Source organism: Frankia torreyi, from assembly GCF_000948395.1.
Classification (GTDB): domain Bacteria; phylum Actinomycetota; class Actinomycetes; order Frankiales; family Frankiaceae; genus Frankia; species Frankia torreyi.
The window spans coordinates 1-115343 of sequence record NZ_JYFN01000017.1 but is presented as its reverse complement, the minus strand read 5'-3'; the positions used below and the strand labels follow the sequence as shown (position 1 = coordinate 115343).

The 115343-nt window shown below is 72.1% G+C and carries 65 protein-coding genes, 2 tRNA genes, 6 pseudogenes and 1 riboswitch (1 of these 74 running past the window's edge); of the genes and pseudogenes, 34 read left to right on the top strand and 39 right to left on the bottom strand.

Going from position 1 to position 115343, the window contains the following annotated elements; translation table 11 throughout:
• The 3 genes and pseudogenes from FF36_RS34895 to FF36_RS37840 form a co-directional block, all read right to left on the bottom strand.
• Nucleotides 1-2379, bottom strand: the 5' portion of a protein-coding gene (locus FF36_RS34895) for a hypothetical protein (RefSeq protein WP_044885299.1). The gene continues 93 nt to the left of window position 1, outside the view; only the first 2379 of its 2472 coding nucleotides appear in the window; its start codon is at nt 2377-2379; its stop codon lies beyond the left edge, outside the window.
• A 126-nt stretch (nt 2380-2505) separates the two neighbouring features.
• Nucleotides 2506-3208 (bottom strand): annotated as a pseudogene (gene surE / locus FF36_RS12960) (5'/3'-nucleotidase SurE); the annotation flags it as partial.
• 1 nt (nt 3209) lies between these two features.
• Nucleotides 3210-3483 (bottom strand): 5'/3'-nucleotidase SurE (locus FF36_RS37840; RefSeq protein ID WP_242422470.1); only part of this gene is annotated, 274 nt, incomplete at its 3' end.
• Between the two features lie 132 nt (nt 3484-3615).
• On the opposite strand from FF36_RS37840, the gene FF36_RS12955 reads away from it, so the two are divergent.
• Nucleotides 3616-4167: a hypothetical protein gene (locus tag FF36_RS12955; protein WP_044885297.1), complete on the top strand. Its 552-nt coding sequence runs from the start codon at nt 3616-3618 to the stop codon at nt 4165-4167.
• 153 nt (nt 4168-4320) lie between these two features.
• Here the strand turns inward: FF36_RS12955 and FF36_RS32740 are convergent, their stop codons facing one another.
• From FF36_RS32740 to FF36_RS12935, 5 genes are all read right to left on the bottom strand, one after another.
• Nucleotides 4321-4500: a keywimysin-related RiPP gene (locus FF36_RS32740; protein WP_082121885.1), complete on the bottom strand. Its 180-nt coding sequence runs from the start codon at nt 4498-4500 to the stop codon at nt 4321-4323.
• A gap of 218 nt (nt 4501-4718) precedes the next feature.
• Nucleotides 4719-7334 (bottom strand): ABC transporter permease, encoded by a 2616-nt coding sequence (locus FF36_RS12950; RefSeq protein WP_044885322.1) that lies wholly within the window; start codon nt 7332-7334, stop codon nt 4719-4721.
• Entirely contained in the window at nt 7328-8071 is a 744-nt protein-coding gene (locus FF36_RS12945) for an ABC transporter ATP-binding protein (protein WP_082121884.1), read from the bottom strand. The genes FF36_RS12950 and FF36_RS12945 overlap by 7 nt, the downstream gene beginning before the upstream one ends.
• Before the next feature lie 212 nt (nt 8072-8283).
• On the bottom strand, nt 8284-10317 hold the full coding sequence (locus tag FF36_RS12940; protein WP_044885295.1) for a serine/threonine-protein kinase: 2034 nt from the start codon (nt 10315-10317) through the stop codon (nt 8284-8286).
• Nucleotides 10318-10457: 140 nt separating this feature from the next.
• On the bottom strand, nt 10458-12941 hold the full coding sequence (locus FF36_RS12935) for an ATP-binding cassette domain-containing protein (RefSeq protein ID WP_044885294.1): 2484 nt from the start codon (nt 12939-12941) through the stop codon (nt 10458-10460).
• Nucleotides 12942-13176: 235 nt separating this feature from the next.
• Here FF36_RS12935 and FF36_RS12930 point away from each other — a divergent pair, with 235 nt between their 5' ends.
• On the top strand, nt 13177-13410 hold the full coding sequence (locus tag FF36_RS12930) for a hypothetical protein (protein WP_044885293.1): 234 nt from the start codon (nt 13177-13179) through the stop codon (nt 13408-13410).
• The gene (locus FF36_RS12925) at nt 13407-14141 is read left to right on the top strand and encodes a hypothetical protein (RefSeq protein ID WP_044885292.1); all 735 of its coding nucleotides are present in this window, start codon (nt 13407-13409) and stop codon (nt 14139-14141) included. Before FF36_RS12930 ends, FF36_RS12925 begins: the two co-directional genes overlap by 4 nt.
• Before the next feature lie 119 nt (nt 14142-14260).
• Here FF36_RS12925 and FF36_RS39965 read toward each other — a convergent pair whose 3' ends face one another.
• A complete protein-coding gene (locus FF36_RS39965; protein ID WP_044885291.1) occupies nt 14261-17077 on the bottom strand; it encodes a PASTA domain-containing protein in 2817 nt (938 codons plus the stop codon).
• A 74-nt stretch (nt 17078-17151) separates the two neighbouring features.
• Between FF36_RS39965 and FF36_RS12915 the strand changes: the two genes are divergently transcribed.
• From FF36_RS12915 to FF36_RS12875, 9 genes are all read left to right on the top strand, one after another.
• Nucleotides 17152-17814: a hypothetical protein gene (locus FF36_RS12915; protein WP_044885290.1), complete on the top strand. Its 663-nt coding sequence runs from the start codon at nt 17152-17154 to the stop codon at nt 17812-17814.
• Nucleotides 17815-17914: 100 nt separating this feature from the next.
• Nucleotides 17915-18178: a WXG100 family type VII secretion target gene (locus FF36_RS12910; protein ID WP_044885289.1), complete on the top strand. Its 264-nt coding sequence runs from the start codon at nt 17915-17917 to the stop codon at nt 18176-18178.
• Nucleotides 18179-18221: 43 nt separating this feature from the next.
• Nucleotides 18222-22757, top strand: a complete 4536-nt coding sequence (locus tag FF36_RS12905) for an FtsK/SpoIIIE domain-containing protein (protein ID WP_063925286.1) — start codon at nt 18222-18224, stop codon at nt 22755-22757.
• A gap of 206 nt (nt 22758-22963) precedes the next feature.
• Nucleotides 22964-25195, top strand: coding sequence for a protein kinase domain-containing protein (locus tag FF36_RS31515; RefSeq protein ID WP_161849157.1), 2232 nt, complete (start codon nt 22964-22966; stop codon nt 25193-25195).
• Between the two features lie 31 nt (nt 25196-25226).
• On the top strand, nt 25227-26255 hold the full coding sequence (locus FF36_RS12895) for an AAA family ATPase (protein ID WP_082121882.1): 1029 nt from the start codon (nt 25227-25229) through the stop codon (nt 26253-26255).
• Nucleotides 26256-26390: 135 nt separating this feature from the next.
• Nucleotides 26391-27458, top strand: coding sequence for a DUF58 domain-containing protein (locus FF36_RS40800; protein ID WP_422615089.1), 1068 nt, complete (start codon nt 26391-26393; stop codon nt 27456-27458).
• Complete coding sequence (locus tag FF36_RS12885; protein WP_128423303.1) at nt 27455-29848, top strand: transglutaminase TgpA family protein; 2394 nt, start codon at nt 27455-27457, stop codon at nt 29846-29848. Before FF36_RS40800 ends, FF36_RS12885 begins: the two co-directional genes overlap by 4 nt.
• Before the next feature lie 132 nt (nt 29849-29980).
• A complete protein-coding gene (locus FF36_RS12880; RefSeq protein WP_082121879.1) occupies nt 29981-30616 on the top strand; it encodes a SigE family RNA polymerase sigma factor in 636 nt (211 codons plus the stop codon).
• A complete protein-coding gene (locus FF36_RS12875; RefSeq protein ID WP_052681087.1) occupies nt 30613-31476 on the top strand; it encodes a hypothetical protein in 864 nt (287 codons plus the stop codon). Before FF36_RS12880 ends, FF36_RS12875 begins: the two co-directional genes overlap by 4 nt.
• 62 nt (nt 31477-31538) lie before the next feature.
• Here FF36_RS12875 and FF36_RS12870 read toward each other — a convergent pair whose 3' ends face one another.
• Entirely contained in the window at nt 31539-31823 is a 285-nt protein-coding gene (locus FF36_RS12870) for a hypothetical protein (protein WP_044885287.1), read from the bottom strand.
• Between the two features lie 332 nt (nt 31824-32155).
• On the opposite strand from FF36_RS12870, the gene FF36_RS12865 reads away from it, so the two are divergent.
• Nucleotides 32156-33184, top strand: coding sequence for a CobW family GTP-binding protein (locus FF36_RS12865; protein ID WP_044885286.1), 1029 nt, complete (start codon nt 32156-32158; stop codon nt 33182-33184).
• Between the two features lie 70 nt (nt 33185-33254).
• On the opposite strand, the gene FF36_RS12860 is transcribed toward FF36_RS12865, so the two are convergent.
• Together FF36_RS12860 and FF36_RS12855 are read right to left on the bottom strand one after the other, a co-directional pair.
• A complete protein-coding gene (locus FF36_RS12860) occupies nt 33255-34679 on the bottom strand; it encodes a pyruvate kinase (RefSeq protein WP_055409231.1) in 1425 nt (474 codons plus the stop codon).
• 278 nt (nt 34680-34957) lie between these two features.
• Nucleotides 34958-36490 carry a CYTH and CHAD domain-containing protein gene (locus FF36_RS12855; protein WP_044885285.1) on the bottom strand — a complete coding sequence of 511 codons (1533 nt, stop codon included), beginning with the start codon at nt 36488-36490 and terminating at the stop codon, nt 34958-34960.
• A gap of 448 nt (nt 36491-36938) precedes the next feature.
• Here FF36_RS12855 and FF36_RS37835 point away from each other — a divergent pair, with 448 nt between their 5' ends.
• The 3 genes and pseudogenes from FF36_RS37835 (at nt 36939) to FF36_RS12840 (ending at nt 40380) form a co-directional block, all read left to right on the top strand.
• On the top strand, nt 36939-37784 hold the full coding sequence (locus tag FF36_RS37835; protein ID WP_063897546.1) for a TetR/AcrR family transcriptional regulator: 846 nt from the start codon (nt 36939-36941) through the stop codon (nt 37782-37784).
• Nucleotides 37694-38444: pseudogene (locus FF36_RS37830) on the top strand (ABC transporter ATP-binding protein); the annotation flags it as partial. The gene FF36_RS37835 and the pseudogene FF36_RS37830, both read left to right, overlap by 91 nt.
• 280 nt (nt 38445-38724) lie before the next feature.
• Nucleotides 38725-40380 (top strand): ABC transporter permease subunit, encoded by a 1656-nt coding sequence (locus FF36_RS12840; RefSeq protein ID WP_044885283.1) that lies wholly within the window; start codon nt 38725-38727, stop codon nt 40378-40380.
• On the opposite strand, the gene FF36_RS12835 is transcribed toward FF36_RS12840, so the two are convergent.
• From FF36_RS12835 to FF36_RS12795, 11 genes and pseudogenes are all read right to left on the bottom strand, one after another.
• A complete protein-coding gene (locus FF36_RS12835; protein ID WP_044885282.1) occupies nt 40333-41127 on the bottom strand; it encodes a thioesterase II family protein in 795 nt (264 codons plus the stop codon). The two genes, FF36_RS12840 and FF36_RS12835, sit on opposite strands and share 48 nt — an antisense overlap.
• Nucleotides 41081-42796 (bottom strand): cyclic peptide export ABC transporter, encoded by a 1716-nt coding sequence (locus tag FF36_RS12830; RefSeq protein ID WP_044885281.1) that lies wholly within the window; start codon nt 42794-42796, stop codon nt 41081-41083. The genes FF36_RS12835 and FF36_RS12830 overlap by 47 nt, the downstream gene beginning before the upstream one ends.
• Nucleotides 42797-42799: 3 nt before the next feature.
• Nucleotides 42800-43257: pseudogene (locus FF36_RS40795) on the bottom strand (hypothetical protein); the annotation flags it as partial.
• Between the two features lies 1 nt (nt 43258).
• On the bottom strand, nt 43259-50710 hold a 7452-nt coding region (locus FF36_RS12825), incomplete at its 3' end, for a non-ribosomal peptide synthetase (protein WP_206778455.1).
• Entirely contained in the window at nt 50707-56595 is a 5889-nt protein-coding gene (locus FF36_RS12820) for a type I polyketide synthase (RefSeq protein WP_052681085.1), read from the bottom strand. The genes FF36_RS12820 and FF36_RS12825, both read right to left, overlap by 4 nt.
• Before the next feature lie 4 nt (nt 56596-56599).
• Nucleotides 56600-59962, bottom strand: coding sequence for a non-ribosomal peptide synthetase (locus FF36_RS12815; RefSeq protein WP_044885279.1), 3363 nt, complete (start codon nt 59960-59962; stop codon nt 56600-56602).
• Between the two features lies 1 nt (nt 59963).
• A complete protein-coding gene (locus FF36_RS12810; RefSeq protein ID WP_128423301.1) occupies nt 59964-65024 on the bottom strand; it encodes a type I polyketide synthase in 5061 nt (1686 codons plus the stop codon).
• Between the two features lie 2 nt (nt 65025-65026).
• Complete coding sequence (locus tag FF36_RS12805) at nt 65027-72178, bottom strand: type I polyketide synthase (protein WP_052681083.1); 7152 nt, start codon at nt 72176-72178, stop codon at nt 65027-65029.
• Nucleotides 72171-72252, bottom strand: a pseudogene (locus tag FF36_RS41460) (hypothetical protein); the annotation flags it as partial. The gene FF36_RS12805 and the pseudogene FF36_RS41460, both read right to left, overlap by 8 nt.
• Nucleotide 72253: 1 nt before the next feature.
• A partial coding sequence (locus FF36_RS12800) for a VOC family protein (RefSeq protein WP_242418746.1) occupies nt 72254-72632 on the bottom strand: 379 nt, incomplete at its 3' end.
• A 61-nt stretch (nt 72633-72693) separates the two neighbouring features.
• Complete coding sequence (locus tag FF36_RS12795; RefSeq protein WP_044885277.1) at nt 72694-74502, bottom strand: fatty acyl-AMP ligase; 1809 nt, start codon at nt 74500-74502, stop codon at nt 72694-72696.
• Between the two features lie 342 nt (nt 74503-74844).
• On the opposite strand from FF36_RS12795, the gene FF36_RS35440 reads away from it, so the two are divergent.
• A complete protein-coding gene (locus FF36_RS35440) occupies nt 74845-74988 on the top strand; it encodes a hypothetical protein (protein WP_157871712.1) in 144 nt (47 codons plus the stop codon).
• A 269-nt stretch (nt 74989-75257) separates the two neighbouring features.
• Here FF36_RS35440 and FF36_RS34890 read toward each other — a convergent pair whose 3' ends face one another.
• From FF36_RS34890 to FF36_RS12785, 3 genes are all read right to left on the bottom strand, one after another.
• Nucleotides 75258-76634 (bottom strand): hypothetical protein, encoded by a 1377-nt coding sequence (locus tag FF36_RS34890; RefSeq protein ID WP_128423300.1) that lies wholly within the window; start codon nt 76632-76634, stop codon nt 75258-75260.
• An 833-nt stretch (nt 76635-77467) separates the two neighbouring features.
• Complete coding sequence (locus FF36_RS39955) at nt 77468-79519, bottom strand: YncE family protein (RefSeq protein WP_277912930.1); 2052 nt, start codon at nt 79517-79519, stop codon at nt 77468-77470.
• 1901 nt (nt 79520-81420) lie between these two features.
• Nucleotides 81421-82491: a hypothetical protein gene (locus FF36_RS12785; RefSeq protein ID WP_044885275.1), complete on the bottom strand. Its 1071-nt coding sequence runs from the start codon at nt 82489-82491 to the stop codon at nt 81421-81423.
• A gap of 622 nt (nt 82492-83113) precedes the next feature.
• On the opposite strand from FF36_RS12785, the gene FF36_RS35435 reads away from it, so the two are divergent.
• Nucleotides 83114-83278 (top strand): hypothetical protein, encoded by a 165-nt coding sequence (locus FF36_RS35435; protein ID WP_157866948.1) that lies wholly within the window; start codon nt 83114-83116, stop codon nt 83276-83278.
• Between the two features lie 264 nt (nt 83279-83542).
• Here the strand turns inward: FF36_RS35435 and FF36_RS12780 are convergent.
• Together FF36_RS12780 and FF36_RS12775 are read right to left on the bottom strand one after the other, a co-directional pair.
• Nucleotides 83543-83616: transfer RNA gene (locus FF36_RS12780), tRNA-Phe, on the bottom strand.
• Nucleotides 83617-83667: 51 nt separating this feature from the next.
• Nucleotides 83668-83742, bottom strand: a tRNA-Asp gene (locus tag FF36_RS12775).
• A 689-nt stretch (nt 83743-84431) separates the two neighbouring features.
• Here FF36_RS12775 and FF36_RS12770 point away from each other — a divergent pair.
• The 5 genes and pseudogenes from FF36_RS12770 to FF36_RS12755 form a co-directional block, all read left to right on the top strand.
• Nucleotides 84432-86126 (top strand): FadR/GntR family transcriptional regulator, encoded by a 1695-nt coding sequence (locus FF36_RS12770; RefSeq protein WP_052681090.1) that lies wholly within the window; start codon nt 84432-84434, stop codon nt 86124-86126.
• A gap of 209 nt (nt 86127-86335) precedes the next feature.
• Entirely contained in the window at nt 86336-87820 is a 1485-nt protein-coding gene (locus FF36_RS12765; RefSeq protein WP_044885274.1) for an MFS transporter, read from the top strand.
• 100 nt (nt 87821-87920) lie between these two features.
• Nucleotides 87921-88508, top strand: a complete 588-nt coding sequence (locus FF36_RS12760) for a TetR/AcrR family transcriptional regulator (protein ID WP_044885309.1) — start codon at nt 87921-87923, stop codon at nt 88506-88508.
• 13 nt (nt 88509-88521) lie between these two features.
• Nucleotides 88522-88743 (top strand): annotated as a pseudogene (locus tag FF36_RS37820) (histidine phosphatase family protein); the annotation flags it as partial.
• 1 nt (nt 88744) lies between these two features.
• A partial coding sequence (locus FF36_RS12755) for a histidine phosphatase family protein (protein ID WP_242422469.1) occupies nt 88745-89247 on the top strand: 503 nt, incomplete at its 5' end.
• A 16-nt stretch (nt 89248-89263) separates the two neighbouring features.
• Here FF36_RS12755 and FF36_RS12750 read toward each other — a convergent pair.
• Nucleotides 89264-89719, bottom strand: a complete 456-nt coding sequence (locus FF36_RS12750) for a DUF3052 family protein (RefSeq protein WP_044885273.1) — start codon at nt 89717-89719, stop codon at nt 89264-89266.
• A 141-nt stretch (nt 89720-89860) separates the two neighbouring features.
• Nucleotides 89861-89936: riboswitch (S-adenosyl-L-homocysteine riboswitch) on the top strand.
• Nucleotides 89937-89950: 14 nt separating this feature from the next.
• Between FF36_RS12750 and metH the strand changes: the two genes are divergently transcribed.
• The 4 genes from metH to FF36_RS12730 all read left to right on the top strand — a co-directional run bounded on the left by metH (nt 89951) and on the right by FF36_RS12730 (nt 97679).
• Entirely contained in the window at nt 89951-93634 is a 3684-nt protein-coding gene (gene metH, locus FF36_RS12745; RefSeq protein WP_044885272.1) for a methionine synthase, read from the top strand.
• 301 nt (nt 93635-93935) lie between these two features.
• Nucleotides 93936-94370 carry an SRPBCC family protein gene (locus tag FF36_RS12740; protein ID WP_044885271.1) on the top strand — a complete coding sequence of 145 codons (435 nt, stop codon included), beginning with the start codon at nt 93936-93938 and terminating at the stop codon, nt 94368-94370.
• Between the two features lie 113 nt (nt 94371-94483).
• Complete coding sequence (locus tag FF36_RS12735) at nt 94484-96676, top strand: PI-PLC domain-containing protein (protein WP_044885270.1); 2193 nt, start codon at nt 94484-94486, stop codon at nt 96674-96676.
• A 340-nt stretch (nt 96677-97016) separates the two neighbouring features.
• On the top strand, nt 97017-97679 hold the full coding sequence (locus tag FF36_RS12730; protein ID WP_242422468.1) for a hypothetical protein: 663 nt from the start codon (nt 97017-97019) through the stop codon (nt 97677-97679).
• Nucleotides 97680-97724: 45 nt separating this feature from the next.
• Here FF36_RS12730 and FF36_RS12725 read toward each other — a convergent pair.
• From FF36_RS12725 to FF36_RS12715, 3 genes are all read right to left on the bottom strand, one after another.
• Nucleotides 97725-99062: Dyp-type peroxidase (locus tag FF36_RS12725; protein WP_242422467.1), on the bottom strand; the 1338-nt coding region annotated here is incomplete at its 5' end.
• A 612-nt stretch (nt 99063-99674) separates the two neighbouring features.
• Complete coding sequence (locus FF36_RS12720) at nt 99675-100358, bottom strand: hypothetical protein (RefSeq protein ID WP_044885269.1); 684 nt, start codon at nt 100356-100358, stop codon at nt 99675-99677.
• An 85-nt stretch (nt 100359-100443) separates the two neighbouring features.
• Complete coding sequence (locus tag FF36_RS12715; protein ID WP_044885268.1) at nt 100444-101490, bottom strand: nitrilase-related carbon-nitrogen hydrolase; 1047 nt, start codon at nt 101488-101490, stop codon at nt 100444-100446.
• On the opposite strand from FF36_RS12715, the pseudogene FF36_RS12710 reads away from it, so the two are divergent.
• From FF36_RS12710 to FF36_RS12700, 3 genes and pseudogenes are all read left to right on the top strand, one after another.
• A pseudogene (locus FF36_RS12710) lies at nt 101389-102623 on the top strand (agmatine deiminase family protein); the annotation flags it as partial. The gene FF36_RS12715 and the pseudogene FF36_RS12710 sit on opposite strands and share 102 nt — an antisense overlap.
• A gap of 197 nt (nt 102624-102820) precedes the next feature.
• Nucleotides 102821-103765: a metal ABC transporter substrate-binding protein gene (locus FF36_RS12705; RefSeq protein WP_044885267.1), complete on the top strand. Its 945-nt coding sequence runs from the start codon at nt 102821-102823 to the stop codon at nt 103763-103765.
• Between the two features lie 117 nt (nt 103766-103882).
• The gene (locus FF36_RS12700) at nt 103883-105502 is read left to right on the top strand and encodes an MATE family efflux transporter (RefSeq protein WP_044885266.1); all 1620 of its coding nucleotides are present in this window, start codon (nt 103883-103885) and stop codon (nt 105500-105502) included.
• 58 nt (nt 105503-105560) lie between these two features.
• Here the strand turns inward: FF36_RS12700 and FF36_RS12695 are convergent, their stop codons facing one another.
• Nucleotides 105561-106409 carry a dioxygenase family protein gene (locus tag FF36_RS12695; RefSeq protein WP_236706319.1) on the bottom strand — a complete coding sequence of 283 codons (849 nt, stop codon included), beginning with the start codon at nt 106407-106409 and terminating at the stop codon, nt 105561-105563.
• A gap of 149 nt (nt 106410-106558) precedes the next feature.
• Here FF36_RS12695 and FF36_RS12690 point away from each other — a divergent pair, with 149 nt between their 5' ends.
• Together FF36_RS12690 and FF36_RS12685 are read left to right on the top strand one after the other, a co-directional pair.
• Nucleotides 106559-106819: a hypothetical protein gene (locus FF36_RS12690; protein ID WP_044885265.1), complete on the top strand. Its 261-nt coding sequence runs from the start codon at nt 106559-106561 to the stop codon at nt 106817-106819.
• Nucleotides 106816-107127, top strand: a complete 312-nt coding sequence (locus tag FF36_RS12685; protein ID WP_041938628.1) for a MazF family transcriptional regulator — start codon at nt 106816-106818, stop codon at nt 107125-107127. The genes FF36_RS12690 and FF36_RS12685 overlap by 4 nt, the downstream gene beginning before the upstream one ends.
• A gap of 29 nt (nt 107128-107156) precedes the next feature.
• On the opposite strand, the gene FF36_RS12680 is transcribed toward FF36_RS12685, so the two are convergent.
• The 6 genes from FF36_RS12680 to FF36_RS12655 form a co-directional block, all read right to left on the bottom strand.
• Complete coding sequence (locus tag FF36_RS12680; RefSeq protein ID WP_044885264.1) at nt 107157-108074, bottom strand: DUF72 domain-containing protein; 918 nt, start codon at nt 108072-108074, stop codon at nt 107157-107159.
• A 58-nt stretch (nt 108075-108132) separates the two neighbouring features.
• A complete protein-coding gene (locus FF36_RS12675) occupies nt 108133-109095 on the bottom strand; it encodes a hypothetical protein (protein ID WP_052681081.1) in 963 nt (320 codons plus the stop codon).
• 25 nt (nt 109096-109120) lie between these two features.
• Nucleotides 109121-112480 (bottom strand): NAD-glutamate dehydrogenase domain-containing protein, encoded by a 3360-nt coding sequence (locus FF36_RS12670; protein ID WP_044885263.1) that lies wholly within the window; start codon nt 112478-112480, stop codon nt 109121-109123.
• A gap of 85 nt (nt 112481-112565) precedes the next feature.
• Complete coding sequence (locus tag FF36_RS12665; RefSeq protein ID WP_044885262.1) at nt 112566-113300, bottom strand: SDR family oxidoreductase; 735 nt, start codon at nt 113298-113300, stop codon at nt 112566-112568.
• A gap of 194 nt (nt 113301-113494) precedes the next feature.
• On the bottom strand, nt 113495-114109 hold the full coding sequence (locus FF36_RS12660) for a methylated-DNA--[protein]-cysteine S-methyltransferase (RefSeq protein ID WP_044885261.1): 615 nt from the start codon (nt 114107-114109) through the stop codon (nt 113495-113497).
• Complete coding sequence (locus tag FF36_RS12655; protein ID WP_044885260.1) at nt 114106-114594, bottom strand: RNA polymerase sigma factor; 489 nt, start codon at nt 114592-114594, stop codon at nt 114106-114108. The genes FF36_RS12660 and FF36_RS12655 overlap by 4 nt, the downstream gene beginning before the upstream one ends.
• A gap of 228 nt (nt 114595-114822) precedes the next feature.
• Here FF36_RS12655 and FF36_RS12650 point away from each other — a divergent pair, with 228 nt between their 5' ends.
• Entirely contained in the window at nt 114823-115026 is a 204-nt protein-coding gene (locus tag FF36_RS12650) for a hypothetical protein (RefSeq protein ID WP_055866637.1), read from the top strand.
• A 75-nt stretch (nt 115027-115101) separates the two neighbouring features.
• The coding region (locus FF36_RS40790; protein WP_131669471.1) for a helix-turn-helix domain-containing protein at nt 115102-115343 on the top strand (242 nt) is incomplete at its 3' end.

Here is a 115343-nt window from a genome sequence, read left to right as displayed (position 1 = left end):
GCCTTCGGCCAGCTCGCTGCCGAACCAGGACGGCGGACTGGCCTCCCGATCCAGGAACGCCTCCGCCTCGCGGGGTAGCCGGACGTATTCGAGGGTGCCGTCCTCACCGCGGCGGTGGTCGGTGACCGACGTGACGAGCACGCGCGCGGCGTTGGCAGCGGCGAGGAAGCCCAGCAGGGCGATCCAGACCGCGTCCGGGTCCGGCAGGGCGAGGACGACGGGCTCCACCGCCGACAGATACAGGTTGCCCTCCCTGGCTACGAGCTGCCAGAGCAGGAACGTCACGAGCCCCATCGTCCGCGTCAGCACCTCGTCCCGGGTGGCCGGATCGGCGGGATCGGCGCCGGTCACGTCGAACTCGACTCGTTCCCGCCCGCGGGGCACCCAGGTGATCTCGTTGGTGGTGATGACGGCTCCCCCGGTGGGGGTGAGGTCGTCGCGGGTGATGCCCAGCAGCTCGAGGGGGACGTGGTGGACCCGTCCCGTGCGGTGCGGGGCGAGGTGGCGCAGCCCCTGGTGGGAGGCTCCGACGTAGGGCCGCGCCATCATCTCGAGTCCGCCGACAATCTCCCGCTGCAGAGGGAAGTAGTTGAGCCTGGCACATTCCATCCACAGGCGCAGCGCCGGATGGCGGGCGGATCCGACGATCAGGTCGTTGCTGATGCCGATGTCGATCGACAGGATGTTCAGGGTGAAGCCACAGGTGGAGGCGGCGACGGCCGCGAGCAGCTCGGGGACCGAGCCGGGGTGCCCGCCTTCCGGTGATCCGGCGTCGAACCGGATGTCACCGTCGATGTAGAGACCCCCGAAGGTGTGGACGAGTTCCACCCGCAGATGATCGGTCGCGCTCGTGTAGCCGCGGGGACGCTGCTTCGCCATTTCCAGGACGTACTGCGGACGCAGGTACAGCGGATGGTCGGCGTGGAAGACCTCGTCGACGTTGACCAGCGCCACGTCGTTGTCACGGGCCCAGGTCGCCAGGGTGCGGACGTACCGGAGCGGGTCGTCCGCGCCGACCGGGGGGGCGGGCTCGGCCAGGACGGCCGCACACTGCGCACGCGGGATATCCGTCCACAGCACCACGGTGACCTGGCCCGCGTATCGGCGGGCCGCCGCGCCGTAGTTGTCGCGGAAGGCCGTCCGCGCGGGCATCGGCTGGCCCAACCAGATTCCGTGCACCACATGCGGTATTCCGACCACCTCCGGCAGCAGCGGCACCCCGGTGTCGGCCGCCTGCCCCCAGCGCCGCTCGTCCGCCGAGCGCCGCGCCCAGCTGACAGCGCCGCGGTCGGCCTCGAGGGATTCCTCCGACAACTCCTCGGCGCTCGGAACGGGGCGGGTCATGCTGATGCGGCGCAGGAACGGCGCGACATGCTCGGGCCGCAGGTTCCCGATGTCGACGCCGGCGAGGAAGGCCGGCTCCGGGGGTGGTCTGCGCAGGTCGAACAGGTCCGCGCCCAGCCTTGCGGCCAGCACCCGTTCCGCGTCGGGGGTGTGCAGCGGCGCGCAGATCAGACGGCGCAGCCAGGACAGCGTCTCGCCGCGGGGAGCCTCGAGCGGCCAGGCCGCCGGGCGGCGGTTCGCCGCCCGGCCCATCCGACCGGCCAGGTCGACGCCGCCACGCACGCTCGCCTGCCGGCGGCGCTCTGCCTGCTGGTCGGTCAGCCGGGCCTTCGCGGTACGCACCATCGCGGCGATCCGCGCGTGGCCGCTGGCCTCGCCGATGCGAGCGAGCCGCGCCGCGAGCACCGGCCAGTGGACGAGCTCCGACTCCGACAGCAGGCGTGCGGCGAGGCGGGACGGGTCCGTCTCGGGACCGCCCGGTCCCGACGGCGTCAGCACGCTGTCGAGTCGCCGGCGAATGGCCGTGAATTCCCGCTCCACGGACGGTCCGGCAGCCAGCGCGGCCGACCAGCGCCTCGCCGCCACCCGGGCGGCCCGGTCGGTGAGCGAGTCGGCCAGCCGCGACATCCGACCGACGGCCGCGGCCGCGGCGACGACCTGTTCCACGGTCAGGTCCCCGACGAGCCGGCCTGGCGCGTCGCGCGCCGTCGGGTCGAACCCGAGCGTGTGACAGGCCGCACGCACCCGGTCCGCGGCGGACTGCTCGGCGGCGGACGCTGCGCCGGTGGCGAGGGTGCGGCGCACCACCTCCGACTCTGCGAGCAGTCGCGCCGCGCGCGGCGTGTCCAGCGCCAGCGTGAGGGCGGCTCGACCCGTCAGCCGCCGGTCGAGGTCCGCCGCCGCCTGGTAGCCCGCCTCCTTCAGGTCAGCAAGGCCTCGGGCGTAGGCCACCGCCTCCGCGACCAGTGCGGTAGCCCGGGCCGCGCCCTCGGCCGAAGGCCCCTCGAGACCCATCCGGGTCAGAGTGGTCACCATGTGACAAGGAGCGCTCGGATCATCGCGCATCTCCCCTCTGCCCAGGACCGGCCCCGGATGTCGTCGCACATCTGGCACGTTCGCCGGGCACGAGGGAGTTCACGAAGCCCGAGAGAATGTCGACCGTCAGAGCATGCGGTGGAGCCAGCTCTCGGTGGAGCCGTCCACGTCCCGGTCCGCCTCCAGTGGGGTGAGGCTGACGTATCCGTCCTGGACGGCACGGGTGTCGGTACCCGCGGGAGCCGCCTGGTCGTTCGGGGTGAGCCCGATCGTGTAGGTACCCGGCTGTCCCGCCTGCCCGCTGGTCGGCGTGTAGCCAAGGTCGAGGGCCACGCCGGTATCCAGCGTGGTGGGCCGGACCCCTCTGGGGGGCAGCACCGAACCGGGTTTGCCGGTGGCGGGGTCGACGGGGCCGGCCAGGAGCGGGTAGTTGACGTTGAGACCGACTCCCGGGGGCATCAGCGCGCCGTGCTGCGACCGGCCTTCCAGCCGCGCGACGAGATCCGCCACGTAGGCGGCCGAGCTCTTCGCGGCGACGACCGTTCCCTCCCGCCAGGTGCTCGAGGTCTGCAGGCTGACCGCGATCGCGGGCACTCCGAACTCGAGCGCGGTCGCGGCCGCGTTGACGGTGCCCGAGTGGTTGACCGCCTGACCGAGGTTGTTGCCGGGGTTGATCCCGGAGACGACCAGGTCGGGCTTGGCGTTCGTGAAGACCTGGTCGAAGGCGAAGAACACGCTGTCCGAGGGTGATCCCGGGGTGACCGTCCACACCGATGGCTCGGGCTTGGCGACCGTAAGCTGCAGCGGGGGTGCGGAGATACGACCGCCCNGGCCGCTCTGGTCGGTGCCGGGTGCCACGACGACGACGTCATGACCGGCGGCCTTGAGGGCGTCGCGCAGAGCGACGATCAGTGGGGTGTCGGAGCCTCCGGTGCCCCGCCATCCATCGTCGTTGGTGAGCAGAATGTGCAACGGACGCACGGGGGTGACTCCGTGCACGGGGGCGGTCGCACCGGGACCCGCCGCCGACGCGCTCGGCGCTATGCCGACCAGGGAACAGAGGAGGGCCGCGCCGAGGACGGCCGAGATTCTGCGCTTCTTCATGCCGTGAACCTAGAGCCGGCGGGACGGCGCGTTTTCCGACTTGGAAGAACTTTCCGCAAAGAACAGCGTAACTTTTGGTTTGGAAGTACCCTGGCAGCCGCCGTTTTCTCGCCTGAGCACGATGGAGCTTGCATGCCCCGGCAGACCGGTCGTCACTGTGCACTCGTTCTTCTTGTCCTGGCCTGCATCGTCGGCTGCTCGGGTTCCGGACCCTCGGCTTCTCCCTCGCCGGCGGGTGGCAGCACCACCGCACCTGCCGGGCCGAGTCGTGTCAAGAGCTACCACAACATCGCCGAGCTGAAAGCCGACTCCGACGCGATCGTCCGAGTTCAGGCGACCGACAGGACCCAGACCACGGTCATCTCCGGCATACCATTCACGATCACCGACGTACATGTCACGGAAGTTATCCGCGGCACGTTGCCCAGCACCATCCGAATACGGCAGACCGATACCGGCGGCGTCGGCGGGGACGACATCCTGAAGCCGGGATCCTCCTATCTCCTGTTCCTGGAAAGGTTCGCACGCGACGGCGAGGACGTCACCAACCAGTACGCAGTCGTCGGCGTGGCGGCCGGGCTCTATCTCGAGGACTCGGGCCAGGCCAGCCATCAGGACACGGAATCACCGCAGCTACCCCAGGTACTCCCCGTCAGGGATCTCAAAGCACAGATCAACGGTTGACGGCGGGCCCGGTATCGCTTCCACGTCGACCAGGGCGCCGCCGGACCCAGCGACCGGAAACGGCGAGTGGCGACGGCCGCTCGCCGGCTCGTCGCCACTCGGTTCCTGCTGGTTGATGATGTCGGACTGGTGAGCTGGTGGGCTGGTGGGCTATCAGCCCCAACCACCCCAACCACCCCAACCGCCGTGGCCCCGGTGGCCCCAGCGGCCCCAGTGATGCCGGTGGCCGCCCCAACCACCCCAGCCCCAGCCTCCGAAGAAGCCGATGAAGCCGGTGGCCTTCCGGAACGATCCCTGATCCTGGAGGGCCGGCGCCTCATATGTCGCCTTCATACCTTTCCCATCCGAGTGTCGAGCCAGTCACCCTTGGGGTGCTCGGCCAGCTCTGGTGGCTGCCGTCGCTGTCCGGCCTCCGGCGTCGGCTCCCCACTCATTGACCGTGCAACTTGTGAACCTGCAACTACAAGCCTGCATCTCCGGGGTCCAGCTACGGTTCACTCACGGTTCAGTACCGGCCGGAGGCTGCGGGCGTCATCGGGCGTCATCGGGCGTCATTCGCGGACCCCGGCCAACTCCGCGGGCGGGCGGCGCAGCAGCAGCGCGGCGGGAACCAGGCTGGCCAGCACGGCGGTCGCCAGGCAGGCAAGGATGATGGCGCCCAGCGGCAGCCACGGCACGGCGACCGGCACGGAGGGCGCCAGGTCGGCGAGACCGTGGCGGGCTCCCGCAGCGGTGACGGCGGTGACGACAGCGGCGAGCAGAACGCCGACACAGGTGACCAGGACCGCCTCGATGCCGACCAGGCCGAGTACCTGGCGGCGGGTGGCACCGGCCAGGCGTACGGTCGCGAACTCCCGCGCCCGGTCTCTGGTCGCCATGACCAGTGTGTTGGCGATCGCGATGCCGGTGTAGACCAGCGCCATGCCGAGCATCGCGATCGCCCCCTGCCGGTTGGTACGGGCCTCCTGCTCGCCGGCGGCCGACAGGTAGTCGTCGGTTTCGACCACCGTGGCGCCGCCAGCCGAGGCGATCGCCGCCGCCCCGGCGCGGGCGGCCCCTACGGTGGCGCCCCCCGCGGTGACAACGCTGTCGGCCGCGAACCGCAGGTAGACGGTGTCGGCGACCTGGCTTGCGTGACCGCGCCGCAGGTCCCACGGGAGCAGGACGGTCTCGTCGAGATCGAGCTGGCGGTCGAACACCGCGACCACGCGCAGCCGCACCGGGGTCGCATCGCCCAGCCAGATCTCGGCGGTGTCACCCAGCTTCCAGCGTCCGGCCGGAACGGCGATCGTCGCCGTGCCGGTGAGATCGGCCAAATTCCCGTCGACGACGGGAAGGTCGAGCACGGTGGCGAGATCCGCCCCGGTTGCGTAGCGACCGGTCCACTCCTCGGGTTCGCCTCCTGCGCTGACGTAGACGGGGTCCTCGGTGACCGGGATGGCGGCCGCGACGCCGGGGACGGCCCGAAGGCGGGCAACCGTCGGGTCGGCGAGCCCGGCGCCGCCGCCGGGAACGGCCACGGCGTCGGCCGTGATCCGATCATGGGCGGCGCTCTGCGTGGCGGCCTGGAGGGTGCCGAAACCGGTGAGCGTCGCGCTGGCGATGCCCACGGTCACGAGGACGGGCGCCGCCGTGGCCGCGGTTCGCCGGACGGCGGTGACGGCGCTGTGGCGGGCGAGCAGGACCACCCCACCCGACGACGCGGCCAGCGGCGCGGTGAGCAGCCGCACCACCGGCGGGACGACCAGCGGAGCGAACATGGCGCAGGCCACGACCAGCAGCATCGCGGACAGCAGGACCAGGGCGATCGCGTCTGACGAATGGACGGCTGACATCGCCACGAGCATCGGCACGCAGCCGCCGAGGGCGGCGAGACCGACGACGACGCGCGCAAGGGTCATCGGCCGGGGGTCCACGGCCGCTTCCCGCAGCGCGGCGATCGGTGCCACCCGCCCGGCGCGGCGCGCCGCCAGCCAGGCGCCGAGCAACGCGACGACCAGCCCGACCCCGAATGCCGCAGCGACCGGCCAGAAGACGAACCGGGCGGTGAAGTCGCTCGGGGTGAACCCCGTCCCGGCCAGCCATCGCGCGAACCGGGGGGCGAGCATCGCGCCGAGTGCGCCGCCGACGGCCGCGGCGAGCACCCCGACGACAAGCGCCTCACCGAGCACCAGCCGGAAGACCTGGCGCGGCGTCGTGCCGGCGGCGCGCAGCAACCCGAACTCCCGACGCCGAGCGTCCACCGCGTAGGTGAACGTCCCGGACACCACGAAGATCGAGACGAAGGCCGCCAGGCCGGTGGTCGCGGACAGCAGGGCGATCGCGGTTTCCCGCCGGTCGGCGTCCGGGTCAGGCTCGGCGCGGGCTCGGCTGTTGCCGCGCAGCACCTGTACCGCGTCGCCGTCGCCGACGCCGACGGCTGCGCGAGCCTGGTCGGCCAGCGTCGGCACCGACTCGCCCGGGCCCGCGGTCAGCGCGACCGCCTCGATCCGTCCGCCGGCAAGGTCCGTGACGACCCGGTCGACCATGTACAGCGCGGCCGGTGCGGAGGTTCGCAACACCCCGCTGACGGTGAACGTCTCGGCGCCCCGAGCCGTCAGAACGGTGACCTGATCACCGGGACGGTGCGCGGTAGGCCCGCTGAGCACGACCTCCCCCTCGGTGCGCGGCGCCGCGCCCGCGACCCAGGTGTAGTTGTGCAGCCCGGCGGCGGACCAGGGGTGGACGGTGTCGCCCGGGGCACCGGCCACCACCGCGTACGCCGCGGCATCCGCAACCATGCGGACCGGGCTCGCCGCCGTCGCCGTCGCCGTAGTCGCCGCCGTTGCCGTAGTCGCCGCCGTTGCCGTAGTCGCCGCCGTTGCCGAGGAGAACATCGCGGACAGCCGGTCGACGAGATCGGCGGGCAACCCGCGCGAGCGCTGCGTTCGCACCGTCTCGGTCTCCCGGTCGTCGCCGGAGCCGGTGGTGACACTCACCGTCGTGGCGCCCGCCACGACCACATCCGGGGTGACGTACCACCTCGGGCCGGTGCCGGGCCCGCCGAGCGTGCTGACGAGGGTCAGCGCCATCGCGGCGAGCAGGGCGACACCAAGCCCCAGCGCGACGAACGTACCAACCAGGCTGCTGAATCGGGCGCGAACCGTGTGCCACGCGAGGCTCAGCATGGCGCGCACGCGGTGGCCTCGAGCCCGTTCACCCGGGCGGAGACCGTCTGCGGGGTGGGATCGTTCAGCTCGCCGGCGACCCGGCCGTCGGCGAGGAAGACCACCCGGTCAGCCCAGGAGGCGGCGATCGGGTCGTGGGTCACCATGATGATCGTCTGGCCGTCCCGGTCGACCATCCCGCGCAGCAACGCCAGGACCTCCCGGCCGGTCGCCGAGTCCAGCGCGCCGGTCGGTTCGTCGGCGAACAGCACCGAGGGCCGGGTGACCAGGGCACGCGCCAAGGCCACCCGCTGCTGCTGGCCGCCGGACAGCTCGGCCGGGCGGTGATGTGCGTGACCGCCCAGGCCGACGGCGGCCAGCACGTCGCGGACCTCACTGCGGCGCGGCCGACGGCCGGCCAGCCGCAGCGGCAAACCGACGTTGAGCTCGGCGCTCAGCGACGGCACGAGGTTGAACGCCTGGAACACGAAGCCGATCCGGTCGCGACGCAGCAGGGTCAACGCGGTCTCGTCCAGGCCGCCGATCGGCTCGCCGTCGATGAGGACCTCGCCCGTGGTCGGCCGGTCCAGCCCGGCGGCGCACTGCAGCAGGGTGGACTTGCCCGAGCCGGAGGGCCCCATCACCGCGGTGAAGGTCCCGCGGCCGAAGTCGAGGGTCACCCCGTCGAGTCCCGCCACCGTCGCCGACCTGCGGCCGTACACCTTCCGGACGTCGCGGAGCGCGACTGCCTGCGTCATGGGACCAGCGAACCAGCCCGGCGAACTCGTGGCATTGGTGCCGACAGGCATCCCGAGGGTATGGCTGGCCCCAGGGAGTCCTTGGGGTAAACCGCCGCAGGCCCGGCCGCCGGCCACCGGAACAACACGGTCAGGGCGGCGCCACGGCATTCCTCGACAAACCGTTCACCGCCGCCACCGGCACAGCTTGGAGGGCCTGGACCACAGCCGCCCTAGCCCCAGCGCTGGTAGTCGCCATTGTTGCAACCCTGGGTGTAGACGCGCCCATCGGCGTTGCTGTCCAGGCATTCACCGGTGGCGGCGTTTCGGAAGGTCACTCCAGCACTGTCGCTGGACATGGTCCAGAGCTGCGCGGCCCCGCCGTCGCAGCCGGCGGCGTACACCGTGCCCTGGTATCTGGTTCCGTCCGGCGCGGGATTCACCCTGCTGCCCACGCAGTTATTGGTCTGGAAATTCCTCAGCCGCACCCCACCATTCCCGGCCGCGTACACCCAATGCTGGTAATTACCCTGATTGCAGCCCATCGTGTAGACCTGCCCCTGCTCATTGCTGTCGAGGCAGCTATGGGTCGCGACGTCGGCGTAGGTCCTGCCGAGGCCGCCCTGCGCGGGCGCGGCGGCGGCGGCCGCGGGCGGCGCCGCGGCGACGGGACCGGCCGCGCGCGGCGGGGGCAGGGCCGTCGGGTTCGCCGCGGGCCTGGCGGCCGCCTGTGCCGGTGCCGCCGCGGACCCCGGCGCCAGCCCGGACGCCGGCGCCAGCCCGGACGCCGGCGCCAGTCCGGACGCCGGTACCGGTGCGGACCCCGGTGCCAGTCCGGAGGCCGGTGCCAGTCCGGAGGCCGGTACCGGTGTCGACGCGGATGCCGGCATCGATGTCGGTGCCGGTGGCCCGGCGCCGTCGGCGCGAGCGGAGGCACCGGGACTCGGGCTGGCCGCGGCGGCGGGCTGCCCCGCCATCGCCTGCTGGTCCCTGGCCCGTGCCTGGGTCAGGAGCCGCTTGGACGGGTCGGACGACGAGCCGGTGGTCGACACGACGGCCGCAGCCGTGGCCGCGATCAGCACGACGATGCCGAGGGCGACGACGAAGAGGCGACGTCGGTGCCGCCCGCTCGGCCCGGCGGTGGCATCCCCAGGTCGGTCGGGGCCGGAGCCGCTCGCATCGGCGTCGCCCGGCGGGGGCGATGCGGATGCCGACGGCGGCACTGGCACCTGCTCGTCCGGCACACCGTTGCCGACCGACGGGGGCGGCGTGATGTCAGGCGACGAGGTGGCGGGCGACTCGGCGGCAGGCGACTCGGCGGCAGGCGACTCGGTGCCAGGCGACTCGGTGCCAGGCGACTCGGTGCCAGGCGACTCGGTGCCAGGCGGCAGAGTGGCCGGCGGCAGGCTACCCGGCGTCAGCGTGGCCAGCGGCGGGGTGGCCAGTGGCGGGCTCGCGGGCAACCCGTGCAGGTCCGGCAGGAGAGCCTGTAACTGATCGGCCCCGGTCCGCGCCGCCGGGTCCTTGGCGAGCATGGCGGCGAGGACGGACCACAGTTCGTCGCTGAGGTTCGGCGGGCGGCCGGGCAGGAGGTCGACGTGCGCCCGCAGGATCGCCAGCGGCGCTCGCCCGGTGAACGGCGTGACCCCGCACAGCAGCTCGTAGAGCATGAGCCCCGCGGCATAGATGTCCGCGGGCGGACCGGCGACGCCTTCCTCGATCATCTCGGGTGCCATGTAGAGCGGAGTACCGAGCAGGCCCTGCCCGATGGTCAGCCGCGTCGACGCGTCCGTCAGCCTGGCGATCCCGAAGTCCGAGATCTTCGGGCGATACCCGCCGTCATGCCGGTCGAGCAGCACGTTCTCGGGTTTGAGATCACGATGAATGATGCCGAGCGCGTGTGCGGCATCGAGCCCTGTCAGAATGTCGACAATCGTCGCCACGGCTTCCGAGGGTGGGACCGTTCGGCGCCGTATCAGTTCACGACGCAGGTCGGAACCCTCGATGAAGTCCATGACGATGGCCAGGTCCCCGCGCTCGGCGACGAGATCCCGGACCCGCACGACAAAGGGTGAGTCGACCCGGAGGAGCACCGAGCGTTCCCGCATGAACCGGGCGACGATCTGCGGGTCCACCATGAGCTCCGGCAGCAGGAGTTTGAAGGCGAGCGGCGCGCCGCTCTCGTCGCGGCCCCGCCACACCTCGCCCATCGCACCCCGACCGATCACCTTGTCCAGGGTGTAGGAACTTCCCAGCCTTCTCGCCAACGCCCGCCGCCCTCCCTGCGTTCAGCATCCCAGCGGCGCGATTCTCGCAGACATACCGGTCATATGGCGCACGCAGGTCCGATCGGACGTTAACCAGCGGAAATGCCAATTCACTCACAGCCGAGACGGACAGGCGCCGGTCAGGCGCCGACGTAGGCCGCGAGGTGCTCGCCGGTGCGGGTGGAGCGGGCGGCGACGAGGTCGGCGGGGGTGCCCTCGAAGACGATCCGGCCGCCGTCGTGGCCGGCGCCGGGGCCGAGGTCGATGATCCAGTCGGCGTGGGCCATGACCGCCTGGTGGTGCTCGACGACGATGACCGACCGGCCGGCGTCGACGAGCCGATCGAGCAGGCCGAGCAGGTGCTCGACGTCGGCGAGGTGCAGGCCGGCGGTCGGCTCGTCGAGGACGTAGACACCGCCCTTGGCGGCCAGGTGGGTGGCCAGCTTGAGCCGCTGCCGCTCGCCGCCGGACAGCGTGGTGAGCGGCTGGCCGAGGCCGAGGTAGCCGAGCCCGACGTCGGCGAGCCGGCCGAGGGCGGCGTGCGCGGCCGGCGTGCGCGCCTCGCCGGCGCCGAAGAACTCCGCGGCCTCGGTCACCGACATCGCGAGCACCTCGCTGATGTCGCGGCCGCCGAGGTGGTGGTCCAGCACCGAGGCCTCGAACCGCTTCCCTTCGCACTGCTCGCAGGTGGTGGCGACGCCGGCCATCATCGCCAGATCGGTGTAGATGACGCCGGCGCCGTTGCAGGTGGGGCAGGCGCCCTCGGAGTTGGCGCTGAACAGCGCCGGCTTCACTCCGTTGGCCTTCGCGAACGCCTTGCGGATCGGGTCGAGCAGTCCGGTGTACGTCGCCGGGTTGCTCCGGCGCGAGCCGCGGATCGCGGTCTGGTCGATCGACACCAGCGCACCGACGACCGCCCCGACGACCGCCTCGCCGTCGCCGCCCCGCGTGGACCCGGCCCCCCCGCCCGCGCCGGCCGACCCGAACAGGGCCGGCAGCGACCCGTGCACGAGCGAGCTCTTGCCGGAGCCGGCGACGCCGGTGACGACGACCAGCACCCCGAGCGGGATGTCGACATCGACGTCGCGCAGGTTGTTCGCCGTCGCGCCGCGGATCGCGAGCCGCCCGGTGGGCGTGCGCACCGTCTCCTTGAGGGCGGCCCGGTAGTCGAGATGGCGGCCGGTGAGGGTGCCGCTGGCCCGCAGCCCGGCGACGGTTCCCTCGAAGCAGACGGTGCCGCCCGCCGTGCCGGCGCCGGGGCCGAGGTCGACGACGTGATCGGCGATCGCGATCGTCTCCGGCTTGTGCTCCACGACGAGCACCGTGTTGCCCTTGTCCCGCAGCCGCAGCAGCAGGTCGTTCATCCGCGCGATGTCGTGCGGGTGCAGGCCGATGGTGGGCTCGTCGAAGACGTAGGTGACGTCGGTGAGCGAGGAGCCGAGGTGGCGGATCATCGTGACACGCTGCGCCTCGCCACCCGACAGCGTGCCCGACGGCCGGTCGAGCGCGAGGTAGCCAAGCCCGATCTCCACGAACGAGTCGAGGGTGTGGTGCAGCGCCGCGAGCAGCGGCGCCACCGACGGCTCGGCCAGCTCGCGCACCCACCCGGCGAGGTCGCTGATCTGCATCGCGCAGGCGTCGGCGATGCTGATCCCGTTGATCTTCGATGATCGAGCGGCTTCGCTGAGCCGGCTGCCGCCGCAGTCGGGGCAGGTCGTGAAGATCACCGCCCGCTCCACGAACGCGCGGACGTGCGGCTGCAGCGCGTCGACGTCCTTCGCCAGGAACGACTTCTGGATCTTCGGGATCAGGCCCTCGTAGGTCAGGTTGACGTTGTCGACCTTGATCTTGGTCGGCTCCTTGTACAGCAGGTCGTGCAGCTCCCGCTTGGTGAACCGGCGGATCGGCTTGTCCGGGTCGAAGAAGCCGCAGCCGCCGAAGATGCGCCCGTACCAGCCGTCGACGCTGTAGCCGGGGACGATGAGCGCACCCTCGTTGATCGACCTGCTGTCGTCGTACAACTGCGTCAGGTCGAAGTCGGTGACCGCGCCCCGGCCCTCACAGCGCGGACACATGCCACCGGTGCGGGTGAAGGTCTTCTTCACCGCCTTGGCGGCACCGCGTTCGACCGTGATCGCACCGCTCGCCCGGACCGAGGGGACGTTGAAGGAGTACGCGCCCGGCGGGCCGATGTGCGGCCGCCCGAGCCGGCTGAACAGGATGCGCAGCAGCACGCCCGCATCGGTGACGGTGCCGACCGTGGAGCGGGCGTCGCCGCCCATCCGCCGCTGGTCGACGATGATCGCGGTCGTCAGCCCCTCGAGCACGTCGACCTCGGGACGCGCCAGCGTCGGCATGAAACCCTGCACGAAGGCGCTGTACGTCTCGTTGATCATCCGCTGCGACTCCGCGGCGATCGTGCCGAACACCAGCGAACTCTTGCCCGAGCCGGAGACGCCGGTGAACACCGTCAGCCGGCGTTTCGGGATCTCGATGCTGACGTCCTTGAGATTGTTCTCCCGCGCACCCTGCACGCGGATCAGCTCGTGGCGATCGGCAACGTGCAGCGCGGGCGACTCCGCGCCCGTCCACGTGCCCGTGCCCGTCCCCGGGGCCATGCTCATCCGCGTCTCCATCCGTCGGGCAGCGGTGCCGGCCTGGGTGGCATTCGCTGGGTAGGGTTTACCGTCGACGCCGCACATCGAGCAGCCCTAACGTCGCACCATGGGTTTTCCGTTTGGGTTGACTGTTCCACCTGGGCCGAAACCGCCCGGCACCCCGGGCGACTGCGATGCTCTTGCGGCGATATGCGAAGCGTATGCCCAGGCACTCGGCGACAAGGTTCACGCGGCGGGCAGAGTGCATGCCGTCGTGGGGTCGGAGCTGTGGACGGGTCGGTCCGCCAACTACATAAACAACGCCGTCAGCCGGTGGCAGGACGTGGTCCTGCCCGTCCGCGACGCGCTGTGGGACCTCGCCACCCTGCTGAGCCGTGCGGCCGACGAACTCGCGAGCGACCAGGCGGCGTGGCAGCGCCGCTCGGACGCCTACGAGGATGCCGTCCGGGACCAGAACCGCCGGGGACGGGCATGAGCGAGTACCTCCGGCTCGAGCCACGATCGATGCGCGGCGTCGCCGACGACCTGGACACCGCCACCGAGGTCTCGCACCGGATGGGCGCGACGATACCCACCCTGGCCGACGGTTTCGACCTGCCGCCGGCCGTGGCCCGACAGGTGCACGCCGCCCTGGACCGGCTCGGCGCGGCCATGGGACGGGCGGGCACCGCGGTCCAGGGACTCGGACGGGACGTGCGCGCCCGAGCCGTGCTCGCCGAGCTGGCGGACGCCGCCGGCAAGCCGGGAGGACTGCCGAGCGGGCTGGCCGTGAAGCTGCGGCAGGTCGTGGAGAACTTCGAGTGCCCGCTCGACGACCCGGTGCAGAACCTGATCCACGAGTCCGCGGCCGCCGCAATGGGCGGCGCGAAGGCGGGGCTGAAGCCGATGGAGGAGGCCCTCACCGACATCCTCGACGGGCAGATCGCGGACCAGGTCAGGCAGACCGCCAACGAGCAACTGGACCAGTGCCAGCCGCCGGTCGAAATGCCCGAGCTACCTCCCCCGCCTCCCCCGCCACCGCCGCCACCGCCGAAACCCGGATTTTTCGGGAGAGCCGTCGACGCGTTCACAGACGCGGCCGACTCGGTCCTGGACGGGGCCGAGGACCTTGTGCAGGATCTGCCGTCACCGGGCGCCTCGCACACCGACGGCCCCGCCCCCTGGCTCCCGCTGCCACCGAGCTTGCCGCTCCTGCCCCTGCCCTGAGCGCTTCGCGTTTGGGTTGCGGAATTTTTGGGTTGCGGAATGCGGAATATCGCCCCGCCGGCCCTCGGGCGGTTGCCGCGGCAGTGCGTGGCAACCACCGCCCGAGGGCTGGTGGCACGTCACGGCCAGACGTATCCCAGCGTGAAGTTGTTCCCGCTGGTGTACCCCCGGCCGGCGTAGATGTCGTGTTCGGACGAGGGATCGACAGCCCAGACCCAGGAACTGTCCCCAGGGCTGAACATGGCGGCAATCGACGAGGCACCCGCCGGCGGCTGCGCATAGGCGTAGAAGGCGACCCCGTCGTTGACCCAGCCCGGATTGAAGCTGGCAACATTGCTCATCGAGAAGTAGTAGGTAGTCCCGGATCCGCAGACATTGTCACAGCGGTAACGGTAGACGGCGGTGGTCCCGCCGCCCGGCGACGAGGCGGGGAAGACGTTGCCGAGGCTGCGCTGGTTGCTGTAACCCGCCACGCTTGCCTCCGTGCTCAACAGGTAGAACGGATCCCCCGCCCGCTTGTGCAGATACAGCGGCACCGGCGCGGCATCCTCGTAGACGTACTGCACCTGCGTACCGGACGCCACCGCCGTTGCGGCGGCCGGACTCTGGGAATGGACCACGTTCGGCTGGTTGGTGACCTCGTCCGGCGAAGGGGCGGGTACGAGGCCCTTGCTGGTAAGCGCCGCCTGGGCGGCCGCGGGGCTCATCCCCGTCAGGTCGGGAACAGTGATCTGCGCGGTCCCGTAGTACTGCACGGTGATCGGGCCGGTCGGTGCCGCTCCCGTGCCGACCGCCGGCGTCTGGTTGACGACGGTCGCCGGGGCCTGGCCGGCCGGTGCAGGGCCGATGTCGGTCCCGCTGCAGTTGACGAAGCCCACCGCCTTCGCCTGGTTGCAGGCGTCATCGGCGGCCAGGCCGGTGAGCTGGGGCACCGCGATCTGGTTGGGAAACGTGACGGAGACCTGTCCACCGGTGTCGACCCGCGCACCGGCCGCTGGCGTCTGGGCAGTGACAATGTTGAGCCCGGCCGCACTCGCGGCGAGCCCTGAGGGCGCCTGGACGCAGGTCAGCCCCAGATCGCTCACGGTCCCGCACGCCGCGGCCACGGTGCTCCCGGTGAGGCCCGGCACCGTAATCCGATCCCGGTAGTGGACGACGACGATGTACCTCTCCTGAACCGAGGTCCTGGCCGGTGGGTCGGTGTCGACGACGGACCCGGTGGCGCCACCGCCCTTGCCGTCGGCTTCGGGGCGACAGTCAAGACGCTTCGAGCGCAGCTGGGCGCATGCCTCGGTCTGGCTCAGACCGATGACGTTGGGCACCGCGACCCTCGGCACCCCGCCAGGTCCAGGTCCACCCGGCCCGACGCTGCTCGGCGCCACCGGCCCGGTGGGTCCTACGGCGGGCGACTGTGCCGCGGGCGGCCCCCCGCCGAGCGGCCCCGAGGCGAGCGGTCGCGGGGCGAGCGGTCCCGGGGCGAGCGGCTGCGTTGGCCGGTCGGCCAACGGTCCGCTGGTCGACGGGGCGGCGGGCGGCGGGGCGGCAGGCGGCGGGGCAGCGGCCGGCGGGGCAGCGGTCTGCCGGGCAGTTGCCGACGGGGCGACGGATTCCGGGGCACGGGTCGGCGGGGTGCTCGGGCGGAACGGGTTCGGCACGGTCCGCGGCACCGGTGGGGAGTCGGGCGTGGGTGGAGTCGAAGACAGCGCGGGGCCGGGCAGTGACGGGGCGCCCTGACCAGGCAGGCCCGCCGCGCCCGCGCCGAGTCCAGGGCCGTCTCCCTTGTCGATGTTGAAGCTGCTGCCGTCCGGGTTGATCGCGGTGGCGACCCTCGCGTACTGATCATTGATCCACAGCCAGCCGCCGTCGACCTTGAGCTCGACGTTCCCTGAACCGTTCGCTGGCAGCGGGAGCGGGTCCGCTTTCGTGAGGGACGCCGCGTCGAACCTCAGGACCTGGTGGTTCGTGTCGTCGGGCGCATAGACCCGGCCGTGCACCTCCAGCGGGTCGCCGTACCGGGGGTCCGCGCTCGGCCCCAGGTCGACCGGATCACCGACGGTCTCGCTGTCGACGTCGACCCGTATGAGCTGCCGGGTCGGGACGATGATCAGCCATACCGCCGTCGCGGATTCGCTCGGCGCCGAGACCCGGATCGGTACGCCGGCCGGCAGCGTGACCGGGACGCGGTGCGTCGTGTGGTCGGGCCGCACGACGACGAGCTTGTTTGCGTCCGCGCGTACGACCACCGGCCGGTCGTGCAGGAGGGTCAGCAGGAGCCGGGTGTCCCCGCCGACGTCGATGGGGCTGCCGACCAGGCTGGTGCCCCGCACCTGGACCAGGCTTCCGTCCGCGAGCAGGATCCACAGCGTTCCCGCCGAGTCCGCCACCTGGCCGACGATCTTCTTCTCCAGCCTGATGGGTCTGCCCGTACCGTGGCCGGGCCCGAGCAGGGCGACCGAGCCGGTGGTGCCGGTCTTCGACACGACATAGGCGTTCAGGCCGCCGGCCACGAGGGACCTCTCGCCGCGATCCGACGCCTGGTCGACGACGGTGGTCGCCGTCATCCGGGACGTGTCGACCTGCGACACCACCCCGGTGTCCTTGTTGATCGCGTAGAGCAGGCGGCCGGCCTGTACGACTTCGAGCCGCTGCCGCCCGGTCGCCAACGAGCCCTCGAGCTGCGCGTCAGGTTGCCGGGCGGCCGCGTTGGCGTGGGCGATGCCGTGGCCGGCCGGCAGATACGCGCTCCCGTTCCCGAGCACCGACTTCGACACCCGGTACCCGGTGCCGGTCGAGACGCCGGCCACGACCAGGAGCAGCACCGCCGACAGGGCGAGGCGGCTACGGACCAGGCTTCCGCGCGACGCCACCAGCCGGCGGACGGTTCGCGGGACCCGGCGGGCCGCGGCGGGGGTGGCGGTGCGCGATCCGGGGCTCACAGATCTCCTCTCGGGGCTGGCGGCGATGATACGGACACAGCACGCTGCGGCAGAACGGGAAGGGGTTCCCTCAGATGGCCGGTCAGGTGGAGCTCGACGGTCACTCGTATCCGCTTGTCCCGGGGGAGCGGTTCACCTTCGGTCGCTCCCACGACTGCACGGCACGGCTGGCGATCGGTGACGCGGCGATCTCCCGCGTTGCCGGGTCTCTCTGCGACGAGGGCGGCACCTGGTGGCTGTCGAACGACAGCGGCCGGCGCCTGTTCGCGGTCGTCGACGAGTTCGGTTTCCGCAGTGTGGTCCCGCCCGGTCGTCGAGTCGCCGTCGAGGCGCCGGTGCGGGTCGTCCTGGACGGCGCTGCCGGCACCTACTCGCTGCAGGTGACCGTTCCCCGCAAGGACCAGGTGGTGGTCGCGGCCGTGGTCGGGACCTCGACATCGGCCGGCGAGGGCGTGGTGGTGAACAGCGCGGACAGGCTGGCGATGGTCGCGCTGTTCGCGGGGTACCTCGAGGACCCGCCCCGGCATGACCCGTACCCGAAGAGCTACGGCGCGGCGGCGGCCCGGCTCGACTGGCCTCGGACCACGCTGGTGAAGCGGATCGAGCACCTCCGGACCCGGCTGACCAACGCCGGCGTACCGAACCTGACGGGGTGGAACGCGCTCACCAACCTCGCCGAATACGCCATCGCCACGCGCCTGGTCACCAAGGAGGATCTGCACCTGCTGCGGCGCTAGAAACCATGGGAAGGGTTCCCGATTCCCATCGGCCGCCGCTCTCCCTAGCCTCGGCATCGCGCCACAGACCGTCTGTGGAACACGAGTCCGGAGGTGTCGGATGGCAGTCATCGGTGCCGAGATCGGCGATCTCAACAGCCTGAATGTGAGCCTCAAGCGGCAGAGCGGCGCGGTCGACACGCTCCTGTCGGAGCTGACCACCCAGGTGCACAACGCCAACTGGAAGGGCGGCGCCGCGGACCGGTTCCGCGCCTCCTGGGAATCGGAGTACCGGCCGGCCCTTCGCAGCCTGTCCGCGGCGCTCACCTCCGCCGCCGAGGAGGTCCGCCGCCGCGCCGAGGCGCTGACCGCCGCCGGCGCCTGAAGGCGATCAGGCGACGTCTCCACGCGCACAGCCGCCCACCACCATGGACCTCGACCTCGACCTCGAACTCGTCGATCGCGGCGGAGACCGGCAGGTCGTCTCCGTCGCGATCGGTCCGGACACCCGGGTCGGCGACGTCCGGTCGGCGCTGCGGACGTTCCGCGGCGCCACCCACGAAGTACCGGCCCGCCGCGTCGATGTCCGCCGCGTCGGTGCCGGCGAGGCGCTGTACGCGGGTACGGCGCCGTTGGATGACACGCTGACGCTCACCGACGCGGGGCTGCTCCCGGGCTCGGTCGTGGCACTCGGCCGGCCCGTTCCCGCTTCGCCGCCGAACCGGCAAGAACAGTCGACTGAGCAAGGACAGCCGACCGGGCAAGGGCAGTGGCAGCTCGCCGTGGTCGGCGGGCTGCACGCCGGGTCCACCGCGGCGCTGCCGCTCTCGGGCGAGGTGCGGGTGGGGCGCGACCCGGGCAACGACATCGTGCTGTCCGATCCCGAGGTGAGCCGGGACCACGCGATCCTGACGATCGACTCCGACCGGGTCGAACTGTCCGACGCGGGTTCCCGCAACGGGGTGTCCTGGCATGGCTACCGACTCGACGACCGGGTGGCGCTGCGTGCCGGCGACGTGTTCCAGCTCGGTGAGACGGTGCTCGAGCTGCGTCGATCAGCGCGGGTCAGCGACGTCCTCACCGCCGACCCGCTCGGTCCCGGGTACGTGGTCAACCGACCACCACGAATTCCGGACCTTCGACCGGAGCCCACGTTCGGCGTTCCCGCGGCCCCGGTGGAGCCGCGGGCGTTCCGGTTCCCGTTGGTGTCGGTGGCGATGCCGTTGCTGGTTGCCGGAGCACTGTTCGCGCTGCTGCCGGGCGCCCGCTACTACCTCGTCTTCATGGTGCTGTCACCCGTGATGCTGGTGGCGAACGTCTGGAGCGACCGACGCTCCGGGCGTGCCGACCACCATCGTCAGGTACGGGACCACGCCGACCGGCTCGCCGCCCTGCGGGCCGAGCTCGCGACGCTCGCCCAGGCCGAGGAGCTCCGCCTGCGAGCGCAGCTCCCCGACCCGGCGACGCTCCTGACGACCGTCGTCGCGCCGACCGGCCGGCTGTGGGAACGGCGCGTCGACAGCGACGACTTCCTCCGGCTCCGGTGCGGGCTGGCGACCAGCGCCCTCGACGTCCGGATCGCCGACCCGGACGGGGCGGTCGACGTGCCGATGTGCCGGCTCGTGCCGGTCACGATCGATCTACCGACCGCCGGCGTCGTCGGCCTGGCCGGATGCCGGCCCGCGGTGCTGGCCGCGGCGCGGGCGCTGGTCGTCCAGGTGACCGTCCTGCACGATCCGGACGCCGTGGGTCTGGTGCTGCTGACCGGCGAACCGGACACCGCGACGGACTGGGAGTGGACGACGTGGCTGCCGCATCTACGGCCGTCGTCGACAGCCGCCGAGGCGCCCTGGCGATCGGTCGGGGTCGATGCGGACCAGGCCGAGGCGAGGCTCGCCGAGCTGCGCCGGCTCATCGAGGAGCGGCGTGTCGGGCAGGCCGCCGGCCCGCCCGATCCGCGTCCCGCCGGCCGCCGTTACGTCCTGCTGCTGGACGGCGCTCGGCGACTGCGCGCGCTGCGTGGCCTCACCGAAGTCCTCCGCGACGGGCCCGCCGTCGGGGTGTACGCCGTGTGCCTCGACGTGAACGAAGCGAGTCTGCCCGACGAGTGTCGGGCCACCGTGACGGCCGACGGCCCGGCGGGCAGTCGGCTGCGGATCAGGCGGCCCACCACCGCAACCGTGGACGGTGTCGTCGCCGACGGGATGCCGCGGGAGCTGGCCGAGCACGTCGCCCGGGCGCTGCGGCCGCTGCGGCTGCTCGGTGGCATGGGGCCGGGCGCCGAACTGCCCGAGTCGCTGCGGTACGTCGAACTCGCCGGTCTCACCGAGTCCTCACCCGCCGCCACGCTGGCGCGCTGGGCGGCCGGGGCCAGGCCCGGGCAGGAGGCTGGGGGCGGGGCTGGGGGCGGGGAGCAGTCGACCGAGATGCTGCTCGGCGTCGGTGTGGACGGTCCGCTGACGGCCGACCTCCGCCGCGACGGACCGCACGCGCTCGTCGCGGGCACCAGCGGATCGGGCAAGTCCGAACTGCTCCAGACGATGGTCGCCTCGCTCGCCCTGGGCAACTCCCCGGAGGCCCTGACGTTTCTGCTCGTGGACTACAAGGGTGGCAGCGCCTTCGCCACCGCCGCGGCGCTCCCCCACTGCGTCGGCCTCGTGACCGACCTGGACGGTCACCATGCCGGCCGGGTGCTGGAGTCGCTGAGCGCCGAACTCCGTCGCCGCGAACGGCTGCTGGCGGCGGCCGGCGCCAAGGACGTGGACGAGCTGTGGGTGTCGGGGGCCGGGCGGCTGCCGCGGCTGGTCATCGTCGTCGACGAGTTCGCGACCCTCGTCGAGGAGGTACCCGACTTCGTGCCGGGACTGGTCGGCATCGGCATGCGGGGCCGCAGCCTGGGCGTGCACCTGATCCTCGCCACCCAGCGACCGGCCGGCGTGGTCACCCCGGAGCTGCGGGCCAACGTCAACCTCCGGATCTGCCTGCGGGTCACCAGCCAGGCCGACAGCACCGACGTCGTCGACGTGCCGGACGCGGCCCACCTCTCCAGCCGCACACCTGGCCGGGCCTACCTGCGCACCGGCCATCGCGAGCTGACGGCCTTCCAGACCGCGCGCGTCGGCTGGCCCAGGCCGGCTGCCGCACTCGCCGCCGGGCCAGCGCGGGTCGTGCCCCGGCGACTCGCCGACGCCGGCGGTGCACCATCGCAGCCGCAGCGGGCTGATCAGACCGGCCGGACCGACCTCGACGTGATCATCGACGACGTCCGGGCGGCCGCCCGGCAGACCGGGGCGGCCGAACCGCGACGGCCCTGGTTGCCCCCGCTGCCCGAGCTGCTGACCAGAACCGACCTTGCGGCGGTGCCACGTGGCGACTCGCCGGTTGCCGTGGCGCTGGGGCTCGCGGACCGGCCGGCGGACCAGGTTCAGGACCTCTTTGTCGTCGATCTGGAACGGACCGGCGCGCTGGCTGTCGCCGGGACCGTCCGCAGCGGCAGGTCGACCGTGTTGCGCACGCTGGCCGCGGGCCTCGCCGAGACCGGCAGCCCGGCGGACGTGCACCTCTACGCGATCGACTGCGGGAACGGTGCCATGCGGGGCCTGGCCGCCCTGCCGCACACCGGCGCGGTCGTCGATGGCACCGACCTGGCCCGCCTCGACCGACTCTTCGCCTTCCTCGACCGCGAGATCACCCGCCGGCAGCGCCAGCTCGCCGCCGCCGGGCAGGGATCGCTGGCCGAGCAACGCGCCTGTGCACCTCCGGCCGATCAGCTTCCGTACCTGGTGGTCCTGCTGGACCAGCTCGAGGGGTTTCACGCTCGGTACGCCGACACCGACGGCGGTCGCCTCGTCGACGCCGTCGAGCGGCTGCTGCGTCATGGCCCGTCCGCCGGGGTGTTCGTCGTCCTCAGCACGGACCGCTCCGGGTTCAGCTACCGCATCAGCGGCATGGTCGAGTCCCGGCTGGTGCTGCGCCAGGCCGACCACGAGGACTTCGCCGTCTACGGCCTGGACCGCCGGCGCGTGCCCCGGGGGATGCCCGCCGGCCGCGCGGTGTGGGCGGCCACCGGTGAGCAGGTGCAGGTCGTCTGCTCCGACGCCGCCGCCGTCGTCGACCTCGCCGCCGAGGCCCGCCGTCGCTGGGAGAGCACGCCCGAGCACCGACGACCGCGACGACTCGACCCGTTGCCCGAGCGGATCAGACTGCGCGACGTGGCAACTCCGCTGGTGGCACGGGCGGCGTATGCCACGCCGGCCGCGGGTCACGCCGTCTGCACGCCGGTGGTCGGCGGTGACCATCTCGCGCCGATCGACGTCGATCTCAGCGCGCTCGGCGGCAGCTTCGTCGTGGCGGGTCCGGTGGGATCGGGCCGGAGCAGCGCGCTCGTCTCGATCATCGAGACCCTGCGCGGCCGGGTCGACGGTGAGCTGCCCGTCGTCCTGGCCGCTCCCCGACAGTCGCCGCTGCGGGGCCTTGCCGCGCTGCCCGGGGTGGTGGAGGTCTGCCACCGCGCGGACGATCTGGCCCGGCACGTGGACGAGTGCGCAACGTCGGGAAGGCCGGTAGCGGTGGTCGTGGACGACGCCGAGCTGGTCGGCGACGCAGGCGCGGCGGCCCTCCTCGAACGGTTCCTGCGGACCGCACGCGACAGCGGCTCGATCCTCGTCGCCGCCGGCACCACCGAGGACCTGATCGCGAGCCGCTACCGGGGCTGGGTCGCCGGCGCCCTACGGTCCCGCTCCGGGCTGCTGCTGTGCCCCACGTCGCCGGTGGACGGCGAGGTGTTCGACCTCCGGCTGCCACGTTCGGGGTTCGGGCGGTGGCCTCCCGGTCGGGCCCTGCTGGTGGCCCGAGGAAACCCGGAGCTCGTGCAGGTGCTGGACCCGGTCCGGGAGCCGGCGGTCGACTGGCCCGAGGACCGCGCGGGCACACCCGGGTCGGCCAAAGCCGTGGCGGGACAGTGACGCGGTCGCTCTCCGGCGCCACCCTGCGGCGGTCCGGCGCGGCCACGCTACTTTCTGACTCGCAGCATTCCGCTAGTGCATTCGCCACCGTCGGCGCAGCGTGGCGGGACGGCCGCAGCCAGGACGAGTACCCGGTCGTAGTCACGCGCGCCGACCACCGCCGGGCGCAGTCCGAGCCGATGCGTGGACGGGGGCACGTTTCGACCGTGAGACCACAGGAGACGGCGGCCGCATGCCCGGCGCCCGTACTACCCGGATACCGCGTCGAGAGGACCCTCGCCGCCGGTCGGCTGGGCCCGGTGATCGCCGCCACGCGGCTCGCCGACGACCTCGCCGTGGCGGTACACCTCCTCGGCCGCCTCGACCAACCCGTCCTCGGCCGTTTCCTCGACCAGGCCGAGGATCTTCTGGCACTTCCGGCCCACCCCCACCTCTGGCCCGTGCTGGAGGTCGGGCGCGCCGACGACGGCACCTGCTTTCTGGTCAGCGAGCGGGCGACGGGATCGATCGATGACCGGCTGCGTGCCGAGGGACCGTTGCCCGCGGCCGTGGTGCTGCGCGCCGCGGTCGGCGGCGCGGCCGGCCTCGACGCCCTGCATGCCGACGAGCTGCTGCACGGCAACATCACCCCCGCGAACCTGCTGACCGGGCCCGCGGAGGCTGTCGCGCTGGCACCCCCGCTGCTACCCGCGTTGGCCGACGACGGACCCGGGCCGACGGTCGGCTACCGGCCGCCGGAGGTGCTCGGCGGGGCCGACTGGACCATCGCCTCCGACGTGTACGCCCTCGCCGCGACGGTCTTCACGCTCCTGTCGGGCCGGGTCCCGTACGCGGACCGCGCCGGGGACCAGGACCTTGTGCTGCGGATGCTCACCGGCCCGGCTCCCGATCTCGCGGGGTGCGGCGTCCCCGCCGCGGTCCAGGACGTCGTCCGCCGGGGGATGGCGACCGATCCACGGCAGCGACCGGCGACGGCGGGCGAGTTCGCCGCGCTCCTGGCTCGCGCCTACGACCAGCTCGAGACTCGACCGCCGACCGCGCCGCTGCCGGTGGTCCCGACCCCCGCCGGTGGGCGGGCGCTCGGCAGCAACTACCTGCTTGACAGCAGGATCGGTCGGGGTGCCACCGGCCAGGTGTGGCGGGGACGGCGTCGCGACAACGGCAGGCCCGTCGCGGTGAAGGTGCTGCGCTCCGACCTGGCGGACGAGCCGGAGACCGTCGCCAGATTCCTGCGGGAGCGGACCACGCTGACCAGGGTGCGGCACCGCAATGTGGCCCGGGTCCACGATCTGGTCGCCGAGGGTGAGACGTTGGCGATCGTCATGGATCTCGTCGACGGCGAGGACCTGCGGGGGACGATGGCGGCCGGCGGCCTCGCCGAGGCGGAGGCAGTCGCGCTGCTCGCCCAGGTGGCCGACGGGTTGGCGGCCGTCCACGACGCCGGCATCGTGCACCGCGACGTCAAGCCGGAAAACGTGCTCGTCGAACGCCGCGCCGCGCAGCTGGTGGCACGGCTGACCGACTTCGGGATCGCGCGGGCCGCCGGCGACTCCTCGCTCACCAGAGCCACCCGGCTGATGGGGACGACGGCCTACCTGGCGCCGGAACTGGCGGCCGGACGCCCGGCGACCTCCGCCTCCGACGTCTACTCGTTCGGAGTCATGGCCTACGAACTGCTCGCCGGCCGGCGACCCTTCGACGGCGACAACGATGCGGCTCTCCTTCGGGCGCATCTCGAGCTGCCTCCCACGCGGCCCGCCGACCTGTCCGAACCACTGTGGGCGACGGTCGACAGTTGCCTCGCCAAGGCGCCGGAAGCTCGGCCCACGGCCCACGAGCTGGTCGGCGCGCTGTCCGCCGCCGCCCTGGCACCCGCCCAGCCGACGGCACAGGCGGGCCGGACGAACGGCCCCACCGTGGCGCCCGGCGACAGTTCCCGCCCGCGCCGAGGGGAACCGCTGGCGACCGCGGACGCCACCGTTCCCGCCCCGCCCCGGCCGGCCGCGGATGCGGCCGCCGCCCACGGCCGGCGCCGGCGGCCGTGGCGGCTGCCGGCGGCCGTGCTGGCCGTCGCGATCGTGGGTGCCGGCTCCGGGATTGGGCTGGCGCTGCAGGGCCGGACGCCGGCACCAGCGAGAGCTCCAGCGACGGTTCCGTTCCTCCTGCCGATCCCGTTCGTCGCCGACTCGCCCAGCCCGGGAATCGTCGAGGTGTCCTTCGGCGGCAAAGGGGAACCACTCGGAATCAAAGGGTACCTTGTCTACGTCGATGGCAGCGACAATGGTTTCGAAGTAGAACGGGACCAGAAGTCCTGGCGCTCCGGCAATCTCGACGGCAGTGTGCACTGCTTTTCCGTCGCCGCGCTGGTGACGACCACCGGAACACCGCCCCCGGCCGCTGCGAACTCGCCGCAGTGCCTGGTCGCCGACGGCCACTGAACGCCCCGGACCATATTCACATGAGGGAACGATGACCTATACTTCCCAGCCGGAAGCCGCCTACCCGCCACTCGGTTCGCCTGGCGATATCGCCTATCCGGGCGGCAGCGGGGCGACCTTCGCGCACATACACGACGCCATCGTCGCCAGCGTCGAACGAGTTGTGCACGGCAAGTCGGAGGTGGTCCGACTCGCGGTCGCGTGCCTGCTCGCCGGCGGCCATCTGCTGGTCGAAGACGTCCCGGGCGTCGGCAAGACCTCCCTGGCCAAGGCGCTTGCCGCCACCATCGGCGGCACGTCGCAGCGCGTCCAGTTCACCCCCGACCTGCTTCCCTCGGACATCACCGGAATATCGATGTGGCGATCCGACATCGCCCGCTTCGAGTTCCGCCCGGGCGCGGTCTTCGCCAATGTCGTCATCGGCGACGAGATAAATCGGGCCTCCCCGAAGACACAGTCGGCGCTGCTGGAGGTCATGGAGGAACGGCAGGTGACCGTGGACGCCGAGACCCACCAGGTCCCCTTGCCGTTCATGGTCGTCGCAACCCAGAATCCTATCGACATGGAAGGCACCTACCGGCTGCCCGAGGCGCAGTTGGACCGCTTCCTCATGCGCCTTTCGGTGGGCTACCCTGATCTCGCGACGGAAATGGCGATACTCACCGGAGCCGACTCGGCCGGGGCCGCCGCGTATCTCGAGCCGGTCACCTCGCCCCAGGTGGTGAGCCAGCTCGTCGCGGCGGTCCGGCAGGCACACACCTCGCCCTCGATCGTGCAGTACGTGGCGACCCTCGCCGCGAGGACACGGACACGACCCGAGCTGCGGTTGGGAGTCAGCCCCCGAGGCAGTATCGGCTGGCTGCGAGCCGCGCAGGCGCTCGCCTACGGCCAGGGACGCGGGTACGTCGTCCCCGACGACATCAAGACCGTCGCCCGGCCGGTGCTGGCCCATCGGCTCCTGCTCACGGCCGACGCCGACGTCCGCGGCATCTCCGTGACCGACGTCCTGGACGACGTGCTCGCAAGCGTCCCGGCGCCGACCCGAACCCAGGCGAACTAGCTCGTGGCGACGTCAACGGCCACCCGGGCGGCGGACGCGGCACGGGCGACGGCCGCCGTGGTCACGCCCGTCGGATGGGGATTCCTCGGTGCGGTGGTCGGAACGTATGCGTTGGGGGTCGCGGCGGGATNCCCGATGCTCGTCGGCCTCGCCGTGACCGCCGCCACGACTGCGCTGCTCGCCGCCGCGACCGTGCTGGTGCGACCCCAGCTCACGGTCAGCCGCACGGTGCTGCCCGACCGGCTGACGGTCGGCGAGTTCGCGCTCGGCCGGCTGGTCGCCCGCAACGACTCCCGGTGGCCGGCGCCGCGCCTGGTGGCCGTCGAGCGGATCGATGGTGAGCCGCTTGAGCTGGGGATCGAGACGGTGGCTCCCGGCTCCCGGCGAACCGTGCAGTATCCCGTGCCCGGAGCGCGACGCGGCACGCTCGTGCTCGGCCCGGTCACGGTCGAGCGCCGGGATCCGCTCGGCCTGTTTCGCCGGTCCCGTCTGGTCGAGGGCCAGTTGACCGTCTGGGTGCGGCCACGGGTACATCCGCTCCAGCACCCGCCGGCGGGTGTCGTCCTCGACGTCGAAGGACAGGTACGGGGCACGGCCACGGCGGGCACGGCGGCGTTCTCGTCGCTGCGGGCGTACACCCTGGGCGACGACCCGCGCCACATCCACTGGAAGCAGAGCGCACGCACCGGCACGTTGATGGTCAAGGAACACATCGACGCCGACGAGCCCACGGTCACGGTGGTACTCGACGCGCGCGCGTCGGTGCTCGACGAGGCACGCTTCGAGGAGGCCGTCGAGGTCGCCGCCTCGTTCACCCTCGGCGGGGTGCTCGGCGCCGCCTCCCGGGGGCGGCCCGCAACGTTGCGGATCATCGGCGAGAACGACACCGGCGCTCCGGTCGCCGCCGACCCGCTGGACCGTCTCGCCGCGGCCCGCCCGGTCCAGGGCGAGACGGCCCCTGTGGTCCTGCGCGCCGTGGACCGGATCGACCCCGGCGGGTGCGTCGTCGTCGTGACCGGCGATGACGACGGGGTCACTGCCCCGTTGCTGTCCCGGCTTGGCCGGCACGCACTGGTCGTCGTGATCTCACTCCGAGCCGACCTCGAGCGGCCCACCGCCCTGCCACGCCCCGGCGCGGTCGTGCTGCGCGCTCCGACTGCCGTCGACGCCGTCGCGGCATGGCGCCGGTTGGGCGCCTCGTGACCGCCGCCTCCGTTCCTGACTCCGCCTCCCGTGCCAGCTCCGCCTCCCGTGCCGGCTCCGCCTCCCGTGCCGGCTCCGTCCGCGTCCCCGCCGAACAGCGGGGCGGTCGCCTGGACGTCGTGCTCTCGACGGCGCTGTCCGCCGCGCTGTCCCTCCTCAGCGGCCTGGTGTTCGCGCCGGTGTTCGGCGGCTACCGGTCGGACGGCGCCATCGGACGGTTCGACCTGGCGATCCTCGGCGGGGTCGTGGTGCCGGTCGGACTCAGCGGGATCTTGTTCGTCCGCACCCGGCTCACCGCCGCGACCCGCACGGCAACAGCGGCTGCCGGCCTGATCGCCTACGTGCTGGTGGTGCTCACGCCGGGCCGCCACGTCCTCGACGGGCCCCGCCGCTTGCTGACCAGCGGCCTGCCGGTGCAGGCGAAAGGACCGGAGCTCGCCGCGGTCGTCCTGGCCGTGGGGGTCGCAGCCCTGCTCAGCGCCGAACTCGTCCAGCGCCGGCGCAACGCCCTGCTGCCCGCCCTTCCCCCGCTGGTCTGTGCGGTGGTCGGCCTGGCGGTCGGCGCCTCCATCGGCCCCCCCGCGGGCTGGCTCGGACCCGGCTTCGCACTGGTCGTGGCGGCGCAGCTTGCCACCCGACAGATCATGGCGGGCGGCTGGCGCGAGGCGTCGACGACGATGTTCGGCCGGACGCCCGGCCGGACGTCCGGCAGGGGAGGTCGGCGCGGGGTGCCGGCCGGTCCACGCCTCGCCGGCACCCGGCCCGGGCCCGGACCCGGCCGGGCCGTGAAGATCCTTCGGGGTCTCGCTCCGCCGGCGGCCGCCCTCACAGCCATAGTCCTGGCGCTGCTGTTCGTGCCGATCGTGCCCGGTGGCTCGGGCGACACCGCTCGCTTCGACGCCCAGTCGCTCGTCGCCCAGCCCGTGACACCGCGCTCCACCATCAACCCACTCGTCGCGTTCCCGGCCCTGGCGCACGGCAAGGACCCTGACCTTGGTCCGGAGCTGGTTGTCCACTCCGCGACGGCGGTGGACAAGCTGCGTGCCGTCACCCTGACGGACTTCGACGGCGTCTACTGGACGGCCTCCGCCGCGTACCGGCGAGCGGACCAGCGGCTGCCGTCGCCACCGGTCACGGTGCCCAGCCGCGAGGAGGAGATCGGCGTCACCGTTGTGAAGCCAGGGTCTCTCACCTGGCTTCCGGCCCTGGGACGCCCCCTGCGGCTGTCCGTCAGCGGCATGGGGGTGGACCCGTCGACGGGTGACATCGTCGTGCCGTCCGACCGACCCGTGCCCGCCAGCTACTCGGTCGTCGGTGCGGTCCCGGTCGTCGACGACGACGACCGCCTGGCCGTCGATGTTCCGGTCCGGATGACGGAGCGGGCCGACTACGACGTTCCCCGGGCTGTCCGGGACGCCGCCGACCGGGCCGCGGCGTCCGCGCGTACTCCGCTCGCGCAGGTGCAGGCGGTCCGTGACCTGTTTCTCCGCAGCGGTCAGTACCGCTACGACGACAGCGTCGATGCCCCGGCGGGACACGGTCTCTACCAGATCAGCCGGCTCCTCGCCGACCGTCGCGGCACCTCCGAACAGTTCGCCAGCGCGTTCGCGGTCATGGTCCGCTCACTCGGCTACGAGGCCAGGGTGGTCTTCGGGTATCTCGCGCCGCGCCCCGACGCCCAGTCCGGCGAGTTCCGCATCACCGGCCGCGACGTCCACGCCTGGGCGGAAGTGCTGTTCAAGGAGTCCGGCTGGGTGTCGTTCGACCCATCCCCCCGCAACGACCGGGCCGACGCGCAGCCACTACCGCGCCCGGACCCCGACCCGGCCGGCGGTCCGCCGTCCGCGGCGGGAGGTGCCGGCGGAGCATCCCAGGCGGGGCAGGTGCCCGGTTCCCTGCCCCACCGGTCCGGCGGTACCGACGACGCCGAAAACACCGAGGCACGCGACGGTGACTGGCCGCCGGTCCTCGTCGCTCTGCCGGTCGTCGTCGGCGCGGCGCTGCTCGTGGTCGGCGCCGTCCCGGTCGCCAAGACGATCCGGGCCCGCCGGAGACGCGGGAACAGCGACGTTTCCGCGCGCATCGAGGGGGCGCGCCAGGAGATGGTCGACCGGCTGGTCGACGCGGGTATTCCCCTAGTGCGCAGCCACACCGGGAAAGATCTTGTCGCCGCGACGGAAAGCCACGCGTCGTCACGTCTCGCGGAACCGGTCGCGGACCTTGTCGCGGTCCATGAAGCCGCGGTGTTCGCCCCAGGGCCGGCCAGGCCACAGCAGTCCGACAAAGCCTGGACCCTGGTGACCAGGGTCAGCCGGCAACTCCGGGCAGAGATCCCGTGGAGCCGTCGGGTTCGTGCGCACCTGGCACTCACCTCGTTTCGACGAAGGTAGCCCCCGTCCCGCCGCGGCGACCAGCGAGTCTTCGCTGGTCGCCGGCTCCGCCGCCGGCGAATGGGACGAAAGTTTCCCGACGGAGCAACCCGCGGGCCACTCGGCGGGATCTGGGTGGCTGTGGAGGGGCGCATGGATGAGGACAGACACCGGGAATTCCGCGAGTTCTTCGCACCGCGGCTGCCGCGGCTGCTGGGACTGGCCTACCTGCTCTGCGGGGATGCCACGGAGGCGGAGGACCTGACCCAGATCGCGCTCGCGCGGGCGTTTGTGGCGTGGCGTCGGGTCCGCGACAGCGACCATCCGGACGCGTACGTACGCCGCATCCTGGTGAACGCGAACAGGCGGCGGTTCAGCCGGCGACGGGTGGCCGAGGATCTCGTGGCGACGGTGCCGGAGGCGGCCGGGCACGGCGGTGGGTTTACCGCGGTGGAGGACCGGGCCGGGCTGGCCGCGGCGTTGGCCACGCTGCCGCCGGGCCAGCGTGCGGTGGTCGTCCTGCGCTACTGCGACGACCTTTCCGAGGATCAGGTGGCCACGGTGCTCGGCCGGTCGGTCGGGACCGTGAAGAGCCAGGCATCCCGGGGACTGGCGAAGCTGCGGTTGCACCCCGCGCTGCATTCCGAGTGGGCCGAGTCGCCGAAGCCGCCCGATCAGGGGCGTCACCACCAGCAGGTGACATCGGCGCAGGACACCGCGGCGTCCGACGCTGCGGCCCATGGCACCGCGGCACATGAAATTGGATCGATGACGGGAGGTTCCGCATGACAACCGACGAGACCACCGCCGCGTGGCTGCGCGCGGCGGCCGGGGATCTGCGTGCACATCCCTCGGAGCACATCTGGACCAGCGTCGAGGCGCGGGTCTCCGGGGAACGCCGACGCCGGGCAGCGAGGCGGACGATCCTGCTGGTCACGGTGTTCGCGGCCGCCGTGACCAGCGCCGCGGTCGCCTTCGGCGGTACGAGGACGGGCAGCGACGATCACGTGTCGCTGCTCCCGGCCGCGCCACCCCCCAGCCACACGATCACCAGCTCCACGAACACGGCCGTTCACCTCTCCCCGGCCGAGAAGGCTGCGATCCCCCTGGAATGCGCGCAGTCAGGTCCCGGCAAAGCGGATCCGGCCCGGTCCCCCACCTTCGGCCTGATCCCGCGAGCGGCGGTCCGCGACAATGTGGGGATCAGTATGAGTGTGCTGCTGGCCATTGACTCAACAACGACCGAGTGCGAGATCCCGCTCGACGCCGCCGGCCGGCCGGACATCTCACTGGCCTATGGGTTTATGAGCATCACGGCGCCCACTCGCTCCGCCCCTGACCCCGTATCCATCGACGTTTCCGGCAGCCACGAATTTGGCGGGCTGGACAGGCCTGATGACCCACGAAGGGTGCACACCGCCGGTGGACTGGTGAGCACCGAGGTCGCACGGATCACGGCGACCACGCCCGACGGGCAGACGATTCAGGTCCCGATCCAGGACGGCTTCTTCATCATGCGATCCGTTCAGGTGGACGGACCTGAACCGACCGACAAGTACGCGGTCCGGCACTGGCTGCAGTCAAGGGCGCCCGTTCTACGATTTTACGACGGCAGCGGCCGGCTACTCAAAACCGCCACCGCAGGATAACCGCCTCGGCCGGGTCCGGAAGCGGATCGATACAGGGCCGCCACCCGCAGGCAACCGAGCTGTCAGGACGGGACCTGCACCGCGAAGACCTGCTCGTGGTCCGCGGGTGTCCACATCCAGCCGGCGCCCGTTCGCGAGCCCAGCATCTCGGTCGCGTTCACCGGGTACGGCTCGTCGGGATTGGTCATCCCCCAACGTTGCGCGATCGTCTGGGCGGTACTGCGGGCGGTGGCAATGGCTTCCTGCTCGTCCGCATACACTCCGATGATTCTCAGCGCCGGGTCCTCTATCATGCCGCACTCGATGCAGCCGACCTTGCAGACGAGCCAGTTGAGCTTGCTGCTCACGGGAATTTCCTTCCGGAGTATCCGCGGACGCCGGTCACGACTGGACTTCTCGACCGCCGGGCCTCGGCGCTGCCGCCCGCGCGCCGATCCTAGCAAGCAATCCGACGACAACCTTCGGGCTCGGCGATGCTTTTCCACTCTGGTGGCGGGGCCTTATGGCTCCCCGCGAGGTTCCCATTTGTGAAGCACCCGGGGCGGGGCGGCTCGTGGCCGCCGGGTCGACGGCCGGCCCGGGTGGATAGTCTTCGTGGCCCGAGCCCGGGATCCGCGCACCAGGCGATGCGGATCGCGCCACCGGCGCGGTGCGGCCCGGGAGGGGGAGGCGGGCAGGGATGGGTGTGCGGGTACCCGTGATCGCGCTTACCGGCTACCTGGGCGCGGGAAAGACGACGGTGCTCAACCACCTGCTCCAGGCGCCTGGGGCGCGCCTCGGGGTGGTGGTCAACGACTTCGGCGCGATCAACGTCGATGCCGCACTGGTCACCGGCCAGGTGGACGAGCCGGCCTCGATCGCGGGTGGCTGCCTGTGTTGCCTGCCGGACACGGACGGCCTGGACCAGGCGCTGGCGAAACTGACCCATCCGCGGTTGCGGCTGGACGCGGTGATCGTGGAGGCCAGCGGCGTGGCCGACCCGCCGCATCTCGCCAGGCTCATCCGGTTCAGCGGCGTGGACCGCGTACGCCCCGGCGGTCTCGTCGACGTGGTCGACGCCGCCGCCTACTTCGACACCGTCGACACGGGCGGCCTACCGCCGGCCCGGTTCGCGTCGGCCTCACTCGTCCTGATCAACAAGACTGACCGGGTTCCGCCGGCGCACCGCGCCGAGACGGTGGCGCGGATCGCCGGCCGGATTCGCGCGAGCAACCCCCACGCCCACGTCGTCGAGACCACCCATGGCCGCATCGACCCGGTCCTCGTGTTCGACGCCGCCAGCCCGCACGACCCGGTCGACGAACTCCCGCTCGCGGCCCTGGCCCGGCACGACCACGACGGCGACCACGACGGCGAGCCGCACCCGCGCGTCAACGCGGTGACCGTTCCCGCCACCGGCCCGGTCGATCCCGGCCGGCTGGTCGACCTGCTTGAGGACCTGCCCGCGGACATGTACCGGCTCAAGGGCACCGTGACCGTGGACACCGGGCGGAGCCTGCGCGGCCACGTCGTGAATGTCGTCGGACGCCAGATCCACGTCGCGGCCAGGCCCGGGACCGGAAATCCCAGCGGTCTGGTCGCGATAGGCATGCATCTCGACCGGTCCACCGTCCGCACCCGGCTCGAGGCGGCCCTGGAGCCCTGCACCGGCCGCCCCGCCGCGGACGGGGTGCGCCGTCTTGCCCGCTACCGCCGCCTGAGCTCCTGAGGACCCGCCCGCACTCGGTGCCATCCGGACCTGGCCGACCCGAGAACCGGCGGCCGGCCAGCGGCGGCCGTCAGAGCGGGACCTTCGGCTCCGCCTGCCAGGAGCGCAGCCGGCGCATCAGGGAGGACTTCTTGTGCTGGTGGGCGCCCATCCGACCGAGCAGGTCGGCAAGCAGGGCGACGGCGTCGGCGACGTAGGGCCCCTTGTTGAGCATCACGCACTCCGCCCGTTCGGACATCGCCGCGTCGGTGATCTCGGCACGGGTGGGCTGGCCGGTGCGGGCGAGCTGGTCGAGAACCTGGGTGGCCCAGATCACCGGGACGTGCGCGGCCTCGCACAGCCAGAGGATCTCCTCCTGCAACTCGGCGAGCCGGCGATAGCCGCATTCGATGGCCAGGTCCCCGCGGGCGATCATCACGCCTACCCGCCGGTCGCGCAGCGCGGTGAGCAGGATCTGGGGCAGGTGCTCGAAGCCCTGCAGGGTCTCGATCTTGATGATGATGCCGAGGTCGTCGCGGCCGAGCGCGGCCAGCCGGGACTGCAGGTCCTCCACGTCGTGTGGTCGACGGACGAAGGACAGCGACACGATGTCGGCGTTCGCCGCGACGAAGCCGAGATCGGCCACGTCCTTGTCGGTGAGCGCGGGGATGGGCAGCGTGCTGTCGGGCAGGTTGATGCCCTTCCCGGCACGCAGTCGTCGTCCCTTCGGAGCGACGTCGGTCACCCGCAGGCGCAGGGCGTCCGATTCGGTCGCGATGACGACGGCGCCGATCTTCCCGTCGTCGAACCACACGCGGTGGCCCACGTGCACGTTCTGCAGCGGGAGGGTGCAGCCCACCCGACGCACCCTGCGACCCGACGCCGACCTCGCCGGCCCCGTCGGCTGCGCTGGCCCCGTCGGCTCCGGATCGCGGGCGAGGAGCAGTTCGTCACCCGCGTGCAGGCGGTGCGGCTCGTCGCCGTCGGCGACCGTGGTACGAGGCTTCGGGCCGGCGAGGTCCATCGCGACCAGGCAGGATCGACCGGTCTCGGCCGCGGCCCGGCGGACATTGTCGATCATCTGATTCCAGGCGGGCGGGCCGTCGTGCGCGGTGTTGATCCGCGCACAGTCCATACCGCGTTCGACGAGCTCGCGGACCAGCCCGTAGTCGTCCGCGGCGGCCGCCGGCAGCGTCACCATGATGCGCGCCGTGCGGCCGACCGGTGGCGGACCGAACAGGGCGTCGGTGTTCGCCGTCAGTAGCTGGCGTCCCTGCGCGAAGGTGAGCCAGTCACCGGTTGGCGGGCTGGTCGCCTCGCCGTCCAGCGCGCGCAGGGCGCGCAGCACCGCCTCGATCGTGGCCCGGACGTGACCCTCCGCGCGGCCGAGAGAGGACAGTCCGGCCTCGGAAAGCCGGACCTGCAGCTCGCGGACGTCGTGCTCCCGCAGAGCCACATAGTGCAGCAGGTTCTCCGCGCTACGCACATGCCCCGGGTACACCCGCGACAGATCCACCGCGTGATCTTCCGAATAACGGATCAGATCGTCCCGCAAGGTCGTGAGGGCGACGGTCAGATCGGCCGAACATTCGGATTCGCCCGCACGTTTGCTATCGACATCACAGGTCATCGCAACGCCCCCTCGGGGTGGCCTGACTCCACGAGCAGATTTTGCTTGTGGCCCGATCCTGCACACCCCGGACGGGATGTGCAGGGAGTCGGACGGCGGGCAAGGGCGAGACGTTCGGCACGGTGCCGTCGCCCGCCGTCGCCCGCCGTCGCCCAGCCGTCCGGTCAGCGCAGCCAGCGGCGCACCGGGGAGCGGCGCAGCTGGCTCCACAGGGCGGCGAAGTCCCGCTCGGCGGCACGGAGCCGACTGATCTGGATACCCAGCAGGACGCCGTAGGTCAGTGGATCGCCGTCGCGTTCGTGGGAGACCTGCGCGGCCCATCGACGCAGCAGGCCGGTGGCGACGATCGCGTCCTGATGGTCACCGAGAAGGTTCTGCGCCTGTTCGGCGAAGGCCGCGACGGCGAGGGCGTCGGTGCCGTAGAGCGGGACGAGGGCCTCGGCGGCGTAGCGCACCTGCTTGGCCTGCTTGCGGGCCTGGTGGTAGAGAAGGTCGCGGGCCGGGCCGGGCGGGGTGGCCTCGATGGCGGTGACCCGGCGGGCGAGCTTGTGGCCCGCCCGGTGGGCGAGTGGGAGCAGGACGTCACGGGCGGGCCGGGCCGCGGCGCCTTCGTAGGGTGTGGTGACGAATGCGCGCAGATCGGTGACCAGCCGTAGGTAGGACTCTGCCCGCAGGGCCGCCAGCGTCTCCTCGCGGGAGCGGGCGAGGTCGGCGGTCAGCTGCCCGGCGATGTGTTCGGCGACCGGGCCGACCACCAGGTCGGCGGGCAGCGCGGCGAGCTCGGCGGTGAGGTGCTCGAGCATGACCTCGCGATCACGGCTGCCGGACAGGGCCGAGGCCAGGTCACGCAACCGGCCGGCGAGGTCCTCGGCGACGTCGGGGTCGAACAACGGCGCGAAGGTGCGCAGCGTGCTGCGCAGCCGCCGGCAGGCGACCCGCATCCGGTGGACGGAGTCGGGCTCGTCGAGGCGCACCCGTGGATCGGCCTCGACCAGCGCGTCCACCTGGCTGACCAGGTAGGCGCGGATCACCGCGCCCGCCGGGGACCTGCCCCGCAGCCGCGTGCGGCCGCGGTCGGTGGACGTCGGGCGTGGGCTCGTGCCCAGCACCCGGGCCAGTTTCGACGCGTCCCCCGCCGGGGCGGCACCCGCCTCGATCAGCGTCCGGCCGGCCAGGTCCAGGATCTTGGGGTCGGTGTCGCCGATCAGCTCGGTCTCGATCTCCCGCCACGCCTGTAGTTCGGTGGTCGAACCGAAGGTCGCCGAGTGGACCTGATCGTCGGCGATCTCGACGAGGTCCCGGCCGCCGGCATCACGCAACCGCCACACCGTGCGCTCGGTTGTGATCTTCGCGATGGGCCGCAGGTCGCTCGGGCGCACGTGGATCAGGACCAGGTCGGCCAGGTCGCCGGGAGGGACCGCGGAGTCGTTGAGCGGTCGTTGGACCTCGAGTCGTTCGTCGGAGCGCACCGGCAACTTCAGGTGCCAGCCCGCGTCGTGACCGCCGGTGCGGCGGCGCAAGGTGATCTGGTTACGCGCCAGCCGCAGGTCGTCGGAGTCGTAGTAGACAGCGTCCAACGTCACGGTCCGGGGAGCGGTCACCTCCGCCACCCCGGCCAGCCGGTCCCAGGCCGGCGCGCTGAAGGCCGGTCCGACCTCGTACTTGTACTCGACCTCGTGAACTGTCTTGGCGCCCATCCTGCCCTCCGGCGAACACCCGATGTGTCATGTCCAGCTGACGTCGAGCGGGGTCAGCGCTCCGAGACCCGGCTGGGCACCCCGGCACCATCCATGTTCGGCCGATGGACAGGCCCCGGACAGCGGCGAATGTCCCCCTTCACCTGGACGTTCGGCTCTGGCCTGACACAGCGGCCCTGGCCGCGGGAAGGCCTCGCCGCGGGAAGGCCTCGCCGCGCGCATGACGCGCCATCCGGCGAAACGCATCGTGGTTGCCGATCACCAGTCGTCAATGCTAGGTTGCTGTGCACCGGACATGGAACTTCAAGTTCCAAGTTCAGAGTTCAGATTTCAGAGTTCAGAGGTTGCGATGTCTCCGGACGGGACGAGGAGCGGGGCCCAGCCCCGGGAGCTGAGCGGCCTGAGCCGCAGAAGTCGCCGCCGGTCGGGGCAGGAGACCGAACGGCGGATGCTGCGTGCGGCCGTGGACATGGTGAACCGCACCGGGCTGACGGTGAGCCTGGACCACATCAGCATGGAAGACGTCATCCGGGACGCGGGTGTCTCGCGCAGCGCCGTCTACCGTCGCTGGCCGTACAAGGACCTGTTCGTCATCGAGGTGGTGCGCGAGCTGGCCCGGCACGCCACCCCCACGATCGAGCACGACGAGGTGGCCCTGCTGCGACGGGTGCTCGCCGAGCGGCCGAACTGGTTCGAAACACCCGAGCTCCGGCGGGATCTCGTCGTCACGCTGTTCCGCGAGCTGGCTCTCCTCGACTTCCAGATCGTCTACGAGTCCGCGGACTGGCGAACGTATGTCGCGCTGCATGCGACGTTTCTGAGCCTGACCGACAGTGAGCTGCGTGACGAGGTCGGAGCGGCGCTCGCCCAGTCCGAGCGGGACCACACCACCCGGGTCGCGCGGTCCTGGGAGCAGCTTGCGGCGCTGTTCGGCTACCGGCTGCGGCCCGGCCTCGCGGCCACCTTCGAGACGCTCGCAAGCCTGCTCGGCGCCAGCATGCGGGGGCTGTTCCTGATGGCGCTGTCCAACCCGGACATCGCCGCGCAGCGGATGACGGCGCGCCCGTTCGGCGCGTCGGAGCCGGGCGAATGGTCGCTTCCGGCCTTCGGCGTCGCCAGTATCGCCTCCGCCTTCCTGGAGCCCGACCCGGCGGTCGACTGGGGCGAGTCACGGATCATCGACGTCCGTCACGCGCTGGAGCGTTGGACGGTTCCCGACTTACCCGCCGACGACCCGGGAGACGAGGACATGCCAGGCGACCCCAAGGTGACGCGAGAGGAGCGCACATCTTGACGGCACCCGCTATCCGCGCCGTCGGACTCGGCAAGCGTTACGGCGAGTTCCACGCGCTGCGAGATCTCGACCTGGAGGTCGCCCGCGGCGAGGTCCTCGGCTACCTGGGCCCCAACGGGGCCGGGAAGACGACGACGATCCGGCTGCTGCTGGGGTTCGCGCGGCCGACCTCCGGGCGGGCCGAGATCTTCGGGTACGACTGCCAGCGCCGGACCGTGGAGGCCCACCGGCACCTGGCGTACGTTCCCGGCGAGGCCAACCTGTGGCCGTCGCTCACCGGAGCCGAGGCGCTGCACCTGCTGGGACGGGTGCAGGGCAGGGTCGACGCCGCCTACCGCGACGAGCTGATCGAGCGCTTCGCCCTCGACCCGTCGAAGAAGGTGCGGGCCTACTCCAAGGGCAACAAGCAGAAGGTGCTCCTGATCGCCGCCCTGATGAGCCGTCCGGACCTGCTCCTGCTCGACGAACCCACCAGCGGGCTGGATCCGCTCATGGAGCAGGAGTTCCGGCGCAGCGTGCGGGAGGCGCGCGACGCCGGGCAGACGGTGTTCCTGTCGTCGCACATCCTCAGCGAGGTCGAGGCACTGTGCGACCGGGTGAGCATCCTGCGCGAGGGACGCCTCATCGAGATGGGAACACTGGGCGAGATGCGCCACCTGTNCAGCCTGACGGTCGAAGCCACGTTCGACGGTGTGCCCCCCGACCTGACCCGCGTGCCCGGCGTGACCCGGGTGGTGGTGGACGGTCATCGCGCCCGGCTGGACCTGAGGGGGCCGATCCAACCCCTCGTCGACGCCCTCACCGGCTCGGGCGTGCGGGAGCTGCTCAGCCGCGAGCCCTCACTGGAGGAGCTGTTCCTCGCCCATTACGGGCCGGACGGCGCCGCGCCGGACCAGTCCCCGGCGGCCGGGAAGGTCCCGGCCCCCGCGAAGGCCCGGACATGACCGAGCTGACCCTCCCCCGACCCGGCGTTCTGCGACCCGCCGGCGGCGGTCCCCGGCTGGTGGTGGCCGGTCAGGTGTCCCGCCGCGCCGCCCGGTCGGGCGCGCTGTGGGGCCTCGTCTTCGCCCTGTTCATCGTCGTGCAGACCGTCACCTACACCTCGGAGTACGACACCCAGGCAGCACGCGATCAGATGGCCCGCGTCTACGGGACGAACGCCGGCATGAACGCGATTTTCGGCCAGGCGGACGCCATCAACACCATCGACGGATGGGTCACCTGGCGCTTCGTCGGCATCGTGGGCCTGCTCGGGTCGGCGTGGGGTGTGCTGACCGCCACCCGTCTCCTGCGCGGTGACGAGGAGTCCGGGCGCTACGAGCTGCTGTTGGCCGGTCAGACGACGCGCCGCCGTGCCGGCGGTCAGGCGATCGCCGGGCTCGGCGTGGGCCTGGCGGCCATGTTCGTGCTGACCGCGCTGGGGACGATCGCCGTCGGTCGGCGCTCCACCGTCGACTTCGGCCTCGGCCAGTGCCTGTACCTCTCGGTCACACTCGTGGCCGGCGCGGCGATGTTCCTCGCCGTCGGAGCCCTCGCCTGCCAGCTCATGGCCACCCGGCGTTCCGCCGCGGCGATGGCGGGCGGGGTGCTGGGCGTCGCGTACGCCCTGCGGATGGTGGCCGACTCGAACCCGAGCGTGCACTGGCTGGTGTGGCTGAGTCCGCTCGGCTGGCTCGAGCAGGTCCGCCCGCTGACCGAGCCGAATCCGACGGCGCTGCTCCCCGCGCTTGTCCTGCTGGTCGGGGCCGCCGCCCTGGCCCTGCACCTGGTCGGCGTCCGTGACGTCGGGACGGCGGCCCTGCCCGACCGGCACTCCGCACGGCCCCGCCTGGCCCTGCTCGGCGGCCCGACCAGGTTCGCCGCGCGCCTGCAACGGCCGGTGGCGCTCGGCTGGCTGCCCGTGATCACCGCGTTCTCCGTGCTCCTCGGCGCGGTCGCCGAGTCCTCGACGGAGGATGCCACCGGTTCGAAGGACGTCGAGCAGGCGATCGGACGGCTCGGCGGACACGGGTCGTCCGCCGCGCTCTACCTTGGCCTCACCTTCCTCGTCGTCGCGCTCCTGGTCGCGCTGGTCGCCGCCGGGCAGAGCACGGCCATCCGGGCCGAGGAGGCCGAGGGGCATCTGGACAATCTTCTGGTCCGTCCCGTGCGCCGGGCATCGTGGCTCGCCGGACGGCTGGGACTGTCCTGCCTTCTGCTCGTCGCCGCCGGCCTGCTCGCGGGGGTCGGAGCCTGGGTGGGGACGGCCGGTCAGGACGACACGGTGCGTCCAGGTGCGCTGGTCACGGCCGGGCTGAACGTCGTCCCGCCCGGGCTGCTCCTGCTGGGTCTGGGCACCCTGGCGTTCGGTGCCTGGCCACGGCGCACCTCGATGGTCGTCTACGCCTACCTGACCTGGTCGGTCCTCGTCGAGTTCGCGGGAGGCACCGTCCACCTCAGTCACTGGCTGTTGGACACGTCCGTCTTCTTCCACATGGCCCCGGCTCCCGCCGGCGGCCCCGACTGGTCGAGCGCGGCGATCATCACCGGCCTCGGGGTGGTGGGCGCGCTACTCGGCGGTCTGCTGTTCTCCCGTCGTGACCTGAAGGACGAGTGAGGCGCGCGGTAACAGCCCCAGGTCCTGGGCGACCGAAGCCACCAGTCGGGTCGCGGCAGAATGCAGGAAGAAGTGGTCGCCGGGGAACATTTCCAGGCGCGATCCCCGACGTGACAGCCCGTGCCATTCATCGAGTTCCGACGGTGGTACCAGCCGGTCCTCGGTCCCACCGAAGATGGTGATGGGGACGTCGAGCGGCGGCCGCTCACGATACCGATAGGTCTCGACGAGCGAGAAGTCCGCCCGCAGCGTCGGCAGCATCAGCTCCATCAGTTCCCGGTTCTCCAGGAGCACCTGCGGCGTTCCGTTGAGCCGGCGCAGTTCACGGATCATCGCCGCGTCCGAGGCCGCATGGATCGGCGGCCGGCCGGACTGCCGCCCGGGCGCGGACTTCGCCGCGACGAACAGGTGCGCCGGTTGCGCCCCTCCCCGCTCGCGCAGCTCCATGGCCAGCTCGAACGCGATGAGTGCCCCCATACTGTGACCGAAGATCGCGAAGGGGCGGTCGAAAGCGGGCGTGAGCCGATCCGCGAGGGCCCTGACCAGGGGTGCGAGCCGCAGGAAGGGCGGCTCCTGCAGGCGCCGTCCCCGGCCGGGCAGTTCCGGCGCGCAGATGTCGAGCGCCTCGGGGGCGATGTCCGACCAGCCACGGTAGACCGCGGCCCCACCCCCCGCGTAGGGCAGGCAGAAAAGCCGGAACTCAGCGTGCGGGTTCGGCGCCCGTCCGGCTGACAGCCAGCTGTTCATCGGGGTTCTCCTCCTGTCTGATCTGACCCTGGTCCAGCCGGATGACCCGGTCGGCGACGTGGAAATAGCGGTCGTCATGGCTGATCACGATCACCATCCTGCCGCCGGCCTTCAGCTCCGCCAGGAGTTCGGTGTAGAAGAACTCCTTGAACATCGGGTCCTGGTCCGCCGCCCATTCGTCGAACAGGCAGCACGGACGGTCCTCGAGGTAGGCCGCGAGCAGGGCCAGCCGTTTCCGCTGCCCCTGGGACAGCGCCGTCGTGGAGAACCGGTCGCCCACGATGGCCACCTTGTGATCGAGCGCAAGGCGCTTCAGATGGTGGCGCGCCTTCTCGGCACGGCCGCCGTCCGGCAGGCCGAGCAGGCTGTCGAACAGGAAGAAGTCCGCGAACACGGCGGAGAAGTGCTGCCGGTAGGCGTCCCGGTTCGCCGCCGTGACCTCGGTGCCGTCCACCCGGATCGCGCCGCGTTCCGGGGGATACAGCCCCGTGAGGACCTTGCCGAGCGTCGACTTCCCGCTGCCGTTCGCGCCGACCACAAAAACGATCTCTCCGCGCCGGAATTCCAGATCAAGCGGGCCGAGCACGAACTCCTCCCCCGCCGGTCCCGGATAGCGGTGGGACACACCGCACAACTGCAGCCGTGACCAGTCCGGCGACGCCCCGGCACCGGACCGGTTCGCCGACTCCTCCCGAACGCCGTCATCCCGGTCGCCCTCCTCCCGATCGCCGTCCTCCCGATCGCCGTCCCGCAGCAAGCCGATCCGCTCCTCGATCGTGCCCAGCGCCACGGACGCGCGGCCGAGCATGGGCAGCCAGGTGAGGCCCCCCTGCAGGCTCGAGACCAGGAACAGCACGACGAGCACGCTGTCGGTCAGCGTCTTCGCCGAGATCGCCGTGTACGCGGGCAGGACGAACAGCAGCACCCCGATGAGCCCGAAGAACACGGCCTGCCCGCTGGCCGCCGCGCCCTCGAAGACCGACAGGCCCACGACACTGTGCCGGCGGTAGGAGTCCGCCGTCGCGTTCAGTTCGGTCCCGGCCAGCACCTCGCGCCGCCTGCGGTTGAGCTTCAGCTCCTTGATCCCCTCGGTGACGCCGCGAAAGTGCTCGAACAGAAGGTCCTGCTGTTCCCGGGCGGCGGCGAGGGCGCGCAGGCCGGAGGAGGAGAACAGCCGATAGACGACGACCCCGACCACGACCGCCACGAGTGTGGCGAGAGCGGCCGTCGGCGAGACGATCACCAGGTACACCAGGCACACGATGGTGAAGGCGACGCTGGAGCACACGATGGGCAGCCCGGGCAGCGCGTCGGCGATCACGACCACGTCGTCCGACAACGCCGAGTACAGCGGCGCGGTGCCGATCTTCTCGACGGTGCGCAGCCGGGCGCCCAGAATGTCGTCGACGAGCCTGCGGCGCAGGCCGGACAGGACGCCCTGGGACAACCGGAACAGCAGGTGCTGCGAGACGAACCGGGTCACGACGGTGACCAGGCAGAGCGCGGTGAACGCCAGGATCAGCGCCGCCGAGGCGTCCGCCGGATGTCCGAGCGCCTGGTTGACGACCGCGATGAACGCGGCGCCGGTCGCGCCGCTGACCACGCTCGCGGCGACGGCCAGCAGGAAGGCGCGTCGCGACGATCGCAGCAGATAGCTGAAGAGGATCATCGGTCAGACCGTCTCACCGGCCGGGGCGCCCGGGCGGTCCCGGTGAGCGGTGAGCACGGTCGCCCGGAGCAGGTCGCGCAGCTCCCCGACCTCGCGTTCCGGGTCATCCACCACCAGCCCGAGCAGCGGCGCCCATCGGTCCATGAGCACCGCCATCGCCACGGGATCGATGTGCTCGGACGAGTACAGCCACATGCCGCGCAGTTCGTCGCCGTCCTCGCGCATGATCAGCGTCAGGTCGACCGCGGAGGGCTCCATGGTGATGATGACCTCGGAGAAGACGTAGTCGTCGCCGATGTTCAGCTCCAGCGGCGAGGCCGCCAGACCGTGCAGGTCCAGGGCCGGCACCTCGGCGTTGAGCAGGTTGAACGCGATCGCGAACGGGCTGCGGGCGGCGTCGGTGACCTCGTCGAGAGACCAGACCGGGACGTCCTGATGCCCATAGCCGCCGAGCGTCTCGTNGCGGACCTGGCGGACCAGGTCCCGGAACGTGGGGGCGCCGGACAGGTCCGTCCGCACCAGCAGATGGTTGACAAAGAAACCCATCATCTGCTCGGTCTCCGGCCGGTCGCGCCCGGCCACCGGGAAGGCCACGACGATGTCGTCGCTGTCGGCATAGGCGGCCAGCAGCAGGTGGAAGGCCGCCATCAGCACCATGAACAGGCTCGCCTCCTCGGCCTGGGCGAGCTCGGCCAGGCCCCTGGCCGCCGCGGCGTCGAGCACGAAGCCCCGGGTGTGGCCGGAGGTCGCGGCGATCCGCTGGTGGTCCGGCACGGTCAGGTCCAGCGGGGCCGGAAGGCCGGCCAGGCGCCGCCGCCAGTAGCCGATGTGGTCGTCGAGCGCGCCGTCGGCCAGCCGCCGCCGCTGCCAGGCGGCGTAGTCCAGGTACTGCACCTCGATCTCGGGCAGCCGGGACGGCCGGCCGAGCGTGTGCGCCTCGTACAGCTCGCACAGCTCGCGGACCAGCACGCCGTAGGCCCAGTTGTCGGTGACCAGATGGTGGATCACGAAGATCAGCACGCTCTCGTCCGCGGTCAGCCGCACCAGAGCGCCGCGTAGCAGCGGCTCGTCCCCGATCCTGAAGGCGCGGCGCTCCTCGGTCCCGATCAGCCGGCGCAGTTCCTCGAAGCGGGCGGTCTCGTCGTGGTCCCGCAGATCGACGACGGTCAGCGGCCACCCGCCGGTGGGCCTGGCCGTCTGGTACCAGCCGGCCGGGCCGTCGACGACCCGGATCCGCAGCGCCTCGTGCCGCAGCACGATGTCGTCCAGGCTGCGACGCAGCGCCCTGTCGTCGAGTTCGCCCCTGAGCGTCACGGCGGTCAGGACGTTGTGGTACGGATCGTCCGCGGCCACCGGGTGGTTCGCGCACAGCCATTCCTGGGCGAAGGAGAGCGGGACGGCACCGCCGCGGTCGGCGAGCGGCGCGATGGCCTCCATGGCGGGCGCGTGGACCTCCCGCGCCTCGGTCCGCGCGGCCAGCCGGGCGACGGTCGGGTTGTCGAACAGGTCTCGGATCGGCAGGTGGATCCCGTGCACCGAGCGAAGCTGGGACACCAGCCGGGTCGCCAGCAGGGAGTTGCCGCCGAGTTCGAAGAAGTCGTCGTGGACGCCGACCCGGGCAAGGCCGAGGATCTCGGCGAACGCCGCGCACAGCAGTTCCTCGGCGGGGGTGGCCGGGTCGCGCGACTCGGTCGTGGCCGTGCCGTAGTCGGGGGCGGGCAGCGCGGACCGGTCCAGTTTCTCGTTGGGGGTCAGCGGCAGCTCGCCGAGGAGCACGACGGCGGCCGGGACCATGTACTGCGGCAGCCGTTCGGCGAGGAAGTCCCGCAGCTCGGCCGGGTCGACGCCGCCCCGCACCGACTCCGCGGGCACCACGTACCCCACCAGCCGCCTGTCCCCGGGACGGTCCTCGCGGACGACCACGGCGGCCTGTCCCACCGCCGGGTGGGCGGCGAGAACCGCCTCGATCTCGCCCGGCTCGATCCGGAAACCCCGGATCTTCACCTGGTCGTCGGTGCGGCCGACGAACTCCAGTACTCCTTCGGAGGTCCAACGGACCAGATCGCCGGTGCGGTACAACCGGGCGCCCGCCTCGCCGTAGGGATCGGCCAGAAAGCGCTCCCTGGTCAGCTCCGGACGCTCCAGATACCCCTGCGCGACGCCTGCTCCCCCGATGAACAGCTCGCCGGGGACGCCGGGAGGAACCGGCTTCAGCCCGCCGTCAAGCACATACACCCGAGTGTTGTCCATGGGCCGGCCGATCGGCACGGTCGAGTGCACCGGTCCGCGGGTGGGGTGGCAGGTGGCGAAGGTCGTGGTCTCGGTCGGGCCGTAGACGTGCACGAACCTCGTATCCGGGCAGGTCCGCAGGGCCCGCTCGAACGCGGCGGGCGAGACGGCCTCGCCGCCGGTCCACACCTGGCGCAGCCCGGCGAGGGCGCGGGGGCGCTGCTCGACGACGAGGTTGAACAGCGCGGTGGTCAGGAACGCCGCGGTGACGCCGTGCTCGCGGACCGTCTGCTCCAGCGTCTCCGGGTCGAGCGCACCGGGTGGCGCCACAACCACCCGGCCGCCGGACAGCAGCGGAACCCACAGTTCGTAGGTCGAGGCGTCGAACGCCGACGGCGAGTGCATCAGCACCCGCGTGTGGTCGCCCTGCCGCCATCTCCGGTCCTGGGCGAGCGCGACCACGTTACGATGTGTGACCACCACGCCCTTCGGGGTGCCGGTCGACCCGGACGTGTACATCACATAGACCGGCTGGTCCGGGTCCGGGTCCGGGTCCGGGTCCGAGGCCGGATCCGGATCCGGATGTGGATGTGGATGTGGATCCGTGGCGGGCGGTCCGGCCGCGGCGACGGCGCCCTCGTCGACGGACTCGTCCGCGAGACCGTCCACCGTGATGACGTGGACGTCCTCGTCCACCGGAGGTCTGCGGGCCGAACCGTCCACCAGCAGCACCGAGGCCCGCGTCTCCGCCATGATCATCTGTATTCGGGACGGCGGGTACCTGTCGTCCAGCGGCACGTACACGCCGCCGGCCTTGACGACGGCCAGGACGGACACGACCAGGTCGACCGAGCGTCCCTGCAGGATCGCCACCCGGCTCCCGGCGCGCACCCCGAGTTCCGCCAGCCGCCCGGCCAGCCGGCCGGCCACCGCATCGAGTCGCGCGTAGGTCAGCGTGGTGTCGGCGCCGCGGACCGCGACGCCCCGCGGATCGCGTGCCACCTGGGCCTCGAACAGCTCCCGCAGGGTGGCCCGCGGCAACGGCTGGGCGGTGTCGTTCCACCCGGTCAGCAGCCGGTGCCGCTCGTCCCGGCCGAGCAGGTCGATCCCGGTGATCGGCAGGTCGGGGTCGGCGGTCACCGCCCGCAGAAGCCGGCGCAGCCGGTCCAGCAGGGACTCGACGGTGGTGGGGTCGAAGACATCGGTGTTGAACTCGACCGTGCCGTCGATCCCGCCGTCCCGCGGCCGCTCGGCCAGCGTGAACGCCAGGTCCATCCGGGCGGTGCCGGTGGCCGCGGGCATCGGCTGCACCCGCAGCCCCGGCAGGTCGAGCGCGGCGTCCGGGGTGTTCTGCCAGGCGATCATGACCTGGACGAGCGGGTGGTGCGCCAGGGAGCGGGTGGGGTTGACCGCGTCGACGAGGTACTCGAAGGGGACGTCCTGGTTGGCGTAGGCGTCCAGGCCGGTCTCCCGCACCCGGGCGAGCAGGTCGCGGAAGGTCGGGGCGTCGGCGAGGTCCACCCGCAGGACCAGGGTGTTGACGAAGAAGCCGACGAGGTCCTCGGCAGCGGAGTCGGTGCGCCCGGCGATGGCGGCGCCGATCGGGATGTCCTCGCCGGCGCCCATCCGGCCGAGCAGCGCGGCCAGCGCCGCGTTGACGACCATGAACGTGCTGGACCCACCGGACCGGGCGAGGCTCGTCAGGCCGGCGTGCAGATCGGTGTCCCATTCGAAGGCGAGGGTCCGTCCGCGCAGGGAGGCCTGCGGCGGATGCGGGCGGTCGGTGGGCAGGGCGATCCGCTCCGGCAGCCCCTCCAGCGCCTTGCGCCAGTAGCCGAGCTGGTCGGCCCACCGGCTGCCGGGGCCGTCCTGGTCACCGAGCAGGGCGTGCTGCCACAGCGTGTAGTCGGCGTACTGCACCGACAGCGGCGGCTGGGCCACGGCCCGGCCCTCCCGACGGGCGGCGTAGGCGACGGCCAGGTCACGGCCCAGCGGCGCCAGCGACCACGCGTCGGCCGCGATGTGGTGGACGACCAGCACCAGCACGTGCTCGTCGGGACCGAGCGCGAACAGCCGGGCGTGGATGGGCGCCTCGACGGCCAGGTCGAAGGCGTACCGGGCCGCGGCGCCGACCGCCGCCGCCAGGTCGGCCGCCCCGACGGCGGTCACCTCCAGGCGCGGGCGGCTCTGCTCGGGGCGCAGGATGCGCTGGTACGGCACCCCGTCGGTGTCCGGGAAGACGGTACGCAGCGTCTCGTGCCGGGCGACCACGTCCGCCAGCGCGGCACGCATCGCGTCGACGTCCAGCGGGCCGGTCAGTCGCAGCGCGATCGGAATGTTGTAGGTGGCCGAGGGCCCTTCCAGGTGGTGCAGGAACCACAGGCGGCGCTGGGCGAACGACAGCGGCAGGGGGTCCGGCCGGACCGCTGGACGCAGCGCCGGTCGAGCCGTCCCGGCGCGTCGCAGACACGGGGCCAGACGGGCCACGGTCGGATGCTGGAACAGGGTCCGCACCTGTAGTTCGGCCGCGAAGGCGGTGCGGATCTGGGCGATCAGGCGGGTGGCCAGCAGCGAGTGCCCGCCCAGCTCGAAGAAGTCGTTGTCGATCCCGACCTCGGGCAGGCCGAGCACCCCCGCGAACAGCGTGCACAGCCTCGCCTCGGCCTCGTCGCGGGGCGCGACGTAGTGCGCGCCCAGATCGGTGAGGCCGCCGTCGGGCACGGGCAGCGCCCCGCGGTCGATCTTGTTGTTCGGCGTCAGCGGCAGCGCATCGAGGAACACGAAGACGGACGGGATCATGTAGTCGGGCAGCGTCGCGCCCAGCGCGGCACGCAGCCCGGCAATGACGGCGGGCCGGTCCAGGGCGTCCGCCGTCGGCACGAGGTAGGCCACGAGACGCTGGTCCCCGGGAACATCCTGGCGGATCACCACCGCCGCCTGGCCGACCGCGGGCTGCCTGGCCAGCACGGACTCGATCTCGCCGAGCTCGATCCGGAAGCCCCGCAGCTTCACCTGGTGGTCCAGCCGGCCCAGGAACTCCAGCGAGCCGTCGGACAGCCGGCGGACCAGATCGCCGGTGCGGTACAGCCGGTCGCCCAGACCGGTCTCGAAGGGGTGCGCGACGAACTTCTCCGCGGTCAGCTCGGGCCGCCCCAGGTAGCCCCTGGCCAGACCCGCGCCGCCGATGCACAGCTCGCCGGGCACGCCGAGCGGGGCCGGCCGGTCCAGGTCGTCGAGCACGTGCAGCTCGGTGTTGGCGATCGGTTCGCCGAGCCTGACCGGTCCGGCGTCGATCCGCGCGACGGACGACCAGATGGTGGTCTCGGTCGGCCCGTACATGTTCCACAGGGTCACGCCCGTGGCCAGCAGCCGCTCGGCGAGCTCGGCGGGCAGCGCCTCCCCGCCCGTCAGGACCCGCATCCCGCCTCGGCCCGGCCAGCCGGCATCGAGCAGCATCCGCCACGTGGACGGTGTCGCCTGCATCATGGTGGCGCCGGAGGTCGCCAGCACCGCCGCCAGCCGTTCGCCGTCGGCGGCGACCTCACGGCTGGCCAGGACCACCCGGGCGCCCTCGACGAGCGGAAGCAGAATCTCCAGCATCGAGATGTCGAACGACAGGGTGGTGACGGCGAGCAGCACGTCGTCGGGCTCGATGCCCGGCCGCTCCTTCATTGCCCTCAGGAAGTTCGCGAGCGCCCCGTGCGGGATCTGCACACCCTTGGGACGCCCGGTCGAGCCCGACGTGTAGATGACGTAGGCGAGGTCCGCCGCGGCGACGGGCGCGTGCAGGGGGCCGTCCGACTCCGCGTCGAGCCCGGCCTCGTCCAGGCACAACACCTGCGCCTCGGCCGTCCCCAGTTCGTTCGCCTCGGCCAGCACGCGCCGCCGGGTCACCAGCACCGGCAGCCGGGAGTCCGCCACCATGAACGTCAGCCGGTCCGGCGGGAAGGTCAGGTCCAACGGCACATACGCGCCCCCGGCCTTCAGCACCGCGAGCATCGCCACGACCATTTCGGTCGAGCGCTCCAGGCAGATGCCGACCAGCGTGTCCCGACCGACGCCGAGCCGTTCGAGCCGGTGCGCGAGCCGGTTGGCGCGCCGGTCGAGCTCGCCGTAGGTCAGGACGCCGTCGTCGGCGCGCACCGCCTCGGCGTCCGGCGTCAGCGCGGCCTGGCGGGCGAACCGCTCGTGCGTAAGCAGCGGTTGCGGCCAGTCCCGGCGGGTGTCGTTCCATTCCAGCCGGAGCCGTCGCTCCTGCTCGGCGGTCAGCATCGCAACCCGCGCCACCGGCTCGTCGGGGTCGGCGACGAGCCGGGTCACCAGCAGTTCCAGCTGCTCCGACAGGCGCTGGACGGTGGCCGCGTCGAACAGGTCGCTGTTGTACTCGAGCCAGCCGCGAAGCCCATCCGGCCGGTCGAAGACCTCAAGCGTCAGGTCGAAGCGGGAGGTGACGGTCTCGATCTCGACCGGTTCCACCCGCAGCCCGATCCCGTCGAACTCGGGAAGAGGGATGTTCTGGAAGATGAACGAGACCTGGAAGACCGGGGAGCGCGACAGGTCCCGGCGCGGGTGCAGCTCCTCCACCAGCCGCTCGAACGGCAGCTCCTGGTGCGCGAAGCCGTCGAGGCAGGTCCGCCGGACCCGGGCCACCAGTTCCCGGAAGGTCGGCTCGCCCGACAGGTCGGTCCGCAGGGCGAGCATGTTGACGAACAACCCGATCAGCCGCTCGACCTCCGGCCGGACCCGGCCCGCCACCGGCACCCCGACGACGATGTCGTCCGTGCGGCTGTAGCGGTGCAGCAGCACCCCGAAGGCGGCGAGCAGGGTCATGAACGGGGTCGCACCGGCGCCGCGACTCAGCTCGCGTACGGCGTCCATGGTGTGCGCGGAGAGCCGGAACGGACGCGAGGCCCCGTGGACGCCCTGCACGGCCGGACGGGGACGGTCGGTCGGCAGTTCCAGCGCGGCCGGAGCGCCCTGCAGCGCCTGCGTCCAGTAGGCCAGGTCATCGGCGAGCGCACCGCCGTCGAGCCGCTCACGCTGCCACACCGCGTAGTCGGCGTACTGGACGGGCAGGTCGTCGGGCAGCGCGTTCGCGGCCTCGCCGCCGGCCTGGAAGGCCCCGTACAGCGCGACGAGCTCGGCGAAGGCGACGGAGGTCGACCACAGGTCGCCGACGATGTGATGCATGGTGAGCAGCAGGACATGCTCGTCGGAACGCAGCCGCAGGAACTTCACCCGTAGCAGCGGGCCGGTGCGCAGGTCGAAAGGGCGCGCGAACTCCGCGCGGGCGAGCCTGGTGATCTCGACGTCGCCCTGCGGCCCCGCCAGGTGCCCGCACTCGACGACGTCGAACTCGGGCTCGCCGGTCTCGGCGATCACCTGGACCGGTTCCCCGTCGACCTCCTCGAAGGTGGTGCGCAGCGACTCGTGCCGCCGCACGATCTCGGCGCAGGCCCGCCGCCACAGGTCCAGATCGATCGCACCGTGCAGCCGCAGCGCGCCGGGAATGTTGTAGGCCGCGTTGCCGGGTGTCAGCTGATCCAGGAACCACAGGCGCTGCTGGGCGAACGAGGCGGGGAACCGGCGCAGCGGCCGTTGCCGGCGCTTTCGGTCCTTGAGGCGCTCCGCCAGCAGCGCGCGCTTCTCGGCCGGTGACAGTCCGCCCAGGTCGATGGTGCTCATGCGGTGTCGCCCTGCCGTTTCGTCTCCGCGGCGAGAAGCGCGTGCAGTCGCGCTTCCACCTCCTCGTCGGACAGTCCGTCGATGTCGTCCAGACCGTCCAGACCGTCCGGGGCGCCCAGGTCGGTCGTCTCGCCGTCTTCGGGCAGATCGCGGCTGCGCGCGCGGATCCCCTCCTGCGCGGCGTCCTTCGCCGGCCCCGCCGCCGCGAGCGCGGCGACCGTGCCGGCGACCGTGGGCGTGTCGAAGAAGGTCCGCAGGTTCAGCTCGGTGCCGAACCGGCTCTGGATCTTCGCGCCGATCTGGACGGCGGCCAGGGAGTGGCCGCCGAGGGCGAAGAAGTCGTCGTGGACGCCGACCCGGTCGATGCCGAGCACCTCCTGCCAGATGCCGGCGACCGCCTCCTCCGGGCCCGTCACCGCAGCCACGTACGGCGTGTCCAGGTCGGGCCGCGGATGCGTCCCGCCGATCGGGACGAGCCGCTCCACCTCGCGGGCCAGCAGCGCGGGCGTGATCGACCGGGCCAGCCGTCGCAGGGACGCGGGATCGGTGTGGGCGACCACCAACTGCGCGGGCAGGGACGGCGCGGTCAGGATCCGGGCGAACGCGGCCACGGCGTCGGCCTCGCTCATGCCCTCGCCCAGCGCGCGCAGCGCGCCGGGGACGGCGTCCTCGCCCGCCGCGCCGCCGTCCTGCTCGGCCTCGTCCTGCTCGGCCTCGGCCTGCTCCACGGCGCGCTGGATCTGCCCGAGCAGGCCGTCGATGTCGTTGATCCGCTTGATGGTGAACTCGGTGATCCGGACGAGCGACCGGCCCTGCGGGTCGAGGATGTCGAAGTCGCAGGTCAGGGTCTCACCCGAGGCGTCCACCGCGTCCCTGCGCTCCACCAGGCAGTGGACGGTGCCGGTGAGGCCCGCCGAGACCCGCAGGCTGCGGTAGGTGAAGGGCAGGTAGAAGACGTCCCGCGCGTGGATGCGGGCGGAGGCGCCCGCGACGTCCAGCAGCGCCGGATGCAGGCCGTAGTCGTCGAGGTCGGGCAGGAACTCCTCGTCGAGGGCGAGCGTGACGAGCAGCCGGCCGTCGCCGACCAGGATCCTGCGCAGGCAGCGCCAGCGCGGGCCGAAGGCGAACTCGATCCGACCGCCCTTCTCGACCAGGTCCAGCTTGAACCGGCGCTTGATCTTCTCTTCGGTCTCGATCACCTCGGTGGCACCGAGATCCCGCACGATCGCGTCGAGGTCGCGCACGCGCGCCGCGTCCCGCGCCTGCTCACTGTCCGCGTCGTGGAAGGAGACCAGACCGCTCGCGTGCTCCTGCCAGGCCGGGCCGGTCCCGGTGTCGGCGAGGCTGCGCACGGTGAAACGCAGGCCGCCCTCGTGCGCGGAGACCGTCGTGTAGATCTCCCGGCGCCGCCCGTCCGGCACAATGATCGGCGTCAGGAACAGCACGTCGTGGAGCTCGATGATCCGGCCCCGCGCCTGCTCGGCCACGGCCGCCCGCACAAGCTCCAGATAGGTCGTCCCCGGAACGAGACCGTGCCCCATGATGCGGTGGTCGTCGAGGATCCAGCTGTCGGCCGTGCGCAGGACGGTCAGGTAGGTCCGCGCCTGGTCGGTCCTGCGCACCAGCCGCTGGAGCAGCGGGTGACCGGTCGGTTCCCCGGCCGGCCCGCCGCCGTCACCGCCGAACCGTGCGGCCAGGTCGGCGGCCATCCCGACCCCGCGCCAGGTGTCCCACCCGATGGACGTGAAGGGCGCCCCGGTCGTCTGCCGCTTCCACTCGGCGTACGCGTCCAGGAACGTGTTGGCCGCCGCGTAGTCGCTCTGTCCCGGACCGCCGAGCAGGCCGGTCAGCGACGAGCACAGCAGGACGAAGTCGCACTCGCCGGGGTGCTCCTGACGGCCGAGCACCTGTTCCAGGGCCTGGTCGAGCACCAGCGTGCCCCGGGTCTTGGCCGCCAGCACCGCGTCGGCGTCCTCCCGCGACTTACCCGCGATCATGCTCACGGACGGCCGGCCGGCCGCGTGGACGACCCCGTTCAGGGCGCCGAAGCCCGTGCGCAGGTCCCGCACCGCCCGGACGGTCTGCTCCAGGTCGGTCACATCCGCCTGCAGCACGCGCACGGTGGCGCCCAGCTCCTGCAGGCGGCGCAGCCGGCGGATGCGGACGCTGGTCGGATCCTGCTCGTCATGGGAGTCCAGCCAGGGGACCCACTGCTGCTGCGCGGGGAAGGACGACCGGCCGAGCAGCCCGAGCACGGGGCCGTCGACGGCGCCGGCGATGTGCTCGGCGAGCGCAAGGCCGACCCCACCCAGACCACCGGTGATCAGGTAGACGCCCCCGTCGCGCAGCCGCGCCGGACCGGAGCCGAGCCGGGCCGGGTCGAAGCCGCGGACCCACCAGTGCCGGCCGCGCAACGCCAGCTCGCCGACCGCCTCGTCGACCGCCTCGTCATCGTCGTCGGCGGCGGCGACCCTGCCGAGGAGCGTGCGCACCGCCAGCACCGCCTCCTGGCGCGGCGCCCGCGGGTCCACGCCCGTCACGTCCAGAGTGCGGCACGTCACGCCCGCGACCTCCTGCGGGATCACCGTGCAGAGCCCGAGCAGCGTCGCGTTCTCCGGCTGCAGGGCCTCCTCGCCGGTCACGCTGTGAACGCCGCGGCAGAGCACGTCGATCGCGATGGGGACCGCCGGGCGGGCGTCGTCGATCCCCTGCGCCAGCGCGAGCAGGCCGTCGAAGCCGAGGGCGCGCGCCGCGGCGAACCGGGCCGGGTCGGGCCGGGCGGCGTCCGGTCCGTCCAGGGGGTCGTGTCCGAGGCTCCACAGGTGCACGATGTGGACGGACTTCGGCTCGCGTTCCGCCGGGACCTCGGTCAGCGCCCGCAACAGCGCCCCGTGGTGGTCCCGGCGGGACGGGTCGAGCGACCACGACCCGCCGTCGCGTCGCGGTTCGGCGCCGGTGCCCGCACTCACCCGGACGACCGTCCGGCCCTCGGCCTCCAGCCGCTCGGCGAGTTCCCGCCCCAGCGCGAGATCGGCGCCCAGCACCAGCCACACCGCGGCATCGTCCTGACCGGCGGGCTCCGTCGGCGCGGGCAGTCGCCGCCAGCCGACGCCGGAGAACCCGGCACCGGAGAACCCGGCACCGGAGGACTCCACACCGGAGGATCGGCCGCCGGGCGCACGGGCCTGTCGCGTACCGGCTTCGATCCAGTAGCGCTGCCGCTGGAAGGCGTAGCCGGGCAGCGGCACGCGCCTGCGGTCCTCGCCCGCATAGTGGGCGGCCCAGTCGACCGGCACCCCCGTGCTCCACAGGGCGCCGAGTCCGTTGCGCAGGTGGTCGCGGTCGTCGCGCCGCTGCTTGGGATGCCGCAGCGAGCCGAGCACCGTCCGGCCGTCGTAGGCCCGGTGCCGGCGGACGAAGTCGCCGAGCGACTGCCCCGGCCCCACCTCCAGCATCACCATGGCGGGATCGGCGAGAAGCACGTCCAGGGCGTCGCCGAACCGCACCGCCTCGCGCAGGTGGGCGCCCCAGTACTCCGGGCTGGTCGCCTCCCGGTCGGTGATCCAGGTTCCGGTCACGTTCGAGCAGAAGGGGATCTGCGGGGCGCGCAGGCGGACCCGGCGGACCAGGTCCACGAACGGCGCGACCGCGTCGTCCATGCTCGGCGAGTGGAACGCGTGCGAGGTGCGCAGCCTGCGGCAGGCCACACCGTCGGCGGTCAGCTCCCGGTGGAGGTCGTCCACCGCCCCGGCGGGGCCGGACGCCACGCACAGCCCGGTCGAGTTGACCGCCGCCACGCACAGGTCGTCCCCGAGCCTGGCGGTGAGCTCGCGCTCGGGCAGGAACACCGCGAGCATGGCGCCGGCGGGCATCGCCTGGACCAGGCGGCCGCGCTCGGCGACCAGGCGGACGGCGTCCTCCAGCGAGAACACCCCCGCCAGGCAGGCCGCCGTGTACTCGCCGACGCTGTGCCCGACCATCGCCGCGGGCCGCACGCCCCAGGCGGTCCACAGCCGGGCCAGCGCGTACTCGACCGCGAACATGACCGGCTGGGTGATCGCGGTCTGCTCCAGCCGGCGCGCCGCAGCCTCCCGCGCGTCCGGCTCGTCGTCGGGGACGAACAGCAGGTCACGCAGGTCCGCTCCGAGGTGGCCGGTGAACAGCCGCGCGGTCCGGTCGAGCTCCGCCGCGAACAGCGGCTCGTGGCGGTACAGGTCGCGGGCCATGTCGACGTACTGCGCGCCCTGTCCGGGGAAGAGGAAGGCGACCGGGACCTCGGTTCCGTCGGCCGTGGCGGAGTCGGACCCGCCCGTGCGGTGCAGCCGGCGCAGTGAGGCGACGGCGTCGTCCACGTCCCGGCAGACCACGGCCTGGCGGCGTTCGAAGGCCCTGCGGTTCGCCAGGGTGAAGGCGACATCGCCGAGGTCGGCGTCCGGGTGCGCCGCGAGGTGGTCGGCCAGCCGCCCGGCGTTGGCCGCCAGTGCCGCCGGGGTTCTTCCGGAGATCGGCAGCAGGCGGACCGCCCGCGCCTGGCCAGGGTCGTGAGCCTCGGTCGCGGCGGCCGCACGGCCGGGGGCCTCCTCCAGCACGACGTGCACGTTGGTACCGCCGATGCCGAAGGCGCTGACCCCGGCCCGGCGCGGCGACGTCGCCCGCCGCGGCCACGGCCGCAGGCGCGTGTTGACGAAGAACGGGCTCTTGTCGAGCTCGAGCCCGGGGCTCGGGGCGGTGCAGCCGAGCGTCGCCGGGATGGCCTCGTTGCGCAGCGCGAGAGTGGCCTTGATCAGGGCGGTGACGCCGGCGGCGGCGTCGAGGTGACCGACGTTGCTCTTGACCGATCCGATCGCGCAGAAGCCGGTGTCCTGCGTGTGCTCGCGAAAGGCCCGGGTCAGCGCGGCGATCTCGATGGGGTCGCCGAGCGCCGTGCCGGTGCCGTGGGTCTCGACGTACTCGATGGTGGCGGGATCGACGTCGGCCACGGCCAGCGCCTCCGCGATGACCTCGGTCTGGCCGTCGACGCTGGGGGCGGTGTAGCCGGCCTTGAGCGACCCGTCGTTGTTGACCGCCGTGCCGCGAATGACCGCCCGCACGTCGTCGCCGTTCTCGACGGCCTCGCTGAGCCTGCGCAGCACGACGATGCCCACGCCGTTGCCCGGCACGGTGCCGCCCGCGCCCTCGTCGAACGCGCGGCAGTGCCCGTCCGGCGAGAGGATCCCGCCCGGCTCGTACACGTACCCGCCGCGCAGCGGGACACCGACCGACACGCCGCCGGCGAGGGCGAGGTCGCATTCGCCGTTGAGCAGGCTCTGGCAGGCGAGGTGCACCGCCGTCAGCGAGGTGGAGCAGGCCGTCTGGACGGTGATGCCGGGGCCGCGCAGGTCGAGCTTGTAGGACGTCCGGGTGGCGAGGAAGTCCTTGTCGCTGGCGAGCAGGGTCTGGTAGGCGGCGCTGGACTCCACCGCCCGCGGGTCGGCCATCACGTTGAACAGCAGATAGGAGTTGAGGCTGGCGCCGGCGAACACGCCGATCCGCCCACCGAAGGCGCGGGGGTCGCCGACCGCCGATTCCACCGCCTGCCACGCGCATTCGAGGAACACCCGGTGCTGCGGGTCCAGCAGCTGCGCCTCCCGGGGGGAGAAACCGAAGAAGCCCGCGTCGAACAGGTCCGCGTCCTCCAGCACTCCCTTGGCCCTGACGTAGTTGGGCAGTTCCAGCAGGGCGGGATCGACGCCCGAGGCGAGCAGCTCCTCGTCGGACAGGACGGCGATGCTCTCCCGACCCTGCGTGAGGTTGGTCCAGAAGGCGTCGACGTCGGGGGCCGCGGGGAAGCGCCCGGCCATCCCGACGATCGCGACCTGTTCCAGGTCCTGGGCTGCGTCTGACACGTGGTCACCTGCCGTTTCGTGGGCGCGCCCGGCGAGCGGCCGATTGCTGGCGTTGGATCTGGGAGCGGCGACGGCTCTCCGCGTGGTCGCGTGCGGCGTCCGTCGCGCCGTCCCGCGGGGCGGCCGGCCGCCGGAGGTGGTCGGCCAGGGAACCGACCGTCGGGTGCTGGAAGAGCTCGACCATCGACAGCTCCCGACCGACGGCGGCGGTGAGCCTGGTCCTGAGCTCGGCCATCAGCAGCGAGTGACCACCCAGGTCGAAGAAGTTGTCGTTCATCCCGACCCGTTCGACGCCGAGCAGCTCCCGCCACAGCGCGGCGATCGCACGCGGCAGGTCCTCGCGGGGGGCCACAAAGGGGGTCCGCACCCGTGATCGGTCGAGTTCGGGCTCGGGCAGTGCCGCCCGGTCGACCTTGCCGTTGGGGGTCAGCGGCAGCGCGGGCAGGACGACGAACGCCGAGGGCACCATGTACTCGGGCAACCGCCGCTGCAGATGATCGATCAGCTCTCCCGTCCCCTGCGGGCCGAGGTCCGCGGGCTCCCCCGCGGCGGTCAGGTACGCGACCAGACGGGTGTCGCCCGGCCCGTGCTCGCGGGCGACCACGATCGCCTCGCGTACCCGCTCGTGCCCGGCCAGGGCGAACTCGATCTCGCCGAGCTCGATCCGCAGGCCGCGCAGCTTGATCTGATGGTCCAGTCGCCCGAGGTATTCCAGGGCGCCGTCCTCGCGGTGGCGGGCAAGGTCGCCGGTCCGGTAGAGACGCGCGCCCGGGGCCGCGTCGAAGGGGTCCTCGACGAACCGCTCGGCGGTGAGCTCGGGCCTGCCGAGGTAGCCGCGGGCCAGGTTCCGTCCGGCGATGTGCAGCTCGCCCGGCACCCCCACGGGGACCGGCCGCAGCCGCCGGTCGAGCACGTGGATCCGGGTGTTGGCGATCGGGAACCCGATCGGGACCGGACGCGGGTCGTCGTCGCGTTCGCAGGCCCAGGCGGTGACGTCCACGGCGGCCTCGGTCGGGCCGTAGAGGTTGTGCAGCTCGGCGCCCGAGCGCTCCAGGAACCGGTCCTGCAGGTCGCGGGGCAGCGCCTCGCCGCTGCAGATGACCCGGCGCAGCCCGGTGCACTGCGCCACGTCCGGCTCCCGCAGGAACACCTGCAGCATCGAGGGGACGAAGTGCAGGGTGGTGATGCCCTGGTCGCGGATCGTCTCGACGAGGTAGCGGCTGTCCCGGTGCCCGTCCGGCCGGGCCACGACCAGCGTGGCACCGGTCATGAGCGGCCAGAAGAACTCCCAGACCGAGACGTCGAAGGAGAAGGGGGTCTTCTGCAGGACGCGGTCGGCGGTGTCCAGGCCGTAGGCGTCCTGCATCCACAGCAGCCGGTTGCGGATCGCGGCGTGCACGTTCATCACGCCCTTCGGCCTTCCGGTCGACCCCGAGGTGTAGATGACGTAGGCGAGGTCCTCGCCGCCCACGGCGACGCCGGGATCGTGGTCCGGCTCGGCGCGCAGCTCCTGCTGGAGTTCCTCGACGCAGAGCGTCTCGGCGCGCACCGGCGGCAGCCGGTCCAGGACGGCGCGTTGGGTGAGCAGCACCGGGACGGCCGCGTCCTCGAGCATGTACCGCAGGCGTTCCCGCGGATAGCCGGGGTCGAGCGGGACGTAGGCCCCGCCGGCCTTGAGGATCGCGAGCAGGCCGACGACGAGTTCCGGGGACCGTTCCATGGCGACGCCCACCAGGACGTCGCGCCCCACTCCGAGCCGCCGCAGCCGGTGCGCCAGCCGGTTCGCGCGACGGTTCAGCTCCGCGTAGTCCAGGCTCTGTCCCTCGAAGACCAGGGCCGTTGCCCGTGGAGTTCTGCCGACCTGTTCCTCGAAGCACTCGTGGATCAGGCCCGCGCCGGGCCAGTCCCGCCCGGTGTCGTTGAGATGGACGAGAAGGTGCCGTCGCTCGTCGTCGTCCAGCAGCTCGAGGTCGTCGACGGGCGTCTGCGGACGGGCCGCCACCTGCTCCACGACGCGGCGCAGGTGCCCGGCCATCCGGACGATGGTGGCCTCGTCGAACAGATCGCGGTCGTACTCGAACCAACCGCGCAGACCGCCGGCGTTGTCGAAGAACTGCAGTTCCAGGTCGAAGCGGGCGCCCCGAGCCTGCAGCGGGACCCGGGCGAACTCGACCCCGGCGACGGCGAGCCGCGGCATCGGGTCGCTCTGGTACGACAGGCCCACCTGGAAGATCGGCGGCCTGCTCAGGTCCCGGGGCGGCCGCAGGTCCGACACGATCTTCTCGAACGGGATCGCCTGGTGGGCGTACGCGCCGAGGCAGGCGTCCCTGACCCGCTCCAGCGCGGCCACGAACGCCGGGTTCCCGCCCAGGTCCGCCCGGACCGGAAGGGTGTTCACGAAGAACCCGATCAGTGGCTCGACCTCCGCGCGTTCCCGGCCGGCCATCGGGACGCCGACGACGATGTCGTCCTGATCGCTGTAACGGTGCAGCAGGACCTGGAAACAGGCCAGGAGCACCATGTAGACGGTGGCGCCGTGGCGTCTGCCGAGCTCGCCGAGCCCGCGCATCAGGGGTTCCGGCAGCTCGAAGGGCACCGACGCGCCGTCGAATCCCTGCACGGCGGGCCGCGGGCGGTCGGTCGCCAGCGCCAGGAAGTCCGGCGCGCCCGCCAGCTGACCACGCCAGTACTCCAGGTCGGCTTCCAGGTTCTCCGCGCGCGTCTCCTGCTGCTGCCAGACGGCGAAGTCCCCGTACTGGATCTCCAGGTCCACAAGCGGGGACGGACGGCCCGCGACGAACGCCGCGTAGAGCACGGACAGTTCGGACAGCAGAATGCCCACCGACCAGCCGTCGGCGACGAGATGGTGCAGCGCCGCCGCGAGCACGTACTCCTCGGGCCCGATCCGCAGCAGCCTCAGCCGCAACAGCGGTCCGGTGGCCAGATCGAACGGCCCGGCGAGCTCCTCGGCGATCCGCGCTTCCAGCGGATCGTCCCCCAGCTCCACCTCGGGCAGGTCGATGGACATCCGCGGGTGGACGATCTGCGCCGGCCTGCCGTCGCGCAGTCCGAACGTGGTCCGCAGGGCCTCGTGCCGCCGGACGGTCTCGGCCAGCGCGTCGCGCAGGGCCCGGACGTCGAGCGGGCCGCGGAGGTGCGCGGCGGCGGGGACGACGTAGGCGGGGTTGCCCGGCCTGATCTGTTCCAGGAACCAGATCCCCTGCTGCAGCACCGACAGCGGGAAGGTGTTCTCGGACCTTCCGCTCTGGGCGAGCAGTTCCTCGAACCGGGCCCGCTTCTCGGGCGACAGGGCGGCGAGCCGCTCGGAAAGCCCGGCCGCATCGGTCAGGTCCGCCAGGTCGGCCATGTCACCGCTCCCCGTCCGTCCCGGTGCCTGCCTCGCCCGCGGGCGTCTGCTCGAGCTGCGCCAGCAGGTCGCTCGCGAGGTCCTGGACCCGCCTGACCCGCCGGATGGCCGTGGTCGCACCGGCCACCGCGCCGTCCGGCCCGGCGGCAGCGTCCCCGGCGGGGGTGTCACCGGTGGCTGGGTCCGCGGCGGCTGCGTCCCCGGTGGGTGCGTCCCCGGTGGGTGCATCGTCTGGGAGGGCGTCCACGATCCGCTCTGCCAGCGCCTGGACGGTCGCTCCCCGGAGGAAGACCGAGATCGGCAGGGAGACGCCGAGCCGTCCCTCCAGTTCGTTGCGCAGCTCCACCGCCATCAGGGAGTCCAGACCGAGTTCGATCAGCGGGCGGTCGAGCCCGACCGCCGACGGTTCCGACCGCAGCGTGACCGCGGTGGCCAGCAGGAGCCTGGTGGCCAGCGCGTCCGCTCGCTGCTGCGCCGGCAGCGCGAGCAGGTCCGCGCGTGCGGGCAGCCGCCGGCCGGGGGCTGCGGTCGCGGCGGCCGCCGGCGCCCCGGCCGGGGCGTCCAGCAGCTCGCTCAGCAAGGCCGACAGGGAGACCGCCTGGTAACGGTGGCCCCATTCCGACCAGTCGACCGGCACGACGGCGACCTGCGCCTCGTCATGTCCCGGCAGGTCATGGCCCAGCAGCCGGTGCAGGACGCGCAGCGCCTGGTCCGGCCGCAGGACACCCATGCCGCGGCTGTGGCCGGGCGTGGCCTGCGCTCCACGGGCGGCCATCCCGGTCCGCTCCCAGATCCCCCAGTTGATGCTGAGGCCGGGTCTACCGGCGTTGCGTCGCTGCAGCGCCAGCGCGTCCAGGAACGCGTTGGCGGCCGCGTAGGCGGCGACGAACGGAGAGCTGAGGATGGAGCTGGTCGAGGAGAACAGGACGAAGAAGTCCAGCGGCCGGTCCGCGAAGAGCCGGTCCAGCACCCAGGCGCCCATCGCCTTGGGCCGCAGGCACCACTCCAGGTCGTCCGGCTCCAGGTCGGTCAGGGGCGCGACGTCCCCGGCCCCGGCGGCGTGAACGACGCCGAGGATCGCCGGCCGGCACTCCCGCTCGTGACGTTCCAGAAAGGCGCGGGCCGCGGCCTCGTCCGACACGTCGAACGACTCGACGGTGACGCTCGCGCCCAGGGACTCCAGTTCGCGCACCGCCGCCACGCGGCGGCCCGGCTCGCCCGCCGGGTCGAGCCCGGCCCACTGCTCGCGCGGCGGGACCGGGGTACGCCCGACCAGGATCAGGCGGCGGGCTCCCCGGCGCGCCAGGGATCGCGCCACCTCGAGCCCGAGACCGCCGAAACCACCGGTGATGAGGTAGCTGCCCTCCCTGCGCAGGACGGCGGGCCGGGGCGGGGCCTGCGGCAGGCGGGTGTGGACGAGTCGCGCGACGTAGCGCCTCCCCTCCCGCAGGGCGATCTGGTCCTCGGCCCGGTGGTCGGCCGCTTCGAGCTCGGCCAGCAGCGATGCCGCGACCGCGGCGGGTTCGGCCGCCGGGTCCAGATCGATGAGCCCGCCCCAGACGGCGGCGGCCTCCTGCTGCAGGGACCGGCCCAGGCCCCACAGGGTCGCCTGACCGACCGCGAGCGGGGTCGTACCCGGCTCGGTCGGCTGGACCGCCCCCCGGGTCACCAGCCACAGCCGCGTCGGCATGGTGCTCCTGGCCTCGACGAGGGCCTGCACGACGCGTACCGCGCTCATGCAGCCGGCGTTCTGCGCGCGCAGCGCGGCCTCGACGGAGTCCGGCTCCGTCGCGGCGCCGGTGAGGCTCCACAGGTGCACTACCTGAAGCTCCTCGCCGACGTCCAGCCCCAGGTCGTCCACGAGCCTGACGAGGTCGGCGCGGTCGGCGAGGCGGACACCGGCCGAGGCCGTGCCGTCGAAGCGGTACTCGGCGGCCCGGACGACCCGCACGACGCGTGCACCGCGGTCGACGAGGGACGCGGTCACCTGGTCGCCGACCTCCCCGTCGTCGGCCAGCACCAGCCAGGTTCGCGGGACGTCCGGCGCGGCCGAGGCCGGGGCGGGCTCGGCGGGCCGCCAGGCGAGCCGGTAGAGCAGCTCGTCGTCCTCGAAGCCGGGCAGCTCCCCTTCGCCGGGCAGCTCCGTGTCACTGGACAGCTCCGTGTCACCTGGCAGCTCCGTGTCACCGGGCAGCTCCGTGTCACCGGGCGCAGCGTCGTCGTACTCCGACGGCGACGGCTCGTCGGCGGTGCGGCGGCGCGGCGGCGGGCCGCACCTCGTCCGGTCGAAGGGATAGGTGGGGACGGGGACCTTCGCGCGCGGCCAGCCGCGGTCGAAACCGCGCCAGTCGATGTCCGTACCGTGCGCGTAGAGCAGCGCGACGGTGGACAGCAGGACCTCCCAGTCGTCGTGCTGCGACCGCAGGCTGGGTGCGAGCAGGGCGTCCCGGCCGCCGGGCAGCCCGTCTTTGATCAGGCCCAGCAGGATGGGCGCCGGGCCGAGTTCGACGAAGGTGCGGTAGCCCCCGGCCAGCAGGGTGCCGATCCCCGCGGCGAAGCGCACCGGCTCGCGGGCGTGCCGGCACCAGTAGTCCGCGTCGGGTGCCTTGTCCCACGGCCACAGTGCCCCGTCCACGTTCGACACCAGGGGGATGCGGGGCGGGCTGAACCGCACCCGCTCGGCCGCCCGGCGCAGCGGTTCCAGGATGGGCTCGATCAGCGGGGAGTGCGACGAGGTCGTGATGTGCAGCCGCTTGGTCTCCACCCCGAGCCGCTCGAAGCTCGCGCACAGCGACGCAACGGCCTCACGGTCACCGGAGATCACAATGTTGGCCGGCCCGTTGACGGCCGCGATCGAGACCAGGCCCTCGTGGTCGGCGACCTCCATGGCGACGTCCAGCTCCGGTGCGAACACCGCGGCCATCGCGCCGCGGTCCGCCAGCGTGTTCATCAGCCGGGCGCGTTCGACCACCAGGGTCAGCGCGTCTTCCAGGGACATCGCGCCCGCGACGCAGGCGGCGACGTACTCCCCGAAGCTGTGGCCGAGCACCGCGACCGGCTCGACCCCCCACGACCGCCACATCTGCGCCATGGCGTACTCGACCGAGAACAGCGCCGGCTGGGCGTACGTCGTCACGTTGACCAGGTCCGACCCGGGGTCGCCAGGGTCGAGGAGGTCGGGGTGGAGGACGGCGAGCAGCGGCACCTGCAGCATCGGGCGCAGCAGCTCGTCGCAACGGTCGATCACCTCGCGGAACACCGGCTGCGCCTCGTAGAGCCCGCGGGCCATCCCGGCACGCTGCGGTCCCTGCCCGGTGAAAAGGAAGACGACGTCCGAGTCGCCCGCCTCGCCCACGGCGACCTCGTGATCGGGCCCGCCCCTGACGAAGTCGCCGAGGCGGTCCGCGATCTGCTGACGGGTCGCTCCTTCGACGGCGAGCCGGTGGCGGAAGTGAGTCCGGCCGGTGTTGGCGGAGTAGCACAGGTCCTCCACCGTCTCGGGGCCGTCCCCGTCGAGCCGCTCCTGGTACCGCCGGGCGAGTTCGGTCAGCGCGGTCTGGCTCTTCGCCGACAGCGCCAGGAGCGACCTGGGACGGTGACAGCCGGCAGCCGGTTCCCCGATCTCGCCGGCGGCGGCGGGCTCGGCGGCGGCGGGCTCGGCCCGGGACGGGCCCTCCGCCACGATGAGGTGGGCGTTCGTCCCGCTGAACCCGAACGCGCTCACCCCGGCGATCCGCCGTCCCGCCGCAACCGGCCAGTCCGTCAGTTCTGCGGGCACCGCGAACGTCGTCCCGGCGAAGGACAGATGCGGATTGAGTCGTTCGAAGTGCACGTTGCGCGGGATGGCGCCCCGGCCGAGGGACAGCACCACCTTGATCAGCGCGGCGATCCCGGCGGCGGCCTCGGCGTGCCCGATGTTGGTCTTCGACGAGCCGAGGTAGACGGGCGTCCCGTCCGGCCGCCCGTAGACCTCGGCCAGCGCGTCCACCTCGATCGGGTCGCCGAGCCGGGTCCCGGTGCCGTGCGCCTCGATGTAGGAGACCTCGTGCGGCCCGACGCCGCTCGCGGCGAGGGCGCGGCGCAGGACGTCGCGCTGCGCGTCCCCGTTGGGCGCGGTGATCCCGGAGCTGCGCCCGTCCTGGTTCACGGCGCCGCCCCGGATCACGGCCAGGACCCGGTCGCCGTCCCGGACGGCGTCCGACAGCCGTTTCAGCACGACGACACCGCACCCCTCACCGCGCACGTAGCCGTTCGCGGCCGCGTCGAACGCCTTGCACCGGCCGTCCTCGGAGACCATTCCGGGAAACTGGGAGAAGGCGATGTTGGGCAGCGGCGAGATCACGGCGTTGACGCCGCCGCCCAACGCCAGGTCGCACTCGCCCGAGCGCAGGCCCTGGCAGGCATGGTGGACGGCGACGAGAGACGAGGAGCAGGCGGTGTCGATCGCCTCGCTGGGTCCCCTGAGATCCAGCGTGTAGGAGATCCGGCCGGTGACCATGCTGTGCGCGGTTCCGGTGCTGGCGTAGGCCGTGATGTCACGTGGCAGCCGGAAGGTCTCGGTGCCGAAATCGTTGCTGCAGACCCCCATGAACACGCCTGTGCGGCTGCCGGCCAGCTCACCCGGTGCCTGTCCGGCGTTCTCCAGCGCCTCCCAGGCGACCTCCAGGGACAGCCGCTGCTGGGGATCCATGGCGACGGCCTCGCGCCGGGAGATACCGAAGAACTCGTGGTCGAACTCGTCGATGCGATCGAGGAAGCCGCCCCACCTGGTGTTCATCCGGCCCGGCCGGCGAGGCTCCTTCGAGTAGAACGCATCGGCGTCCCACCGGTCCGGCGGGACCTCGCCGACCGCGTCGATCCCGTCGCGAAGAACCCCCCAGTAGGTCTCGGCGTCGACGGCCCCACCGGGGAACCGGCAGGCGAGGCCGATGATCGCGATGGGTTCGGCGTGACGCCGCTCGGCCGCCTCGAGCTCGGAGACCCGGCGTTGCAGCCGCCCCATCGTGCGGTAGGCACGCCGCAGCGTGTCGGCCGAGGAAGGCGCCTCGTTCACGGAGGTCATGATCATTTTCCTTCGTCGATCTGCGTGAGCTTGGCCAGCAGCAGCGCCTCGACGTCGCCGTCGGGGACGTCGTCGAGATCGGGGACATCGTCGAGATCGGGGACATCGTCGAGATCGGGCTCGTCGTAGAGAGCGAGCCCGGGGCCGGGGGCCCTTCCCGCGGTGGCGGGCGGGGCGGTGACCTCCGGTCCGGCCGCCAGGTCGATCTCCAGGCGGTCGGCCAGGAACGGCACCAGAGCGTCGATGGTCGGGAACCGCCAGGCGACGGTGGCGGGCAGCTCGATCTGCAGCGACGTCTCCAGCCGTCGGCGCAGTTCGAGCGACATCAGCGAGTCGAAGCCCATGGCCGCCAGCGGCGCGGTGACATCGACGCGCGCCGCGTCGAGCCTGAGCACCTGGGCCGCCACCTCGGTGCAGTGCGCCACGAGGACCGCGCGGCGGAATCGTCCGGGCGGAGCCGCCAGCAGCCTCCGGCGGATCTCGCCCGACCGCTGCGGGCCACCCGCCGTCCCGGCCGAGGCGCCGATGACGCCGGCGAGCAGACCTGGCAGCGAACCGTCCTCGGCGGCCGCCCGGAGCCGTCCGCGGTCCAACGGCAGGACGCAGACCTGGGGGACGGGGACGCCCAGCAGCCGGTCGAGGGCGTCGATGCCGTCCCGGGGGCTGATACTGAGCAGGCCCTGGCCCGCGAGCGCGCCGCCGCGGTCGGGTCGGGCCGCGAGCCCGATGTCCGACCAGGGACCCCAGTCGATGCTCAGCGCCGGCAGCCCCCGTGCGTGGCGGTACTGCGCGAGGGAGTCCAGGAAGGCGTTGGCCGCGGCGTAGTTGCCCTGGCCCGGCGAGCCGAGCAGCGCGGCGGCGGAGGAGAACAGGACGAAGAAGTCCAGGTCCCGGTCGGCGGTGAGGCGGTGCAGGTGCCAGGCGCCGGCCGCCTTCGCCGCCGTCACCGTGCGGAACCTCTCCCGGTCCAGGTGGATCAGCAGTCCGTCGTCGAGCACGCCGGCCGCGTGCACGACTCCGGCCGGCGGCGGCATCGAGGCGTCGATCTCCTTCAGGACCGCGGCGAGGTCGCCGGGGTCCGCGACGTCGACGGCGCGGGTCTCGACCGTGGCCCCCCGGGCGGCGAGGTCCTCGATCACCCGCTGGGCCGCCGCCGACGGCACGCTGCGGCCCAGCAGCATCAGCTGGCGGGCGCCCTGTGCCACCAGATACTTCGCGGTCTCCAGGCCGAGCGCCCCGAGCCCACCGGTGATCAGGTAGGTCGCGTCGCTGCGGATCGCGCGGCGGCCGGGCGGGACGGCGACCGTCTCGGTCCCCTCCGGGCGGAGCACGACCTTGCCGATGTGCCGGGCCTGCGCCATGTGGGCGAAGGCGTCCGGGGCCTGCGCATAGCCGAAGATGGTCACCGGGAGCGCGTCGAACTCGCCGCCCTCGAAGCCCCGGACGATCTCGGCGAGCAGTTCGGCGATCAGCTCCCGCTGCTCGGCGAAGGACCGTTCGAGGTCGAGGGCGAAGAAGAAACGGTTGTGGCGGAGCAGGCCGAGCCCCAGGTGGTTGTCCTGGTAGATGTCCTGCTTGCCGATCTCGACGAACCGGCCGTTCGGCGCGAGCAGACCCAGGCTTCGGGTCAGCGCCTCCCCGGTCAGCGAGTTGAGCACGACATCGACGCCCCGGCCGGCGGTCGCGTCCATGACCTCGTCGGCGAACCGGAGCGAGCGCGAGTCCATCACGTGCTCGACGCCGAGGGAACGCAGCAGCTCCCGTTTCTCCGGCGTGCCCGCCGTCGCGAGGACCTCCGCGCCGCGCCGCCGGGCCACCTGCAGGGCGGCCAGGCCGACGCCGCCGGTCGCCGAGTGGATGAGCACCTTCTCGCCCGCGCGGAGCCTGGCCAGATACTCCAGCCCGTAGACGGCGGTCAGGAAGGCGATCGGAATCGCGGCGGCCTCGGCGTCACGCAGGTCCGCCGGGCTGGGCGCCACCAGCTCGGCCCTGGTCGTCACGAAGGCCGCCATGCTGGACGGCGCGACCGCCATCACCCGGTCGCCGACCCGGCAGGTGCCGACGCCCTCCCCGACGGAGACCACCGTGCCCGCACACTCGCCGCCGAGCGGGGCGATGCCGGGTGGCACCCCGGGGCAGATGTCCATGGCCTTGAGGACGTCGTTGAAATTGAGACCGGCCGCGCTGACCTCGATCTCCACCTCCCCGGGGCCGGGCGGGGTGCGTTCGGACAGCGTGGGTCTCAGGCTGCCGAGAATCCCTGGGCGCGTCGCCAGAACCCGCAGGTTGGCGTCCCGGGCCGGGACATACGGCCGCTCCCGCCAGGTCAGGTCCGTCTCGGCCGGCGGGCTGGCGGGCCGCAGTTCCGGCGCGTACCGTCTGCCCGCGCGCAGCGCGAGCTGCCCGATGCCGTCCTGCCGCGACAGCTCGGCGAGCAGCGCGGTGGACTCGGCGGCGTCCGCCGCGCTGGCCGGATCCAGATCGACGATCAGGGGACGGAGCTCGCCGTGCTCCAGCGCGATCACCCTGGACAGGCCCCAGACCTGCGCCTGGCCGAGCGCCGCAGCCGCCTCCTCCCGTCCCACCCGCTGCGCCCCGCGCGTCACCACCACGAGCCGTGGCGCCGTCGCGCCGGGCCGGTCCTGCTGGACGAGCGCCTGCACGAGGTGCAGCAGCGAGATCGCCCTCGGCTCCTCGCCGCCCCGAGTCAGCGCCGCGCCATCCAGTGCGCCGCCGCCAGCCAGCACGTCGCCGCCAGCCAGCACGTCGCCGCCCTCGGCGGGCGGGGCGTCGAGGCTCCACGCGTACAGCACTCCGGCGCAGGGCACCGGCCTGGTGCCGCGCAGGTCCGCGAGGAGGGCGGCGAAGTCCTCCGGGGCGAGCGGATCGATCTCGTACCGGTCGTCGGCCGGCCTGCGCCAGCCGTCGGCGGCGGTGACGGTCACGCACTCGACGCCGCGGGCACGCAGCGCGCCGCGAAGCGATTCGCCCGTTCCGGTCTCGTCGGTGAACAGCAGCCACCAGCCGGCCACGTCGGCTCCGGCGGGGTCGGCGAGGTCGGTGTTCTCAGGCAGCTCGCGCCAGCCGACCTCGAACAGCGCGTCACCGACCGGGTCCGGCGCGGCGCCGCCCAGCCGGCGCAGAGCGATCTCGTCGACCTTCCCCACCGGCTCGCCGGACTCGCCGAAGAGCGCGACGCTGCCGCGCAGCTCGCCCGCGCCGGTCTGCGGCCCGTCCGCGCAGACCGTGGCATGCGCCCAGCGGGGAACCGTACGTTCGGCGTAGAGGGTGACCTGGCCGGCGGCGACCGGCAGGTAGGTGGCCTCGTCCGGCTGCGCCCCGACCGTGGCCGCCAGGACCTGCAGGCAACTGTCGAGCAGCGCGGGGTGCACCAGGTACGGATCGGGGTCCGCGGCCAGGTCGGCCAGGTCGGCCAGGTCCCGCAAGCGCGCGACAGCCTCCCGTTCCCCCTGCCACATCTGTTGGATCCCCTGGAACGCCGGGCCGTACTGCAGGCCGGCCCGGTTCAGCGCCGCGTAGTGCTCGTCGCAGTCCACCGGCCGCGTGCAGCGCCGCCGGATCTCCGCCGGCGTCTCCTGCGGCCGGCCGGCGGACGCGGCCGGGCCGCTGCCGCCGTCCGGGCCGCTGCCGCCGTCCGGGTCGCGGTATCTGCCGTCGGCGACCTGAGTCCAGTCGGTGTCACCGGGTCCGCCGCCACGGGTGAAGATCTGGAACGTGCCCGCGGTGGCGGCCTGCGGAAAGAGCACGAGCTGGAGCGTCGCCTCCGCGGCGGTCTCGGGGACCACCGTCATCCGCTCGAACCTGACGTCCGCCAGGACCGTCCGGCTCTGCGCGAGCACCTCCCTCGATGCCGCCAGCGCCGCGTCCAGCAGCATCGCGGCGGGCAGGACGACGCTTCCCGCCACGCGGTGGTCGGCGAGGTAGGGGAACCCGGCCAGGTCGACGGTCGCGGACCAGTGGTGGGCACCCGCCCCGGTGGCGGACCGCAGGTGCGTTTCGAGCACCGGGTGGCCGGCGTGCGCGGAACGGCGCCGGCGACGGCGCCCGTCGTCGAACCAGTACCGCTCCCGCTGCCATGCATAGGTCGGAAGGGTGACCATCGGCGCCGCCGCGCCATGGATTCTCCTCCAGTCGACCGGGAATCCCGCCGTGTAGAGCCGGCCGAGTTCGGCGAGCATGCTCTCGCGGCCCGGGGTGCCGGGCCGCAGCGACGCCGCCACCACGCCGTCCGCCCGCTGGTGCGACATGCGCTCGGACACCGCGGCGCCGAGCATCGGCTGCGGGGAGATCTCCACGAACACGTCGTGACCGACGTCCACCAGGCCGGTGATCGCGCGGTCGAACAGCACCGGGCGGCGCAGGTTCGCCGCCCAGTACCCGGCGTCGAGTTCGGTGCCTCCGACGCGCTCCCCGGTGACGGTCGAGATCATCGGGATCGCGGCCGGAACGGCTTCGAGGCCCGCCAGCAGGCGCCGGAACTCGTCCGCCAGCGGATCCATCAGCGGGCAGTGTGAGGCGAAGTCGACCGCTTCGAGAACCCGGCAGAACACGCCGGCCGCGTCGAGGGCCGCCGCCGTCCTCTCGACCGCAGTGGCCTCCCCGGACAGCACCGTGGAGTCCGGCCCGTTGCTCGAGGCCACCCACACCGGTCCCGAGTCCAGCTCGGCGAGCAACCGTCGCGCCTCGGTGTCGGAGACCCCGGCCATGGCCATCCGGCCCCGGCCGGCCGCGCCGCGCAGCACCTCACCACGGCGCAGCGTGATCCGCAGAGCGTCGGTGAGGGTCAGCACCCCGGCGACATGGGCGGCCGCGATCTCGCCGACACTGTGGCCGACGACCGCGGCCGGCTCGACGCCCCACGACCGCCACAGCGCCGCCAGCCCCACCTGGACGGCGCACAGCGCCGGCTGGCCGACGGCCGCGTCACCGAGCCGGGACTGTCCGGCGCCGGCCGTCAGCTGTTCGAGCAGGGACCAGTCCGTGTACGGCCGAAGGGCCGCGTCACAGCGTTCCAGCACCTCGCGGAAGACGGGTTCGCCGTCGAGGAGGTCGGGGGCCAGCGGCCACCAGCGGGGGCCCTGGCCGGAGAACACGAACACCGGCTTCGGGTTGCCGCCGACGTGCCGTCCGCCCCACGACAGGCCGGGCCGCTGCGCACCGTCCCGGAACGCGGCGAGGGCCTCGCCCAGGTGCGCCCACGTCGTGCCGACGCCGGCCATCCGGAACTCGTGGTGCGATCGCCGTAGGGCCGCGGCCGAGCAGAAGGCTGGCAGGGAAAGGCCCTCGTCCCGCCGGGCGATCAGTTCTTCGTACCGTCCGGCGAGTTCCCGCAGCGCCTGCGCACTGCGGGCCGAGACGGTCAGCACCTGCGGCTGGCTGTCCGCCGACCGCTCGTCCGGGACGGCGGCCGCAGCCTGGGCAGGTTCGGGCCTCGGTGCCTGCTCGACCACGACGTGCGCGTTGGTGCCGCCGAAACCGAAGGAGCTCACGCCGGCCAGGGCCGGGTCCGGTGACGGCCACGGCCGTATCGTGTCGGCCACTCGCAGGCCCAGGTCGTCGAAGGGGATGTGCGGGTTCGGCCGCTCGTAGTGCAGGCTCGGCGGGACGGTCCGCTCCCGGACCATCAGCGCTACCTTGATCAGCCCCGCGACGCCGGCCGCCGCCTCCAGATGCCCGAGGTTCGTCTTGGCCGACCCGATGAGGCAGGGCAGACCCGGGTCGCGGTCGGCGCGCAGGACCGCGGAGAGCGCCTTGGCCTCGATGGGGTCGCCGAGCAGCGTCCCGGTGCCGTGCGCCTCGACATAGTGCACCCGCCCGGGCGCCACCCCGGCGTCGGCGTAGGCGGCGCGCAGCACCGCCTCCTGGGCCTGGGGGTTGGGCGCCATGATGCCGTTGCTGCGGCCGTCCTGGTTGACGGCGCCGCCGCGGACGACCGCGTAGATCCGGTCCCCCTCCGCGATCGCCCGGCGCAGCGGCTTGAGGACGACGATGCCCGCGCCTTCCGAGCGCACGTAGCCGTCGGCTCGCTCGTCGAAGGCCTTGCACCGGCCGTCGGCCGCCATGGCGCCGGCCTTGCTGAAATTGATGGCGATCGCCGGTGACAGGATGGCGTTCACCCCGCCGGCGAGTGCCAGCGAGCACTCCCCCCTCGCCAGGCTCGCGCACGCCTGCAGGACGGCGACGAGAGAGGAGGAGCAGGCGGTGTCGACGGCCAGGCTCGGCCCGCGCAGGTCGAACAGATACGACAACCGGTTCGCCGCGATGCTCAGCGCGCTTCCCGTGCCCGCATGGGCATCGATCCCCGCCAGATCATCGAACTGGAGCCGCCCGTAGTCGTTCGTCGCGACGCCGACGAAGACCCCGGTCGAGGAGCCCGCCAGCTGGTCGGCGACGACGCCTGCGTCCTCCAGGGCCTCCCAGGCGACCTCGGCCAGCAGCCGTTGCTGCGGGTCCATCCGCGCCGCCTCCTGCGGGGAGATCCCGAAGAAGTGCGGGTCGAACCGGTCGATGCCGTCGACGAAACCGCCCCAGCGCGTGGTGATCTTCTCGAAGGCCGTCGCGTCCCATCGGTCCGCGGGGACCTCGGTCACCGCGTCTCGTCCCTCGCGCAGCAGCCGCCAGAAGGATTCGGGGCCGTCAGCGCCGCCGGGGAAGCGGCAACCGATCCCGACGATCGCGATCGGCTCCCGGGACACGCCCCAGCGCGCGCGGGCGTCGCCCGCGTCGTCCGCCGGGTCCGTCTCGCCCGCCGGGTCTGCCGGGTCCGTCTCGCCCGCCGGGTCCGCCGGGTCCGTCTCGCCCGCCGGGTCCGCCGTGGGGACGTGCTCGTCGGCTCCCCCTGCCGGGGCGGTGAGAGAGCCGACGTGGTCCGCCAGCGCGGCGATCGTCGGATGCTCCCACGCGAGGGTCGCCTCCAGGTCAGCCCCGAGCAGGTCCTCGAGTCCACCGAGCAAACCGATCAGATCCGCCGAGTCCAGGCCGAAGTCCACCATGGGGACGTTCGCGTCCACCGACTCGGGCGGCCGTTGAAGGCGATCGGCGATCTCGTCGGTCAGCCACCGTACGATCTGCGCCTTGTGAGCCGCGCCGCCGGCCGCGCCGGGCATCGCCTCGCTCTTTCCGCCGTCAGGCATCAACGGTCCCGGGAGGAGCCGGCTCCACCAGCTCGATAAGCACGCCGCCGACATCCTTCGGGAACACGAAATTCNCCCGTGCGCCCGCCGTGCCGCGCCGGGGCGTGTTGTAGAGCAACCGGACGCCCCGCGAACGCAGCTCGGCGCTTGCCGCCTCGATGTCGTCGACTGTGTACGCGACCTGCTGAATACCAGGTCCGGAGCGGTCCAGGAACCGCGCGATCGTCGAATCCGGCGATAGCGGGGCGAGAAGCTGCACGCACCCGTCCGTCGGGCCGGGGCCGACCGCCAGCATCGCTTCGCGCACGCCCTGCTCGGGGTTGTCCTCAATGTGCAGACAACGCATGCCGAAAACGCGCTCGTACAATTCGATGGACTCGTCGAGGTCGGCGACCGCCACACCGACGTGGTCGATGCGGCGCAGACCTATTCCCTTCACCCGGGCTCCGTTCATATCCGAGACGGCGGAATGGACATCGACAGAGGGCGCGTTTTCCGCTGCCGCGCCCTCGACGTCAGGGAGTCGTGCCCTCGGCGGCCGCCAGCGCCTTCTCACCGCTCCGGTCGTCGCCGGGCGCCCGCAGCGCGCGCAGCGCCGGGTCGATCTGCTCGTGCAGCGCCGGCAGCGCGCCCGGTGTCATGAAGAGGGTTCTCATCAGCCGACGCTGCACCTTGCCGCTGGTCGTGCGCCGAACCTTGCCGCGGCCGGTCAGCAGCACGCTCGGCGCCGCGATCTCGAAGGAGCGGGAGACCGCCACCCGGATCCGGGCCGCCAGCTCCGGCAGCGTGGTCTCGCCCAGCAGGCTGCTCTGGACCTCGTGGACGACCACGATGTGCTCAAAACCGAGGTCGACGGAGAAGACCGCTCCGGTGCCCCCGCCCCCGGCGAGAGCGGGATGCAGCTCGCGAACAACGTGTTCGATGTCCTGCGGATAGATGTTGCGGCCGTTGATGATCAGCACGTCCTTGAGCCGGCCGGTCACGAACAGCTCTCCGTCGAGGGAGAACCCGAGATCACCGGTCCGCAGGAAGGGGCCCGTGCCGTCCGAGGTGTGGGCGCCGAACGTCTCCGCCGTCTCCTGCGGACGGTTCCAGTAGCCGGCCGCGACGCTGCCGCCGCGGATCCAGATCTCGCCGATCCGTCCCTCTCCCAGAACCGTCCGATCCTCGGGATCAACGATCCGCAGGTCCAGCGTCCCGGGTCGGCCGCTGCTCACCAGGCGCTGAAAGCCCGCCGCGGTCGCGGGAACCGCCTCGTTGCGCTCCAGCGCCCGAGCGTCGAACGCACGGACGACCGGCGCATCGTCCGGGCCGCCGCCGGATGCGATCAGCGTCACTTCCGCCATGCCGTAGCAGGGCGCGAAGCTCTTCGCCCGGAAACCCGCTCGGCTGAATCGCTCCGCGAACCGGTCCAGGGTCTCGGCACGGACCGGCTCCGCCCCGTTCAGCGTGCTGACGAGTGCGGACAGGTCGAGCGTCTCGATATGTTCGTCCCGAACCTTGCGCGCGCACATGTCGTAGGCGAAGTTCGGCGCGCAGGTCATTGTGGCCCGATACCGACTCAGCATGTCCATCCACCGCCAGGGGCGCTTCAGGAAGGCGATCGGCGAGAGAAAGACGGACTTCCCGCCGAGGTACAGCGGATGCAGGAGCATGCCGATCAGCCCCATGTCGTGGAAGTGCGGCAGCCAGCTGCTGAGGATCGTGTCGGGACCGGTCGCGTTGATCCGCTGGATCTCCGCCTGGTTGTGCAGCAGATTGCCGTGCGTCACCATCACCCCCTTCGGCTCGCTGGTGGACCCGGAGGTGTACTGCAGGAAGGCGAGGGACTCCGCGGACAATTCGGGCATCGACCAGCCCGCCGCGTCGCCCGACAGACCGGCGTCCGTCGCCGCGCAGGTCACCTGGTCGGCGAAACCCGCCTGGCGCAACTGTGCCTCGATCGTTTCCACGAGGTCGGAGGTGGTAAGCAAGTAACCGACGCCGGCATCGGCGACCATCCCCGTCACCCGGGTGAAGCTCCGCGGGTCAGCGGGAACCGGTGCCGGGACGGCCACGACACCGGCGTAAAGGCAGCCGAAGAATGCCTCCAGGAAATCTATTCCCGGCGGGTAGAGAAGCAGCACCGGACGATGTCCGCCCGTACCGTCCCCGGCCTGCGCGGCCTGCGCGTTCAGCCAGGTGGCCAATTTTCTGGCACGCAGATCCAGATCGCGATAGGTACGGGAGTCGGGCTCCCCGCTCGCGTCGTCGCGGACGAAGACCACCGCCTGCCTGTCGCCGTGTTTTTCGACGTTTCGGCGAAAGTGCTCGGTGAAACTCATCTCGGCAGCAACCTCTCGGCTACTCGGAGGTGGATGACGCTACGGCCAACGGCCTGCGGAGACGCCAGCGTAGAACCCCGAAACAGCGACGTCAACGGGCATTAATGCCTGTACCCCCAATTTTCACGTTGCTTTACCGAAAATCGGTTGACTATTCGCTTTGTTCGGCCACGTCCCAGCACGCGCCCGTGCTACAGTCGCCTGTTTGCTGGGATGGTGACCGGACGACAAAGACGTATCGCCCGGTACGGTGTGGGCGGCTGCGTCTACTTGTCGGTAGACATATAGAAATGTCCGCGATCCGGACATCTGGCACGTTTCGTGCCGCATCCGGCGTGATTGGTGCTGGATGTGGTCGCCGAGCCGAACACGGCCGGCCCGCCGGCCCGCGCTCGGCGTGCGATACAGGAGAACACGCTGGTCAAGCTGCTCGGCGCCGCCTGCCCGGAGATCCGCTTGGTGCCCCGCCGCCGCAACCGCGGTTGACAGCAATCGTTCGGCCGGCCGCGGGCGAGGCGTTGGATTCCTGGGTCGACCGGGCCGTCGCCGACTTCGGCGGGTCGACCGGGAACGCGGCGCGCTGGCTGGGTTGGAGCAGCGGGTCGGGTCTGGCAGGAGCAGTCCGCGCCCCCGGTTCTACGGGGTGACGTTGGCCACGACCAGTGTTGCTGGGAGATGACTGCCGCAACCGGGCTGACCGCGTAGCAGGCTGCGGACTCCGCCAGGTCCGCCGGGCGCTCGGACGTTCCTACCGGCTACCGGCTACCGAAGAACAGATCCATCGGCGCGGTCGCGTGGTCAACGAGGCTGCCGCCATAGGTAGGACTCCCATATGTGCGGCCCCAGACCGAGACGGAGAAGGACTTCTGCGCAAATGATTTCGCCAACGCTATGAACAACCGAATTGAATTGCCATTCAATTTTCCCTCGACGCTGCCACCCAATTCGGAGTATCCGTAGGGCGTCGTGCGACTTGGGCCATCTAGAGAGATAGCAGCACCTTGCTGCGTCCGGATGTCAAGCGTGTACGGTAGACCCCCATCCGGACTGCCGAGTTCCAGCGCGATCAGAGCGGGCGTCGGCGGTTCCAGATAGCGGAGTTCCGCTTCGATCGTCCAGTGCGAATACCGAAAACAAGCGGAAATCAGGTTCGTAGGAACAACTCCTGGCAGCTTATCGGCACACCTCCAGGAACTCGGTGAGCCTGGCCGAACGAATTGGTTGATGTAATCCGCAAGCGTATTCAGCTCCGCGGCACGGGTCCCACCAAGGTGCGCTAGCTGCGTTTGTACACGCTTCAAACATTCTTGTTCGTAAGCCCCGCCGGGCGTGCCGACGTTCACCTCGCTCACGTTCGCGGGTTCCCCCGGCGGCGACATGACCGACGCTCGTCCGGCCGGGATTGACTGGCCGTCGCGCGTGCGAAGTACGAGGTCGAAGTCGTACAGCCAGTGCTCCGTCTCGCCAAGCTCTTGCGGGCCGAGCGTAATAGTCATCCGATCCAACGCCTTGGGCTTCACCTCAAAATTCATTGGTCGAGCGACCGAGAAAGGCACCTTCTGCACCTGGCTCGGCACCTTGATTGAATAGCTGCCGGAGATCGTCACAGGACCTCCCGACTGGCGACAGTCCGCCACTCGCTGTTGATAGTGGAAAGTAAGCGTTGCAGAGGTGATGAGTGCCGGGAAATCACCCATGTTCTCAAGCGTGAGATCTATCGTCGATGAATTGATCGAAGTTCCTGCGGCGGGAGTTGGAGCTCCTCCGCTGAGGACGTCAGCGTCCACGGAAGTCGGATCAGCCAACGAGAATCCTACGACTCGAAGGTCGGCAGGTGCTGGAACCGCTTGCGTGCGGACTACATCCTCACCGTGAGGCAAGATCGTTATCAGAGTCAGCACCAGCGCCAAGACCGCACATATGCCCCCCACCACCGTCCAAAACCGGGCGGAGCCTTCGCTGACGATCCGCCGAAGTGCGGACAAGGCGGGCCGCCCGTCGCCCGACGGCTCGTCCGGAACGGGATCCGCATCACCCGACGGCTCGTCCGGAACGGGATCCGCATCACCCGACGGCTCGTCCGGAACGGGGTCCGCATCACCGGTGGGCACATCTTCAGAGCCGTCCCGCATGCGCGTGATCGTAGCCCCTCTGATCATCTCCTCTCTCGCTGGGTTCAGACGCCCTCCGCTGACCTGAAGAGACGGGCACTGAGGGCCGCTTATCGACGACCCGTCTCCTGGAAGCGACAAGAGTGTCCTGCAACCCGGGTCCCGCGGTGCGTGGGCACACGGTGGAGATCTCTGGCGTGAAGTCGCAGGTCGTGGGCTTGCCAGTCGAGGAAAACGAACTCGCGGAGCCGAAGCATGGTAGCGCGACTGGTCCGGCCGTTGGGGTTCTGCCTAGTGTTACGTGGTTTGGAATGGTCAGGTATCTGCCGTTCACGCAGCGGCGGAACGGCCGATGGCTCCGTGGTGCGCTACGACGTGGCCCGCGCCCACGCGCAGCGCCGCGCCCCGGGTGACGCCATGGCCGCGCTGCTGAAGGCGGAGCAGGTGCCCCCCGAACAGATCTATGATCACCCGCGGGTTCGGACCCTCGTCCACGATCTTCTTCAGAAGCTTAGTCTGCGCTCCGACCAGACGCTTCGCGCCCTGGCGAGGCGATGCGGAATACCGACCGGCCGGAGAGACCCATAGCGAAAGTGCTGAACAATCCCTGAGGTGCGACCCACATTCCGCCCCGCGGAAAACGAGTCACCGTCAGGAACGCGACCAAGTCCGAATCCGCCCACACCGGCCAGCGGCCCCCGACCAGCCGAGCACCCAGGCCACGCGGGAGGTTCAGGGGCTCGGCCCGCCGGCAGACATAACGAGTCGAACGCTGGCTCGGCCGGTGACCGAGTCGATCACCGGCCGAGCGCAGGGTTCTGCTCTGCTTGCGTGCGCTACTTCTGAGGGTTCGCCTACGTCTGGTCGGGCTTCGGGGCCAGTGTGGGCGTGGGGGTCGGTATGGGGGTTGAGGCCGGGGTCGGGGTCGGGATCGGGGTGGCGGTCAAGATCGACGCCGGAGCCGCGATACCGGGAGAAGTCCAGGTGATCGTGACCTCACCGTTGCCGTCGTTGACTGTGCCCGCGTTGACCCCGGTGGTCAGGACGGGGTTCTCGATGGTCGACGCGGCAAACGAGCTCCCGCCCGCGCCACCGCCACCGGCGCCACCGTAGCCGCCGAAGGTGCCGCCGCCACCGGAGCCGCCGCCACCACCGAAGTAGCCGCCGCCCGCGCCGCCGCCCGCGCCACCACCGGACGTGGTGGCGGTCGGGTCCAGGCAGGGCGGGGTGTGCGCTCCGGTGCAGGGCAGGTTCCCGGCACCGCCGGCACCGCCGGCACCGGACGTGCTTTCAGTACCGTCCCCGCCGCAGCGCGGATCGGTCAGCGGGTCGGTGCTCGGGGGATTCCCAGCACCGTGCCGGCACGCGTTCAGCCCTCCGGCGCCTCCGGTGGTCTGGGTGCCGCCCTTGCCCGGGAGTCCGGCATTACCGCCATCGACGGTCGACCCGCCGTCGGCGCCGACGTCACCGCCGCCGGCACCCCCGGCTCCGCCGAGCGCGTTGCCCTGCCCACCGACGCCGCCGCCGCCGCCTCCGCCGGCACCGACCAGCACCCGGGTGGACTGGTCGCACTTCCGTGCGACACATCCCGCCGCGGCCACGCGGACGTCGGAGGAACCGCCGCCGCCGGAGCCGTTACCACCGTTGAACGCTGTTCCGCCGTTCGCACCGGAGCCATCACCAGGCCCGCCTCGCACGCCGGCGTCGGACCCGCCGAACCCGCCGAGTGCTCCCGATCCGCCGGACGGGCCATTGCTCATTCCGCCCGAGCGCGAGGCCCCGGTTCCGTTGGCGCCCTTGGCCGCCACGTCCACCTGCAGGACCTGGTTGTCCTTCAGCCCCGTCAGTGTCCCGGACGCCTGGCCACCGCCGCCTCCGGGACGCCCGGTGATGTCCCCTGCCGGGGACGGGTGCGCCGCGTCACCAGCGATGAAGTAGTGCCCGCCCTGGGCGCCGGTCACCACGACCTCGACCGAGCTCACTCCCGCGGGCACCGTGAAGGTGTCCGATCCGCTGGTGTGATACGTGCAGGTCATCGTCGTCGTCCCGGACAGCGCACCGGTCGTCCCGCACACCGGCGGGGGCGGTACGGCCTTCGGTGGTGCGCTGATCGCGATCCCCACCGGCCGGTCACCGACGGGGATCGGGGTGCCGGCGGTGTTGCTGGCCACGTCGATCGGCGTCACCGTGTCGCTGTCGCGGTTGACCGCATAGGCGGCCACGCCGTCCGGCGTGACCGCGATGTAGAACGGTTCGAGGCCGCCGGTGGAGATGGGAGTGCCGGGGGTGTTGGTGGCCACATTGATCGGCGTTACCACGGCGTCACGCTCATTGGTGACGTACACGGTTCGGCCATCGGGCGTGATCGCGATCCCGACCGGGCGGTCGCTGACCGGAATCGGTGTGCCGGGGGTGTTGGTGGCCACATTGATCGGCGTCACGGTGGCGCTGGCAGCGTCGGCGTTGTCCGTGACGTACACGGTCTTGCCGTCGGGCGTGATCGCAATTCCCTGCGGGTTGTTCCCGGCCGGGATCGGTGTGCCGGGAGTATTGGTGGCCACATCGATCGGCGTCACCGTGTTACTTGCGGCGTTGGTGACGTAGGCGGTCCTGCCATCGGGGGTGATCGCGACGTAGTGTGCGTCGTCCCCGACCGGGATGTGGGCACCGGGAGTATTGGTGGCCACATCGATCGGCGTCACGTCGTCGCTGGCGTTGTCCACCACGTAAGCGGTCCGGCCGTCAGGAGTCACTGCGACCCCGAACGGGAACTGACCGACCGGGATCGGGGCACCAGGGGTGTTGGTGGCCACATCGATCGGCGTCACCGTGTTGTCGGCCCGGTTCGTCACATAGACGGTCCTGCCATCAGGTGTGACCGTAAGCCCTCTGGGGCTTGCACCCACCCGGATCGGGGCACCGGCCGTATTGGTCGTCACGTCGATCGGGGTGACCGTGTTCCCGAAATTGTTGATCACATAGGCGTTGGCTGCTGCCGGCTTCGGAGCAGGGCCTGGCGGTGCGCTCGGACTCGATGTGGGGCTCGGTGTGGGTGTCGGAGTGGGTGTCGATGTCGGAGGCGTGGACGGCTGCGTGGGCTTGGGGTCCTTCGAGGAACCCCACGTGATGACGACCTCGCCGTCGCCCTTGTTGACGGTCCCGGCGTTGACACCAGCGGTCAGGACGACAGAGCTCACCGTGGGGGCGGCGAAGGAGCTTCCCCCGCCCCCACCGGCACCTGCCCCGCCGCCACCGATCGTGAGGCCACCGCCTCCCGAGCCGCCACCACCGCCGAAGTACCCACCACCACCGCCGCCACCGGCGCCACCGCCCGCATCCTGATCATCGGGGTTCCGGCAGGGCGGGTTGTGCACACCCAGGCAGGCCTGGTTTCCCACGCCCCCGGCGCCGCCTGCCCCGGAGCGGCCATCGGTGCCATCACCGCCGAAGCGCGGATCGTTGAGATCGGGCGGAGGCGGAGTCGCGTGCCGCCCGGCGTTGAGCCCCCCGGTCCCACCTGCGGTCGGGGTTCCACCGCCCCCAGGAGTCCCCGGGTGGCCACCATCGACGACGGCACCACCGGCCGCGCCGGCAGTACCGCCACCGGCGCCGCCGGCACCGCCCAGCGCGTAGCCCTGGCCACCAGTGCCGCCGCCTCCGCCGCCGCCCGCACCGACCAGTACCCGGTCCGCCAGAGCGCACGTCAACGTCGCGCAGCCAGCAGCCGCGATCCGTACATCCGAGGAACCGCCGCCACCGGCGCCGTTGCCACCGTTGAGGGGCGCGGTCCCACCATCAGCCCCGGCGGCGNCCCCCTTNCCGCCTGTCACACCGCCGTTGGAGCCGCCGAAGCCCCCCACGGCGCCCTGTCCCCCGGAGGGTCCGTTGTTCTTTCCGCCAGACCGGCTCGCCGCCGTGCCGTCAGTACCCTTACCGGCGACATCGACCTGCAGAACCTGACCTGAGGACAGATCCGCTATCACGCCGTACGCCTGGCCGCCGCCCCCACCCGGACGGCCGGTGATATCACCCACCGGCGAGCCGCCATGGCTGGCGTCACCGGCAACAAAGTAATGCCCGCCCTGGGCGCCGACCACCGTGATCTCGACCCATTTTGCGCCGTTGGGCACGGTGAAGGTGTCCGACCCGACCGTGCTGTAGGTACAGGTCTTCTTGTCGAGGACGCCTGAGCTCCCACAGGCCTTTTCCGGAGAGGCGCCCGACGAGGGCGCCGCTGGCAGGCAACCGGTCAGCCCCATACTCAGCACAACGCCTAGCACCGAAACAGACCACGCGAATACACGACGATTACGTATGACGATCAGCCCCCTCTGGCGGCCTATTCGTGAACCAAACAAAAACCCCAAGACCAAACACCCTCTTGGCTATGCTCCCCGGAACGGGGGTTCCGGGGTCCCGAACCGCTTCTTGCCAGGTCGGGGTTGATGTGCCGGCGAAGCGGCGAGCCATGATATTGACCGCCACAACGTGGATCATTTCTTTGGAGCGGTGGGCAGGGTTTCGTGGTCGCGCGGCGGCGATAGGAAATCAACCGGCCGAAGGTCCGTTCCACAGTCCACGCAGAATCGTGGGGTCGCCCAGCACCGCGGGCCCCCGCGTTTCCTGCCCACGATCTTCTTCACCGCACCCGGCTGTCTACCCGCACAGTTTCGTGGTCCCGGCGCGCGGCACCGGGACCACCTGTCCGCTGTGGGTGTTACAGAAACCGCGTTTCGTCAGGTGACGAAACGTCGGGCGGGCCCTGCTCGGTGCCGCGGTCGCCCGCGGACCGGGGTTACAGGTGTCCTCAGATTCCGTCGTTGGCGCACAGCGCCCAGACGTCGGAGTAGGTGCTCGGCGAGCTGGTACCCCCGGTATGGGTGAAGGCAGTCCAGTACGCCGCCGTGGTGGTCCCGTCACTGACCGGGTTGCCGCTCGAGTCGCTGGGGAAACTTCCGTTAAGGTGGTCGCCGCCTGAGCCCGGTCCGGTGAAGTCGGTCGTCGTCACGCTGCCTCCGCTGATGGCGGCGCCCCCGCTGATCAGTTTCCCGTCCCCGCTGGGGCAGTTGACTGTCTTCTTCTGACCTGTGTTCCCCGTGGTCGGGCCGCTCGCCTCGCTGAAGTGGACTTTGACGGTGACGCCGCTGATGTTGATGCTGTTTCCGCTGCAGATCGCGTAGGCGTAGGTCTCGTTGGTGCTGTTGGTGCCGTTGGCCCACCCGACGGCGGTCCAGGCGTTCGGGTTGGTCTCGCCGTCGGCCGCGGCTTTCTGGCCGTAGTCATGTGCGGAGTTGTTGAAGGTGGGGAAGCTGGCGATCGGCTTGAAGTTGCCGACACTGGCCGGGGTGGCGCGCGCGCCGCCGCCGAGCAGGACCGTGTTCGCCGGACAGATCGCGGTGACCAGGCCCACCGTCGACCCGGTGGTGGGTGCGTTGGTCTTGTTCATGACTACCTGGGTGTGGTTGATCAGGTTGCTGGTGAAGCACACCGCGAAGGGGGTGGTGGAGAAGGAACTGTCGGCCTGGCCGCCGCTTCCGCCGATTCCGAGCCAGTGCGTCACGTCGGTGCCGACAACCCCGGTGGAACCGGTGTATTCGGTGGTGCCGTCGGGGCTGGGCGAGGTGCCCATCACATGGTTGCCGTTGCCGGTGCCGGTGGCCTGGTTGATCCCACCGCCGGAGATCAGGCCGCTACTGCAGTCCGCGTGGGTCGAGATCTCGGAGTTGGGGTTTGCGGGACCACTGGTAGCCCCGGGTGATTTCACCGTGACGCCCACGGTGTTGGCGTATGCCGCAGCCGGGAAGGCCACCGCAAGCGCGGTGCCCAGGAGCAGTGCCGTTCCCGCTGTGCGCGTACGCACGGACAGATGTGATCTCACGTCAACCTTCGCGTCAGGGGTGCGCGATGCGGGCAGCTGTGCCCGTCCGCACCGGGGATGACAACTTCCGCACATGTAACGCAGGGTGTGCGACGCTGCACAAGACCCGCAGATGCGGAGCTATCGGCGACTATAGACCGCTTCTACGCGAAACTTACGGTCCCTCGCGCCGATTTGAAGCGAGGAAGGTGCGGGACGCTGATCAATTGTCCAAATTATCTGTTTCGTCCCTTTTAAAGGGCGGCGTGGACGCGGCTTCCACGCAGGGGAGCTGGGCGTATGCGCGGCGCGTAGGGGATGGTGGCGCGATCGGCGGAGGCTCCTCACGAGCTGGTCCGGGTGCCGGCGCGGCAGATGCGGCAGATGCGGCTGCCCTTCCGCACCCTTTCAGCTGCCGAGCAGCGCGAGATCCCCTTCCGGCGCAGGCATCTGGACGGGCGGTGTTGCGTCCCGAAGAAGCGAGGAAGCGAGACATGCCACCGGCCACGGTGGCCGCCGGTCAGACAGCAGTTGCGAGTTCGGTGAACGCGGCGGCCGGCCACAGCCTCGGGGTGGTTTCGACGGCTCGCAGTGGCCGCGACGGTTGTTGTGACTGGCGGTGGTTTGTTGTGATCGATACTTCATGATCCATCTGGGCGACGCGAATGACGCACTCGACCGCGCCGCCCGGACCGACACCACCGGCCTCTCCCCGGAACGCCACGCCCGCTTCCTGGTCGGCATGGCCCACGCCCACGCCCACGCCCACGCCCAGCGTCGCGCCCGGGGTGACGCCTTGGCGAGTTGATGTGGAATACCAGCCTGAGCGACCCATACAGAAAGTACTGAACAATCCCTGAGGTGCGACCCACATTCCGCCCCGCGGAGAACGAGTCGCCGTCAGAAACGCGCCCAAGGCCGAATCCACCCACACCGGCCAGCGTCCCCCAACCAGCCGAGAATCCCAGGCCACGTGGGGGGGTCGGGGGGGCTCGGCCCCCCCGGCAGACATAACGAGATCCCACCGGCGAAACCGCCCCCAGGGCGGTGAGCAGGCAGGATCAGGATCGAGTGGGCAGGGGCGGGGTCGAACCGCCGACCTTCCGCTTTTCAGGCGGACGCTCGTACCGACTGAGCTACCTGCCCCGGGCTGTGCGGGATCGTAGGAGCCGAAACGTGCTTCCGGTCATACGAACGCGGTCCCGACGGGATTCGAACCCGCGACCTCCGCCTTGACAGGGCGGCGTGAACTCCAGACTTCACCACGGGACCATGCTCTTACAGCGATCTTCAGTTGTCGTCCTGGCGGCCCGTGAGGTGCGGTCCGTCAGGATCTGGAGGTCATGCTACACGACCGCAGGCCGAGCGGAACCGGTGGGGGCGGTGGATTCTTGCCCAACGCTCCCAGCACCCGAGCACTCGCCGGGCGCTACCTGAGCACGACGCGCCGGGCGGGCGTGGCAGACAGTCGCGGGGTGGGCGCGGCGAAGAGTCGCCGGACGGGCACGGCAGACAGCCGCCGGACGCGAGCGATCGAGTACTCCGGCCGGCAGGCACCACACGGACGGGTTCGCCGGGGTGCCCGTTCGGGCCATGATCGGGCCGGGGAGAGCCACCAGGAGAGGCGATGGAGTGTCCTCTGCGCCGGGTGGCAGGTCGTCCACCGCCGCCGGGCCGATGACCCCGGATCTGGTGTTTAACCGCAGGTGGATCCCCGGCACCCCGGCCGCGCGGAAGGGCGTGGGCACCCCCGTTCGGGCTACCCAAAGCGGCCGGCGCGTTCCGGAGGGCACTCCCGGGCGTGTCCCAGCACGCATATCCTTGGACATCCAAGCGTGTACGACGGCAGCCCGGGCGAGATGCCCGTTCCGCTCGCCGGCCCCGTCGACCGGAGCCGGCCCGGTTCGGTGCGGCGCCATCCCGTCGCGTCATGCCACATCCTGGGGAGGAGGCCGACGGCGATGCCCTCCACGGACAGGCTCGTGGAGTCGGCGCGCGGCCCGGCCATCAGTGTCAGGCATCCCCCGCGAGGTGACGCCCGTGGCAAGCTCGCGGCGCAGGTCGCCTGGCGGATCGAGGACGACATCGTCCGTGCGGGCTGGCCGGTCGGCGCGGTCATCGGCTCCGAGCCAACGCTGATCGAGCGCTACAAGGTGAGTCGGGCGGTGTTCCGGGAGGCCGTACGGATCGTCGAGCACCACCAGGTGGCGACGATGCGCCGGGGGCCGTCCGGCGGTCTCATCGTCCGCGCGCCGGACGAGGTGGCGGTGACGACCGCGCTCGGCGTCTACCTGGAGTACGTCGGAGTCACGATCGAGTCGATCCTGCGGGCGCGGTTCATCATGGAGTCGCTGGCCGCCACGCTCGCCCCGGCGCGGATCACCGAGGACGGCATCCGCACCCTGCGCGAGATCATCTCCCGGCGGGAGGAGGCGGACCCGACCGAGTTCGGCTCCCACCACCAGCTTCACCATGCGATCGCGGCGGCCACCGGCAACCCGGTGCTGGTGCTGTTCGTCGACGTGCTCAACTCGCTGACCTTCCGCTACGCCGCCCACCAGTACGCCACGACCCGCAGCAGCGCCTCACCGGCGCGGCGCGCCCAGGTCGCCGAGGAGGTGCACCGCAACCACGCCGCGATCGCCGAGGCCGTGATCGGCGGGGACGCCGCCCGCGCCCAGCACCTCGCGGCGGTGCACCTGGAGGCCATGTACGAGTGGATGACCGCGCCGACCGCTGCCGACGGCTCGGACCGGGCCGGATACGAGGGCACGGCCGCAAGCGAGCGCACAGCCATGAGCGAGCGCACAGCCATGAGCGAGCGCACAGCCATGAGCGAGCGCACAGCCATAAGCGAGGGCACAGTCGCCGGTGAGGGCCCAGTCGCGCGGGCGGGCGGGCGGCGGATCCGGCCCCGCGCGCCGGGCCTGGGATCGGGCCCGGGCGGGACGATGCCAGCGGGCAAGCTCGCCGAGACGGTCGCGGGGCGCATCCGCGACGACGTGGCGCGCGACGGCGTTCCCGTGGGGGTGGTCATCGGTTCGGAGAGCGAGCTGCTGGCCCGTTACGGGGTGAGCCGGGCGGTGCTGCGCGAGGCCGTCCGGCTGCTCGAATACCACTCGGTGGCACAGATGCGGCGCGGCCCCGGCGGCGGCCTGGTCGTCACCGAGCCCGACCCGGCGGCGACCGTCGAGGCGACCGCGCTGTATCTGGAGTACAGCCAGGCCAGCGTCGACGATCTGCGGATCGTGCGCGACGCGCTGGAGCTGAGCTGCGTCGACATCCTCATCGAACGCCGCGGGCCCGAGCTCACCGCCCGGCTCTCCGCGCTGCTTGACGCCGATGCCGGCGAGACGCCGGGCCCCGTCGACGCCGGGCATCACCTGCACATGGAGCTGGCCCGGCTGACCGGCAACGAGGCGCTGGCGTCGTTCGTCCGGGTGCTGACGGCGATCTGGCGGCGGCACGTCGACAGTTCCCGCCCCACCCCCGCGGTCGGCGGCGGCGAACCGGCGGCCGACGGGTGCGGTCAGCCCGTGTGTGAAGCCAGGACAGCGCACCGGGCGATCATCGACGCCATCATCGCCGGCGACCGCGGGCTCGCCCGGCACCGGATGCGGCGACACCTGGAAGCCCTCAGCGACTGGTCGCGCTGAGCCACCCTCGCTTCCGGGCCGCCCTCGCTTCCGGGCCGCCCGATGGTGGCAGGGCTTTGTGACCGACGTTATGGGGCTCCTGGCGTGGCAGCGCGAAACGGACTCGTTGAGTCCACGTAATATGTGGACTCACCAAGTCCGTTTTCCGCCCTTCTTCCGCCGGTGACGTCGACGCGCCGGACCCGCATGCGGAGCACCCAAGGAGCACCATGAGCGTGGTTGAACCGCGCCCGAAGCCCGGGCGCACCCTGACCGTCCTCCTGCTGGCCGCGATGTCGTTCGCCCTGGCGCAGACGACCGTGGCCCCGGCGATCCCGGACATGGCCCGCGAGCTGGACTCGTCCGTCAGCAACGTCACCTGGACGATGAGCGGCTACCTGGTGGCCGCCGCCGTGCTGACGCCGATCATCGGCCGGCTCGGCGACATGTTCGGCAAACGGCGGATGCTCGTGGTGTCCCTGGCGATCTTCGCGCTCGGCGGGGTGATCGCGGCGCTGGCGACCCAGCTTCCCCTGGTGATCGTCGGACGGATCCTGCAGGGCGCCGGCGGCGGCATCTTCCCGTTGTGCTTCGGCATCATCCGCGACGAGTTCCCGGTGGAGAAGCGCTCGGTGTCGATCGGGCTGATCTCCGCGATCACCGGTCTCGGCGGCGGGCTCGGCCTGGTCCTCGGCGGACTGTTCGTCGACCACGCCACCTACCACTGGATCTTCTGGAGCGGCGCGGCGATGGCCGCCCTGGCCGCCGTCGGTTCCCAGCTACTGATCCCCGAATCGCCCACCCGCGTCCCCGGCCGCATCGACGTGATCGGCACGCTGCTGCTCAGCGTCGGCCTTGCGCTGCCGCTGCTGGCCATCAGCCAGGGTAAGAGCTGGGGCTGGACGAGCCCGACGACCCTCGGCATGATCATCGGCGGCGTCATCGTGCTCGCCGGGCTGCTCGCCTTCGAGCGGCGCCAGGCCGAGCCGCTCATCGACGTGGCCATCCTCGCCCGGCGCTCGGTGCTCACCACCAACATCTCGACCCTGCTGGTCGGGTTCGGGATGTTCGGCGCCTTCCTGCTCATCCCCCAACTGGCCCAGACGCCGAAGGCCAGCGGCTACGGCTTCGGCGCGAGCGCCACGACCGCCGGCCTGCTGATGGTGCCCGGCGCCCTGATGATGCTGGTCACCGGCCCGCTGGCCACGGTCATCAGCCAGCGCTTCGGCGGTCGGGCGGCGCTGTTCACCGGCAGTCTGCTCGCCACGGTCGGGCTGGTCCTGCTCGCCGGCGTCCCGGGCTCCGAGGGCACGCTGATCGTGGAGTGCATCGTCCTGTTCGGCGGGATCGGGATGGTCTTCGCGGCCATCCCGAACCTCATCGTCGACGCCGTCCCCGCCGAGAAGACCGGCGAGGCCACCGGGGTGAACACCCTGCTGCGCTCGGTCGGCGCGTCGCTGGGCTCGCAGATCTGCGCCAGCATCCTCGTCTCCCAGGCCGACGCCACCGGGCTGCCGACCTCCGACGCCTACCAGACGGCGTTCGCGGTCTCGGCGGTCGTCGCCCTCGTCGCCGGCCTCGCCGCGCTCACCCTGCCCGGCCTGCGTCACGGCCGGCACGACGCGCGGTCCACCGCCGCCGTCGCGTCCACCCCGCAGATCTCGACGATCCCGGCCCAGTCCGGCGCCACCGCCGGCGCCACCACCGGCGGCTGACCTCCGCCCATAACGGCTTGCCCGTCCGGGCCCGACCGCTTCCCGCGGCCGGGCCCGTAGCGGCGTCGTGTGCTCCAATGGTGCCGTGACGACGTCCGAGATGCGCAGGTCGGACGCGCGGCGTAACCATGAGCGGGTTGTCCGGGCCGCGGTCGAGGTGTTCTCGGAGTTAGGACTGTCGGCGACCGTGCCGGACGTGGCCGCCCGCGCCGGCGTCGGTAAGGCGACCGTCTACCGCAACTTCCCCAGCCGCGACGAGCTGCTGACCGCCGTCGTCGAACGCCAGCTTCGGTGGTTCGACACGATCGCCACGACCGCGCTACACGACCCCGACCCGGCAGCCGGCTTCGAGATGTTGATCATGAGCTGGTTCGACCGGATCGTCGCGAACCGGCTGGTCCAGGACGTGATGCGGATGCGGACCCTGGCCAGCGCGGAGATCCAGATCGACCGCATCACCACCCTCGTCGACCAGGTGGTCGTCCGTGCGCAGCGGGCCGGCGCGGTGCGCCTCGACGTCACCCCCGCCGACCTTCGCACGATGATGAGCGGCTGCGCCCAGCGCCTGGTCGAGACCGGTCAGCAGGACATCGACAGCCGGCTGCGGTTCACCCGCCTCATCCTCGACGCCTTCCGCCCGCCGGCCACTCCGGCCGCGCCGGCCGCGCCGGCCGCGCCGGCCGCCTGAGCAGGGGGCGGGCGTGGGGGGTCTGGTCGCCGAACTCACGGCGGTTCGGCACGGGCAGAGCGTTGCGAACGTCGCCTTCCCGGCGGCGCGGGCGGCGGGGCGGCTCGACGCGGGCGTGTCGGGGCGCGACGCCGACGTCGAGCTGACGGCGCTGGGACGCGCGCAGGCCGCGGCGCTCGGCCGGGCACTGGCCGCCGACCCGCCGATCATCCAGCCGCCCGAGATCGTCGTCTGCNCCCCCTACCTGCGGGCCCGCCGCACCTACGGGATCGCCGCCGAGGCGGCGGCGCGCGGGGGCCTGGCGCTGCCCGAGCCGGTGATCGACGACCGGCTAGTCGACCGGCTGATGGGCCGGTTCGAGCTGATGACCAGGGCGGCGATCGAGGCCCGTTTTCCCGCGGAGACCGAACGCCGGCGCGCGGCCGGGCAGTGGGACTACCGCCCGCCGGGCGGGGAGAACTTCCCCGACATCGCCCGCCGGCTGGGTTCGCTGCTGGCCGACCTGCACCGCGACCACGCCGACCGGCGGGTCCTCATCGTCGCCCACGACGCCGTGGTGGTCATGCTGCGCCAGCTCGTCGAGGGGCTCTCCTACGAGGAGCTGGGCCGGATCGCCGCCGAGGGTGGGATCCGTAACGCCGGGATCACCCGTTTCACCCGCGACGGCGATCAGCTCACGCTCGCCGAGTTCAACACGGCGACGCACCTCGCGGGCGTGCGCGCAGACGGGGCGGGCTGACCGGCAGCGCGGCAGGTCAGCGTCGCTCGCGGCGCCAGACGACCTTGAGCCCGGACCAGTTCTCGTCGAGCGCGGCGACCTTGGTGTCGACCAGACCGCGCGGCAGTGCGACCTCGCGGATGAGGTTCTCGCTGACGTCGCTGCGATGACCGGCGGCCCGCCGAGGCCAGGCGATCCACAGCGCGCCCGCGGGCCGGATCGCCTCGGCGAACGCCGCCACGGCTGCGTGGACGTCGACCTCCCGCCGGCAGAACGCGACGCACACGTCGATCGCCGCCAGGCCGTCGGTGCCGTCGGTGCCGTCGGCGGGCAGACCGGCGAGGTGCTCCGGCTCGACACCCTCGGGCAGCTCCGGCACCGCCCACCCGGGCGGCGCGGCGAGGATCACGAGCCGGTGTCCCGCTTTCACCCCCAGTTTGCGAGCCAGCGGCGTCCCGGAGTAGCCCGCCCGTCCGGCGCTGCCCGACCCCATCGCGCGCTCCCTCCCGTCGGCGTCACGCATCAAGAAACACCACGTCGAGATCACGCCGGCAACCGGCCGGAGAACCGGGCGCCGACCTGCGACTACCCGAGCTGTCGCCAAGCGATCACGCGGGCACGGTATCGTCGTTGTCAGGTCGAGAGGCGCTGCAACGGACCCAGGTCCGCCACGCTCGACCCGAACCGGTCACCAAGGGCGCCTCCCACGACAGGGAGGTGTCTCATGGCTGGAACCGCTTCCGTCGGTGAGGTGGCGGGTCGCCCCGGTACCCGCGACAGCGCGGCCGCGCTGCGGGAGCTGCTCGCGAAGCGAGTGGTCGTCCTGGACGGCGCCTGGGGCACGATGCTGCAGAACGCCGGGCTCACCCCGGCGGACTACCAGCTCGACTCGCTGCGTGACCACCCCAAGGACGTGACCGGCGACCCGGACCTGCTGAACCTGACCCGGCCGGACGTCATCCTCGACGTGCACCGGCAGTACCTGGCCGCGGGCGCGGACATCACCACCACGAACACCTTCACCGCGACGAGCATCGGCCAGGCCGACTACGGTCTGGAGTCGCTGGTGCGGGAGATGAACCTGCGCGGCGCGCAGTTGGCCCGACAGGCCGCGGACGAGGCGGGTGGGCGGTTCGTCGCCGGCTCCATCGGCCCGCTCAACGTCACGCTGTCGCTGTCCCCGCGGGTGGAGGACCCGGCGTACCGGGCGGTGACCTTCGACCAGGTCCGCGCCGCCTACGCCGAGCAGATCCAGGCCCTCGCCGATGGCGGGGTCGACCTGCTGCTCATCGAAACGATCTTCGACACGTTGAACGCGAAGGCCGCGATCGCCGCGGCCCGCGAGGTCGCGCCGCAGCTGCCGCTGTGGATCTCGGTGACGATCGTCGACCTGTCCGGGCGGACCCTGTCGGGGCAGACGGTCGAGGCGTTCTGGAGCTCCATCGCCCACGCGAACCCGCTGGTCGTCGGCGTGAACTGCTCGCTGGGCGCCGAGGAGATGCGCCCGCACGTCGAGGCCCTGTCCCGCATCGCCGGCACCTACACCGCCTGCCACCCGAACGCCGGGCTGCCCAACGCCTTCGGCGGCTACGACCAGACCCCGGCCGAGGCCGGCCGGCTGATCGGCGAGTTCGCCGCCGCCGGGATGGTCAACATCGTCGGTGGCTGCTGCGGGACGACGCCGGCCCACATCGCCCGGATCGCCGCCGCCGTGCAGGGCACGGCGCCGCGGCAGGTGCCGATGCCCACGCCACGGACCCGGTTCAGCGGCCTGGAGCCGTTCGAGATCGGCGAGGACACCGGCTTCGTCATGATCGGCGAGCGGACCAACGTCACCGGTTCGGCGCGTTTCCGTCGCCTCATCGAGGCCGACGACTACCAGGCCGCGGTCGACGTCGCCCTGGAGCAGGTGCGCGGCGGGGCGAACCTGCTCGACGTCAACATGGACGCCGACCTGCTCGACAGCGAGCAGGCGATGACGACGTTCCTGAACCTGCTGGCCACCGAGCCGGAGGCCGCCCGCCTGCCGATCATGATCGACAGCTCACGGTGGAGCGTGCTGGAGGCCGGGCTGCGCTGCGTGCAGGGCAAGGGCGTGGTCAACTCGATCAGCCTCAAGGAGGGCGAGGAGGTCTTCCTCGACCACGCCCGGCGCATCCGCGACTTCGGCGCCGGCGTCGTCGTCATGGCCTTCGACGAGCAGGGCCAGGCCGACACCACCGAGCGCAAGGTGGCGATCTGCGGGCGCGCCTACGACCTGCTCACACAGAAGCTCGGGTTCCCCGCCACCGACATCATCTTCGACCCGAACGTGCTCGCCGTGGCCACCGGCATCGCCGAGCACAACGGCTACGCCAAGGCGTTCATCGACGCACTTCCGCTGATCAAGCAGCGCTGCCCGGGAGTGCGGATCAGCGGCGGCATCTCGAACCTGTCGTTCTCCTTCCGCGGCAACGACGTCGTCCGCGAGGCGATGCACTCGGCGTTCCTGCTCCACGCGGTGCGCGCCGGGCTCGACATGGGCATCGTCAACGCCGGCCAGCTCGCCGTCTACGCCGACATTCCCGCCGAGCTGCTCGAACTCGTCGAGGACGTGCTGTTCGACCGGCGCGAGGATGCCACCGACCGGCTCGTCGCCTTCGCCGAGACGGTCAACGGCAAGGGCACGCAGCGGGTCGTCGACCTGTCCTGGCGCGAGGCGCCGGTCGCGCAGCGGCTCTCGCACGCGCTCGTGCACGGCATCGTCGACTTCATCGAGGCGGACACCGAGGAGGCGCGGGCACAGGCGGCGCGCCCCCTCGACGTGATCGAGGGCCCGCTGATGGACGGCATGAAGATCGTCGGCGACCTGTTCGGCTCGGGGAAGATGTTCCTGCCGCAGGTGGTCAAGAGCGCGCGGGTGATGAAGCGCTCGGTGGCCTACCTGGAGCCGTACATGGAGGCCGAGAAGGCGCAGGCCGCCCTCGCCGGCGACGCCCCCGCGGCCCGTAGCGGCAACGGCAAGGTCGTGCTCGCCACCGTCAAGGGCGACGTCCACGACATCGGCAAGAACATCGTCGGCGTCGTGCTCGGCTGCAACAACTACGAGGTGATCGACCTCGGCGTCATGGTCCCCGCCAAGGTCATCCTCGACACCGCCATCGCCGAGGGCGCGGACGCGATCGGCCTGTCCGGCCTCATCACGCCGTCGCTGGACGAGATGGTCGCGGTCGGCGCCGAGATGCAGCGCCGCGGGCTGACCCTGCCGCTGCTCATCGGCGGCGCCACCACCTCGCGCCAGCACACCGCGGTGCGCATCGCCCCGGCCTACGAGGCCACCACCGTCCACGTGCTCGATGCCTCCCGCGTCGTCGGGGTGGTCTCGGATCTACTCGACACCGAGCGGGCCGAGCAGCTCGACACCCGCAACCGGGCCGAGCAGGCCAAGCTGCGCGAGCAGCACGAGAACCGCCGGGCGCAGCCGCTGCTCGGCCTGGAGCAGGCGCGGGCCAACCGCGAGCAGGTGTCCTTCGACGAGCTGCCCGTCCCCGCCTTCACCGGGCTGCGGGTCGTCACGCCGGACCTCACCGCGCTGCGCGAGATGATCGACTGGCAGTTCTTCTTCCTCGCCTGGGAGCTGAAGGGCAAGTTCCCCGCGATCCTCGACCAGCCGGTCGCCCGCGAGCTGTACGACGAGGCGAACGTGTTGCTCGACCAGATCATCAAGGATGGCAGCCTGCAGGCGAAGGGCGTCTACGGCTTCTGGCCCGCCTTCGCCGACGGCGACGACCTGGTGATCGAGGCCGGCGCGGTCGCGGGCGCCCGCGACGGCCGGCTGCGGCTGCCGATGCTGCGCCAGCAGACGGCGAAGCCCGCCGGCCGGCCCAACCGCAGCCTCGCCGACTACGTCGCGCCCGCCGGCGACCACCTCGGCGGCTTCGCCGTGGCCGTCCACGGCGCGGACACGCTCGCCGCCGAGTTCGAGGCGCGTCAGGACGACTATCGGTCGATCATGACGAAGGCCCTCGCGGACCGGCTCGCGGAGGCGTTCGCCGAGTACATCCACCTGGCCGCGCGCCGCGAGTGGTTCGAGCCGGACGCGGAGCCGAGCCTGGAGGACCTGCACGCGGAGCGCTTCCGCGGCATCCGCCCGGCGCTCGGCTACCCGGCCAGCCCCGACCACAGCGAGAAGCAGGCGCTGTTCGACCTGCTCGACGCCGGTCAGGTCGGCCTGGGCCTGACCGAGTCGTTCGCGATGACCCCGGCGTCCGCCGTCAGCGGGCTCATCTTCGCCCATCCGGAGTCAAAGTACTTCACCGTGGGACGCATCGGCCGGGACCAGGTCACCGACTACGCCCGCCGGCGCGGCCTCGGCGTCGGCGACGTCGAGCGCTGGCTGCGCCCCAACCTGGCCTACGACCCCGCGTAACAACCGGCCGCAACCCGGCCTCTCAACCTGCCCCTCGGCTCGGCGGAACGGCATCGCCGGGCCGAGGGAGCACAGCCGCGACGGATTATCCGCGGCTGCCGCGGCAAAGCGGCCCTTACGCGCCTGACCGGCCGAACACCCGCGACCGAACCGCGATTCCACACGTTCGGGTGTTTTATGTTTACCGGTAAGCCCGGGTTCTTATACGTTCCGTTTCGCGTCAGGAAAGATCGGCCGTGCTGCCACAAAAGGTTGCCGCCGAATCCCGTACGTACCCGGAATATGTGGAGGACCTGCCATTATGGCCGATCACGTCTCGTCCACGATCGTCATCAAGGCGCAGCCCGCGGCGGTACTGGCCGTCATCGCCGACATCAGCCGGTACCCCGACTGGTCGGAGCCGATCAAGTCCGCGGAGGTCATCGAGACCACGCCGGCCGGCCTGCCGGCGAAGGCCCGTTTCCAGGCAAAGACGACCTTCGGCAAGGAGGACTACGCCCTCGTCTACGACTGGGCGGGCCCGAACTCCGTCACCTGGACGATGCTCGAGTCGGACCGGGTGCGCACGCTGGACGGCAGCTACACGCTGACCGACCTCGGCGACGGTAGCACCGAGGTGACCTACGACCTGACGGTCGAGCTGAAGGTGCCGATCCCCGGCCTGCTGCGCCGCAAGGCGGAGGACAAGCTGGTCGAGTCCGCCCTGTACGACCTGAAGACCCAGGTCGAGCGCTAGTCCCGGCGGCGGGTCGCGGCCCCGGTGGCCGGTCGACCCGTCGATGAGGTGAGAAGTGTGACCCCCGGTGCCGTGGTGGCATCGGGGCCATCCCGACCGGGCATGTCCCGACGGTGCGCCGCCTCGACGTCTCCGCCGCGGCCGTGCGGCGTGTGCGGACGTGGATCGTCCTGGCGCTGGCCGGCGCGCTGCTGTGCTGGCCGGTGGCGGTCGTGGCGCTGACGACGAACCTGACGGTCCAGCGCGCCGGCTACTACCGGCAGGCCGTCGACGAGACCGACCTCTACCGCCGGCTCTACGACGAGGTGCTGGCCGACCCGGCCCTGGCCGGCGTCACCCGGGACCTGCTCGCCGGGCTGCCCGTCCCGCCGGACGTCGTCGTCGACAACCTACGGCTGGTCGCGCCGGCCCCGGCGGTGCGCGGCGCCGTGAACAGCCTCAGCGCGCAGATTTCGGGCTATCTCGCCGGCCAGCGCCCGGCGCTGACGCTCAGCGTCGACCTGCGCCCGACGTTCGCGGCCATCGCGAAGCTTGCCACCATCTACCTGGCCGGGCAGGTGTCGGGCACGCCGACCTTCCAGGCTCACGACGTCGCCGCCGTCACGCAGGTGCTGGTCGGCGGCCTCGACCAGATGGCACAGGGACGCCGGCCCGCCGGCATCCCGACGATGGACCTGACGGACGCGCAGGCCGACCAGATCGGCTCGGTGCTGCTGGCCCGGCTCCCCGCCGCCGAGCGGGCCCGGGTCGACGACCAGGTCATCGGGCTGCTGCGGCAGGGAAAGGTGCCCGCCGCGCTCGCCGTGGTCGGGCCCCTGCTGTTCCAGGGCGACGAGGCGGCCCTGGCCGACCTGCGCCGGCGGCTGGCCGGCGACCGGCTCGACCTGGGCACCCCGCTGGCCCGCGCGCACGAGTCGGCCGGCGTGGGGCTGCTGCACGTGCTCCACGACCTGGGCCGGTACGGCACGGTCACGCTGGGGGCGTTGTTCGCGGCCATGGCCGTGCTGGCGGTCCTGCTCGCCGCGCGGCACGCCCGCTGCGGGCGCGGCGACACGATCCTGCTGGTAGCCGGGGGAATGGTGGCCGGCGGGGCCGCCGCGCTGCTGCTCGGGCTGCTGCTGCCCACCCTGGTCGGCGACCCGACGGCGGGCGTGGTCGGCGCCAACCCGACCCTGCCCCTGCGGGTGCGGGATCTGCTGCACGACCTGCAGGGAAACATGATCGGCCGGATCCGCACCGTGTGGGGCCAGGTGGCCGCGGGGGTGGCGCTGGCGGGATGCCTGCTCGGTCTCGTCGGCCTGCTCGTGCGGCGCCGGCGTCGGCCGTTCACCCGGCGCCGCTCGGTGATCATGGCGCTGTCCGCGGCGGTGCTGCTGAGCTGCTCGTGGCTGGCGACGCCGGCGCGGTTCGGCGGGGAGGCGGCGAGCTGCAACGGCAGCCGGGGCCTGTGCGGGCTGCGCTACGACGAGGCGGTCTACGCCGCCAGCCACAACGCGATGGCCTCCAGCGCCGCCGATTTCGTCGGCGCGACGCAGGATCCGGACCTCGTCGGTCAGCTCGACACCGGCGTGCGGGCGCTGCTGCTCGACGTGCAGCACTGGACGACGCCGACGCAGGTGGAGACGTTCCTGGCGGGCCTGCGCCCGCGGGAACGCGACGCGCTGGCGCCGCTGGCCCGGGGGGCCCGCTCCGCCCGGCCCGGCCTGTGGCTGTGCCACAGCGTGTGCCAGTTCGGCTCGGTGAACTTCGAGGAGGCCCTGCGCTCGGTCGACGACTGGCTGGCGCGCAACCCGTCCGAGGTCGTGACGTTGATCCTGCAGGACTCGGTGCCGCCCGGGGAGGTGATCGCCGCCTTCCGCCGGGTCGGGCTGCTGCACCGGATCGTGACGCCGCCCGCGGACCCGCACGGGCGCTGGCCGACGCTGGGGCATCTGGTGGCGGCCGACCGCCGGCTGGTGGTCTTCGCGGAGAACGCCGACGTCCCGAAGAGCTGGTATCGGCGGTTCTTCCGGTATGGGGCGGACACGCCGTTCGACGTGCCCTCCCCGGCGGGGTTCACCTGCCGCGTCGGGCGTGGTTCGCGCACCGCGTCGATGCTGCTCGTCAACCACTGGGTGGAGGGCGACGATCCGGGCCGGACCTACGCCGACGCGGTCAACCGGGAACCCGCCCTGCTCGCCCACCTGCGCCGCTGCGAACGGGCCGGCCTCACCCCGACGTTCCTCGCGACCGACTTCACCACCATCGGTGATCTCGTTCCGACGGTGGCAGCGCTGAATGCCCGGCGCAGCCACTCCCCCCGCTGACCGTCCTCTTTTCCGCCGGCTCGACCGAGAGAACATTTATCAACGGTTTCCGGAGGCTCGCCACACTTCTCCCAATGTACGACGGCGGGCGATGGTGCGTACCCGGTCAACCGGTTTATCGCGACGCTCCCGGGTATTCGGAGATGGCAAAGCTCCCGACTACGGCCACCGGCGCCCCGGACGGAAAGAAGGTCCCGAGATCTCGTCGACCCCACGCCGATCCACGCACGGCGGCCCGTCGACGCCGCGGGCGGAGCCGAAATCCCGGGCGCATCGGCCCAGTTCGCCCGCGGCGCCTGGCGCCGCCTCCGGTACGGCCAGGTCGTGGCTGACCCTCGCCGTGCTGGCCGCGCTCGCGGTCGCGGTGATCCTCGGTGGCCGGTCGGGCGGCGGCGGCCCCCGGCAACCCGCCCTGGTGGTCGGCGACTCCATGGTCACCGTCGCCGCCAGGTCCACCGACACGGCCCCGGTCCGTCTCGTCGGCTACTCGGGACTCGCTCCCAGCGTCTACGCCGACGCCACCTCGCCGTTGATCTCCGATGATCTGGCGGCGGCGGGCCGGCCGCGAACCGTGGTGCTGAACTGGAACGGCAACAACCCCGGCAACCTCGTCGGCACCCAGCTCGTCGCCGCCTACCGCGCCGAGCTGACCGAGCAGATCCGCTGGTACCTGCGCCACGGGGTGACCCGGATCGTGCTGGCGGCGGCCGTGCCGTCCTCGTTCAACAGCACGTCCGGCCAGGTCGACTGGACGACGCCGGCCTCCCGCCTCCACGGCTGGATGCTGGGCAGCGCGCGGTTCAACGACCTGTACCGCGAGCTCGCCGACGAGTTCCCGGGTCGGGTGCGCTACTCGGAGCGGGCGGCGCGGGCGATCCATCCGACGATGGCCTTCAACACCGAGCTCGACGGCCACCGGTGCATCGTGGACTTCGTCCATCCCGCGCCGTACTGCGCGCAGCGGTACGCCCGGGCGCTCGCCTCCCTGGCCGCCGGGCACTGAGCCGTCCGCCACCGGGCACCCAGCCATCACCGACACCGAGCCGCCTCAGGCCTCCTCGAGCAGGCTCTGGCCGAGGTAGCCGCCGGCTGGCGGCGCCGGCGGGACGGCGAACAGCGCGCTGGCCGTGTGCCGGATGAACGTGTTCAGCGCGTCGGAGGCCGCGAGGGTGCGCTGCACCGGGACGAACGCCGTGCGCGGATCGGCCTGGAACGCCAGGAAGAACAGCCCGGAGTCCGGCTCGCCGGTGGCGTCCAGGCCGTCGTCGTAGGAGTAGCCGCGGCGGAACATGGCGATGCCGCCGTGGAACTGCGGATTGGACAGGCGGATGTGGGCGTTCTCGGCGATCAGGAGCCGGCCGTCCGGGCCGCGGGCGGCGAAGTCCGACGCCGTGTCCTCGCCGCCCCCGGTGGCCGCGGGCGGTGCGGACAGGGGCGCCCCGTCGTCGATCCGGCGCCCGACGACCTCGCCGCGGGCGTCCTCGGTCAGCCGCTCCCAGCTCTCCAGCAGCATCCGGATCCGCCGGCACACCAGGTAGGTCCCGCCGCGCATCCAGGCCGGGCCCCCGGCGGCCCACACGGCGAGGTCGAACTGTGCCGAGCCCGGCCGCGGGTTGTTTGTGCCGTCGAGCTGCCCCATCAGGTTGCGCGGGGTGGCTGTCGGGTCGGCGGCGGCCGCCGCGGTGCGCCGGAAACCGCGCTGCACCCAGCGGGGCCGGACCAGGTCGGCGGCGAGCCGGCCGAGCTGCCGGGCCGCGGCGAACGCGACCATCGGATCCTCGGCGCAGACCTGGACGGCGAGGTCCCCACCCCCGCGGGTCGCCTCCAGCCGGTCGCCGGGCAGCGCCGGGATGTCCGCGAGCGGCCCGGGGAGGCGCGCGTCGAGGCCCGCCCGGCGCAGCGCCGCGGCCCCGATCCCCACCGTCACCGTCAGCCCCGCCGACCCCAGGCCCGCCGCCTCCCTGCCCACCCCCGCCACACCGATCTGGACCGCGCCGCTCTGGGACGCGCCGCTCTGGGACGCGCCACTCTGGGACGCGCCGCGCATCAGCGTCCGGCCGCCGTCCGTCCACGCCCGCAGCACCGTGCCGAGGGCCGCCCGGGCCGCCGCCGGATCGGCCGCCGTCAGGTCGTAGGCGGTGAACACCAGGTGGGCGGGCGCGCGCTCGGCGATGCCCGGTTGGTGGACGCCGTCGCCCGTCACGGGGGCCAGTGCCGCCCGGCGGGCCGCCTCGACCGGATCGGCCCGCTCGGGAAGCAGCCGCTGCGTCCCCATGGTCACGCCGGTGCCGGCCCCCGCACCCAGGCCGAACAGCCCGGCGCCGGCGAGCACCCGACGCCGGTGCAGCCCGGATCGGCGATCCACGGCCGGAGCGGCCGGAGAGGCNGGGGCGGCNGGGGCGGCGGGCGACGAACCCGGCGCCGGCCGGTTCGACGTCTCCCCGCCGTTCACGCGGCGCTCCCCAACAGCAGCGGCAGGTCGTGGGCGTTGTCGCGGAGGGGAACTCCGTCGGGCATGGGAACTCCAGGTGTGAGGGCGCGGCGGCCGGTACCCGCGCCCATACGGTCGGCACGGTCCGGGACGCAGGTGCGGGGATGCCTCGGGGAGCGCCGGGGTCGCCTCGGCGCTCGGGGTGCCACTGGCCGCACCACCCACTCCGTCACATTCTGCGATCATCTGCGCACCGAATCATGCCGAGGGGTGGGTACGCTTGTAGGCCGCAGAACCGTGCCGAAGCCTCGGCACGATCTGACCTCGATCTGGCCGGAAACCGCGGCGGCAGTGGACAGGTGGCAGCGATCGGGCGGCAGTAGACGGGTGGCAGCGATCGGGCGGCAGTAGACGGGCGGCAGCGATCGGGCGGCAGTGGTCGGGCGGCAGTGGTCGGGCAGCGCGGACACAACTGGCGGGGCCGGCTACACAGGGTCACGCGGGGTTCGGAGCCACTCGCCCTGGCTCAGGAGCGCCGGGGTGACCGGACGGCGGGTTCGGGCCGGGTCAGCAGACCTGCGGAGGGCCTCGGCGAACGACGCTGTGGCGCAGCCCGGCCGGGCACGGCCAGCCGGCGGACGCCATCGCCGAGCGCGGCTGGCGGCGGCCGGTGGCGACCGGAGCAGGGGCGGCCGGCGGTCCGAGCAGTCGGCACAGGCCGCGGGCCAGCACTCCCACCAGGGCACCGGCGACGCCCAGGGCCGCGTCTACCCGTCGCAGCCACCAGGCGGTCAGCCCCGCCACCAGCAGGTGCGCGCCGGACATCAGCAGCAGCCCACCGCCGTGCGCCATGGCGGGCATCAGCGCCGGATGAGGCGCCGCACCGCCGACGGTCGCGAGCAGGCCCTCACGGCGCAGCAGCGTCGCGGCCGCCGCGGCGTGCGCGCCGGGCGCCGCGCACAGCAGCCGGGACAGGTCCGGACCCGAGGCTGCGCCCGGCCAGGCCCCGAAGGCGGCGTGCAGCCCTGCCTGGGTGGCCGCCATCAGGCCGACGACGAGCAGCAGCGAGGGAGCCGGACCGGCGCAGACGCCGGTGACCACCGTCACGGCGACGAGACCGGCGAGCAGCACCCACAGGGGTGGGACCGCGCCGTGGGCAGCAACGTGCGCGACCACACTCAGGGCGACGCACATCGCGCCGAACACGCCGGCCCGCAGGCCACGCGCGACCGGTCCGGCGGACGCCTCCACGCCGCGACAGTCTAGGTGATCCCCACCCCGGGTTCTACAACCCGTCGAAGATCAGAACGCGACGTGAGGTGAGTCCAGGCGCCGGTCAGCGGCCCTCGACGTCGCCCGCACCGGGCTCGGCCAGCCCGGCGTAGGCATCGGGGCGGCGGGTGGTGAGGAACGGGAACAGCGCCAGCCAGTCGCGGCGCTGGTCCAGGTCGAGGTCGGCGACCAGCACCGCCGGGACGTCGCGCGGCGCCCGAACCAGCACCCTGCCGTAGGGATCGCTGATGAACGAGCTGCCGTAGAAGGTCAGGGCACCCTCCGTCCCGATCCGGTTGATTGCCACCATGAACGTGCCGTTGGCGATCCCGTTGCCGACGATCACGTTGTGCCACAGCGGTTCGGTGTCGAAGCCGGGATGATCGGGCTCGGAGCCGATCGCCGTCGGGTACACCAGGACGTCGGCGCCGGCGAGCGAGTACGCCCGGGCCAGTTCCGGGAACCACTGGTCCCAGCAGGTGGGGAAGCCGAAGCGCCCCTGATGCAGCTCGACGACCGGGAAGCTGTCGGCCCCGGCCGGCCCGGGCCGGAAGTACCGGTCCTCGTGGTAGCCGGCGGTGACCGGGATGTGCATCTTGCGGGTGCGGGCGAGCAACGCGCCGTCCGGGCCGACGACGATGGCGGTGTTGAAGCCCAGCCCGTCGGGCCCGTCCGCCCGCTCGTAGAGCGACATGTGCACGGCCACGCCGAGCTCGGCGGCCAGACCGGCGGCGAGCGTACGCGTCGGCCCGTCGTCGACGCTCTCGGCCAGCGCCGCAGGCCCGCTGCCGCTCCTCGCGGGCCGCCCGTCCGACCCTCGCTCAGCCGGCACTCGCCCGTCCGGCGGCTGGGCTTCCGGCGGCCGGCCGGCCGGCGGCTGGGCTTCCGGCGGTAGGTCGGCAAAGTAGCGCGACAGCGTCAGTTCCTGAAAACAGACGAGCTGGGCGCCGAGCTCGGCCGCCGCTACCGCGCCCGCCCGCAGGGCGGCGGCGTGCTCGGCCGGGTCGGGATGCCAGCGGTGCTGCACCGCGGCGATCCGCAGCGGCGCGCGCGTCGGCGGCGCCACCCGGGCCGGCGAGGCGGGCGCCCCGATGCTGGTGATCGTCAGCATCCCCCGATGCTCTCACGCCCGGCACGCCCCCACCGGTCCCCCGCCCCGCGCCCCGCCGCGCCGTGCCCCGCCGCGCCCGGCGGTCGGCGGGTCGCGGGCATCGGGCCTGCGATGATGACCACCATGACCGCCGCTCCCGCCGCCCGCCGGATGCCGGCCGAGTGGGAGCCGCATACCCGGACCTGGATGGCGTTCCCGCCCCCGAACGACACCTTCGGCGCGGAGGGCTCACCCGGCCTCGCCGCGGCGCGCTCCGCCTGGGCCCGCGTGGCGACGACGATCAGCCGCTACGAGCCGGTCACCCTGATAGCCGGCCCGGGTCAGGGCACGACCGCGGCCCGGCAGGTCCCGCCCGCCGTGACGGTGATCGAGCTCGCGCTGGACGACGCCTGGCTGCGCGACAGCGGCCCGACGTTCACGATCGACGGCGGCGGGCACCTGGGCGCCGTCGACTGGGTCTTCAACGGCTGGGGCGCCCAGGACTGGGCGAACTGGGACGCGGACCGGCTGCTGGCCACGGCCGTCGCCGCGCGGGCCGGCGCGGCGGTGCGCCACTCGGCGTTGACGAACGAGGGCGGCGGGATCGCCGTGGACGGCGCCGGCACCGTCCTGCTGACCGAGACGGTCCAGCTCGACCCGCACCGCAACCCGGGCTGGGACCGCGCCCGGGTGGAGGCGGAGCTGCACGCCCAGCTCGGCACGACCCACGCGATCTGGCTGCCGCGGGGCGTCGCCCGTGACTACGACCGGTTCGGCACCCGCGGGCACGTCGACGTCGTCGCCGCGTTCGTCCGGCCCGGCCTCGTCGCCGTGCACAGCCAGCCCGACCCGGCACATCCCGACCATGAGACGACCCGGGAGCTGGCCGCGCTGCTGCGGGCCAGCCACGACGCCGCCGGCCGCCCGCTGGAGATCGTCCAGATCGCGGCGCCCACCGTGCTGGAGGTCGACGGGGGCCCGGCCGGCTACTCCTACCTCAACTACTACGTCGCCAACGGCCTGGTCGTCGCCGGCGTCTTCGACGACCCCCGCGACGCCGACGCCCTCGACCTGCTCACCCGGCTGTACCCCACCCGCCGGGTCGAACCGGTGGACGCTCGGGTGATCTTCGGCAACGGCGGCGGAATCCACTGNATCACCCAGCAGCAACCTCAGGTCATCCGCTGACCCGACCGCCGCCGAACCACCCCGCGGCCCGCTGCGACGCGGACGAACCCGCGCCGGCGCCGACGAACCCGCGCCGGCGCCGACGAACCCGCGCCCGACTTATTGACATCCGTTTTCGGAATCGTTTTCATCAGGGGCATCCGCTCTGCGAAGTGAGGGTCCCTTGCCCGTCATCCGTCTCCCCACCCGGCTCGCGGCCGGGGTCGCCGGCCTGGCCCTGCTCGCGGCCCTCCTGGCGGGCTGCGGCTCGTCCTCTGCCGCCGGCGGCGCCGCCGGGCGGCTGCCGGTCGTCGCCACGACCAGCCAGGTCGCCGACTTCACCCGGGTCCTCGGCGGGGACCGGGTGCGCGTCGCCCAGTTGCTGAAACCCAACGTCGACCCGCACGACTACGAGCCCACCCCGGCCGACATCGAGGCAGTCGGCAACGCCAAGGTGCTGGTCGAGAACGGCGTCGGGCTGGAGAGCTGGCTCAACGACGCCGTCGGCGCCGCCGGCTTCGACGGCATCCGGGTCGACGCGAGCCGCGGCGTGACCATCCGGGCCGGCAACGGCGACGAGGAGGAGAGGGCGGGCGACCCGCACATCTGGCACAACCCGCTCAATGCCAAGATCATGGTCGCGGACATCGAACACGGGCTGGCGCGGGCCGATCCCGCGAACGCCGGCTACTTTCACACCAATCGGATCGCCTACGACCGCAGGCTCGATGCCCTCGACGGCGACATCCGCCGCCAGATCGCCACGATCCCGCCCACCGATCGCAAGCTGGTCACCAACCACGACGCCTTCGGCTACTACCTCGACCGCTACGGTCTCACCTTCGTCGGCTCGATCATCCCGAGCTTCGACACTGCCGCGGAGCTGTCCGGCAGCAACATCAGGAAGATCGTCGCCAAGATCCGCCAGACCGGCACCAAGGCCGTCTTCTCCGAGTCGTCGCTGCCGCCGCGGACGGCGCGGACGATCGCGGCCGAGGCCGGCGTGCGGGTCGAGGCCGGGGAGGACTCGCTCTACGGCGACACCCTCGGCCCCGCCGGCTCCGCCGGCGCCACCTACCTGCAGATGGAGGAGCACAACACCCGCACGATCGTCGCCGCGCTGCGCTGAGACGCCAACGTGCTCGCCCGCCTACCCGAAGATGACAGTTACGTCACGGTAGAGTCGCCATCGGCATGGGCGCAGCCGCGCTGACGTGATCGGACGAGGCCGGGGGCCCGACTCGACGTGGATGAGGACCTGAGGCTCGGCACGGACCACGCGACCGGCACGGACCACACGACCGGCACGGGCGAGGCGGTGCCACAGCCGCGGCACCGCGACCACTACCCCGCGCACCGTGACCTCCACGCCGGGCACCGCGACCTCCACGCCGAATACCCGGACCGCCCCGAGTACCTCGACCGCCCCGGGTACCTCGACCGCCCCGAGTATCTCGACCGCCCCGAGTACCTGGACCTCTCCCAGCTGCTCGACCGCCCCGAATACCACCTCGAACGCCTCGACGATCTGACCCAGCGCAGCGATGGTGTCGCCGCCCGTGAGCTGACTCGCGAGGAACCCCCGCAGCAACCCGCGGCGGCACCGTCGCGGTCCCGCAGCCGGATCAACGCGCTGTGGACGGTCGGCGACCAGGTGGTGTCGAGCGGCACCAACGCGGCGATCAACTTCATCATCGCCCGCCGGGTGGATTCGAGCGAGTTCGGCGCGTTCGCGATCGCCTACACGATCTTCGCGATGGTCGTCGGGCTGTCCCGGGCAGCCGGAACGGCGCCGCTGGGGATCAGCTACGCCGACGTCCCGGCGTCGACGTTCCGCTCGGCGGTGCGGGCCGCGGCCGGCACCGCGCTGGCGCTCGGCGCCGTCGTCGGCGTGGGTCTGCTCGTCGTCGGCGTCGCCCTGCGCGGCACGGTGGGGCTGAACCTGGTCGCGATGGGCGTGGTCATGCCGGCGCTGCTCGTGCAGGACGCCTGGCGCTACGCCTCCTTCGCCCAGGGCCGCCCCCTGCTCGCCGTCGGCAACGACCTCGTCTGGGCGGCGGGGCTGGCCATCGGCGTCGGCCTGCTCGCCGCCGGTTCGGACACCGGCGGTGGGGCTGTGGCGATGGTCCTGGTCTGGGGGGCGGCGGCCGCCCTCGCCGCGCTGGTCGGCGTCGCGCAGCACCACGCCTGGCCCGATCCGAAGCGCGCGCTGGCCTGGTTCACCGGCCACCGCGAGACGACCGGCTTCATGACCGCGGAGTTCATCTCGCTGCAGGGCGCCCAACAGACGTCCACTCTGATCATCGGGGCGGTCGGTTCCACGTCGCTCGTCGGTGCCCTGCGCGGGTTGCAGACCCTGCTGGCCCCCACGACGAACCTGGCCGTCGCGCTGATGAGCTTCGCCATCCCCGAGTTCGCACGGCGCAAGCACATGCCCCCCAGCCGGGTCATCCGCGGCGCCTACCTGGTCTCCGGGCTCGTGGTCGTGTCCAGCTCGCTGTGGGGGTTGGCGTTCATGCTGCTGCCCGCCGACTTCGGCGCGGCCCTGCTTGGCGACACCTGGGGCCAGACCCGCGACCTGCTGCTGCTCGCCGTCGTCGCGCAGGTGGGCCCGGGACTCGCGGTCGGCCCGGCGGCGGTGCTCTACGCCTTCGGCAAGACCCGGCTCACCTTCTGGATCAACCTGTTCTTCGTGCCGTTCCTGCTGGCCTGCCCGGTCACCGGCCTTCTGGTCGGCGGCGCCAGGGGGGTCGTCGTCGGCAACATCATCGTGTTCTGGGCGACGATCCCACCCTGGCTGTACCACCTGCACCGCCAGGTCCGCACCGCCGGCCGCGCCGACGACGCGGTGACCGCACCACGGTGACGCCACCGTAGTGACGGAGCCGCCCCTGCTCTCCGCCTCTCGCTGCGCCCGCCGCGGGTCAGACGGGCACGTCGGCCGTCGCCGCCACGCCGAACTGGACCGAGCGCATCGAGTTGCCGTACCAGAAGCCGTGATGCGGGAAGATCACCGGCCCGGGGGTGTCGAGGGCGGCGCCCAGGGCCACGAACAGCGGGACGAAGTGTTCCTGGCTCGGCAGGGCCCGACGCACCCCGGGCGCGCGGTCGCGGTAGTGCACCAGGGCGTCGAGGTCGCCGCGTGCGAGCGCGTCGGCCACCCAGGCGTCGAAGGCGGCCACGTCGGGGTGGGGGCTGCTGTCCGGGTTCGACAGGTCGGCGTGGCCGGTGGAGTGGGTGAGCAGGCCAGTGGCGAAGATCAGCACGCCGTCGTCCCGCAGCGGCGCCAGCCGCCGGCCGAGCTCCAGCAGGCCGGCCGGGTCCTCCGTGGGCAGCGAGATCTGCAGCACGGGGACGTCCGCGTCCGGATACATGTAGATCAGTGGGATGAAGGCCCCGTGGTCGAGCCCGCGGTCGGGCTGCGCGACGAGCGGCTGGCCGGGCCCGAGCAGGCGGGCGACCTCGGCCACGAGGTCGGGGGCCCCGGGGGCCGGGTAGCTCAGCCGGTAGAAGCGCTCGGGGAAGCCGTAGAAGTCGTAGTACAGCGGGACGGGCGTGGTCGTCGCCCCGTACGCGATCGGGTTCTGCTCCCAGTGCGCGGAGATCACCAGGATCGCCCGGGGGCGTGGCAGCGCCCGGCCCCACGCCGCGAGCTCGGCGGTCCAGTGCGGATGGTCGATCAGCGGCGGGGCGCCCTGGGTGGCGTAGATCGCGGGCATGCGCACGCCGCCGGCGGCGGACTCGAGCGGGGAGGAAGCAGACGTGGTCGACACTGGCTCGTGCTCCTTGTCTTCATGAACTTGCCGCCATGAAACAGACCTTCAGCGTACGGAGGCACAGCACGGCTGGTCAGCGAACTGGCACGTGTCCCGCGTCGCTCGCGCGCCATGCCATGACAGCAGATCTTGCTAGCATGAGTCGCATGAGCCGGACGATCACATTGCGTCTGTCGGACGAGGCCTACGAGTCGGTCCGGCGCTACGCCGAGGCCGACCGCACCTCGATGAACGCGTGGATCGAGGGCGTGCTCGACGCAGAGGACATGCGCCGGCGCTGCGCCGCGCACGGGGCCTGGCTGCGGGCCGACCCGGCCGTGGCGCAGGCGGCCCTGGCCTTCGGGGAGGCCAACCAGCAGGACCTCGCGGCGACCGGACATCCCGGCCTGACCGACACCGCCCCGTGAGAGCACCACGCCGTGGGGAGATCTGGACCGCGAACACCGGCCCGACGCCCCAGGCCGTGCTGGTGCTCAGTTCCACCGTCTACAACGAGATCGTCGACGAGCCGACCGTGCTGGTTGCCCTGGTCGTGGAGCACGCGACCGGCGAGGGGTTCTGCGTCGACCTCGGCGGCGGCCTGTGGGCCGTGATGGGTCTGGTCACGTTCGTCGCGAAGGCCGGTCTCGTCGCCTGCCTGCGCTCGGTCGACACCCAGGCGCTGACCAGCGCCAACACCATGCTGTTCAAGATCCTGGCAACACCCGAACGTTGAGGCGGCGGCGCTCCCGTCCGCGGCCGGGCTCAACGCCGCTCGGCCGCGGACGGGGCCGGGTTCGCGCCGTCGAGCTCAGCCAGCAGGTCGGCGAGCTGGCGGGCGTTACGCTGCGCGTAGTCGGCGCAGCAGTTGTTCATGAGCACCTGGGTGCGGGCGGCGGCGTCCGCCAGCCGGCGCAGTTTCGGTGCCCATTCCCGCAGCTCCTCCTCGCTGTAGCGGTAGCCGAAGCGCTCATGGATGTCGCGGCTCGTCCACTTCTCGCTGTGCCCGTGGAAGCGGACGACCGCGAGATCCGCGGTCGCGGCGAGCACCGGCGGAACCGAGCTCGGGTGGCCCTGGGGCATGTCGACGCAGACGTAGGGAAGCGCGTAGGAGGTGAGGAAGTCGAGGGTCTCGTCGCGGTTTCGCCCGTCCATCCAGGTGTGGTTCCGGAACTCGACGCAGATCCGCATCGGCCGACACCGCTGCTGGCATTCCAGGATGTACCGCTTGTTCGCGGTGCTGATCGGGAACCACTGGGGAAACTGGAACAGCACGGCGCCGAGCTTGCCCGCCTCGGTCAGCGGATCCAGCGCGCCGAGGAAACGCTCCCACACCTGATCGACGACCGCGGTGTCGACGTCCTTCAGGTACAGGTTCTTCCGCTCCGCCGGGACCAGGCCCCGCAGATCGGAGTACAGCGCACCGGGACGGGTCGGATGCCCCGTCAGCAGCGAGAACGCCTTGATGTTGAAGGTGAACCCGGGCGGGGTCCGGGCCGCCCACATCCGCACGGTCTGCTCCGCGGGCGGGGCGTAGTAGGTGGCGTCGACCTCGACGAGCGGGAACTGCCGGGCGTAGTAGCGCAACCGCTGCTCGGCGGTGGTGACCTCCGGCGGGTACCACCCCGACCGCAACAGCGTCGGATCCGTCCAGGACGCCGTCCCGATCAGGACATCACCCATGCCCGCCACCTCGCCCGCGCCGCTCGACTGCCACGGCGGATACCTGCCCCGCGAGCGGTCACCGACGCCGATCGGTCCGACGCCAGGTCTGGCTCTGAGCCTCGGCCTCAGCCGGAGCCGGAGCCGCTGCCGGGGCCGTCGGGACGTCCGGACCCACAGCTTCCGAAGGAAGCCCTCCGGCGACCTCGGCGGGCTCGATGTGGCTGTGGGCGGCGAGCCAGGCCGCCGCGAGGACCGTGAGCACGAACCCCGTCGCCGCGATCCCGCCACTGCCCGACCTGGCGTGGTCGCCCAGCAGGGTCAGTCCGATGATCGCGGGAGCGACGGTCTCCGCCGTCGCCTGCCCCGCCATGGCGAGCGTGACCGAGCCCCGCTGCAGCGCCGCGGCGAACGCGACCATGCCGACCACCCCGTAGACCAGCAGCGCCCAGGACAGCGGATCCGCGACGACACCGACGAGGGTGTGGTCGGCCTCCAACGCGCGCGCACACAGCGCCGTCCCGCCGAACGCCAGGCCGGACAGGCCGCCGAGGGCGAGGACGGCGCGGCCCTCCGACAGCGCCCGGCCAGCCCAGAAACAGCCCAGGGCCGTCGGCAGGATGCCGAGCGCGATCAGGACGGCGGCCGTCGACCCCACCGGCCGCGGTTTCCCCGGCGCGGCGGTGGCCGCGAGCAGCACCACCCCGAGCCCAAGGGCGACCAGCGCGACCGCCTGGGCCCGGTCCACCCGAACCCGCAGGAAGATCCTGGCCAGCACCGCCGTCACGCCGACGCTGGCCACCAGGATGGCCTGGACGGCGAACAACGGCAGCGAACGCACCGCGACCAGCGAGAGCAACCAGCCGACCAGGTCCAGCCCCATCCCGACGAGATAGGGAGCCTGCGTCGCAAGCCGCACCAGCAGGCGGGGATCCAGGACGTCGGCGGTCGTCGCGGTCCGGCGTGCGCCGACGCTCTGCAGGATCGAACCGACCCCATAGCAGACGGCGCACGCGAAAGCCGACAGATACGCCACGAGCACCCACTCAGCCTAGGGCGCGCTCCCGTCAGGGGACGAGGTCCGCCAGGTCGTCGAGCCGGAGCACGACCGCGGCCACCATGGCACTGGTGACCTCCGGCGCCTCCACCACCTCGTCCACCACCGCGCGGACCCGGCTGACGCCACCGCTGCGGGCGGCCCGCTTGACCGCCGTGTCCAGATCGCCGCCCGCTCTCGCCAACAGCGCCTCGACCAGCCGGGCATGGCTGCTGGCAAGCTTCGACCGCAGCGACGCCTTCGCCATCGTCTCCCAGTAGGAGTCCCCGGGTCGGTCGACGATACGGGTGGTCAGCCGGCCCAGCCCGAGCCGAACGCCGAGGTCGAAGTACTCGGTCAGCACCTCGGTCACCGCGATGTCGTGCTGCAGCGCCACGTCGACGATGTCGAGGGCGTTGACCATCACCTTCAGTCTCGCGACCTGCTCCGCCGCGCGCAGCGGCAGGCCGGCGCCGAGCAGCCGGCGCCGCACGGTCTCGATGGCGTCGAGTTCCTCCCGGGCGCCCAGGCGGCGCAGCGTCTCCGGCAGTGCCATCGCCACCTCGCTGACGCCGTCGTAGTAGCGCATGGTCTCGGCGGTCAGGTCCAGCGGCCTCGGTCGCCGCCGCAGCAGCCACTGGGCCGCGTACTCCTGCAGCATGCGACACCGCAGCAGTGCCTCGACGGCGGCGTCGACCCGGTCGCCGCCGGGCACGTCGCCACGGCGGCGGCCCCGGCAGGGCGTTCCCGCGGCCGGCTGGTGATGGCCGTCGACCGCCTCCCAGACCCACGCCAGCCCGAACAGGTCCCGGGTGATGAGGAAGGCACGGACACCGTCAACCGGCGGCGCACCGGTCAGTTCCTCCAGCCGGAACAGGAAGCCGGCGCCGACCCGGTCGACGAGATCGTTGGCGAGCTGGGAGGCGGCGATCGCCCGCCACAGCGGATGCCGGTCAAACCGCGGGCCGATCAGGGGACGGAGCGTGGCCGGCAGGTAGGCGTCCAGCGTCTCGGCGGTCGCCGGCTCGGCCAGCAGGTCCGACCCGACGAGCTCGCCGAAGACCTCGCGTTTGCCGTAGGCGTGCAGGATTGCGATCTCGGGACGGGTCAGCACCGGGCCCCTGCCCATCCGTGCGCGCATCACCTCCTGATCCGGGACGGGGTCGACGGACGGGTCGAGGATGCCCGCGGAGACGAGGTGACCGGTGAGCCGAGCCATGCCCTCGACCGACACGGCGGCCTGCCGTTCGGAGACGCTCAGCGACAGCACCTGCCGGGCAGAGTCGGCGAGGACCAGCTGCACGACCTCGCCCGTGGCCGCCGCCAGCAGATCGTCCCGCCCAGACGGGTCCACCGGAGCAGTGCCCGGAGAGCTCCCACCGATCGGACCAGGCACGCGGCCGGCGGCAGCAAGACCGATCTTGAGGTTCACCTCGCGGTCCGAGCAGTCGACGCCGGCCGAGTTGTCGATAAAGTCGGTGTTGCACCGGCCGCCCGCCAGGCAGTACTCGACCCTGGCCGCCTCCGTCAGGCCGAGGTTGCCACCCTCGGCCACGACTCTCACACGCAGTTCGGACGCGTCGACCCGGCAGCGGTCGCGCGCCTTGTCGCCGACCGCGTGATGGTCCTCGCGCGATGCCTTGACCCAGGTGCCGATTCCGCCGTTCCACAGCAGGTCGACCGGCGCACGCAGGATCGACCGGATCAGCTCGTCCACGGTCAGGCATTCGGCGTCCACCCGGAGCCGTGCACGGATCTGCGGGGACAGCGGGACCCGTCGGGCCGACAGCGGAAACACTCCTCCACCGGCGGACAGCACCGACCGGTCGTAGTCGTCCCAGCTGCTGGTGGGCAGCGCCGCAAGCCGCCGCCGCTCCGCATACGAGCGGTCCGGGTCGGGGTCGGGGTCGAGGAAGAGGTGTCGGTGGTCGAATGCGGCGACGAGGCGCAGCTGGTCCGACTGCAGCAGCCCGTTGCCGAACACGTCCCCCGACATGTCCCCGATACCGACGACGGTGATCGGTTCACCGTCGGCGTCCACCCCCAGCTCGGCAAAGTGGCGCCGCACCGACTCCCAGACACCCCGGGCGGTGATCCCCAGCGCCTTGTGGTCGTAGCCGGTCCGGCCGCCAGAGGCGAAGGCGTCGCCGAGCCAGTAGCCGGATTCGACAGCGATCGCGTTCGCCAGGTCGGAGAACCGGGCCGTGCCCTTGTCCGCCGCGACGACGAGATAGCTGTCCTCGCCGTCATGGCACACCAGCCCGGGCCGGCGGACGGTGACCCCGTCGACCCGGTTGTCGGTCAATGCCAGCAACGCGCGGATGAAGACCGCGTAGCAGGCGCGGCCCTCGGCCTCCCGCCGCCGCGGGTCGTCCGGGGGGCGCCGCAGGACATAGCCGCCCTTGGCCCCGTCGGGCACGATCAGCGCGTTCTTGACCCGTTGTGCCTTCATCAGCCCGGCGATCTCGGCACGCAGGTCCTCAGTACGGTCGGACCAGCGGATCCCGCCGCGGGCGACCAGCCCGGCGCGCAGGTGCAGGGCGTCGAAGCGCGCCGTGCTCACGAAGACCTCGGCCGCGGGAAGGGGACGCGGCAACCACCGCAGCCGGCCTGGGTCGAGCTTCACCGCGAGCGCCTCGCCCGGCAGGTAGTAGGTGGTGCGCACGACGGCGAGGACAACGTCGCGCAGGCGGGTGAGCAGCAGGTCCTCATCGACGCCGGCGACCGTGTCCAGGTCGCGGTCAAGGCTGGCAGCCAGTTCCGCGGCACCGTCCGGGTCTTCGGCACCGGGACGCATCCGAGCATGGAACAGCGCGACGAGGTCCCGTGCGAAGGACGCGCCCGCGGTCAGCAGCCGATGCCCGTACGCCTCGCTCAGCGGCAGCCCGGCGTGCAGCAGGTAGCGCAGCAGGGCGCGCAGCAGCGCAACCTCGCCGGCGGCCAGCCCCGCGGTCAGCACCAGCCGGTCGAGTGGGTCGCTGTCCGCCTGCCCCGCCCAGATCGCCCTCAGCGTCTCGCCCAGCTCGCCGACCTGCGCCAACGCCTGGGTGGCCAGCTCGGGGGGGCCGAGAATCCGATACTCGTCGACGCTGACGGTATCGCCGGTTGCGCACCCATCGCCCGGGCCGGCTGACTCAAGAGGATGTTGGTCCTCGGCTCGCAGGCCGAGATTGGCGAGCATCGGGACGACGTCGGCCAGCGGCGGGCCGGCGCCGCGCCAGGCCAGCCACAGTGAAAGCGGGCAGTTGTCGTCGACCCGCCGCACCGCCAACCCCGGCGCGCCCTGCGTGGCCAGGGCGGCGCGCGCCTCGTCGGCCGCGGCAGGACGGCCCGAGGCAGGGTCACTGGCCGCTCTGGCCGCTCTGGCCGCTGATCCGATCGAGGCGCTCATCGCATCTCCCTGACGGCCACGGATCGACCACACAGATAACAACTCGCTGTTACTGTTCCCAGCCACAGCATGGTGATTCGCCCGCCTACCAGGCCACCGCGCCGTCCTGGTCGAAGAACGTTCCCGAGGCCGCGTCCGCGGGCAGGGTCGCGGCCCGGACGACGACCTCCGACGCCTGCTCCGCGGTCAGCGGAGCCTGCTCTCTGTTGATGGGCGTCAGGTCGGTCTGCACGAAACCGGGACAGACGGAGGTGACCTTGATGGGGGTGCCGGCGAGCTTCTTGGCCAGGGCGATCGTGACGCTGTTCAGCGCCGCCTTGGAGCTCTGGTAGGCCGGCACGACCGTGGAGTAGTACGGCGATTCGGGACTGGCCTGGTCGTTGAGCGAACCCATCGTCGTGGAGACGTTGACGATCCGTCCGGCCGGGCTCCTGCGCAGCAGGGGCAGGAACGCCTCGGCGACCGCGACCGGGCCGAAGACGTTGGTGGCGTACGTGTCCTTGAACAGCCCGAGGGAGGCGAACTCGTGCTGTTCACCGTCGGTGGCCTCGGGCAGGATTCCGGCGTTGTTGACCAGGATGTCCAGCCCGCCGTCCAGTTCCAGCACCCGGTTCGCGGCCGCCTCGACGCTGTCGGGCGACGTGACATCGAGCGTCAGTCCTTCGGCGTCGTACCCCTTCGACCTCAGGTCAGCCGCGGCCTTGTCGGCCGAGGCCTGGTCGCGAGCGGTGACGATGACCCGGTGGCCGAGGCGGCCGAGGGCCTGCGCGGTGGCGAAGCCCAGGCCCCGGCTGCTTCCCGTGACGAGTGCGACAGACATACGTGTCCAATCCGATTTTCGGCTCGCCGCCGTGGCGTCGGCAGCGAGAGCGCCGGTGCGTCTCTCACCCGGAAGACGCCGGGACCGCCCGGAACGTGAGGTACCGGTCGCACTCCGGCACCCCGGCACCCCGGCACTCCGGCACTCCGGCACTCCGGCACTCCGGGGGATCCTCGGCCGGCGGCTCGCCGTCGTCAGATCGCTCCTTCGAGCCGCAGGAGGGTCCGCTTGGCGTCGTCGCCCCCGACGTACCTGCCAATCCCACCGTCGCTGCGCACCACGCGATGGCACGGGACGACGACGGGCAGCGGATTCGTCGCGCAGGCCGTGCCGACAGCCCGGACCGCGCGCGGACTTCCGGCCAGCGCGGCCACCGCCGCGTAGCTCGCCGTGCCGCCGTACGGGATCTCCCGCAGGTGCTCCAACACCGTGAGCCGGAACCTGGACGCAAGCCGCAGGTCGAGATCCACGTCAAAGCGGGACCGGACCCGGGAGAAGTAGTCGTCGAGCTGCCCGGCGACGGCGTCGAGCTGGCTACCTGCCTTCAGCAGGCGAGGACTGATCCGCTCGGCGAGGGTCGCCAGGACGGTGTCGTGGCCCTCCACCTCGTACGCCACCCGCACCAGCCCCCGGCGGGTCGCGGCGAGCAGGAGCCGCCCGACCGGCGCATCCACGGTGCGGTACACCACGTCGAGCAGGCCGTCTCGCTCCGCCTCGGCCAGCAGCCGCAGACGCAGCCGGCTCAGATCCACCTCGGCGCCAAGCACGGTGGCGAACGGGTCCGACTCCGGATTGTCCTGGCCAGTCATCTCGACCGTTCCTCCTGCGCCGAAGGGGCGAGCATGCTCCGGAGCGACGCGATGCCGTCGGCGCCAGCCCGCCGCGCGGATGCCGGGTTGCCGCCGAGGAGCCGGGCAACCTCGGTGTACGGGAGGCCGGCCAGGAAGTGGTAGGCGACGGTCTCCCGTTGCTTCTGGGGAAGTCGCCGCAGGGCGTCCCACAGGTCGAGGCCGGCGTCGTGTTCCTCCCACCTGATCGTCTCCGGGAGACGCTCCGTCGGCGCCGGACGCCGCGACTGGGCGCGAAGCTGATCGATCGCCTTGTTCCGGGCGATCGTCACCAGCCACGCCTCGACGTTGCTGTCCGGCGCCAGCTCCGGGTAGGCCCGCAGCGCGGCGAGAAACGTCTCCGACCAGGCGTCGTCGGCCAGCGTCGGTCCGACGACGGCCCAGCAGACCCGCAGCACCATCGGCCCGTAGCGTTCGACGACGACCTCGAACGGTTCTCGCCCCATGCCAGGAGAACGCCTCACCCGGCCCAAGTGTGAGCCGACGACGCGATGTGCTGGACGGAATGGTCGTCGTAATCCCCCGCGCCCCCGCGGCACAACCGGTACGCGATCGCCTCGTTGGTGCGGCAGGATAATTGCCCGCCCCTTGGGGTCGCCCAGGCCGCCGCGGTGAGCCATCATGGAGAAAGCTGTGGTCGAGTCGGTGCGATGACATCGGTAGGGAGGTTGACCATGGACGCGGCGATGCCGCCCTACCCTGAGCCGCACGAGTGGGTCGATGAGCCCGATGCGAACACCAGGCGCGCGATCGACGAGGCCCACGAGGACATCTCGGCGGGCCGTACGGTCTTCTGCCTGTCCGACGCCGCGTTCGATGCCTTCTTGGACGAGCTGGACCAGCTAGCCGTCGAGGAGCACCCGAAGGCAAGCTACTGATCTTTAATGTGCCGGGTCGGGTTGATCCGGTGGTGATCGCTGGGGTGATCGTTGGGGGTTGGGTAGTCCGTTGGTATGAGGTATGCGACGGGTGGCGGGTTGACCGCTGAGGATCGAGATCGCCGGGAACGGATACGACAAGAAGCCGCGCATTTGTTCGAACAGGGTGTGTCGAACCGGGAGGTTGCCGCTGGGTTGCGGGTGACTGAGCGGTCGGTGGAGCGGTGGCGGCGGGTGTGGAAGGCCGGTGGGGTGGCGGGGTTGCGGTCGCGGGGGCCGACGTCACGCTGCCGGTTGGATGAAGAACAGTTGCGGGC

Excerpts from the sequence above, each read along its gene's own strand:
- FF36_RS12905 (WP_063925286.1), top strand. The coding sequence starts at position 18,222 with ATGGACCTCGACCTCGACCTCGAACTCGTCGATCGCGGCGGAGACCGG.
- FF36_RS12770 (WP_052681090.1), top strand. The coding sequence starts at position 84,432 with ATGCCCTCCACGGACAGGCTCGTGGAGTCGGCGCGCGGCCCGGCCATC.
- FF36_RS12690 (WP_044885265.1), top strand. The coding sequence starts at position 106,559 with ATGAGCCGGACGATCACATTGCGTCTGTCGGACGAGGCCTACGAGTCG.
- FF36_RS12660 (WP_044885261.1), bottom strand. The coding sequence starts at position 114,109 with ATGACTGGCCAGGACAATCCGGAGTCGGACCCGTTCGCCACCGTGCTT.
- FF36_RS12680 (WP_044885264.1), bottom strand. The coding sequence starts at position 108,074 with ATGGGTGATGTCCTGATCGGGACGGCGTCCTGGACGGATCCGACGCTG.
- FF36_RS32740 (WP_082121885.1), bottom strand. The coding sequence starts at position 4,500 with ATGAAGGCGACATATGAGGCGCCGGCCCTCCAGGATCAGGGATCGTTC.
- FF36_RS12815 (WP_044885279.1), bottom strand. The coding sequence starts at position 59,962 with ATGGCCGACCTGGCGGACCTGACCGATGCGGCCGGGCTTTCCGAGCGG.
- FF36_RS12950 (WP_044885322.1), bottom strand. The coding sequence starts at position 7,334 with ATGCTGAGCCTCGCGTGGCACACGGTTCGCGCCCGATTCAGCAGCCTG.
- FF36_RS37835 (WP_063897546.1), top strand. The coding sequence starts at position 36,939 with ATGCTGCGTGCGGCCGTGGACATGGTGAACCGCACCGGGCTGACGGTG.
- FF36_RS12795 (WP_044885277.1), bottom strand. The coding sequence starts at position 74,502 with ATGAGTTTCACCGAGCACTTTCGCCGAAACGTCGAAAAACACGGCGAC.
- FF36_RS12715 (WP_044885268.1), bottom strand. The coding sequence starts at position 101,490 with ATGCTGACGATCACCAGCATCGGGGCGCCCGCCTCGCCGGCCCGGGTG.
- FF36_RS12810 (WP_128423301.1), bottom strand. The coding sequence starts at position 65,024 with ATGACCTCCGTGAACGAGGCGCCTTCCTCGGCCGACACGCTGCGGCGT.
- FF36_RS12830 (WP_044885281.1), bottom strand. The coding sequence starts at position 42,796 with ATGATCCTCTTCAGCTATCTGCTGCGATCGTCGCGACGCGCCTTCCTG.
- FF36_RS12765 (WP_044885274.1), top strand. The coding sequence starts at position 86,336 with ATGAGCGTGGTTGAACCGCGCCCGAAGCCCGGGCGCACCCTGACCGTC.
- FF36_RS12805 (WP_052681083.1), bottom strand. The coding sequence starts at position 72,178 with ATGCCTGACGGCGGAAAGAGCGAGGCGATGCCCGGCGCGGCCGGCGGC.
- FF36_RS12840 (WP_044885283.1), top strand. The coding sequence starts at position 38,725 with ATGACCGAGCTGACCCTCCCCCGACCCGGCGTTCTGCGACCCGCCGGC.
- FF36_RS12650 (WP_055866637.1), top strand. The coding sequence starts at position 114,823 with ATGGACGCGGCGATGCCGCCCTACCCTGAGCCGCACGAGTGGGTCGAT.
- metH (WP_044885272.1), top strand. The coding sequence starts at position 89,951 with ATGGCTGGAACCGCTTCCGTCGGTGAGGTGGCGGGTCGCCCCGGTACC.
- FF36_RS12935 (WP_044885294.1), bottom strand. The coding sequence starts at position 12,941 with ATGAGCATGGCCCCGGGGACGGGCACGGGCACGTGGACGGGCGCGGAG.
- FF36_RS12875 (WP_052681087.1), top strand. The coding sequence starts at position 30,613 with ATGACAACCGACGAGACCACCGCCGCGTGGCTGCGCGCGGCGGCCGGG.
- FF36_RS12915 (WP_044885290.1), top strand. The coding sequence starts at position 17,152 with ATGGCCGGTCAGGTGGAGCTCGACGGTCACTCGTATCCGCTTGTCCCG.
- FF36_RS12740 (WP_044885271.1), top strand. The coding sequence starts at position 93,936 with ATGGCCGATCACGTCTCGTCCACGATCGTCATCAAGGCGCAGCCCGCG.
- FF36_RS12910 (WP_044885289.1), top strand. The coding sequence starts at position 17,915 with ATGGCAGTCATCGGTGCCGAGATCGGCGATCTCAACAGCCTGAATGTG.
- FF36_RS12895 (WP_082121882.1), top strand. The coding sequence starts at position 25,227 with ATGACCTATACTTCCCAGCCGGAAGCCGCCTACCCGCCACTCGGTTCG.
- FF36_RS12665 (WP_044885262.1), bottom strand. The coding sequence starts at position 113,300 with ATGTCTGTCGCACTCGTCACGGGAAGCAGCCGGGGCCTGGGCTTCGCC.
- FF36_RS12670 (WP_044885263.1), bottom strand. The coding sequence starts at position 112,480 with ATGAGCGCCTCGATCGGATCAGCGGCCAGAGCGGCCAGAGCGGCCAGT.
- FF36_RS12760 (WP_044885309.1), top strand. The coding sequence starts at position 87,921 with ATGCGCAGGTCGGACGCGCGGCGTAACCATGAGCGGGTTGTCCGGGCC.
- FF36_RS12835 (WP_044885282.1), bottom strand. The coding sequence starts at position 41,127 with ATGAACAGCTGGCTGTCAGCCGGACGGGCGCCGAACCCGCACGCTGAG.
- FF36_RS12750 (WP_044885273.1), bottom strand. The coding sequence starts at position 89,719 with ATGGGGTCGGGCAGCGCCGGACGGGCGGGCTACTCCGGGACGCCGCTG.
- FF36_RS12945 (WP_082121884.1), bottom strand. The coding sequence starts at position 8,071 with ATGACGCAGGCAGTCGCGCTCCGCGACGTCCGGAAGGTGTACGGCCGC.
- FF36_RS12855 (WP_044885285.1), bottom strand. The coding sequence starts at position 36,490 with ATGGGCGCCAAGACAGTTCACGAGGTCGAGTACAAGTACGAGGTCGGA.
- FF36_RS12865 (WP_044885286.1), top strand. The coding sequence starts at position 32,156 with ATGGGTGTGCGGGTACCCGTGATCGCGCTTACCGGCTACCTGGGCGCG.
- FF36_RS12925 (WP_044885292.1), top strand. The coding sequence starts at position 13,407 with ATGAGCGAGTACCTCCGGCTCGAGCCACGATCGATGCGCGGCGTCGCC.
- FF36_RS35435 (WP_157866948.1), top strand. The coding sequence starts at position 83,114 with ATGATCCATCTGGGCGACGCGAATGACGCACTCGACCGCGCCGCCCGG.
- FF36_RS12880 (WP_082121879.1), top strand. The coding sequence starts at position 29,981 with ATGGATGAGGACAGACACCGGGAATTCCGCGAGTTCTTCGCACCGCGG.
- FF36_RS12955 (WP_044885297.1), top strand. The coding sequence starts at position 3,616 with ATGCCCCGGCAGACCGGTCGTCACTGTGCACTCGTTCTTCTTGTCCTG.
- FF36_RS40800 (WP_422615089.1), top strand. The coding sequence starts at position 26,391 with ATGCTCGTCGGCCTCGCCGTGACCGCCGCCACGACTGCGCTGCTCGCC.
- FF36_RS34890 (WP_128423300.1), bottom strand. The coding sequence starts at position 76,634 with ATGCGGGACGGCTCTGAAGATGTGCCCACCGGTGATGCGGACCCCGTT.
- FF36_RS12655 (WP_044885260.1), bottom strand. The coding sequence starts at position 114,594 with ATGGGGCGAGAACCGTTCGAGGTCGTCGTCGAACGCTACGGGCCGATG.